The 110,948-nt window shown below is 69.6% G+C and carries 110 protein-coding genes and 1 pseudogene (1 of these 111 running past the window's edge); 57 read left to right on the top strand and 54 right to left on the bottom strand.

Features of this window, described 5'->3' with window-relative positions; genetic code table 11:
- On the bottom strand, window positions 1–557 hold the 5' portion of the coding sequence (locus FV242_RS06795; protein WP_147938397.1) for a gamma carbonic anhydrase family protein. It extends 463 nt beyond the left edge of the window; the window shows 557 of its 1,020 coding nt (coding positions 1–557); it begins with the start codon at window positions 555–557; its stop codon lies beyond the left edge, outside the window.
- A 143-nt stretch (window positions 558–700) separates the two neighbouring features.
- On the opposite strand from FV242_RS06795, the gene FV242_RS06790 reads away from it, so the two are divergent.
- Window positions 701–1,171, top strand: coding sequence for a molybdenum cofactor biosynthesis protein MoaE (locus tag FV242_RS06790; protein ID WP_147938396.1), 471 nt, complete (start codon window positions 701–703; stop codon window positions 1,169–1,171).
- A gap of 123 nt (window positions 1,172–1,294) precedes the next feature.
- Here the strand turns inward: FV242_RS06790 and FV242_RS34395 are convergent, their stop codons facing one another.
- Complete coding sequence (locus tag FV242_RS34395; RefSeq protein WP_187193590.1) at window positions 1,295–1,435, bottom strand: hypothetical protein; 141 nt, start codon at window positions 1,433–1,435, stop codon at window positions 1,295–1,297.
- 165 nt (window positions 1,436–1,600) lie between these two features.
- Here FV242_RS34395 and FV242_RS06785 point away from each other — a divergent pair, with 165 nt between their 5' ends.
- Both FV242_RS06785 and FV242_RS06780 read left to right on the top strand, forming a co-directional pair.
- Window positions 1,601–2,734: an AI-2E family transporter gene (locus FV242_RS06785; RefSeq protein WP_187193589.1), complete on the top strand. Its 1,134-nt coding sequence runs from the start codon at window positions 1,601–1,603 to the stop codon at window positions 2,732–2,734.
- A 272-nt stretch (window positions 2,735–3,006) separates the two neighbouring features.
- The gene (locus FV242_RS06780; protein ID WP_147907594.1) at window positions 3,007–3,762 is read left to right on the top strand and encodes an SDR family NAD(P)-dependent oxidoreductase; all 756 of its coding nucleotides are present in this window, start codon (window positions 3,007–3,009) and stop codon (window positions 3,760–3,762) included.
- A gap of 244 nt (window positions 3,763–4,006) precedes the next feature.
- Here the strand turns inward: FV242_RS06780 and FV242_RS06775 are convergent, their stop codons facing one another.
- Window positions 4,007–5,239, bottom strand: coding sequence for an amidase (locus tag FV242_RS06775; RefSeq protein ID WP_147938395.1), 1,233 nt, complete (start codon window positions 5,237–5,239; stop codon window positions 4,007–4,009).
- A gap of 214 nt (window positions 5,240–5,453) precedes the next feature.
- Here FV242_RS06775 and FV242_RS06770 point away from each other — a divergent pair, with 214 nt between their 5' ends.
- From FV242_RS06770 to FV242_RS06745, 6 genes are all read left to right on the top strand, one after another.
- Window positions 5,454–6,458: an extensin family protein gene (locus FV242_RS06770; RefSeq protein ID WP_147938408.1), complete on the top strand. Its 1,005-nt coding sequence runs from the start codon at window positions 5,454–5,456 to the stop codon at window positions 6,456–6,458.
- A gap of 161 nt (window positions 6,459–6,619) precedes the next feature.
- Window positions 6,620–7,081, top strand: a complete 462-nt coding sequence (locus FV242_RS06765) for a hypothetical protein (RefSeq protein WP_007562510.1) — start codon at window positions 6,620–6,622, stop codon at window positions 7,079–7,081.
- Between the two features lie 2 nt (window positions 7,082–7,083).
- A complete protein-coding gene (locus FV242_RS06760; RefSeq protein WP_147938394.1) occupies window positions 7,084–7,746 on the top strand; it encodes a ribonuclease T2 in 663 nt (220 codons plus the stop codon).
- 66 nt (window positions 7,747–7,812) lie between these two features.
- Entirely contained in the window at window positions 7,813–8,661 is an 849-nt protein-coding gene (locus tag FV242_RS06755; protein WP_147938393.1) for a 23S rRNA (adenine(2030)-N(6))-methyltransferase RlmJ, read from the top strand.
- 224 nt (window positions 8,662–8,885) lie between these two features.
- The gene (locus FV242_RS06750) at window positions 8,886–10,163 is read left to right on the top strand and encodes a porin (RefSeq protein ID WP_147907598.1); all 1,278 of its coding nucleotides are present in this window, start codon (window positions 8,886–8,888) and stop codon (window positions 10,161–10,163) included.
- 296 nt (window positions 10,164–10,459) lie between these two features.
- The gene (locus FV242_RS06745; RefSeq protein WP_147907599.1) at window positions 10,460–10,780 is read left to right on the top strand and encodes a hypothetical protein; all 321 of its coding nucleotides are present in this window, start codon (window positions 10,460–10,462) and stop codon (window positions 10,778–10,780) included.
- A 44-nt stretch (window positions 10,781–10,824) separates the two neighbouring features.
- Here the strand turns inward: FV242_RS06745 and FV242_RS06740 are convergent, their stop codons facing one another.
- Complete coding sequence (locus tag FV242_RS06740) at window positions 10,825–11,370, bottom strand: GNAT family N-acetyltransferase (protein WP_147907600.1); 546 nt, start codon at window positions 11,368–11,370, stop codon at window positions 10,825–10,827.
- Between the two features lie 190 nt (window positions 11,371–11,560).
- On the opposite strand from FV242_RS06740, the gene FV242_RS06735 reads away from it, so the two are divergent.
- Window positions 11,561–13,012 carry a peptidoglycan DD-metalloendopeptidase family protein gene (locus FV242_RS06735; protein WP_147938392.1) on the top strand — a complete coding sequence of 484 codons (1,452 nt, stop codon included), beginning with the start codon at window positions 11,561–11,563 and terminating at the stop codon, window positions 13,010–13,012.
- 92 nt (window positions 13,013–13,104) lie between these two features.
- On the opposite strand, the gene FV242_RS06730 is transcribed toward FV242_RS06735, so the two are convergent.
- Both FV242_RS06730 and FV242_RS06725 read right to left on the bottom strand, forming a co-directional pair.
- Window positions 13,105–13,446 carry a YidB family protein gene (locus tag FV242_RS06730; protein WP_147907602.1) on the bottom strand — a complete coding sequence of 114 codons (342 nt, stop codon included), beginning with the start codon at window positions 13,444–13,446 and terminating at the stop codon, window positions 13,105–13,107.
- Window positions 13,447–13,627: 181 nt separating this feature from the next.
- Entirely contained in the window at window positions 13,628–14,020 is a 393-nt protein-coding gene (locus FV242_RS06725) for a YidB family protein (RefSeq protein ID WP_147938391.1), read from the bottom strand.
- Window positions 14,021–14,156: 136 nt separating this feature from the next.
- On the opposite strand from FV242_RS06725, the gene FV242_RS06720 reads away from it, so the two are divergent.
- From FV242_RS06720 to FV242_RS06695, 6 genes are all read left to right on the top strand, one after another.
- Window positions 14,157–15,041 carry an alpha/beta fold hydrolase gene (locus tag FV242_RS06720; RefSeq protein ID WP_147938390.1) on the top strand — a complete coding sequence of 295 codons (885 nt, stop codon included), beginning with the start codon at window positions 14,157–14,159 and terminating at the stop codon, window positions 15,039–15,041.
- A gap of 120 nt (window positions 15,042–15,161) precedes the next feature.
- Complete coding sequence (gene yajC, locus FV242_RS06715; RefSeq protein WP_147907605.1) at window positions 15,162–15,497, top strand: preprotein translocase subunit YajC; 336 nt, start codon at window positions 15,162–15,164, stop codon at window positions 15,495–15,497.
- Window positions 15,498–15,554: 57 nt separating this feature from the next.
- Window positions 15,555–17,159 carry a protein translocase subunit SecD gene (secD, locus tag FV242_RS06710; RefSeq protein ID WP_147907606.1) on the top strand — a complete coding sequence of 535 codons (1,605 nt, stop codon included), beginning with the start codon at window positions 15,555–15,557 and terminating at the stop codon, window positions 17,157–17,159.
- Window positions 17,160–17,392: 233 nt separating this feature from the next.
- Window positions 17,393–18,334, top strand: a complete 942-nt coding sequence (gene secF, locus FV242_RS06705; protein WP_147938389.1) for a protein translocase subunit SecF — start codon at window positions 17,393–17,395, stop codon at window positions 18,332–18,334.
- 12 nt (window positions 18,335–18,346) lie between these two features.
- The gene (locus FV242_RS06700; RefSeq protein ID WP_147938388.1) at window positions 18,347–18,745 is read left to right on the top strand and encodes an Mth938-like domain-containing protein; all 399 of its coding nucleotides are present in this window, start codon (window positions 18,347–18,349) and stop codon (window positions 18,743–18,745) included.
- Complete coding sequence (locus FV242_RS06695; protein ID WP_147938387.1) at window positions 18,745–19,623, top strand: phytoene/squalene synthase family protein; 879 nt, start codon at window positions 18,745–18,747, stop codon at window positions 19,621–19,623. Before FV242_RS06700 ends, FV242_RS06695 begins: the two co-directional genes overlap by 1 nt.
- A gap of 298 nt (window positions 19,624–19,921) precedes the next feature.
- On the opposite strand, the pseudogene FV242_RS06690 reads toward FV242_RS06695, so the two are convergent.
- The 7 genes and pseudogenes from FV242_RS06690 to FV242_RS06660 all read right to left on the bottom strand — a co-directional run.
- A pseudogene (locus tag FV242_RS06690) lies at window positions 19,922–20,227 on the bottom strand (DUF6883 domain-containing protein); the annotation flags it as partial.
- A 41-nt stretch (window positions 20,228–20,268) separates the two neighbouring features.
- The gene (locus FV242_RS06685; protein WP_147938385.1) at window positions 20,269–20,520 is read right to left on the bottom strand and encodes a DUF4926 domain-containing protein; all 252 of its coding nucleotides are present in this window, start codon (window positions 20,518–20,520) and stop codon (window positions 20,269–20,271) included.
- Window positions 20,521–20,565: 45 nt separating this feature from the next.
- Complete coding sequence (locus FV242_RS06680; RefSeq protein ID WP_147938384.1) at window positions 20,566–21,213, bottom strand: protein-L-isoaspartate O-methyltransferase; 648 nt, start codon at window positions 21,211–21,213, stop codon at window positions 20,566–20,568.
- A complete protein-coding gene (gene surE, locus FV242_RS06675) occupies window positions 21,210–21,974 on the bottom strand; it encodes a 5'/3'-nucleotidase SurE (protein WP_147907613.1) in 765 nt (254 codons plus the stop codon). The genes FV242_RS06680 and surE overlap by 4 nt, the downstream gene beginning before the upstream one ends.
- On the bottom strand, window positions 21,974–23,332 hold the full coding sequence (gene serS, locus FV242_RS06670; RefSeq protein WP_147938383.1) for a serine--tRNA ligase: 1,359 nt from the start codon (window positions 23,330–23,332) through the stop codon (window positions 21,974–21,976). The genes surE and serS overlap by 1 nt, the downstream gene beginning before the upstream one ends.
- Window positions 23,333–23,423: 91 nt before the next feature.
- Window positions 23,424–23,789 carry a nuclear transport factor 2 family protein gene (locus tag FV242_RS06665; protein ID WP_147907615.1) on the bottom strand — a complete coding sequence of 122 codons (366 nt, stop codon included), beginning with the start codon at window positions 23,787–23,789 and terminating at the stop codon, window positions 23,424–23,426.
- A gap of 116 nt (window positions 23,790–23,905) precedes the next feature.
- Window positions 23,906–24,349: an OsmC family protein gene (locus FV242_RS06660; protein ID WP_147938382.1), complete on the bottom strand. Its 444-nt coding sequence runs from the start codon at window positions 24,347–24,349 to the stop codon at window positions 23,906–23,908.
- 151 nt (window positions 24,350–24,500) lie between these two features.
- Here FV242_RS06660 and FV242_RS06655 point away from each other — a divergent pair, with 151 nt between their 5' ends.
- Window positions 24,501–25,367, top strand: coding sequence for an ATP-binding protein (locus FV242_RS06655; RefSeq protein ID WP_147938381.1), 867 nt, complete (start codon window positions 24,501–24,503; stop codon window positions 25,365–25,367).
- A gap of 353 nt (window positions 25,368–25,720) precedes the next feature.
- Here FV242_RS06655 and dut read toward each other — a convergent pair whose 3' ends face one another.
- On the bottom strand, window positions 25,721–26,191 hold the full coding sequence (gene dut, locus FV242_RS06650) for a dUTP diphosphatase (protein WP_147938380.1): 471 nt from the start codon (window positions 26,189–26,191) through the stop codon (window positions 25,721–25,723).
- Complete coding sequence (locus tag FV242_RS06645; RefSeq protein ID WP_147938379.1) at window positions 26,188–27,069, bottom strand: CoA ester lyase; 882 nt, start codon at window positions 27,067–27,069, stop codon at window positions 26,188–26,190. Before FV242_RS06645 ends, dut begins: the two co-directional genes overlap by 4 nt.
- A 95-nt stretch (window positions 27,070–27,164) precedes the next feature.
- On the opposite strand from FV242_RS06645, the gene FV242_RS35350 reads away from it, so the two are divergent.
- The 3 genes from FV242_RS35350 (at window position 27,165) to FV242_RS06630 (ending at window position 29,219) form a co-directional block, all read left to right on the top strand.
- Window positions 27,165–27,905, top strand: coding sequence for a DUF429 domain-containing protein (locus FV242_RS35350; protein WP_147938378.1), 741 nt, complete (start codon window positions 27,165–27,167; stop codon window positions 27,903–27,905).
- 90 nt (window positions 27,906–27,995) lie between these two features.
- On the top strand, window positions 27,996–28,511 hold the full coding sequence (locus tag FV242_RS35345; protein WP_147938377.1) for an NUDIX hydrolase: 516 nt from the start codon (window positions 27,996–27,998) through the stop codon (window positions 28,509–28,511).
- 45 nt (window positions 28,512–28,556) lie between these two features.
- Window positions 28,557–29,219: a carbonic anhydrase gene (locus tag FV242_RS06630; RefSeq protein WP_147938376.1), complete on the top strand. Its 663-nt coding sequence runs from the start codon at window positions 28,557–28,559 to the stop codon at window positions 29,217–29,219.
- A gap of 446 nt (window positions 29,220–29,665) precedes the next feature.
- On the opposite strand, the gene FV242_RS06625 is transcribed toward FV242_RS06630, so the two are convergent.
- Window positions 29,666–30,370 carry a DUF4142 domain-containing protein gene (locus FV242_RS06625; RefSeq protein WP_147938375.1) on the bottom strand — a complete coding sequence of 235 codons (705 nt, stop codon included), beginning with the start codon at window positions 30,368–30,370 and terminating at the stop codon, window positions 29,666–29,668.
- Window positions 30,371–30,577: 207 nt separating this feature from the next.
- On the opposite strand from FV242_RS06625, the gene FV242_RS06620 reads away from it, so the two are divergent.
- The 5 genes from FV242_RS06620 (at window position 30,578) to nudC (ending at window position 34,692) form a co-directional block, all read left to right on the top strand.
- On the top strand, window positions 30,578–31,726 hold the full coding sequence (locus tag FV242_RS06620) for an acyltransferase (protein WP_187278350.1): 1,149 nt from the start codon (window positions 30,578–30,580) through the stop codon (window positions 31,724–31,726).
- Window positions 31,727–31,753: 27 nt separating this feature from the next.
- Window positions 31,754–32,617: a universal stress protein gene (locus FV242_RS06615; RefSeq protein WP_147909551.1), complete on the top strand. Its 864-nt coding sequence runs from the start codon at window positions 31,754–31,756 to the stop codon at window positions 32,615–32,617.
- Between the two features lie 61 nt (window positions 32,618–32,678).
- On the top strand, window positions 32,679–33,284 hold the full coding sequence (locus FV242_RS06610) for a hypothetical protein (RefSeq protein ID WP_147909552.1): 606 nt from the start codon (window positions 32,679–32,681) through the stop codon (window positions 33,282–33,284).
- A gap of 82 nt (window positions 33,285–33,366) precedes the next feature.
- Window positions 33,367–33,786: an HIT domain-containing protein gene (locus FV242_RS06605; RefSeq protein ID WP_147938374.1), complete on the top strand. Its 420-nt coding sequence runs from the start codon at window positions 33,367–33,369 to the stop codon at window positions 33,784–33,786.
- Window positions 33,787–33,792: 6 nt separating this feature from the next.
- Window positions 33,793–34,692 (top strand): NAD(+) diphosphatase, encoded by a 900-nt coding sequence (gene nudC / locus FV242_RS06600; protein ID WP_147938373.1) that lies wholly within the window; start codon window positions 33,793–33,795, stop codon window positions 34,690–34,692.
- 211 nt (window positions 34,693–34,903) lie between these two features.
- On the opposite strand, the gene FV242_RS36040 is transcribed toward nudC, so the two are convergent.
- The 9 genes from FV242_RS36040 to FV242_RS06550 form a co-directional block, all read right to left on the bottom strand.
- Complete coding sequence (locus FV242_RS36040; protein WP_281407045.1) at window positions 34,904–35,029, bottom strand: hypothetical protein; 126 nt, start codon at window positions 35,027–35,029, stop codon at window positions 34,904–34,906.
- A gap of 89 nt (window positions 35,030–35,118) precedes the next feature.
- Window positions 35,119–36,597, bottom strand: a complete 1,479-nt coding sequence (gene cysG / locus FV242_RS06585; protein WP_147938372.1) for a siroheme synthase CysG — start codon at window positions 36,595–36,597, stop codon at window positions 35,119–35,121.
- Between the two features lie 154 nt (window positions 36,598–36,751).
- Window positions 36,752–39,448 (bottom strand): nitrate reductase, encoded by a 2,697-nt coding sequence (locus FV242_RS06580; protein ID WP_147938371.1) that lies wholly within the window; start codon window positions 39,446–39,448, stop codon window positions 36,752–36,754.
- 92 nt (window positions 39,449–39,540) lie between these two features.
- Window positions 39,541–41,145 carry a sulfite reductase subunit alpha gene (locus tag FV242_RS06575; RefSeq protein ID WP_147938370.1) on the bottom strand — a complete coding sequence of 535 codons (1,605 nt, stop codon included), beginning with the start codon at window positions 41,143–41,145 and terminating at the stop codon, window positions 39,541–39,543.
- Window positions 41,142–42,953: a NirA family protein gene (locus FV242_RS06570; RefSeq protein ID WP_147938369.1), complete on the bottom strand. Its 1,812-nt coding sequence runs from the start codon at window positions 42,951–42,953 to the stop codon at window positions 41,142–41,144. Before FV242_RS06570 ends, FV242_RS06575 begins: the two co-directional genes overlap by 4 nt.
- 102 nt (window positions 42,954–43,055) lie before the next feature.
- Window positions 43,056–44,324 carry an NAD(P)/FAD-dependent oxidoreductase gene (locus FV242_RS06565; protein WP_147938368.1) on the bottom strand — a complete coding sequence of 423 codons (1,269 nt, stop codon included), beginning with the start codon at window positions 44,322–44,324 and terminating at the stop codon, window positions 43,056–43,058.
- A gap of 525 nt (window positions 44,325–44,849) precedes the next feature.
- The gene (locus tag FV242_RS06560) at window positions 44,850–45,158 is read right to left on the bottom strand and encodes a hypothetical protein (RefSeq protein WP_147938367.1); all 309 of its coding nucleotides are present in this window, start codon (window positions 45,156–45,158) and stop codon (window positions 44,850–44,852) included.
- Complete coding sequence (locus tag FV242_RS06555; protein WP_147938366.1) at window positions 45,159–46,172, bottom strand: CmpA/NrtA family ABC transporter substrate-binding protein; 1,014 nt, start codon at window positions 46,170–46,172, stop codon at window positions 45,159–45,161. It lies immediately after the preceding gene.
- Window positions 46,169–46,756 (bottom strand): ANTAR domain-containing response regulator, encoded by a 588-nt coding sequence (locus FV242_RS06550; RefSeq protein WP_147854501.1) that lies wholly within the window; start codon window positions 46,754–46,756, stop codon window positions 46,169–46,171. Before FV242_RS06550 ends, FV242_RS06555 begins: the two co-directional genes overlap by 4 nt.
- Window positions 46,757–46,937: 181 nt before the next feature.
- On the opposite strand from FV242_RS06550, the gene FV242_RS06545 reads away from it, so the two are divergent.
- The 9 genes from FV242_RS06545 to argC all read left to right on the top strand — a co-directional run bounded on the left by FV242_RS06545 (window position 46,938) and on the right by argC (window position 59,815).
- Window positions 46,938–47,525: a hypothetical protein gene (locus tag FV242_RS06545; protein WP_187193587.1), complete on the top strand. Its 588-nt coding sequence runs from the start codon at window positions 46,938–46,940 to the stop codon at window positions 47,523–47,525.
- A 139-nt stretch (window positions 47,526–47,664) separates the two neighbouring features.
- On the top strand, window positions 47,665–49,554 hold the full coding sequence (locus FV242_RS06540) for a glycoside hydrolase family 15 protein (RefSeq protein WP_147938365.1): 1,890 nt from the start codon (window positions 47,665–47,667) through the stop codon (window positions 49,552–49,554).
- The gene (tkt, locus tag FV242_RS06535) at window positions 49,551–51,626 is read left to right on the top strand and encodes a transketolase (protein WP_147938364.1); all 2,076 of its coding nucleotides are present in this window, start codon (window positions 49,551–49,553) and stop codon (window positions 51,624–51,626) included. Before FV242_RS06540 ends, tkt begins: the two co-directional genes overlap by 4 nt.
- A 151-nt stretch (window positions 51,627–51,777) precedes the next feature.
- Complete coding sequence (locus tag FV242_RS06530) at window positions 51,778–54,624, top strand: bifunctional transaldolase/phosoglucose isomerase (protein WP_147938363.1); 2,847 nt, start codon at window positions 51,778–51,780, stop codon at window positions 54,622–54,624.
- 142 nt (window positions 54,625–54,766) lie between these two features.
- On the top strand, window positions 54,767–55,747 hold the full coding sequence (gene gnd, locus FV242_RS06525) for a phosphogluconate dehydrogenase (NAD(+)-dependent, decarboxylating) (protein ID WP_147909568.1): 981 nt from the start codon (window positions 54,767–54,769) through the stop codon (window positions 55,745–55,747).
- A gap of 39 nt (window positions 55,748–55,786) precedes the next feature.
- On the top strand, window positions 55,787–56,512 hold the full coding sequence (gene pgl / locus FV242_RS06520) for a 6-phosphogluconolactonase (RefSeq protein ID WP_147938362.1): 726 nt from the start codon (window positions 55,787–55,789) through the stop codon (window positions 56,510–56,512).
- Window positions 56,513–56,623: 111 nt separating this feature from the next.
- On the top strand, window positions 56,624–57,694 hold the full coding sequence (locus FV242_RS06515) for an HD-GYP domain-containing protein (protein ID WP_147938361.1): 1,071 nt from the start codon (window positions 56,624–56,626) through the stop codon (window positions 57,692–57,694).
- Window positions 57,695–58,100: 406 nt separating this feature from the next.
- Complete coding sequence (locus FV242_RS06510) at window positions 58,101–58,622, top strand: cysteine dioxygenase family protein (protein ID WP_147908822.1); 522 nt, start codon at window positions 58,101–58,103, stop codon at window positions 58,620–58,622.
- 215 nt (window positions 58,623–58,837) lie between these two features.
- Window positions 58,838–59,815 (top strand): N-acetyl-gamma-glutamyl-phosphate reductase, encoded by a 978-nt coding sequence (gene argC, locus FV242_RS06505; protein ID WP_147938360.1) that lies wholly within the window; start codon window positions 58,838–58,840, stop codon window positions 59,813–59,815.
- A 155-nt stretch (window positions 59,816–59,970) separates the two neighbouring features.
- On the opposite strand, the gene FV242_RS06500 is transcribed toward argC, so the two are convergent.
- Together FV242_RS06500 and FV242_RS06495 are read right to left on the bottom strand one after the other, a co-directional pair.
- Window positions 59,971–60,432 (bottom strand): Lrp/AsnC family transcriptional regulator, encoded by a 462-nt coding sequence (locus FV242_RS06500; RefSeq protein WP_147908820.1) that lies wholly within the window; start codon window positions 60,430–60,432, stop codon window positions 59,971–59,973.
- Between the two features lie 38 nt (window positions 60,433–60,470).
- Complete coding sequence (locus FV242_RS06495) at window positions 60,471–61,610, bottom strand: 2'-deoxycytidine 5'-triphosphate deaminase (protein ID WP_147938359.1); 1,140 nt, start codon at window positions 61,608–61,610, stop codon at window positions 60,471–60,473.
- Window positions 61,611–61,874: 264 nt separating this feature from the next.
- Here FV242_RS06495 and apaG point away from each other — a divergent pair, with 264 nt between their 5' ends.
- Genes apaG through speG form a run of 3 tightly spaced genes read left to right on the top strand, consistent with a single transcriptional unit; the run spans window position 61,875 to window position 64,035 of the window.
- Entirely contained in the window at window positions 61,875–62,267 is a 393-nt protein-coding gene (apaG, locus tag FV242_RS06490) for a Co2+/Mg2+ efflux protein ApaG (RefSeq protein ID WP_147908818.1), read from the top strand.
- A gap of 35 nt (window positions 62,268–62,302) precedes the next feature.
- A complete protein-coding gene (argE, locus tag FV242_RS06485) occupies window positions 62,303–63,472 on the top strand; it encodes an acetylornithine deacetylase (protein ID WP_147938358.1) in 1,170 nt (389 codons plus the stop codon).
- Entirely contained in the window at window positions 63,469–64,035 is a 567-nt protein-coding gene (gene speG, locus FV242_RS06480) for a spermidine N1-acetyltransferase (protein WP_147908816.1), read from the top strand. Before argE ends, speG begins: the two co-directional genes overlap by 4 nt.
- Before the next feature lie 50 nt (window positions 64,036–64,085).
- Here the strand turns inward: speG and FV242_RS06475 are convergent, their stop codons facing one another.
- The 4 genes from FV242_RS06475 to FV242_RS06460 all read right to left on the bottom strand — a co-directional run bounded on the left by FV242_RS06475 (window position 64,086) and on the right by FV242_RS06460 (window position 69,047).
- Window positions 64,086–65,183 (bottom strand): hypothetical protein, encoded by a 1,098-nt coding sequence (locus FV242_RS06475; protein WP_147938357.1) that lies wholly within the window; start codon window positions 65,181–65,183, stop codon window positions 64,086–64,088.
- A gap of 172 nt (window positions 65,184–65,355) precedes the next feature.
- Window positions 65,356–66,381, bottom strand: coding sequence for an Hsp33 family molecular chaperone (locus FV242_RS06470; RefSeq protein WP_147938356.1), 1,026 nt, complete (start codon window positions 66,379–66,381; stop codon window positions 65,356–65,358).
- 317 nt (window positions 66,382–66,698) lie between these two features.
- Entirely contained in the window at window positions 66,699–67,679 is a 981-nt protein-coding gene (argF, locus tag FV242_RS06465; RefSeq protein ID WP_147938355.1) for an ornithine carbamoyltransferase, read from the bottom strand.
- Between the two features lie 177 nt (window positions 67,680–67,856).
- Window positions 67,857–69,047, bottom strand: coding sequence for an aspartate aminotransferase family protein (locus FV242_RS06460; protein ID WP_147938354.1), 1,191 nt, complete (start codon window positions 69,045–69,047; stop codon window positions 67,857–67,859).
- Between the two features lie 270 nt (window positions 69,048–69,317).
- Here FV242_RS06460 and FV242_RS06455 point away from each other — a divergent pair, with 270 nt between their 5' ends.
- The 4 genes from FV242_RS06455 (at window position 69,318) to FV242_RS06440 (ending at window position 73,093) form a co-directional block, all read left to right on the top strand.
- Window positions 69,318–69,791, top strand: coding sequence for a RidA family protein (locus FV242_RS06455; protein ID WP_147938353.1), 474 nt, complete (start codon window positions 69,318–69,320; stop codon window positions 69,789–69,791).
- Between the two features lie 2 nt (window positions 69,792–69,793).
- Window positions 69,794–70,543: a glycerophosphodiester phosphodiesterase family protein gene (locus FV242_RS06450; protein WP_147938352.1), complete on the top strand. Its 750-nt coding sequence runs from the start codon at window positions 69,794–69,796 to the stop codon at window positions 70,541–70,543.
- 124 nt (window positions 70,544–70,667) lie between these two features.
- The gene (locus tag FV242_RS06445; RefSeq protein WP_147938351.1) at window positions 70,668–71,936 is read left to right on the top strand and encodes a GNAT family N-acetyltransferase; all 1,269 of its coding nucleotides are present in this window, start codon (window positions 70,668–70,670) and stop codon (window positions 71,934–71,936) included.
- A complete protein-coding gene (locus tag FV242_RS06440; protein WP_147938350.1) occupies window positions 71,933–73,093 on the top strand; it encodes a M20 aminoacylase family protein in 1,161 nt (386 codons plus the stop codon). Before FV242_RS06445 ends, FV242_RS06440 begins: the two co-directional genes overlap by 4 nt.
- A gap of 9 nt (window positions 73,094–73,102) precedes the next feature.
- Here FV242_RS06440 and FV242_RS06435 read toward each other — a convergent pair whose 3' ends face one another.
- From FV242_RS06435 to FV242_RS06420, 4 genes are read right to left on the bottom strand one after another with little or no spacing between them, the layout of a single operon-like run.
- On the bottom strand, window positions 73,103–73,657 hold the full coding sequence (locus tag FV242_RS06435; protein WP_147938349.1) for a TetR/AcrR family transcriptional regulator: 555 nt from the start codon (window positions 73,655–73,657) through the stop codon (window positions 73,103–73,105).
- A gap of 5 nt (window positions 73,658–73,662) precedes the next feature.
- On the bottom strand, window positions 73,663–74,130 hold the full coding sequence (locus FV242_RS06430) for a nuclear transport factor 2 family protein (RefSeq protein WP_147938348.1): 468 nt from the start codon (window positions 74,128–74,130) through the stop codon (window positions 73,663–73,665).
- A 59-nt stretch (window positions 74,131–74,189) separates the two neighbouring features.
- Window positions 74,190–75,011 carry a helix-turn-helix domain-containing protein gene (locus FV242_RS06425; protein WP_210248924.1) on the bottom strand — a complete coding sequence of 274 codons (822 nt, stop codon included), beginning with the start codon at window positions 75,009–75,011 and terminating at the stop codon, window positions 74,190–74,192.
- 10 nt (window positions 75,012–75,021) lie between these two features.
- Window positions 75,022–75,930 carry an alpha/beta hydrolase gene (locus tag FV242_RS06420; RefSeq protein WP_147938346.1) on the bottom strand — a complete coding sequence of 303 codons (909 nt, stop codon included), beginning with the start codon at window positions 75,928–75,930 and terminating at the stop codon, window positions 75,022–75,024.
- A gap of 533 nt (window positions 75,931–76,463) precedes the next feature.
- Here FV242_RS06420 and FV242_RS06415 point away from each other — a divergent pair.
- The 4 genes from FV242_RS06415 (at window position 76,464) to FV242_RS06400 (ending at window position 81,262) form a co-directional block, all read left to right on the top strand.
- On the top strand, window positions 76,464–77,069 hold the full coding sequence (locus FV242_RS06415; RefSeq protein WP_147908803.1) for a PAS domain-containing protein: 606 nt from the start codon (window positions 76,464–76,466) through the stop codon (window positions 77,067–77,069).
- Between the two features lie 338 nt (window positions 77,070–77,407).
- Window positions 77,408–78,571 (top strand): MFS transporter, encoded by a 1,164-nt coding sequence (locus tag FV242_RS06410; protein ID WP_147938345.1) that lies wholly within the window; start codon window positions 77,408–77,410, stop codon window positions 78,569–78,571.
- Window positions 78,572–78,635: 64 nt separating this feature from the next.
- On the top strand, window positions 78,636–80,822 hold the full coding sequence (locus tag FV242_RS06405) for a primosomal protein N' (RefSeq protein ID WP_147938344.1): 2,187 nt from the start codon (window positions 78,636–78,638) through the stop codon (window positions 80,820–80,822).
- 77 nt (window positions 80,823–80,899) lie between these two features.
- Window positions 80,900–81,262, top strand: coding sequence for an STAS/SEC14 domain-containing protein (locus tag FV242_RS06400; protein ID WP_147854795.1), 363 nt, complete (start codon window positions 80,900–80,902; stop codon window positions 81,260–81,262).
- A 6-nt stretch (window positions 81,263–81,268) separates the two neighbouring features.
- Here FV242_RS06400 and FV242_RS06395 read toward each other — a convergent pair whose 3' ends face one another.
- The 6 genes from FV242_RS06395 to FV242_RS06370 form a co-directional block, all read right to left on the bottom strand.
- A complete protein-coding gene (locus FV242_RS06395) occupies window positions 81,269–81,658 on the bottom strand; it encodes a hypothetical protein (RefSeq protein WP_147938343.1) in 390 nt (129 codons plus the stop codon).
- A 597-nt stretch (window positions 81,659–82,255) separates the two neighbouring features.
- The gene (locus tag FV242_RS06390; protein WP_147854793.1) at window positions 82,256–82,462 is read right to left on the bottom strand and encodes a Trm112 family protein; all 207 of its coding nucleotides are present in this window, start codon (window positions 82,460–82,462) and stop codon (window positions 82,256–82,258) included.
- Between the two features lie 13 nt (window positions 82,463–82,475).
- The gene (locus tag FV242_RS06385) at window positions 82,476–83,141 is read right to left on the bottom strand and encodes an LON peptidase substrate-binding domain-containing protein (RefSeq protein WP_147938342.1); all 666 of its coding nucleotides are present in this window, start codon (window positions 83,139–83,141) and stop codon (window positions 82,476–82,478) included.
- 61 nt (window positions 83,142–83,202) lie between these two features.
- A complete protein-coding gene (trxA, locus tag FV242_RS06380; protein ID WP_147938341.1) occupies window positions 83,203–84,117 on the bottom strand; it encodes a thioredoxin in 915 nt (304 codons plus the stop codon).
- Between the two features lie 72 nt (window positions 84,118–84,189).
- Window positions 84,190–84,657 (bottom strand): hypothetical protein, encoded by a 468-nt coding sequence (locus tag FV242_RS06375; protein ID WP_147908797.1) that lies wholly within the window; start codon window positions 84,655–84,657, stop codon window positions 84,190–84,192.
- Between the two features lie 91 nt (window positions 84,658–84,748).
- Window positions 84,749–85,723: a glutathione S-transferase family protein gene (locus tag FV242_RS06370; protein ID WP_147938340.1), complete on the bottom strand. Its 975-nt coding sequence runs from the start codon at window positions 85,721–85,723 to the stop codon at window positions 84,749–84,751.
- A 235-nt stretch (window positions 85,724–85,958) separates the two neighbouring features.
- On the opposite strand from FV242_RS06370, the gene FV242_RS06365 reads away from it, so the two are divergent.
- Window positions 85,959–86,183: a hypothetical protein gene (locus tag FV242_RS06365; protein ID WP_147908795.1), complete on the top strand. Its 225-nt coding sequence runs from the start codon at window positions 85,959–85,961 to the stop codon at window positions 86,181–86,183.
- Here FV242_RS06365 and FV242_RS06360 read toward each other — a convergent pair.
- Window positions 86,177–87,130 (bottom strand): hypothetical protein, encoded by a 954-nt coding sequence (locus FV242_RS06360; protein ID WP_147938339.1) that lies wholly within the window; start codon window positions 87,128–87,130, stop codon window positions 86,177–86,179. The genes FV242_RS06365 and FV242_RS06360 overlap by 7 nt on opposite strands.
- 157 nt (window positions 87,131–87,287) lie before the next feature.
- Between FV242_RS06360 and FV242_RS06355 the strand changes: the two genes are divergently transcribed.
- The 4 genes from FV242_RS06355 to FV242_RS06335 all read left to right on the top strand — a co-directional run bounded on the left by FV242_RS06355 (window position 87,288) and on the right by FV242_RS06335 (window position 91,293).
- On the top strand, window positions 87,288–88,394 hold the full coding sequence (locus FV242_RS06355) for a spore photoproduct lyase family protein (RefSeq protein ID WP_147938406.1): 1,107 nt from the start codon (window positions 87,288–87,290) through the stop codon (window positions 88,392–88,394).
- Window positions 88,395–88,420: 26 nt separating this feature from the next.
- Entirely contained in the window at window positions 88,421–88,939 is a 519-nt protein-coding gene (locus FV242_RS06350) for a 2'-5' RNA ligase family protein (RefSeq protein ID WP_147938405.1), read from the top strand.
- Window positions 88,940–88,970: 31 nt separating this feature from the next.
- Window positions 88,971–89,729 (top strand): phosphatase PAP2 family protein, encoded by a 759-nt coding sequence (locus FV242_RS06345; RefSeq protein WP_147908793.1) that lies wholly within the window; start codon window positions 88,971–88,973, stop codon window positions 89,727–89,729.
- 265 nt (window positions 89,730–89,994) lie between these two features.
- The gene (locus FV242_RS06335) at window positions 89,995–91,293 is read left to right on the top strand and encodes a Gfo/Idh/MocA family protein (RefSeq protein ID WP_147938338.1); all 1,299 of its coding nucleotides are present in this window, start codon (window positions 89,995–89,997) and stop codon (window positions 91,291–91,293) included.
- A gap of 6 nt (window positions 91,294–91,299) precedes the next feature.
- Here FV242_RS06335 and flgH read toward each other — a convergent pair whose 3' ends face one another.
- Genes flgH through flgF form a run of 4 tightly spaced genes read right to left on the bottom strand, consistent with a single transcriptional unit; the run spans window position 91,300 to window position 94,810 of the window.
- Window positions 91,300–92,046, bottom strand: a complete 747-nt coding sequence (flgH, locus tag FV242_RS06330; protein ID WP_147855644.1) for a flagellar basal body L-ring protein FlgH — start codon at window positions 92,044–92,046, stop codon at window positions 91,300–91,302.
- Between the two features lie 31 nt (window positions 92,047–92,077).
- Window positions 92,078–93,229 (bottom strand): flagellar basal body P-ring formation chaperone FlgA, encoded by a 1,152-nt coding sequence (flgA, locus tag FV242_RS06325; protein ID WP_187278349.1) that lies wholly within the window; start codon window positions 93,227–93,229, stop codon window positions 92,078–92,080.
- A 34-nt stretch (window positions 93,230–93,263) separates the two neighbouring features.
- Window positions 93,264–94,055, bottom strand: coding sequence for a flagellar basal-body rod protein FlgG (gene flgG / locus FV242_RS06320; RefSeq protein WP_092038758.1), 792 nt, complete (start codon window positions 94,053–94,055; stop codon window positions 93,264–93,266).
- 14 nt (window positions 94,056–94,069) lie between these two features.
- Window positions 94,070–94,810 (bottom strand): flagellar basal-body rod protein FlgF, encoded by a 741-nt coding sequence (flgF, locus tag FV242_RS06315; RefSeq protein ID WP_147896360.1) that lies wholly within the window; start codon window positions 94,808–94,810, stop codon window positions 94,070–94,072.
- Between the two features lie 257 nt (window positions 94,811–95,067).
- Between flgF and fliL the strand changes: the two genes are divergently transcribed.
- The 5 genes from fliL (at window position 95,068) to FV242_RS06290 (ending at window position 99,421) form a co-directional block, all read left to right on the top strand.
- Entirely contained in the window at window positions 95,068–95,634 is a 567-nt protein-coding gene (fliL, locus tag FV242_RS06310; RefSeq protein ID WP_147908790.1) for a flagellar basal body-associated protein FliL, read from the top strand.
- A 52-nt stretch (window positions 95,635–95,686) separates the two neighbouring features.
- Window positions 95,687–96,904 carry a flagellar motor switch protein FliM gene (gene fliM, locus FV242_RS06305; protein ID WP_147855648.1) on the top strand — a complete coding sequence of 406 codons (1,218 nt, stop codon included), beginning with the start codon at window positions 95,687–95,689 and terminating at the stop codon, window positions 96,902–96,904.
- Window positions 96,905–96,923: 19 nt separating this feature from the next.
- Complete coding sequence (locus tag FV242_RS06300; RefSeq protein ID WP_147938337.1) at window positions 96,924–97,430, top strand: DUF6468 domain-containing protein; 507 nt, start codon at window positions 96,924–96,926, stop codon at window positions 97,428–97,430.
- The gene (locus tag FV242_RS06295; protein WP_246692624.1) at window positions 97,427–98,284 is read left to right on the top strand and encodes a MotE family protein; all 858 of its coding nucleotides are present in this window, start codon (window positions 97,427–97,429) and stop codon (window positions 98,282–98,284) included. The genes FV242_RS06300 and FV242_RS06295 overlap by 4 nt, the downstream gene beginning before the upstream one ends.
- A 345-nt stretch (window positions 98,285–98,629) precedes the next feature.
- Window positions 98,630–99,421, top strand: a complete 792-nt coding sequence (locus tag FV242_RS06290; RefSeq protein ID WP_306440290.1) for an FkbM family methyltransferase — start codon at window positions 98,630–98,632, stop codon at window positions 99,419–99,421.
- A 25-nt stretch (window positions 99,422–99,446) separates the two neighbouring features.
- On the opposite strand, the gene FV242_RS06285 is transcribed toward FV242_RS06290, so the two are convergent.
- From FV242_RS06285 to FV242_RS06270, 4 genes are read right to left on the bottom strand one after another with little or no spacing between them, the layout of a single operon-like run.
- Window positions 99,447–100,763 (bottom strand): leucine-rich repeat-containing protein kinase family protein, encoded by a 1,317-nt coding sequence (locus FV242_RS06285; RefSeq protein WP_147938336.1) that lies wholly within the window; start codon window positions 100,761–100,763, stop codon window positions 99,447–99,449.
- Window positions 100,764–100,767: 4 nt separating this feature from the next.
- Window positions 100,768–100,959 (bottom strand): DUF1192 domain-containing protein, encoded by a 192-nt coding sequence (locus FV242_RS06280; RefSeq protein ID WP_147938335.1) that lies wholly within the window; start codon window positions 100,957–100,959, stop codon window positions 100,768–100,770.
- An 11-nt stretch (window positions 100,960–100,970) separates the two neighbouring features.
- Entirely contained in the window at window positions 100,971–102,191 is a 1,221-nt protein-coding gene (locus FV242_RS06275; protein WP_147910564.1) for a phosphopentomutase, read from the bottom strand.
- A 2-nt stretch (window positions 102,192–102,193) separates the two neighbouring features.
- The gene (locus FV242_RS06270) at window positions 102,194–103,831 is read right to left on the bottom strand and encodes an ABC transporter ATP-binding protein (RefSeq protein ID WP_147910563.1); all 1,638 of its coding nucleotides are present in this window, start codon (window positions 103,829–103,831) and stop codon (window positions 102,194–102,196) included.
- 204 nt (window positions 103,832–104,035) lie between these two features.
- Between FV242_RS06270 and FV242_RS06265 the strand changes: the two genes are divergently transcribed.
- Window positions 104,036–105,304 carry a CoA transferase gene (locus tag FV242_RS06265; protein WP_246692623.1) on the top strand — a complete coding sequence of 423 codons (1,269 nt, stop codon included), beginning with the start codon at window positions 104,036–104,038 and terminating at the stop codon, window positions 105,302–105,304.
- Between the two features lie 1,108 nt (window positions 105,305–106,412).
- Window positions 106,413–107,396 (top strand): hypothetical protein, encoded by a 984-nt coding sequence (locus tag FV242_RS06260; RefSeq protein ID WP_246692622.1) that lies wholly within the window; start codon window positions 106,413–106,415, stop codon window positions 107,394–107,396.
- A gap of 587 nt (window positions 107,397–107,983) precedes the next feature.
- Here FV242_RS06260 and FV242_RS06255 read toward each other — a convergent pair.
- The 4 genes from FV242_RS06255 to FV242_RS35145 form a co-directional block, all read right to left on the bottom strand.
- Window positions 107,984–108,475, bottom strand: a complete 492-nt coding sequence (locus tag FV242_RS06255) for a RidA family protein (protein WP_147938332.1) — start codon at window positions 108,473–108,475, stop codon at window positions 107,984–107,986.
- Window positions 108,472–108,897, bottom strand: a complete 426-nt coding sequence (locus FV242_RS06250; RefSeq protein WP_147909375.1) for a cytochrome c — start codon at window positions 108,895–108,897, stop codon at window positions 108,472–108,474. The genes FV242_RS06255 and FV242_RS06250 overlap by 4 nt, the downstream gene beginning before the upstream one ends.
- Window positions 108,894–110,489 carry a flavin monoamine oxidase family protein gene (locus FV242_RS06245; RefSeq protein ID WP_147938331.1) on the bottom strand — a complete coding sequence of 532 codons (1,596 nt, stop codon included), beginning with the start codon at window positions 110,487–110,489 and terminating at the stop codon, window positions 108,894–108,896. Before FV242_RS06245 ends, FV242_RS06250 begins: the two co-directional genes overlap by 4 nt.
- Window positions 110,490–110,534: 45 nt before the next feature.
- On the bottom strand, window positions 110,535–110,948 hold a 414-nt coding region (locus FV242_RS35145; protein WP_210248923.1), incomplete at its 5' end, for a hypothetical protein.

Below are 110,948 nucleotides of genomic sequence, written 5' to 3'. Positions count from 1 at the left end.
GCCACGAACACGCTGTCCTCCACCTCCGGGGGGAGCCCAGGTTCGACGGATGCCCCGTCGCCCATCCGCTCGCGCAGGCGCTCGGCGCGCTCGGCGACCTCGTCCGGGCCGACCGGCCGGCTCGGCCGCGCCGGGCTGCCGGCATAGGCGTATCCACCCGCGAGCCTCATGCGCGGGAACACGGTTGCACCCGCCTCGATCACCGCGGTGTCGCCGATCTCGGCGCCGTCGAGGATCACGACGTCGTCCTCGATCACGACGTCGGAGCCGATCGTGCAGGCATGCACGACGCTGTTGCGCCCGACCGTGACCCGGTCGCCGACCTGCGTCGCGTGGGTGAGCGTGGCGATGTGCACCGTCGAGCGGTGGCCGAGCCAGAACCTGTCCCCGAGGGTGATGGCCTGCCCGTCGGCGCGGATCACCGCCTCGTCGCCGATCCAGGCCTGCGCGCCGATCCGGGCGGCGCCGATCACCGTGCTGCCGCGCCCGCACCAGACCGGGCGGCTCGCGAAATCCGGCAGGACGCCCGCGTAGGGCAGGATCAGGTCGGGGGTCACACGGTCATCCTTCTCCGCCGATCACGCCCGCGACCGGGGCGAATGCGACTTCACGTGCCATATAGAGGCGCGGCCGGGTGTGACAGGCGTGGGACCGGCACGCGCCGCCTGAGGATCGTCGGACGAGGATGTTGGACCGCAGCATGAGCGCCCCCGCACCGAGCGTCGCCATCCAGGCCGAACCGTTCGACACCGCCGCCGAGATCGCCCGGGTGAGCGCCGAACTCGGCGGCCGGGCCGGGGCGGTCGTCACCTTCACGGGCCTGTGCCGGGACGAGGCCGGCCGGCTCGCGGCGCTCGAACTCGAACATTATCCGGGCATGGCGGAGGCGGAGATCCTCCGGGTCGCCGAGGACGCCGTCGCCCGCTGGCCGCTTCAGGCGCTGCGGGTGATCCATCGCCACGGACGCGTGTGTCCAGGCGACGGCATCGTACTGGTGGTGACCGCCTCCAGCCACCGGGTCGCGGCTTTCGAGGCGGCGAATTTCCTGATGGACTACCTGAAGACCCGTGCGCCGTTCTGGAAGCGCGAGCACCTGGCCGACGGCACCGTCGGCGGCTGGGTCGAGGCCGCCGCCCACGACGACGCGGCGGCCGAGCGCTGGAGACAATAGACCCCGCGCCGTCCAGTCATTCCCCAACAGCCTTTCCCGGGCACATGCTGCGTCAGCGGAATGCGGCCCGTGACCCAGCGCGGGACGACTCGGAGCGCTCGCCGTTTCGCGCCAGAACACGCCCTACAGGATCGCGTTGAGCAGCACCGCCGCCAGGGCGCCCGCGACGGCGAGGCCGAGGATGACCACGCTGCTGACCTGGTCGCCCGTATCCACGGTCCGGCCGGGGCCGAGGGAATGGGTGTGGGGCTCGTTGCTGCTCACGCGGTCTCTCCTGGATGCGTCCGGCTCCCGGCGGGAGCGCTTGCGTGGGCGGACAACGCGCGAAAGGCCGTCCGGTCTCGTCCGGCCGCACACAAGCTTGGTACGGCGCCACCCTTGACCCCGGCCGGTCAGGGGCGTTCGTGAGCCCGCCACGCAGGAGCAATGATGACGGACGGTCAATCTCGGGAGTTGGACGGCCCGGTCGGGCCCTGGCGCGGAGCCTTGCCGCTGGCGGCTTCGGGAATCGCCGTCGTCTGCTTCGTCGCGGCGCTGGCGCTGGCCTGGATGTCGGTGGGCACGCTCCTGCTGATCTTCGCAGGCGTGCTGCTCGGCGTGTTCCTCGACGGCCTGACCCGGGGGCTCGGCCACGTTCTGCCCCTGCCCCGGGGCTTGCGCCTGACGATCGCCAGCCTCGCGGTCGCCGTCGGGGTGATCGGCTTCGCATCCTACGGCGGAGCCACCATCGTGCAGCAGGGCCGCGATCTCGGAACCACGATCAAGAATCAGGCCGGCACGGTGTCGAGCTGGCTGTCCGAGCGCGGTATCGACGTGCCGAGCTTGGCGCCGAAGGACGGCTCGGCCGAGCCAGGCCAGAAGGAGGGCGGCCTCGGCGGACTCGCCAACGGCCTGCTCAAGAGCAGCAGCTCGATCGTCTCCGACGCGGGCAGCGTCCTTGGGCCGGCGGCGGCCGTGATCCTCGGCTTGTTCGATGCCCTGGGCAACCTGCTGGTGATCGCGTTCCTGGGGCTCGCCTTCGCGGCCGACCCGGAGGCCTACCGGGACGGGGTGCTGCGGTTCGTGCCGCCGAAGAAGCGGCGGCGCGCCGCCAAGGTGCTGGACGGTGCGGGCGAAACCCTGCGGCACTGGCTGTTCGGCCAGCTGATCATCATGGCGGTGATCTTCGTCTGCACCTGGGCCGGGCTGGCCTTCCTGGGGATCGGCGGCGCGCTGATCCTCGGCCTCCAAGCCGGGCTGCTGGCCTTCGTGCCGACCGTGGGACCTCTGGTGGCGGGCATCGTGATCATCCTGGCGGCCCTCGCCTCGGGCCTCAAAGCGGTGATCGGCGCCGTCGGCGTCTATCTGGCGGTGCAGTGCCTGGAGAGCTACGGCCTGACGCCGTTCATCCAGAAGCGCGCTCTGGACATACCTCCGGCTACGATCTTCGCCGGCCAGCTCATCCTCGGCGTGATCTTCGGCCTCTGGGGCATCGCCCTGGCGCTGCCGCTGATGGCGGTAATCAAGGTGCTACTGGAGCAGCTCTACGTGGAGGACACGCTGCACGAGGATCCGAGCAGTTGAGGCGCATAGCCTGAGGCGCGGGGTCGCGAGCCCGAACATGCCCGGTTTGGCCGTGACCTTGTCTCGGAGGGTGGTTTGTGGACGGTCCGCTTGCGAACCGAACACTGCCATCACGCCCGCTCACGACCGAAGCAGCTGCCCCGAATGTCTGCACTTGGATGCGGCAACTTTGGTATCCGAAGCCGACGACAGCGCCGCGCCTTGGGCCATTGCGGCGATCACGCGGTCGCCACGGGCCCGAGACCGCTTGGCCGTGGGATGGAGGATAATCCTTGAGCCAGCGCCCTGAGGATGAGCCGCCCGTCGCCCTCGTGACCGGGTCCACGTCCGGCATCGGGGCGGCGATAGCGCGTCGGCTGTCCAGCGATGGCTACGCGGTCGTGTTGCACTCGCGCAAGTCTGCGGAGACGGGACACGCGCTAGCCGCCGAACTCGGGAGGGCCGCATACGTCCAGGCCGATCTGGCCGATGACGCCGACAGGGTCAAGCTGGTGCGGCAGGCCATCGCCTTCTGGGGGCGTCTCGATGTCTTGGTCAACAACGCAGGCATCAGCCGGGTCATCCCTCACGCCGATCTCAAGGCCGCCTCGCCAGCCGTCTGGCACGAGTTGCACGAGGTCAACGTAGTGGCGCCGTTTCGCCTCGTGGCAGAAGCCGAAACCGCTTTGCGGGACGCCGCGCGGCGAGGTCGTTCAGCGTGTGTTGTCAACATCAGCTCGCACGCGGGGATCAGACCCAAGGGGGCATCGATCCCCTATGCCGCATCGAAGGCGGCGTTGAATCACATGACCCGCCTGCTCGCCGTATCGTTGGCGCCGGACATTCGTGTGAATGCCGTTGCTCCCGGGTTAGTGGATACACCCCTGACAGCCGATTGGACTGCTGCCCAGGCGCTCTGGCGGGAGCGGTCGCCCATGCGCCGCGCTGCCAAGCCGGAGGATATCGCCCAGGCCGTCGCACTGCTGGCGGCCTCGGACTATCTTACCGGGGAAATCTTGCTGTCGGATGGAGGTTTGAACCTCACGTAGCGGGCGTGGAGCCAAGGTCCGCCTTCGAGGCCTGGGGTGGAGACCGCTCACCACCCTGAGCCGAAGTTGCCTGACGACCGGCGAATGTCCGCTCTTGGGAAGCGCCTATGGTCGACCATGCGGCTAGGTCGGGTCGATATCAGCCAATGCGTAGGCGAGACCGGCATCCGGACCCACGGACGAGTCCGGCCGCGTTCGCCCGTAGGTCCAAATTCCTGGCCCTTCCATCCGCGCTGCCGACGCGTCACCCACGCAGCGCGTCCTCGATCATCCGCGCCACCGCCAGGGCCCGGGCATCGTCGCCGAAGCGGCCGATCACCTGCACGCCCACCGGCAGGCGGTCGCCCGGCACCGGTACGTTCACGCAGGGCACGCCCATCAGGGTCCAGAGCTGGTTGAAGCGCGGGTCGCCCGTCGAGGCCAGGGTCGCGGGGGCCGGGCCCGGCGCCGAGAAGGTGAGGATCGCGTCGCACTCGGCGAACAGGCCCTTGAGCACCCGGCGGGCCCGGTGGCCGTGGCGGCGGGCCTCGTCGTACTCCGCGGCGCCGATCGCCGCGCCGGCGTCGAGATGCTCACGGACCCGCGGCGGCAGCGCGTCGCGCTGGCCGTCGTACTCCCAGGCCAGCGCCAGCCGGCCCTCGTAGTTCTGGATGATCCGGTGGCGCTCCCAGGCGAGCGCCAGCTCTGCCGGCAGCGTCAGGTCGGTGACCTGTGCACCGGACCGCTCGGCCGCCCGCCGGGCGCGGTCCAGCGCCGCCTCGGCGGCGGGCTCCGGCGCCTCGGCGAAATCCTGCCGCACGAGGCCGATCCGTGGCGCCGAGCCGGTCTCGGCCCGGTCGATCTCCGGTCGCCCGGTGACCAGCGCCAGCGCGTGGACGACGTCCGCGACGCCGGCTGCGAACAGCCCGACCGTATCGAGCGCCCAGGAATACGTCTTGACCCCGACCGTCGGAATCAGCCGGAACGACGGCTTCACCGCCGCGCAGCCGCAATAGCTCGCCGGCCGGATCACCGAGCCGGCCGTCTGCGTGCCGAGCGCCAAGGGCAGCATCCCGGCACCCACCGCGGCGGCCGAGCCCGCCGAGGATCCGCCCGGGGTGTGGCCGGGATCGTGCGGGTTGACGGTCGCGGTCGGGTCGCTGCTGGCGAAGGCCGTGGTGGTGGTCTTGGCGAGCGCCACGGCGCCAAGGCTCTTCAGACGCGCCACCACCGAGGCATCGCCCCGGGGCTGCCAGCCGGCGTACAGCGACGAACCCATCTGCGTCGGCAGGCCGGCGCTGTCGATGATGTCTTTCACGCCCACCGCGATGCCGGCGAGCGGTCCGGACTCCGGGATGGCCGGGTTGTCGTCCAGGGTGACCAGCGCCCGCAGCTCCGGCTCCCGCGCGGCGATGGCCGCGCGGCACAGATCGATCGCGCCCGAAGGCGTCAGGGTGCCGGCTTCGATGCGGGCGCGGAGGTCGAGGATTGAAAGCATCTTGTATTCAGTCCGCGGTCGACGGGCTCTGTCAACTCGATCCCTCACCGCCGGTGTGAATACGGGTTCGGCGCATGGGCGCCCGTCCCACCGACGATTTGGCACCGCTCCCGATCAGACGCCGACAGGGCGCAATCCGCAAAAACCACAGGCCGCGCCAATCCCGAATCGCCGTTGACGAACGCTTTACGCGACCGTGCGCATCGTCCGCGTCATGTGGCGTGGCGTATCCCTGTTCTCCGCCCTGGCGCTGTTCGGCGCGGGGCTCACCGCTTGCTCGATCAACCGGTTCGAGCGGCGCGACCCGTGGCGCGACCAGGCGGAGCAAGTCTGCCTGGCGAAGAAGTTGGTCGAGCCGACCGAGTTCATCACGCCGATCGCGGCGATGGATGGGCCCGGCCCGTGCGGCATGCAGCAGCCCTTCCGGGTGACGCGGCTCGCCGGCGGCACGGTTGTGATGAAGCAGCGTATGACGCTGGGTTGCCCGGCGCTCGCCGAGGCCGAGGCCTGGCTCGCCGACACGATCCAACCCGCCGCGAACCTGTATTTCGGCGTGCCCGTGGCCGAGATCAACGCCGGCTCGTATTCCTGCCGGGGGCGCAACAACCAGCCCGGTGCGAAGCTCTCCGAGCACGGTTTCGGCAACGCGATCGACGTGATGTCGATCAAGCTCGCCGACGGCCACGTCATCACCGTCAAGGGCGGCTGGCGCGGTACCGAGGCCGAGCAGGGCTTCCTGCGCGAGATCTTTCTGGGCGCCTGCCAGCGCTTCACCACGGTGCTGGCGCCGGGCTCGAACGTGTTCCACTACGACCACATCCACGTCGACCTCGCCCGGCACGACCCGCGCGGCCTGAAGCGGATCTGCCAGCCGTTCATTAAGTTCACGCCCCAGCTCGGGAGCGGGGCCGAGCGGCCCCTGTCGCGCCCGCTGCCGCCGCCGCGCCAGCCGGCCGCGCCGCAGGCCCCGGTGGATATCGAGGAGGACGATCCCTACGGCGTCTCGCCGATGTCGAAGGCTGCGAGTCCGACGCAGGTCGCCCGCGCCCCGGCGCGCCTGCCCGCGGCCTCGGCCTACACCTCCGCGCCGCCGGTCCGCCCCGCACCCCGGATCGCAGCTGCCCCCCGAGTCGCCGCCGCCCCGGAGGAGTCGGTGCAGGATTACGACGAGCCACTGCAGCTCGGTGCGCCGCCGCCGAGCACGGGGCCGATCTACTGAGTCGACCGGTCTCCGCCGTGCCTCGGTAGGCCCCGACCTGTAGCGGCTGCGCCGCACAGATCGGTTAAAGCGTCCCGGATCGTGCGCAAGAGCTTGACTGGCGGCGCAGCCGAGCCATCGTCTCGCGCATGCAGGACAGCACCCCCGTCGAGGCACGCGCCATGCGCCCGATCCTTCACAGCCTCGCCCTCGGGCTGGCACTCCTCTCCGTCGCGCAGCCGGCGCTGGCCCGCTCGGCCCGGGAGGATATCGAGCCCGCCGAGGAGCGGATCTTCCCGTTCGACGCACAGATTCCCGGCTGCCAGGACCCGAGCGTGCTGGAGCGGGTCTCGACCAACTTCGCCGAGAAGGAGGCGAAGTACTGGAATTCGTCGATGACGATCCGGTCGTTCGATACGATCGAGCGCACCGCCTGGCGACCCTGGGGCCTCGACACCTATCCGCGCCGGTTCTGCTCGGCCACCGTCACCACGTCGGACGGGGTGCGCCGCAAGGTCGATTATTCGGTGCGTGAGAGCCTCGGCATCATCGGGGCGACCTGGGGCGTCGAGTTCTGCGTCCACGGCCTCGACCGCGACCTCGCCTACGCTTACGCGACGGCCTGCCGGATGGCGCGGCCCTGAGGATGCGCGCTCGCGCCGCCTGCCTCGCCGGCCTGCTGATCGCCGGGCCGGCCGCCGCCCAGGATTTCGGCGGCTTCAGCCGGCGGGGCGAGCCCGGCGCGTTCGATTTCTACGTGCTGGCACTCTCCTGGTCGCCCACCCACTGCGCGGGCGTCGGCGAGCGCCGGAACGACGTGCAATGCACCCCCGGCCGGGGCCTCGGCTTCGTCGTGCACGGGCTCTGGCCGCAATACGCCCGCGGCTACCCGCAGAACTGCTCCGCGGTCGAGCGGGCGCCGACCCGGCAGGCGCTTGAGGTGGCCGGCCAGGTCTATCCGAGCGAGGGGCTCGCCCGACACGAGTGGCGAACCCACGGCACCTGCTCCGGCCTCGACCCGGCCCGCTACTTCCAGGCCGCCCGCGACGCGCGCCTCGCCGTCACGATCCCCGATGGCCTCAAGGGCGGCGGCGCCCCGCAGACCCTGGCGCCGATCGAGATCGCCCTGCAGTTCGTGACGGCCAACCGCGGCCTGCGCCCCGACATGATGGCGGTGACCTGCACGCGCGGGCAGTTGCAGGAGGTGCGGATCTGCTTCTCCAAGGACCTGCGCGGCTTCACCCCATGCCCCGAGGTCGCCCGGAGCAATTGCCGCGCGCCGGATATCACCCTCGACGCCGCCCGCTGACTTTTTTGACCGTTTTTGCGGTCCGAGGCTGGACCTGGAGCGCAGGATCCGCTTGAGGGCGATGCCATGAACTATCGGCATGCCTTCCACGCCGGCAACCATGCCGACGTGCTCAAGCACCTCGTTCTCGCGCGGGTGCTCGTCCACCTGAGCCTCAAGGACAAGCCGTTCCGGGCGCTCGATGCCTTCGCGGGCCTGGGCGTCTACGACCTGACCGCCGACGAGGCCTCCCGCACCGGCGAGTGGCGGGACGGCTGGGGCCGGATGGACACGCCCTTCGCACCCGAGGTCGAGGCGCTGCTGGCGCCCTACCGGGAGACCGTCGCGGCAGTGCAGGCCCGCTACGGCGCCATGGCCTATCCCGGCTCGCCCGCGGTGATCCGCGAAGCCCTGCGGCCCGGCGACAAGGGCGTGTTCGTGGAACTCCACCCGGAGGATGCCGCGACCCTGGGGGAGCGCTACGCCCGCGACCCGCGCACCAGGGTCCTGAGCCTCGATGGCTGGACTGCGGTCAACGCGCAGATCCCGCCGCCCGAGCGGCGGGGCCTCGTGCTCATCGACCCGCCCTACGAAGTGCCGGGCGAGATCGAGCGGCTCGGGACCCACCTCGCCCGGGCGGTCGCAAAATGGCCGACCGGCGTGTTCCTGGCCTGGTATCCGATCAAGGATGCCGCCGCGATCGACCGCATGGTGGGGGACCTCGACGCCGCCCTGCCCCGCCCGGCCCTGCGCCTCGACCTGCTGATCGACCGGCCGGACGATCCGACACGGCTGTGCGGCAGCGGGTTGATCATCGTGAATCCGCCCTGGCGCCTCGCCGAGGAGGCGCTTCTATTTTTGCCGGCGCTAGCTGAGCGGCTGGCCCGGAACGCGTTCGGCGGGTTTCGCTGCGATCGGATCGGTGCAGAGGGCTGATTCGTCACTATTGCCGAAGGATCGCGCGATCCGGGCACCGGTCTGACAAGGTCTCGCAGCAACGTGGGCTGAAAAATGTGGCGACAAAACCACAGACCTCTGCCGACCCATCCCTGGCGTCCAGGAATGACTAAAAACTAGGCAAGTGCCATTTGTTTGATTTTGTATCAGCGGCGGGTCGGTGTCAGCTTGGCCGGGAACCAATTCAAACGAGCCGCGAAACCATGCTGAAGCGATCCACCCTGGCCGGCTTGGCCACCGTGCTGCTCTCCTCGACCAGCATCCTCGCGGCCGATCTCTCGGCTCCGGCGCCGGTCCCCGTCGCGCCTCCGGCCGAGCCCTGCAAGGCCACCCTGATCGGCCCGGTTTACAGCGGTACGATCAAGGCCAACCCGAACCCGACCTGCTTCTCTGCCGGTCCGCTGGGCGACCTGTATGTCGGCGGCGCCGTCACCGGCTACGGCTACACGCAGAGTAACCCGTTCGCGTCGTTCTCGACGCCGGCCGCCCCGAATGATCGGGATCGCTCCGCGCGGTTCGACTTCTCGAACATACAGGGCATCATTCAGAAGCCCGAAGGCGCATTCCAGTTCTATATCCAGGCGGGTGGCTACTCGATCCCGCAGCTGGGCTTCCCCACCCTCGGGACGTTCACCCAGACCGACTTGCTGTTCGGCCCGGTTCCGGTCGCCTTCGGCAAGATCCAGATCAACGATGAATGGTCGGTCCAGGGCGGACGGATGTTCACCCTGATCGGCACCGAGCTGCTGTTCACCTATCAGAACCTGAACATCAACCGCGGCCTCCTGTTCGTGCAGGAGAACTTCATCAACCAAGGCGTGCAGGTCAATTACAGCAGCGGTCCGCTCTCGGTCTCGCTCGCCGGCACGGACGGCTTCTTCTCCAACGAAATTACGTGGTTCACCGGCAACGTTGCCTACAAGCTGGACGATTACAACACGATTGGCGTCAATGGCGGCTTGAATGTCGGGCGCACCAATTCGCTCGACCGCAGCCCGCGCTACCAGTTCGCTACGCCGAACGCGCAGCAGAACAGCGGCATCTTCAACATCAACTACACCTACGCGAACGGCCCGTGGATCATCTCGCCCTACTTCCAGTTCACGAATGTCGAGCGTGACCTGCGTGTCGGGATCGGCAACACCGCTTCCACCTACGGCGGTGCCCTGCTGGCGGCCTATTCCTTCACCGATAACTTCTCCCTAGCCGGCCGGGTCGAGTACACCGAGCAGACCGGTGTGCGGGGTTCGACGCAGACGAACCTGCTCGGCTTCGGTCCTGGCAGCAACGCCTTCTCAGTCACCGTCACGCCGACCTTCACGTTCGACCGTTACTTCTTCCGGGTCGAATACGCTCACGTCGAGCTCGGCGGCATCACCCGTGGGAATCTTGCAGAGGGCTCGCTGGGCACCGGCTTCGGCCGCACCGGCAACCGTACCTCGCAGGACCGTTACATGGTCGAGACCGGCATCACGTTCTGACCTGATTCTTCATGCCGGCCCCCGGGCCGGCCCTTTTGAAGACCCCCGGGCACAGGCCCGGGGGTTTTTTCATGCCTGAAGAACAATTCGAAACCGTTGTGCAAGACTACTCAAGTTTCGGTTTGATCGTTGAATTAAAATATGAAACTTCTCCAATCCGATATATTCTCGACACAGAGGTTGGTAAATCCATACAATTCGAGCGATTCCGGAATCGCAATGAACTTGCGGTGGCGCCGTAAACTCTCGTAATAAACTTCGCCTGTGATGCGTATGCGGGTTGAGGATCTTAGAACATGCCGGTGATCAAAGCTTTGTCGGATACGTTGCGGAGTGTCGCCGCGCCCGGCATGACGCCGAAGGCGTTGCGCGCCGCCGTCCGGGAGAAGCACCCCGATGCCTCCAAGAAGGATATCGTGCGGGCCGCCTTCTATGCCTTGCTCGAGGAGCCGGAGCAGGATCTGGCCTGCCTGGCCGAACTGCATGGCTTCGCCCTCGTCGAGCGCGTGTCGGAGGATGAGCGCACCATCAAGGTCGGGGGCAGCAAGAAGAAGCGCCGGGCCGCCGAGGCGGCGCAGGTTGCGACGGGTGAACTGGCCGAGGCCCTGAACACCTGACCTGACGGCGCCTGCAGTCGTCCTGCGGCGCGAAGAGGCGCGGCTCAGCCGCGCTGGAGTATGCGTCGCCCGGGACGGTGCCCTTCCTCGCCGGTGTCGCGAAAGCCGAGCTTCTGCAGGAGGCCCCAGGAGGCGACGTTGCCGGGGCGGCACTCCGCCACGATGATACGGGCCGGGAACCGCCGGCCGAGGAGTTCGAGGATCGCCGAGACCGCCTCGTAGGCCAAGCCGCGCCCCCGCGCTGCGCCACCGACCCAGTAGCCGATCTCGATCGCACCGGGGCCGCGCAGATGCGTGCCGACCACGCCGACAAGGTCGGATGCGGCCGCGTGCTGGCCCGCCTCCGCGTCGTGCATCCAGACCCCCAGGAAGCGGTCCTGGCCGCGCCCACCGCTGCGGATCAGGTCTTCGGCGTCGCGTACGGTGAAGGGAGTCGGCAGGAAATCCACCGCCGCGGTGATCGCCGGATCGTCGGTGACCCGGCGGAGATCCTGGGCATCCTGTGGCCGCAGCGCGGCGATCGACAGCCGTGGGGTCTCGATTGAAGGCAGGTCGGCGAGGCTGTCGCGGGCGGCGCGAATGGTAAACATCTTTCCGATGTGGGGTGACGGCCGGACCGGAAAAGGCACGGTCAAACCCCGGTCTTTCATCCCGCGCAGAGTGCGGCCACTACTCAGACAGAGCGACATGCGCTCACCGATAGGCCGGACGGGAACGGTTGCTTAACCTGAATCCGTCTTCATTGGGGCATCAAGTTGCGTCAGGCAAACGGGTGCGTCGATGCGGGTGCGCGGTACGGGTCGAGGGTTACGGACGCTGTCGCGCGTCGCCCTCATCGGCATCATCGGTGGCGGTGCCGCCGCCTGTTCCTCGGACGCATCGCGCCTGAGCAACCCTTTTTCAAACCCCTTCTCGTCGGAGCCTGCCGCCACCGGCAGCCTGCCGGAGGGTAGCCTGAAGCCGGCGCCGGTGATCCGCACCGGCCGGATCCAGTCCGAGGCGCTTGGCGCCCCCGGCGCTGCCTCGCGTCCGGCCGCTACGGCGATCCCGGCCCCTACCCCGGCGGCTGCGCCGGCCGCCCGGGTCGCCTCGACCGGTGCCCCCGGCTGGAGCGCCCAGGGCGGCACGCAGATCACGGTGTCGAAGAACGACAGCCTGAACCAGATGTCGACGCGCTTCGGCGTGCCCGCTTCGGCGATCCTGTCGGCGAACGGCCTGTCCAACGCCAGCCAGATCACTCCCGGCCGGCAGATCGTGATCCCGGTCTACAACGCCTCCGGGCTGAACCCGGCCGCGGCTCCGATGACCGCCCGGCCGGCTCGGGCTGCCGAGGAGAAGCGCGAGGACGCGCGGCAGGTCGAGGCCAAGGTCGCCTCGAAGCGCGAGGAGGCCAAGGAGGTCGCCAAGCGCGAGGAGGCTTCCAAACGTGAGGAGGCGTCCAAGCGCGCCGCCGCCGAGAAGGAAGCGGACCGCAAGGAGGCGCTGGCTCGGGATACGGCAGCCCGCAAGGTCGCCGAGGACAAGGCTCGCAAGGAAGCGTCTCTGAAGGACGCCGACAAGAAGCATCACGTTCGCCCCGGCCAGATCGCCAAGGCGGACGAGAAGAAGGCCGACCCGAAGGCTGAGGCGAAGGCCAAGGCCGAGGCGAAGGCCCTGGAAGCCAAGGCCGAGGCCAAGGCGGCCGCGAAGGCCGAAGCCACCCAGAAGCTCGCCGAAGCGAAGGCCGCCAAGGAGGCGGCCCAGAAGGCCGCAGCCGCCGAGAAGCCCGAGAAGGTCGCCGCCAAGGAGGCGCCGAAGCCGGTCGCCGCCGCGCCAGCCAAGCCGGAGCCCGCCGCCACCGGGTCCGTCGCGGATGCGACGGCGTCGGAGAGCTTCCGCTGGCCCGCCAAGGGCCGGGTGATCTCGGGCTATGGCACGTCGGGCAACGAAGGCATCAACATCGCGGTGCCGGAGGGCACGCCGGTCAAGGCCGCCGAGGAAGGCACCGTGGCCTATGCCGGCTCGGACGTGAAGGGCTACGGCAAGCTGGTGCTGGTGCGCCACGCCAACGGGTTCGTCTCGGCCTACGCCCATAACGGCGAGATCGACGTGAAGCCCGGCGACAAGGTCAAGCGCGGTCAGACCATCGCGAAGTCCGGCGCCTCCGGTAACGTCACCTCGCCGCAGCTGCACTTCGAGATCCGGAAGGGCGGATCGCCCGTGGATCCGATGTCCCAGCTCGCCAGCAACTGAGACGCCGCAGTCGATGCGGCGCGTGCGGCGGTCCCGAGAGGGGCCGCCGTCCTCGTTCGCGACCGCTGGCTTAAACGATCAAACTCTTGCGATCAGGCTTTGGGGACCTGCAGCGATCCGTCCGGGCTGTGGTGGTCCACCGCTTCCGGCAGGGTCTTGGCCAGGGTCGGAAACAGCTGGTCGACCGGGATGCCGAGCTTCGCGGCCATCTGGCGGACCTGCTCGTTGTCCAGGACCTTTTGCAGGTCGTCGGCGGTGATCGGCTCGTTCGGGCCGCGGCCCAGCCAGGAATTGACCTGGCTCTCGTAGCCGGAGCGGCGGAGCTGATCCAGCAGCGCGTTGAGCCCGCCCGGCAGGACCTGCTGGATGATGCCGGGGAGCGCCTTGAGCGCCATCTGCCCCAACGAACCGCCGAGACTGTCGAGCAAGCTCACGATGATCCCCCGTCGCTTTCCGTACGTATGGACCCTAGCGCATCGTTCCGCTTACCGAAACCGGCCGGACGCGCTAGCGATTTGATCCGCAACAGCTTTTTCCCGGTGGTCGATGGCCGCCCGTTGGCGTGAGGCTTGGCGGCCGCCGACCGCTTCGGCCGAAGGCGTCCGATCAAAAAAATCAGCGGATCTGCGTGCTGAAGTTCGGCTGGGGCTTCAGCCGGCCGTCTTCGCTCTGGGCCGCGACCGCCGCGGGCAGGAACTCGGCGAGCGCCGTCGGCACGCGGCCGGCCGGCAGGCTGAGATCGTAGGCCAGTCGCTCGGTGACCGCATCAGGCAGGCACCCGGCAATCGCGGAGGCCGGGACGGGATGGTTCTCTCCGGACCCGATCCACGAGTCGACGGCCTCGCCGTGGCCGGCCTCGCGCAGCCGGTCCAGGAATGCGACGAGTCCGCCCGGGTAGAATTTTGCCAGTGCCAGCGCGAGCTTGCCGCTACCGGCGCTCACGACCGCCCGGTCGGCCGCCGCGACAACGTCGCCGATCAGGGTCTTCACACCGTCGCGCAGGCTCATCGTGTCGTATCCCCGGGTTTGGTCACCACGCTCAAGGTTGGGCGGGACCGGCGGGCGGCAAGAGGCGGCCGGCAACGGTGCATGCGGCAATTGCGCGGCGATCGGCTAGAACATCCGACGCAGCGAGAGGTGATCCATGAAGCGCGTGCAGGCCGGTCTGCTCGACGTCGCCTACCTGGAGGTCGGTCCTGCGGACGGGAAGCCGGCCGTCCTGCTCCACGGCTTCCCGTACGACGTCCGTGCCTACGATGCGGCGGCGGCACGCCTGGCCTCTGCGGGCGTGCGCTGCCTGATCCCGTACCTGCGGGGCTACGGGCCGACCCGGTTCCGCGACCCGCAGACGCCGCGCTCGGGTGAGCAGGCGGCCTTGGGAGCGGATCTCCTGGCCTTCCTGGATGCGCTCGGGATTGGGCGGGCGGTGCTGGCCGGCTACGATTGGGGCGGCCGGGCGGCCTGCGTGGTGGCGGCGCTCTGGCCGGAGCGGGCGACGGGGCTCGTGAGCTGCGGCCTGGGCTACAACATCCAGAATATCCAGGCCTCGGCCCAGCCCGCATCGCCGGAGGCCGAGCACCGGTTGTGGTACCAGTACTACCTTCATGGCGCGCGCGGCCGCGCCGGCCTGGCGGCCAACCGCGCGCAATTCTGCGCCTTACTGTGGCGGCTGTGGTCGCCCACGTGGTCTTTCTCCGAAGAAACGTTCGCCCAGACCGCACGGTCCTTCGAAGAGAATTCGGATTTCGTCGACGTCGTGGTCCACTCCTATCGCCATCGCTTCGCGCTTGTACCCGGCGATCCGGCGCTGGCCGGAATCGAGGCAAGGCTGGCGGCTCAGCCGGACATCACCGTGCCGTCGGTGGTGCTGCTCGGGGCCGACGACGGGGTCGGGCCGCCTTCTCAGAAAGACACCGACGCCCGGCACTTCACCGGGCCGTACCGACGCGTCATCGTCGCGGGGGTCGGGCACAACTTTCCCCAGGAGTCACCGGAGGCCTTCGCGGAGGCGGTACTCGGCCTGCTGTGACCGTCTGAGCGCGGAGCGTTGCTTTCGGGTAGCCCCTGGCTATAGTCCGCGCGCTTTCAGACAGGTCTGCGGACGCCGCTTCCGGCGGCAGGCCTGCGTGCCAATCGCAGGAGACGCTCGTTGATCACCCCCGCCTTCGCGCAAGGGGCCGCTACGGCCGCTGGCGGAGCGGAGATCGCCTTTCAGGTGATCCCGTTCGTCCTGATCTTCGTGATCATGTATTTCCTGATCCTGCGACCGCAGCAGAAGCGGGTCAAGGACCACCAGGCGCTGATCAAGGCCGTGCGCCGGGACGACACGGTCGTCACCAATGGCGGCCTCGTCGGGCGGGTCGTGAAGGCCGTCGACGACCAGGCGGAGATCGAGGTCGAGATCGCCCCGAACGTCCGCGTGCGGGTCGTGCGGACGATGATCTCCGAGGTCCGCGCCAAGGGCGGACCGGCCAAGGCCGTCTGACACCTTCCATGAAGCGGCCGGCGTAACCCGCCGGCCTGACAGAGAAAACATCGGCCGATGCTGCGCTTCTCCCGTGCGAAGATCATCACGACCCTCGCGGCGATCCTGATCGGTCTGATGCTCGCCGTGCCGAGCTTCTTCTCGCCCGAGCAGCGCAAGGGCTTCGTGGCGAGCCTCCCGACCTGGTTCCCGACCTGGATCGTCCCGACCCGGGGCATCGTGCTCGGCCTCGACCTGCAGGGCGGCTCGCAACTGCTGCTGGAGGTGGACCAGAACGAGCTGATCGCCTCCCAGGCCAAGGCCCTGCGCGACGACGTGCGCCGCACGCTCCAGCAGGAGAACGTCCGGGCCGACGGTGGCATCGGCCTGCTCCAGCGCGGCGTCCAAGTGAAGGTCGCGGACGACGCGGCCCGGGCCAAGGTCCTGCCGAAGCTGCAGGACCTGTCGCTGCCGATCACCACGTCGATCGGCCAGACCGCCGCCCGCACCCTCGACATCACCGAGCAGCCCGGCGGCGTGATCCGCCTGGCGCTCACCGATGCCGGCATCACCGACCGGACACGCCGGGCCGTGAGCCAGGGCATCGAGGTCATCCGCCGGCGGCTCGATTCCACCGGCACCACCGAGCCGTCGATCCAGCAGCAGGGCGCCGACCGGATCCTGATCCAGGTCCCGGGCGAGCAGAACCCGGAGCGCCTGGAAAGGCTGCTCGGCTCCACCGCCAAGCTCGAGTTCCGCATGCTGGCCGACAGCCCCTCGGGCGACGTCGATATGCTGCCCTCCAAGGACGAGAAGGGCGCTAAGGTCCCGGTCGAGCGCCGGGTCATGGCGGATGGCGGCGAGCTGACCGACGCCCAGCCGGCCTTCGACCAGCAGTCGCATGAGCCGATGGTCAGCTTCAAATTCAACCTGCGCGGAGCCCAGCGCTTCGGTCAGGCGACCTCGGAGAATGTCGGCCGGCGCATGGCGATCGTGCTCGACAACGAGGTCGTGTCGGCTCCGGTGATCCGTTCTGCGATCACCGGCGGCTCGGGCCAGATCACCGGCAACTTCACGGTTCAGCAGGCCAACGACCTGTCCGTCCTGCTCCGGGCCGGCGCCCTGCCGGCAAAGTTCACCGTGGTCGAGCGCCGCGTCGTCGGCCCCGGCCTCGGCCGCGACTCGATCCAGGCCGGCAAGCTCGCGACCCTGGTGGCGGCGGGCCTCGTGGTCTGCTTCATGTTCGCCACCTACGGGACCTTCGGGTTCATCGCCAACATCGCCCTGATGGTCCATGTCGGGCTGATCCTGGGCCTGATGTCGGTGCTGGAGGCGACCATGACGCTTCCGGGCATCGCCGGCATCGTGCTCACCATCGGCACGGCGGTGGATTCCAACGTGCTGATCTACGAGCGCATGCGCGAGGAGAGCCATGCCGGCCGCTCGCTGATCTCCGCGCTCCAGGCCGGCTTTGATCGGGCCTTCGCGACGATCATCGACTCGAACTCGACCATGGCGATCGCCGCGCTGATCCTATTCTTCCTCGGCTCGGGGCCGGTGAAGGGGTTCGCCGTGGTGTTCATCCTCGGCATCCTGACCACGGTCATCACCGCGGTGACGCTGACCCGGATGATGATCGCGGTGTGGTATAAGACGTTCAGGCCGAAGGCCCTGCCGTTCTAAGGCTTCGAATCTTCCGAGGAGGTTGGCCGAGCGATCAGACACCGACCCGTCATCCCGGGGCCGCGAAGCGGAGCCGGGGATCCAGAGCCGCCGCCGGCGCCCGATCCTGTCGCCGCCGTGCGTCTGGATCCCGGGCTCGCCTACGGTGCCCTGGACTGGCGGAGCGAGCGGGATGAGCCCGCGTCGATCATCCGGAGGCCCCTCGCGCCCGATACGCGAACCGAGACGAAACCATGCGCCTGCTCCGCCTCTGGCCCGATGAATCGCATTTCGACTTCATGCGCTTCCGGCGGCTCACCTTTCCGCTCTCGGCGGTGCTGTCGCTCGTCACCGTGGTGCTGTTCCTCACCATCGGGCTGAACTTCGGCATCGACTTCAAGGGCGGCACCCTGGTCGAGCTGCAGGCCAAGTCCGGCACTGTCGACGTGGCTGCGATCCGGCACACCGCGGTGGGCTTCGGCTTCGGCGAGCCGGAGGTGCAGGAACTCGGCAACCAGGGCACCGTGCTGGTCCGCCTGCCGCTCCAGCCCGGCGAGCAGGGCCAGACCGCCGTGATGAACAAGGCGCACGCCGCCTTCGACGCCGATTACGATTTTCGCCGCACGGAGACGGTCGGCCCGCGCGTATCGGGCGAGCTGGTCCAGTCGGGGACGCTCGGCGTCGTGCTGTCGGTGGTCGCGGTGCTGCTCTACCTGTGGTTCCGATTCGAGCGCGAACTGGCGCTCGGCGCCATCGTCGGCACGCTCCACGACATCGTGCTCACGGTCGGCGTGTTCATCATCACCCGTATCGAGTTCAACATGACCTCGATCGCCGCGATCCTGACCATCGTCGGCTACTCGCTCAACGAGACCGTGGTGGTGTTCGACCGGACCCGCGAGCTGATGCGACGCTACAAGACGATCCCTACGGTCGACCTGCTCAACCTGTCGATCAACTCGACCATGTCGCGGACCGTGATGACCTCGATCTCGTCCGGCCTGTCGCTGCTCGCGCTGGTGCTGTTCGGCGGCGAGGCGATCAAGGGCTTCGCCACCGTGATGCTCTGCGGCGTCGTGATCTGCACCTACTCGGCGATCTTCGTGTCGACTCCGGTGTTGATCTATCTGGGGCTGATGCTCTCGGGCGCCCGCGCGGCGGCCGAGCGGTCCGGTGTCCCGCAACCCGCGGAGTAGTTTGTCCCCGAGATGGCCGAGCAGCCGAGTCCGAAGAGTTTCGAGTCCGGCTTCGTGCCGGGGCGCCACATCATCGACACCTACGGCAATGGCGGCTTCCGCTTCGCCGGGATGTCGCATCGCGGCTCGCTCCTGCTCCTGCCGTCGGGCGTTCGGGCGTGGGACGTGACGTCGGCGAAGGCGATCGACCGCACGGCCCTGCGCCCGGTCCAGGCCGAGGCGGCGGAGATCGAGCTGCTGCTGGTCGGCACCGGCCTCGACATCGCGGCGATCGATCCGTCCCTGCGCGGCTGGCTCAAGGATGCCGGCGTCGGGCTGGACGTGATGCAGACCGGGGCGGCGGCCCGAACTTACAACATCCTGGTGGCCGAGAACCGGAAGGTCGCGGCCGCCCTGATCGTGGTCGATTGATGCCGGAGGTCGATGACAAGCCCGCCGAGACCGGCCTGGCTTTCGCGCAGACCCATTGCGAGCAGCTGGTCCGCGACGGCGACCCCGACCGTTATTATGCGACCCTGTTCGCCCCGGCCGCCGCCCGCCCGCACCTCTTCGCCCTCTATGCCTTCAGCCTGACCGTCGCGCGGGTGCGCGAGGCGGCCTCGAACCCGATGGCCGGCGAGATCCGCCTGCAATGGTGGCGCGACGCCCTCCAGGGCGAGGCCCGGGGTGACGTGCGCGCCAACCCGGTTGCGGCGGCGCTCGAGGAGGCGATCCGGGTCAACCGCCTGCTGCGGCAGCCCTTCGTCGACCTGATCGATGCCCGGGTGTTCGACCTCTACGAGGACCCGATGCCCCGGGTGAACGACCTGGAGGGCTATTGCGGCGAGACCGCCTCGGCGCTGTTCCGGTTGGCGAGCCTTGTGATCGGCAACGGCACCGAACCGGGCGGCGCGGGGGCCGCCGGCCATGCCGGCGTCGCCTATGGCATCACCGGGTTGCTCCGCGCCCTGCCGTGGCATGCCCGCTCGGGACAGGTCTACCTGCCGGCGGACATCCTGGGCCGCTACGGAGTGACCCGCGAAGACATCACCAGCGGCCGCGGCGGCCCCGGCCTGCGCCGGGCCTGCGCCGACCTGCGCGACCTCGCCCGGACCCATCTCAAGGCTTTCGAGGCCGCTCGTCCGGCGATCGCGCCGCTCGCCGGTACGGCGTTCCTGCCGGTGGCCCTGGTCGAGCCCTACCTGGCGACGATGGAGCGGGCGAGCTACGACCCGCTCAACACCGTCACCGACCTGCCGCGCTGGCGGCGGCTGTGGCGGTTGTGGCGGGCGTCGCGGCGGATTTCTTAGGGGAGGCGACGCCCTTTTCCGGACGCCGGTGACGCAGTGGACGGCGGTCCCGAATCCGGCAGAGGAAGCGTCGCGCAGCGGCACGATCGAGAAGCAACGCAGACGCTTCGCGGCGTCATGTGCTTGGTCTAGGGTCGCATTCCGCTAACGCTGCATGCGCCCGGGAAAGGGGTGGTGCTCGGGACGGCATCGCCATTGCGAGCGCAGCGAAGCAGCCCGATGCGACAGCCCACCGGGTCGGCTTTTGAATTCAATCGGTAATGAACCGGCACGAGCTTTGGGGTGGTGCCAGACCATCTCAGGCAGGGATTTGGGTCAGAGGCACGGCGGTGACGAAGTAAGCGTTGCGCGCGGCATCGAGGCGCCACACCGTGCGCACCTGCGGATTGCGTCCATCGGGCGTGAGGAGAGGCCCCGCGAAGATCACTCTCACGTCGCCGCGCCCAGACATCGTCTCCGCCACGAAGGTGGTGTCCGCCGGGTGATCGAGGAGGGCGGCTGAGGACGTCAGGGGATCGTGCATCCCGAATCCGGAGCGCTTGAAGAAGCGTGCTTTCGGACCCCCTCCGATATGGATTTCATCCAGGATGTAGCTGCTGATCGTGCGCGGGTCGAGCGATCAGCTCAGAGGCCAGTCCGGGAGGGTCAAGCCGGCCCGCGCTTCACGAGGCGGAGGTCGCTGGCCTCGACCGTCGCGAGGGCGCCCATCGGATGCGCAAACTCGACGTCGCAGGCTTCCCCGTCCCGCCAGATTCCGACGATCGTTCCCTCGGTGCCGGGCTCCATTGTCACGCCGTCGTCAGTTATCGCATGCGCCCTCAGCGCCACCCGGTCGAGGTCCCGAAGGTCCGACTGCGGCTCCTCGCGCCTGACGCTGTAGAATGCGTCGACCGACATGTCGGCGGGATGGCGGGTCGTGCGCGACGACGCAAGGCTTCAGCCTCACAGCACCCGCGCCAAGCCCGGCACCAGCCCCGCCAAACGTATCGGTGGCCCGAGTTCCGGGTCCGCATCGGGGGTCGCCAGCGTCGCGATCCGGCACCGGCCCTCTCGGCTGAGGCCCGTCACCAGGCGCCCGCCCGGTTCGAGGGCCGCGCGCCAGTGCGCCGGGATGGCGTCGACGCTGCCATGGACCAGGATGCGGTCGAAGCCGCCGTCCGGCAGCTCCGGGGCGAGGCCGTCGGCCCGGACGACGTGCACCTCGGACTGGGCGGCGAGCCGCGCGGCGGCCTCATGGGCGAGCGTCGCGTAGCGCTCCAGGCTGAGGACGGCCCCGGCCCCGAGCCGGGCGAGCAGCGCCGTGACGTACCCTGAGCCGGTGCCGATCTCCAGGACACGGAGACCGGGTTCGATCCGCAGCAGCGCCAGCATCTGGGCCACCTGCGTGGGCGCCGTCATCGAGGCGCCGCAGGGCAGCGGCAGGGCGAGGTCGCGCCGAGCCTGGGCGCGGTGGGCCTCGGGGGCGAACGGCTCTCGCGGGACCAGCTCCATGGCCCGCAGGATCGCGGTGTCCCGCATCCCCCGGCCGCGGAGCGCCATGACGAAGGCCGCGTTGCCGGCAGCCTCCTCGAGGCTGCCCAGGTCGATCACGCCGAGAAGGCCTGCGCAAAGCGGGTGAGCGTCGGCTCGTCCGTGAGGTCCAGGCGCAGGGGCGTCACCGAGATCTTCTTCTCGGCGATCGCCTTCAGGTCCGAGCCGTGGCCCGGCTCGAACCGGGCCTTGGCGAAGGCCAGCCAGAAATACGGGTTGCCGCGCCCGTCCATCCTTGCATCGATCGACAGCAGCGCCTGGTTGCGGAAGCCCTGCGCGGCCACCGCAATGCCCTGCACGTCGGCCGGTTCGCAGTCCGGAAAATTCACGTTGATCAGGATGCCGGGCTCGATGCCGGTCTCGAGGATCTTGCGGATCACCTTCGGCCCGTGCTCGCGGGCGCAATCCCACTTGAGATTGGTCCGCCCGCCCGCGCCGTAGGCCTGGCTCAGGGCGATCGAGCGGATGCCGAGGATCGTGCCCTCCATGGCGGCCGCGATCGTGCCCGAATAGGTCACGTCCTCGGCGACGTTCTGGCCGCGGTTGACCCCCGACAGGACGAGATCCGGCCCGTGCTCGCCGAGAATGTGGCGCACGCCCAGGATCACGCAGTCGGACGGCGTGCCCTTCACGGCGAAGCGCTGCTCCGAGACCTGCCGCAGGCGCAGCGGGTCGTTCAGCGACAGCGAGTGCGAGACGCCGGATTGGTCGCTCTCGGGCGCGACCACCCAGACGTCGTCGGACAGCTCCCGGGCGATCTCCTCCAGGGTGGCGAGCCCCGGCGCGTGGATGCCGTCGTCGTTGGTGACTAGGATGCGCATCAGCGGGCCCCTTCGATCCGGTTGAGCCCGCCCATGTAGGGGTGGAGCACCGACGGGATCGTGATGCTCCCGTCCGGGTTCTGGTAGTTCTCCATCACGGCGATGAGGGCGCGGCCGACCGCCACCCCCGAGCCGTTCAGCGTGTGGACATAGGCCGGCTTGCCGTCCTTGCCCCGGTAGCGGGCGTTCATCCGGCGGGCCTGGAACGGGCCGCACACCGAGCACGACGAGATCTCGCGGTGGGTGCGCTGGCCGGGCACCCAGACCTCGATGTCGTAGGTCTTCTGGGACGCGAAGCCCATGTCGCCGGTGCAGAGCGTCATCACCCGGTAGGGCAGATCGAGTTTCTTCAGGACCGCCTCCGCGCAGGTGAGCATGCGCTCGTGCTCGTTGGCAGATTCCTCCGGCGTGGTGATCGAGACCATCTCGACCTTGTTGAACTGGTGCTGGCGCAGCATGCCGCGGGTATCCCGCCCCGCCGCACCGGCCTCGGCCCGGAAGCAGGGCGTGAGCGCGGTGAAGCGCAGGGGCAATTCCTCTTCGCGCAGGATGGATTCGCGGACGAGGTTGGTCAGCGGCACCTCCGCGGTGGGGATGAGCCAGAATTTTTCAGACGTGCTCCGGCCGGCCTCGTCCTGATCTCCCGGGGTCACGCCGATCTCCTGCGCCTTCGGGGCATCGAGACCCTTGAAAACCGAAAACTGATCATCCTCGAATTTTGGCAGCTGTGCGGTGCCGAACATCGCGGCGTCCCGCACCAGTACCGGCGGCGCCACCTCCAAGTACCCGTGCTCCTGCGTGTGCAGGTCGAGCATGAACTGGCCGAGCGCGCGTTCCAGCCGGGCGAGCTGGCCCTTCAGCACCACGAAGCGCGAGCCGGAGAGCTTGGCGGCGGATTCGAAATCCATCAGCCCGCTGGCCTCGCCGAGCTCGAAATGCTCGCGGCCTTCGGTCAGCCGCTCGCGGGTCGAGGCGTGGCTGCGGTAGACCACGTTGCTGTGCTCGTCGGCGCCGTCCGGCACGTCGGACTTGGGCTGGTTCGGGATCGCAGCGAGTTTTTCGGACAGCGCCGCGTCGGCCCGGTCCTGCGCCGCCTTCAAGTCGGCCTCGGCGCTTTTGAGCGCGGCGACCTCGGCCATCAGGTCGGCCGCGCGCGCCTCGTCCTTGGCCTTCTTGGCGCCGCCGATCTCCTTGGCGAGCGCGTTGCGCCGCTCCTGGTTGGCCTGGGCCGCCGAGACCGCGGACTTGCGGGCCTCGTCGAGGCCGATCAGCGCGGACGAGAGCGGCGCGAGGCCCCGGCGGGCGAGGTCGCGGTCGAAGGCGTCCGGGTTGTCCCGGATGGCGCGGATGTCGTGCATCGTGTTGGCTCGGATCTGCGGCGCACGAGGCTCGGCGCGCGCGGCTCACGCTTTGCCGCATCGCGTCCGGTGGGACAAGCGCAGGCCGCCCTCACGCCTTCGGGGGCGCGATCTTCAGCTGGTCGATCGCCCAGAGCCAGGTGCCGTCCGGCTGCGCGCGGGCGACCTCCACGGACAGCGCGCCGTTGGGCAGCCGGGCGAAGGTCAACGCAAGGGCGCCGTTGCGCACGGGCTCCAGCGTCTCGGGGGCCGGGAAGTCGGACTTGCGCGCCAACAGGTCCGTGTAGAAGGCCCGGATCTCGGCATGACCCGTGGCCACGACGCGGCCGGCGGCCAGCACCGCGTCAGGCTCGTAGAGCGCCACCAGGCCCTCGACATCGCCGGCATTGGCCCGCTCGTTGAAGAGCTGGGCCAGCGCCGCCGGCTCGGTGGCAGCGTGTCGGTGATCGTGGGCCACGGGCAACTCCTGTGTAGGCTATGAGTGTGTGACATCTCGGGCCGCGCGCCCGGATGTTTGAGATGTCGGCCGCGACGCTGCGGGAAGGTCCGAAACGCCACACGTCCAGCCGGCGCTCATGCGAGCCGCGCCCCGTCGGCATCCTCCACCGAGACCGCCACCGGGATCCCGGCCTTCACGCTCTCCGAGACCGTGCAGAAGCGTTCGAACTGCTCCAGCACCCGGTCGATTCGGGGCATGGCCTCGGCCGCGGCCCCCAGCCGGATGCGCACGTCGATCCCGCCGATCCGCAGGCGGCCCTCCGGGTTGCGTGCCATCCGGCAAGTCGCCTCGGCGGCGACGCCCTGCGCGTCCTGCCGGAACTTGCCGAGGGCGAAGACCAGGCTGGCGCACAGGCAGTTCGCCACGCCCGATGCCAGCAGCTGCTCGGGGATCGGACCTGTGCCGCCGCCGACCGGGGGCGCCTCGTCGGTGAGGAGGCCCGGAAGGCCCGCACCGAAATCGACGGTGAAGACGTAAGCCCCGACCTGGGTGATCCGGATCGTCGGTCCCGCATCCATCGGCGCCCTCCCGGGGCCGACCCGACCGCCCTCGCGGAATATTCAACGCCCGATCCGGCTTCGCGTTCGAGCCGCACGGGGACGGATGATTTCCGCCACCGAACGCCGTAGTACGGTTGCTTGACCGATCCGGAAGCGAACCCCCGATCCGATGACGAGCCTCGAGACCCTGATGCCGCTCCTCGAGCGGATCGCCACCGCCCTGGAGCGCGCCGCGCCGCCCGCCCAGCCGGCCTTCGACCCGAACGCCGCCGACGCTTTCCTGTGGGGACCGGAGCGGCGGCTCACCCCGGTGCCACAGGTGGCGCGGGTGGAGATCGGCCTGCTCACCGGCATCGACCGGGCGCGCGACACGCTGATCGAGAACACCGAGCGCTTCGCCCGCGGCCTGCCGGCCAACAACGCCCTGCTGTGGGGCGCCCGCGGCATGGGCAAGTCCTCGCTGGTCAAGGCGGCCCATGCCGAGATCAACGCCCGCCGTCCCGAGGGTGCGCGGCCGATGAAGCTGGTGGAGATCCACCGGGAGGATATCGAGGCCCTGCCCGACTTGATGGCCCTGCTGCGGCCCGACCCGCATCGCTGGCTGGTCTATTGCGACGACCTGTCCTTCGACGGCGACGACACCTCGTACAAGTCGCTCAAGACCGCGCTGGACGGCGGCATCGAGGGCCGGCCTGGGAACGTCCTGTTCTACGCCACCTCGAACCGCCGGCACCTGCTGGCCCGCGACATGGTCGAGAACGAGCGCTCCACGGCGATCAACCCCGGCGAGGCCGTGGAGGAGAAGGTCTCCCTCTCGGACCGGTTCGGCCTCTGGCTCGGCTTCCACAAATGCAGCCAGGACGAGTTCCTGGCGATGATCCGCGCCTATGCCGAGCGCTATGGCCTGGACCTGCCCGCGGAGCGCCTGCGCGCCGAGGCCCTGCAATGGGCCACCACCCGGGGCTCCCGCTCGGGCCGCACCGCCTTCCAGTTCATCCAGGACCTGGCCGGGCGGATGGGGAAGGTGCTGGATTGAGGCGTTTGACCGCCTAGAACATGCGCGGCATCCCGGCGGACGCAGCCTCAGACGGTCATCGGCGGCGGGATCGGTGGATGCGCCGAGATCGGTCCACGCACCGTGTCGTCCCCGTCTCCGGCGCCCCGCCGGGACGACACGGTGAATCGTTCGGCCGCCGTCGTATCTCGGGAGTCGACCTTCGACTGGTCGGCACGGCGCGATACGTCAGGGCATGTTCGGCTTGGGCCTTGCGACTCATCGGCAGCTACGTCGGGCTCGCGCGATACGAGGTGATCGCCTTCGGGAATGATCTGGCTTGAGGGGCGGGGCGCCAACCGGCGATCTCCGTCACCTGCGTATCGCCCGGGGCCCTACCGACCGCTCGACCCGAACCCCCCTGCCCCACGGCCCGAACCCGAACCGGGCTCGTCCTCCAGCACGGTGAGGACCGGCCGGGTCACGCGGGTGAAGACCAGTTGGGCGATCCGGTCGCCCGGCTCGATCCGGATCGGCCGCGCGTCGTCGCGATTCCAGGCCGAGACCATCAGGGGGCCTTCGTAATCCGCGTCGATCACTCCGGTGCCGTTGCCCAGCACCAAGCCGTCCCGGTGGCCGCGTCCGGAGCGCGGGAAGATCAGGCCGCACCAGGCGGGGTCGCGGATCAGCACGCAGAAGCCCGCCGGGATCAGGGCCGGTGCGCCCCGGGGCGGCAGCGTCAGCGGCGCGTCCAGGCAGGCGTGGAGGTCGAGCCCGGCCGCCGCCGCCGAGCCCCAGCGCGGGAAGCCCCAGCCAGGCAGCCGCGGGTCGAGGAGACGCAGGCCGACCTCGGGGAGCTCGTTCACGCGCCGAGCCGTTCGATCGCCTCGGCCAAGGCCAGGGTGCGCCGCGCGGCCTCGACATGGAGGCGCTCGACCATGCGCCCGTCCAGCGCGATGACCCCGTAGGCCTGGGTCTCCGGCGCGTCGAAGGCCGCGGCGACCCGGCGGGCCTCCGCGATCTCGGCCGCGTCGGGTCCGAACGCGGCGTTGGCCGGGCCGATCTGGCTCGGGTGGATCAGCATCTTGCCGTCGAAGCCCAGGTTGCGGCCTTCGGCGCATTCCGCTTCAAATCCCGCCGCGTCGTCGAGACCGGAAAAAACCCCGTCGATTGCCTCGATCTCGTAGGCCCGGGCGGCGGCCAGGACATTCATCAGCCAGGGCACCAGGGCGGCCCGGCCCGGGGGGCGGATCCGGGCCGCCTTCACGAGGTCGTTGGGGCCGATCACCAGGGCGGCGAGCCGTCCATCCACGTCCCGCGCGGCCCCGGCGATCTCGGCGGCGTTCACCACCGCCATCGGGGTCTCGATCATCGCCCAGATCCGCGTCGCCGCGGGCGCTCCAAGCCGGCGCAGGCGGGCGCCCACCGCGATCAGCGCGTCGGAGCTGCGCACCTTCGGCACCAGGATCGCATCCGGGCCGGCGCCGGCCAGCGCCGCGAGGTCAGCCTCGCCGTCCTCGGTCTCGGGCGGGTTGATCCGCACGACCACCTCGCGCGAGCCGAAGCCCGATCCCGAGACCGCCGCGGCCACGAGGGCGCGGGCCTCGGCCTTCTTCTCCGGCGCGACCCCATCTTCCAGGTCGATCAGGATCACGTCGGCGGGCAGCGTGCGCGCCTTGTCGAGGGCGCGGGCGTTGGAGCCGGGCATGGCCAGCACGCTGCGACGGGGACGGATCTCGCTCATCACGCTTCTCCCGGGCCGGCGGCGATGCCCTTGCGGTCGCCGATAGCTTTCCACCGCGTCCCGGGCAAGAACGGATCGCGGGATGCGGGGACGGGATGGTGCGCTGGGTCGCGGGGCTGGACGGCTGCCGAGGCGCCTGGGCGGGGGCGCTCCTCGACCTCGACGATCCCGGCCGGTACCGCTGCGCCCTGTTTCCCGACGTGGCCGCACTCCTCGACGCGCCGGAGCAGCCGCTGATCGTCGGCATCGACGTGCCGATCGGCCTGCCGGACCGGATCGTTTCCGGCGGCCGGGGTGCCGACAGGGCCGCCCGCCTCCGGCTCGGCCCGGCCCGATCGTCCGTGTTCCCGATGCCGGCCCGGGCGGCGGTCTACGCGGCGGATTACGACGCGGCTAAGGCCATCGCCCGGGCGACGAGCGACCCGCCCTTCGCGCCCTCGATCCAGGGCTACAACATCTTCCGCTCCGTCCGCGCGGTGGACACGCTGCTGCAGGCGCGGCCGGAGGCGTTGGCACGCGTCCACGAGGTTCACCCGGAGGTGGCGTTCCACGCCCTGAACGGCCTCCGGCCCCTCGGCCTGCCCAAGAAGGGCGCCCGGGCCCGCGAGGGCCTCGCCCTGCGCCGGAGCCTGCTGGAGGCGGCGGGCTTGCCGGTCGCCCTGATCGAGGTCCGCGCCAAGGGCGTGCCGGCCGACGACCACCTCGACGCCCTCGCTGCCTTGTTGGTGGCACGGGACATCCTCGAGGGCAGCGCGGTGCCGCTGCCGGACCCGCCTGAGCGGGATGGGTACGGCCTGCCGGTGGTGATCTGGGCGCCGGCCGCGCGGGTGCCGTGACCCGCCACCTCGAGGTCTTGTGATCGCTCACAACTTGGTGATCGCGGCCGAGCGGTGTCCGTCCGTGGCCTCGTGCTCTAGCTCAACCGCATGAGCGAACCGAACACACCCGCGATCCGCCATATTGCCCGGGCGATCGTCCTCGACCCGCAGGACCGGATCCTGCTGATCGCGTACGCCTCCGTCCACGCCAAGGGGCCGGACGGCGAGCCGCTGCGCTTCTGGTTCATGCCCGGTGGCGGACTGGAACCCGGCGAGGACCACGTCACCGCCTGCCGCAGGGAGCTGGGCGAGGAGATCGGCCGCGATGACGTCGCGATCGGCCCGCAGGTCGCGGCCTGCGACGGCCCGTTCCACCTGTTCCGCCAGTCGCGGGATGCCCGGGAGTGCTACTTCCTGGTCCGCCTGCCCGACGACCGGGTCGATACCAGCCAGCTCGCCGAGACCGAGGACAACCCGGTGATCGGAACCCGCTGGTGGCCGCTGGCCGAACTCAAGGCGAGCGGCGAGCGCGTCGAGCCGGCGGGGCTGGCCGATCTCGCGGCCGATCTCGCGGCCGGGACTATTCCGCCTCGGCCGCGCGTTCTGACTTGGCACGATCGCTGACCCGGATCTCGCATCTGCGAAGATCCCGAACCTCAAGGAGACGGCATGTTCCCTGAATTCCTGACCGAGGGTTACCGCGCGTTCCTGGCCGACCGGTTTCCTACCGAGCGGCGGCGCTTCGCGCAGCTCGCTCAAAGCCAGGAGCCTCAGATCCTGGTGATCAGCTGCTGCGACAGCCGGGTGGCCCCGGAGGCGATCTTCGATGCCGGCCCCGGTGAGTTGTTCGTGATCCGCAACGTGGCCAACATCGTGCCGACCTACGAGCCGGACGGAGCCTATCACGGCACCTCGGCGGCCATCGAGTTCGCGGTCCAGGCGCTCGAGGTGAAGCACATCGTCGTGCTCGGCCACGCCACCTGCGGCGGCATCAAGGCCTTCGCCAACAAGGCCGCGCCGCTCTCGAGCAGCAACTTCATCGGCAAGTGGGTCTCGCTGGTGGGCGCCGCGGAAGCGAAGGCGGGTGATTCGAGCGCGCCGGACTACCTGACCCGGATGGAGCACGCCATGGTCAGCCAGAGCATGGAGAACCTGCTGAGCTTCCCGTTCATCAAGGAGCGGGTCGAGGATGGCCGGCTCAACATCCACGGTGCGCATTTCGGCGTGGCCAACGGCGTGCTGCTGGTCCGGAATCCGGAGACCGGCGACTTCCACCCCGCGGTGGACGATACCGGCCGCAAGATTCTGCCGACCGCGGTGGCTTGCGACTGAGGAACCCGTCCGACGGCTCGACATTCCGGCTTGAGGTGCTCTGCGGGGCGTCTCAGGCCGGGGGGCTGCATACCGGATGCTGCGGTCGCCAGCTGGCAGATGCGCGTCGCCGTTCTTCGCGTATCGGTTGTCGCTTGCGAAAGCTGTAAGGCGCTTAAGCGTCTGCAGGGCTCGACGAACGCGCCTCCCCACGAGGGAGAGAGGAAGCAGGTTCCGCACCGATACTTACGGCTTGACGTCTACCATCTGCGGCTCCGCGAGCCCGCAAGGTCGAGTGGCTCGTCGCACCTTCGAACACGATGACGTCTGGCCGCAACTGCTGCCGGGGTGGCTTCGCTGCACCCGCAAGAACGGTGCAGTGCGCGGTCAGAGACAAGAAAAAGGCGGCGTGCTCGCGCACGCCGCCTCGCCCTGTCACCCGGCCGGGGCCGAGATATCCTAAACGATCACATGGCGCCCGGCAGACGCTGGGCGTGATCGAAGTGCATCTGCAAGGCCGGCAGGGCCTGCTGGGCGTAGTTGCGCAGGGCCGGGTTCGGGCCGCCCTGGGCGTAGGCCTGCGTCATGGCGATCGACATCTGGTGCGCCTGGATCTGCTGGCTGGCGTAGAGACGGTCGAAGCGTGGGCCGGCCGGGGTCGCGGACAGCTCGGCGAGCATCGCCTGCTGCTCGGGGCTCGGCGGGACGACGGTCGAGGCGCCGGTGGCCATGGCATCGCCGCGTCCGAGGCGGCTGCCCGCCGCCGCGCCGCTGGCCGCGCCGGTGCCGACGCCCTGAAGGCCGCCGACCGGGCCGCCCGCCAGGGTGCCGCCGACCACGCCGGTCGCTGCGCCGACGCCTGCGCCGACAGCGCCGCCCGCCACCGCCAGCGGTGCCGTCACGAGGCCGCCGAGCCCTTCGTCCCGGGCCGCCATGTAGTTGCTCTCGCCGCCCGACAGCGCCACGTTGGCGGCGCGATGGTCGCGGATGACTTCCTGGGCGAACGACCGGACCTTGGGATTACGCGACTTCGACAGGGCGATCTGCGAGGACTGGACCTCGAAGGCGTTCGCCTGCATCGACTGCAGGCGGAAATCGTTCGCGCCCTGTGCGAAGGCAGGGGTCGATAGCGCCAGGACGAGCGCGGACGCGGCAGCGTAGTTCTTCAGCATGGAAACCTCAAGTACGTGTGAAGACGCGAAGCGGCCCGCGAGGCCAGCAAAGATCCGGTCCTGGTCGAAGGTCCAAGATCTTGCAGCCGAAACGGTACGGCGACACGTTCGCGAATTAGTTCGACAACGGGGCTATCGACTTATGGTTCCTGCCGTTTTTTACTGAGAGCCCGGGATTAGAGGAACTCCATTTGTGTTGAAGGCTCCGTGACCCTGTTCGGAATCCAGATCCTGCGCGCCGCTGCTGCGCTCATGGTGGTCTGGCATCACGCGCGCCACGAGGCCGGGATGATGGCTGCCCGCGGCGCCGGCCCGACCCTCGATCCCGGGACGCTCCTGCCATGGTGGGGCGGGGTCGACCTGTTCTTCGTGATCTCTGGTTTCGTCATCGTCCATGCGAGCGGCCGGCTGTTCGGGGCGCCGGGCGGACGCGCCCGCTTCCTGGCGCACCGGGTCGCCCGGGTCGTCCCCCTGTACTGGCTGGTGAGCCTAATCGTCCTGGCCCTCGCCATCGCGCGCCCCGACTGGCTGGGCGAGGCCGCGGCCCTCGTCAGAGAGCCGGGCACGATCCTGGCCGGGTTCCTGTTCTGGCCGGCGGCCCGGCCGGACGGAGCCATCCAGCCCCTCTACGGCCTTGGCTGGACTCTCAATTACGAGGTGTTCTTCTACGGCCTCTTCGTCCTGGGGCTGGGCTTCGGCTGGCGCGGCGCCGTGGCCTGGCTCGCCCTTGCGCTGGTGCTGCTGGTGTCCGTGGGTGCGCTCGTGCCCGCCTTGCCGGTGCCGGTCCGGTTCTGGGCGAACCCGATCGTGCTGGAATTCCTGGTCGGGGCTGGGCTCGCCCTCGCCCATCGGGAGGGTCTTCGGCCTGGATCCGCGGTGCGCCTCGGGCTCGGGGTGATGGGTCTCCTGGGTCTCGCCCTGGCCGCCCGCCTGCTCGGCGACGACGGGTCCGCCGACGGGGTCCTCCGCCCCCTGCTCGTCGGCCTGCCATCCGCCCTCCTGGTGACCGCCGCCCTCGGGCCGGCGCGGGATGCCGCTCAGGTCGCGGCCCTGCCCGCCTTGACGCGGGGGCTCGTGATCCTCGGGAACGCCTCCTACGCGCTGTACCTCGTCCACCCCTTCGCGCTGCGCCTCGGGCGCGAGGCGCTGCTGCGGCTCGGCCTCGCCCCGGTTCTGCACCCCTGGGGCAGCGTCGTTGTGATGCTCGCCGGCAGCGTCGCGGCTGCCCTGCTGGTCCACCGGTTCGTCGAGCGGCCGCTGAGCCGCTGGGCGCGCGACCGCCTGGATCCCGGCACCGCGCAAAACCGTGTGCGCCCCGTCCCGGCCCCGGTTCCCACCGGGCCTCGGGCGGATTAGCCTCGCGCACCGGAGGAGGATGCCGCGATGAAGACTTTGCTCGTACCCGTCGCGATGCACGACGGCCTGACCTCCGTGTTCGAGACGACGCGGCTCGCGGCGTCGCGCTTCGGTAGCCTGATCGAGGGCGTATCCCTGCGCCCTGCGCTCGCCGAGTACGTCCCCGTCGACATGGTGGGCGGCATGACCTGGCTGCGCGACGAGGAGGCCGACCGCGCCGAGGCCGAGGAGGCCGGCGGCCGCTTCGTCGCCTTCATGGACGCGGCCGGGATCCCGCGGCACGCCCGCGACGGCCTGTGCATCCCCGAGAAGGTGGCGGATGCCGGGCCGCGCTACCGCTGGCGGCAGGACGTGCCCACCGGCGACGCGTTCCTCGGCCAATACGCCCGGCTGTTCTCGGCCACCGTGGTCGGACGCCCGGGGACCACCGACAACGCCCCGCGGATGACCACCTTCGAGACTGCGCTGTTCGAGGGCGGCCGGCCGATCCTGCTGGCGCCGCCGGTCGCCCCGACGTCGCTTGGAGAAGCGATCCTGATCGCCTGGAACGGCTCTACCGAGACCGCCCGGGCGGTGGCCTTCGCGATGCCGTTCCTGCGACGGGCCGAGCGGGTGCTGGTGCTCAGCGTCGAGGGCGGCATGGTCCCGGGGCCGAGCGCCCAGGACCTCGCCCAGGCGCTGGCCTGCGAGGGCGTGGCCGCCTCGCATCGCTCCCTTCCGTCCGGCCGGCGCGCGCCGGGCGAGACCTTCCTGGCCGAAGCCAAGGCGTTCGACTGCGACCTCCTGATCAAGGGCGCCTACACCCAGAGCCGCCTGCGCCAGATGATCTTCGGAGGTGTCACGAGCCACGTCCTGGCCCATGCCGACATGCCGGTGCTGATGGCGCATTGACCGCGACTGGAACCGTCGTCCGCCCCTGGCGTTCGGCCCCCGCAGCCGGACCAGGATCCCCGTGACGAAATCGCGAACCCGCTTCCTTCTCGCAGCCCTTCTGATGGCCGTGACGGCGACCGCTGTCCGGGCGCAGCCGAGCACCGTCCGGTTCCGCGGTACCATCGTGTGGGCCGAGGCCGACCGCCTGCAGATCCGCCGCGCCGGCGGCAGCACCCTGACCCTGCGGATGAACCCGCGGACCCGGGTCTTCGCGGTGACCGAGGCGGCCGTGCGCAACATCAAGCCCGAGAGCTACGTCAGCGTGCTCGCCGGCTCCGAGGCCGAGCCGCGGCGGGCGACGGCCGTGACCGTGTACTCGCCTTCCGAGCGCGGCTTCGAGGCGGGCAGCCAGACCTGGGATACCGAGCCGGGAGCGACGTTCACGGCTGGCTGGGTCTCGGACCTGCGTGGCGGACGTCCGCTCGGCCTGACCCTGGGCTTCGGCGGCGGTCAGGCCAGCTTCTCGGTTCCCGCCGGGACCCCGGTCACCGCGATGGCGCCCGGCGAGAAGGCCCTGCTGGAGCCCGGCGCGGCCACCACGATCTTCGCCCGGTCCGGGCCGGACGGCGCCCTCGATGTCGGCACGATCGCGGTGGGCCGGCAGGGCGCCGTGCCTTCGTTCTGACCGAAGCTTTGCGCCGGTTGCGTCATCACTCCGCGCATCCGAGGCGCGCGCCGGCGCGCAGGCTGCGCTACACCGTCGTGCCATGACCGAGTCCGCCTTCCTCCTCGATCCGCGCCTCTCTGCCGACACCGTCGAGGTGGGCGACCTGACCCTCTGCCGCGTCCTGCTGATGGACGATGCCCGGTTCCCCTGGCTGATCCTGGTCCCGCGCCGCCCCGACGTCTCCGAGATCACGGATTTGTCCGAGGCCGATGCCGGGGCACTGTGGCGGGAGATCCGCATCGCCACCGGGGTGATGCAGGCGCTGTCGAAGCCCGACAAGGTCAATGTCGGGGCGTTGGGCAATGTCGTGGCGCAGCTCCACGTCCACGTCATCGGCCGGTTCCGCTCCGACCCGGCCTGGCCCGGGCCGGTCTGGGGCTTCGAGACCCGGAAGCCCTACCCGTTCCATGCCCGCGCCCAGCTGATCGAGCGCGCCGGCAGCTTGTTCTCCGCGGCCTGAACCCGAATGACCGATCCCCGCGACACCCTCGGCTTCGTCCGCAACCGCCTCGACCGGCACTCGGCCGAGCAGCCCGAGGAGGCGGTGCCTCCGTTCGACGCGCCGGACGCGCGCCTCGTCCTGATCTGCGGCGACCGGATCGTGCTGCGCGGGACCACCGCGCTGATCACCCCGGCCGAAGCGCCGCACCCGTCCGGCACGCGCATCTTCCTGGGCCATCGGGACGGAAGGCCGGTCTTCGCCGCGTCGGCACCGGCCGAGGCCGCGGAGGGTTTTGCCGCTGGCGAGACCCGTACCCTAGACCTGCGCGCCATCGCGACCGAAAACGCCGTCGAGGCCGAGGAGCTGGGCCTGCTGGCGGTAGCCAAGTCGATGCTCGATTGGCACGCCCGGCACGGCTTCTGCGCCAATTGCGGCACGGCCACCGTGGCGAAGGCCGGGGGCTTCCGCCGGGAATGTCCGTCCTGCAACGCCCACCATTTCCCCCGGGTCGACCCGGTGGTGATCATGCTGGTGCGCCGGGGCGAGACCTGCCTGCTCGGGCGCGGCCCACATTTCCGCCCGCACATGTATTCCTGCCTCGCCGGCTTCCTGGAGCCCGGCGAGACCATCGAGGACGCGGTGCGCCGGGAGGTGTTCGAGGAGACGCGGATCCGGGTCGGCGCGGTCACCTACCGGACCTCGCAGCCCTGGCCGTTCCCGTCCTCGCTGATGCTGGGCTGCGCCGCCGAGGCCCTCGACGGCGACATCGTCACCGATCCGAGCGAATTGGAGGACGCCCGCTGGTTCGACCGCGCCGCGGTCGCCGCCATGCTGGCCGGCACCCATCCCGAGGGCATCCAGTCCCCGCCGCCCATGGCGATCGCCAACTACCTGATGCGGGCGTTCGTGGCCGGCGAGACCTGAGCCACTCGCCGCTTCAGCCGATCGGAAACCGCCGGCGGCATCGACGGCGCTCAACGGTTCCGAGCGGTTCGGTACGCCTCATCCCCACCGCGCTTCCTCACGGCGACCACCGTCACGGTGATCGCCGCATCGCTGACTCGGTAGACCAAGCGGTGCCCGGAGGCGCGTCGATCCGCTTCATCTTGGCTTCCCAGGCGGCCGGAGGGGCCTTTTAGGCCATGACCCGATTGGGGTTGAGGATCGCGACCCGCTCGCCCTGCGCTGCGCTCGACACACCGGCCGGACCCTCCTCCAGATCCGACACGCTCAAAGCCCGGTTCGCCAGCACGGCTCGCATCGCGATCGTCGAGAGATTTCATTCCTCGGGGCGTAACGCGATGCCAGGATCAGTACCGACTTTCGACCCAGGACCGATCCGTCTCGGCCTCAGATCGCCAAACGCTCCGGCACCGTCTCGGGGGCCACCGCCGCCCGCGTCTCCGAAAAGGCCTCGCCGACCATCAGCAGCGCGGGCCCGTCGAGGCCCGCAGCCTCGACCCGGTCGGCAAGGTCGGCGGCGGTGCCGCGCAGCGAGGCCTGGTTCGGGCGGCTGACGTTGAAGACGAGGAGCGCCGGGGTCGCGGGCGCCAGCCCCTCGTCCACGGCCCGGGCCAGCAGCGCGCGGAGCGTGCGCTTGGGCATGTAGACCACCGTGGTGACGCTCGGATCGGCGAGGGCACCCCAGTTCAGGTCGTCCGGCAGGGCGCCGCGGCGGTCGTGGCCGGTGACGAATTGCAGACGGCGGGCAGCGTCGCGGTGGGTCAGCGACAGGCCCAGCGCGGCCGCGGCCCCCTGCGCGGCCGAGATGCCCGGCACTACGGTGACGGGAATGCCCGCAGCCCGGCAGGCATCAATCTCCTCGCCGGCCCGGCCGAACACCAGCGGATCGCCGGATTTTAGCCGCACCACCTGCTTGCCGGTGCGGGCCAGCTGAACCATCAGCGCGTTGATGTCGTCCTGGCGGCAGGACGGGCCGTGACCGGTCTTGCCGACCAGCATGGTCCGCGCCTCCCGGCGGGCATAGTCCAGGATCTCGGGGGCGACGAGGTCGTCGTACAGGATCACGTCGGCGTTGCGCAGCGCCCGCAGGGCCTTGAGCGTGAGCAGCTCCGCGTCGCCCGGACCGGCGCCGACGAGGCTCACCGCGCCGCCCTTCGGCGCCGCCTCAGTCTCCCCCAGCAGCTCGGCGAGGTCCTGTTGCGTCGGAGCGCGGTCCGGCTCCGCGAAGGCGCGATCGGTGAAGCGTTCCCAAAAGCTGCGTCGCTCACTGAACCCGTGGAACCGGGCGGTGACGCCGTCCCGCCAGTCGCGGGCGGCCCCGACCCAGCGACTGAACCCGCGCGGCAGCATCGCCTCGATCCAGGCGCGCACGGTCTGGCCGAAGACCGGCGCCGCGCCCTCCGTGGAGATGCCGACGACCAGGGGCGAGCGGTTGACGATGGCGCCGAACTTGACGTCGCACAGGTGCGGCCGGTCCACCGCGTTGACGATCGCGCCGGCGCCGCGGGCCGCGACTACGAAGGCGACGCAGTCGGCCTCGTCCTCCATGGCGCCGATGCAGAAGGCGGCCCCCCAGAGGTCGTCGGGTGTCCAGGCGCGCTCGTGAAGGGCCACGCTGCCGTCGACGATCTCGTCCGGCACCGCACGGAGCTCGTCGCTGGGCTGCGGCGCGTAGACGTCGACATGGGCGCCTGCGGCGGCCAGGACCTTCACTTTCCAAGGCGCCCCGCCCGAGGATCCGGCGAGCACCACCCGCTTGCCACGCAGGGGCACGAACACCGGCAGCACCGCCAGCGGCTCCAGGCCGGCGGATTGGGTCTCGCGGGGTGCGCGGGCCGCGCGCAGGAGGCTTGGGGTGTCGGTCACGAATCTATCCTGAGCCTACATCGTGCCGGTCATCCCAACCGACAACCTCATCCTGAGGTGCCGCGTCGCCGCTGCCGCTCCGCGCCCGCATCTCAGGATGAGAGGGGCTGGCGGGACGGGCCGATCCGTTCTCGATTGGGCATATATCAAAGAATCATGCGGCGCGGGCAGTCTGGCCGGGGAGCATCTTGCGGATCTCGGGGATGCAGGAGCCGCAATTCGTGCCCGCCTTGCAGGCCGCGCCCACCGCCGCGACGGATCCGGCCCCCGCCGCGATGGTCGCGGCGATCACGTCGGCACCGACCCCATGGCAGGCGCAGACCACCGGGCCGGCCGGCGCGGTGGCGGCACGGCCCGAGAGCAGGGCACGGCGCTCGGCCGCCTCGGGGGCCTCGATGGCGAACAGGGCCTTGGCCGTTTCCCAGTCCGGGCGGGCCTCCGCGGGGGCATAGGCGAGGCACGCGACCAGCCGCGCACCGTCGTAGACGGCGCAGCGGTAGCGGTCGCGGGCATGGTCGGCGTATTCGGCGAGTTCGTAGCCGGCGAGCGCCTCGCTCTGGATCAGCCCGCGGACCATCAGCGCCACGGCGCTGGAACTGGCCGCGGTGGCGAATTGTACGCCCCATCCGCCGGTGATCGCCGCCCGCGCCCACCACCAGCCCTCCGGCAGCGCCACCTGACGGCGCGACAGCAGGAAGCCCCGAGCCCGGTAGGCGACGGGCGCGATGGCGGCAGGCGTCGCCTTCAACTCGGGCTGGCCCGAGACCGGGTCCGGCACGCCGCGGACCAGGGCCCCGACCCGGGCCTTCGACGCGTGGGCGCTGCCCCAGTGCATCGGCATGAACAGGCAGCCCGGTACCACCGTGTCCGTGACCATCACCTCCAATTCGGCTTCGCCGTGCTCGGTCCACAGGCGGGCGATGCCGCCCTCGGTGAGGCCGAGGCCGGCCGCGTCGTCCGGATGCACCTCGACGAACGGCACGGCACGGTGCGCCGAGAGGCGCTGGCTTTTCCCGGTGCGGGTCATCGTGTGCCAGTGGTCGCGCACCCGGCCGGTGTTGAGCACGAACGGGAACGCCTCCGAGATCGCTTGCGCGAGGGCCGGTGGCTGCACCGCCACGAAGCGGGCGCGCCGGTCGAAGGTGTAGAACCGCCCGTCGCCGAACAGCCGGGCCTTGCCCTGCGGCGCGCCCCGCGGGCCGGAGCGCTTCGGGATCGGCCATTGCACCGGCAAGGCGCTCTCGTAGGCGGCGTCGCCGATGTCGGTGAGCGCGCCGAGATCGAAGTCGCGGGTGCCGTTGTTCTCGTAGGCCGAGAGCCCGGCATGCTCGCGGAACACCGCCGCCGCGGAGTCGAACGCGAAGGCCCGCCCGTGGCCGAGCCGGCGGCCGATGTCGGACAGCACCGCCCAGTCGGCCCGCGCCTCGCCTGGGGGCGCCAGGAACCGGCGCTGCCGGGAGATCCGCCGTTCGGAATTGGTGACCGTGCCGTCCTTCTCGCCCCAGGCGAGCGCGGGCAGCAGCACCGTAGTCTTGCCGAGACCCCGCACCGTGTCGGAATCGGCCATCACCTCGGAGACGACGTAGAGGTCGAGCCCGTCGAGGGCGTCGCGGATCACGTCGGCCCGCGGCATCGAGACCAGCGGGTTGGTGCCCATCACCCACAGGGCCTTGATCCTGCCCCGGCAGATCGCCTCGAACAGGGCCACCGTCTTCATGCCCTCGCCGGTGACGATCCGGGGCGCACCCCAGAACCGGCGAACCCGGTCCACCTCCTCGGGGGCGAAGTGCATGTGGGCGGCCAGCATGTTGGCCAGACCCCCGACCTCGCGGCCGCCCATGGCGTTGGGCTGGCCGGTGAGCGAGAACGGCCCCATCCCGGTCTCGCCGATGCGGCCGGTGATCAGGTGGCAGTTGATGATGCTGTTGCCCTTGTCGGTCCCCTGGGCCGACTGGTTCACACCCTGCGAGAAGGCGGTGACCACCCGGCGGGTGCCCGCGAACAGGTCGTAGAAGGCGGCGATGTCGGCGAGCGGTACCCCCGTCGCGGCGGCGACCGTCGCCACGTCCGGCGCGATGAGGCGGGCGCGATCCAGGGCGGCATCGAGCCCGGCGGTGTGGGCCTCCACGAAGGCCCGGTCGCGGAAGCCGTTATCCGAAAGGTGCACGAGCAGCCCCGAGAACAGCGCCACGTCGCTGCCGGGCCGGATCCCGAGGAACAGGTCGGCCTCCTGGCCGGTCTGGGTCCGGCGCGGGTCGATCACCACGAACTTGGTGCCCCGCCGGGCCTTGGCGTCGGCCATGCGGCGGAACAGCACCGGGTGGCACCAGGCGGCGTTGGACCCGACCATGACGATCAGGTCGGCCTCGTCCAAGTCCTCGTAGCAGCCCGGTACGGTGTCCGAGCCGAAGGCGCGGCGGTGGGCCGCCACCGCGCTCGACATGCAGAGCCGCGAATTGGTGTCGACATGCGGCGTGCCGATGAAGCCCTTCGCCAGCTTGTTGGCGACGTAGTAATCCTCGATGAGGAGCTGCCCCGAGAGGTAGAACGCGATCGATTCCGGACCGTGCGCCTCGGCCACCGCGCGCAGTTTTTCCGACACGGTCGACAGCGCCGCATCCCACGAGGCCTGGACGCCATCGACCTGCGGGTGGAGCAGGCGGTTCTCCAGCGACAGGGTCTCGCCGAGCGCCGAGCCCTTCGAGCAGAGCCGGCCGAAATTGGCCGGGTGCTCGGAATCGCCCGCGATCGCCGCGCCGCCGTTCCCGTCCGGGGTCGCGAGAACGCCGCACCCGACACCGCAATAGGGGCAGGTCGTCCGTACCGCCGGGTCTGCCACGGACAGGGTCATGGCTGAATCCTCGAAACTTCTGTGTTCGACGGCGGCCGCAAGGGGCGGGCCGCCTATTCCCTCCCCCGCAGAGGGGGGAGGGTTTCACGGGCTCAGTACACGTCGGCCTGGTAGCGGCCGGCTTTCTTGAGCGCGCCGAGATACGCCACCGCGTCCTCGGGGCTCTTGCCCCCGAACTGCGCCGCCACGTCGATGATCGCCCGCTCCACGTCCTTGGCCATGCGCTTGGCATCGCCGCAAACGTAGAAATGCGCGCCGCCTTCGAGCCACTTCCACAGGTCGGCGCCGTTCTCGCGCATCCGGTCCTGGACGTAGGTCTTCTCGCTGCCGTCCCGGGACCAGGCGAGCGACAGGCGGTTGAGCACCTTGTCGTCCTTCAGCGCGTTGAGCTCGTCCTTGTAGAAGAAGTCCGTGGCTTGGCGCTGGTGGCCGTAGAACAGCCAGTTGCGGCCGGGGGCGTTCGTGGCGGCGCGCTCGCGCAGGAACGACCGGAACGGCGCGATGCCGGTGCCGGGGCCGCACATGATCACGTCCTTGGACAGGTCCGCCGGCAGGGCGAAGCCGTGGGCCTTCTGGAGGTAGATCTTCACCTTGGTCTGCTCGGGCAGGCGCTCGCCGAGATGGGTCGAGGCCACGCCGAGCCGCAGCCGGGAGCGGTGGTTGTAGCGCACCGCATCGACGGTCAGCGAGACGCGTCCGGCATCCATCTTGGGCGAGGACGAGATCGAGTAGAGCCTCGGTTGAAGCTCGTCCAAAGCTTCCAAGAAGACCTCCGCGTCGGGCCGAGCGCCGGGGAACTTGTGCAGGGCGCCGAGCACATCGAGATAGGCGGCGTCCCCGTCCGGGTCCTCGCCAGAGGCCAGCGCCTGCGCCTTCTTGCGCGCCGCTCCCGAGGTGAGCAGCGACAGCAGCTGGTAGAGGTTGTCCGGCGCGGCGCCGAGCGCGTAGTCCTTGAGCAGGTGGTCGCGCAAGGTCTGGGTCCCGATCATCCGCTCGGGCCGGGCGCCGAGTTCGGCGATCACCGCGTCCACCAGAGCCGGGGCGTTGGCCGGGAACAGGCCGAGCGAATCGCCGGCCTCGTAGGTGATCGGCGTGCCGTCCAGGCCGATCTCGATGTGCCAGGTCTCCTTCTCGCCGCCCGGCTCGTTGAGTCGGCGGCGGGACAGGAACAGCGCCTCGACCGGGTTCTCGCGGCAGAAGCCCAGGGGGCCGAGATCGGCCGTTTGCTTCGGTGTGTCGCCCTTGGCCATCGGGGTCACGGGCGCGCCGCCGGCGGTGCCGAATTCCTCGTCCAGCTTCTTGAGCATGCGCAGGGTCTCCTTGCCGCCGGGCTGGCAAAGATTCAGGCGCTCCTCGTTCTTCAGGAAGATCGCGTTGGCGTAGTCGGCGCAGTTGTAGCCGCACTGGCCGCAATCCTGCTGGGCCATGGCGGCCATGAGTTTCTGCGGCTCGGGCCGGTCCTTGGCCATCGCCATCCGGTCGCCGATCGGCACGGAGGGGTCGTGCCAGGGCGCGTCGTCGTTGTCGGCCAGCTTGGGGCCGGCGGCGGGGGCCTCGCCCGGCGCGAGGGCTGTGGCTCCCGTCACGGCGGGGCCGAGCAGGGCGGCGAAGTAGCCGGAGAGCCACGAGCGCTGGTCGGCGTCGAACGGGGCGGTCTCGGGGATCAGGACGAGGGGGGGCGAGACGTGCTGGGTCATGCGGCGGCCTTCAGGGCGGGCTGTTCCTCGGCGGCGTCCCGCAGGGCTTCGGCGCCGGTGCGGGCGGTGAAGGATTGGAAGCTCTCGTCCGGGCCCTGCCGGCGGGCCAGATAGGTGCGCAGCAGCGCCTCGACCCGGAACGGCGCGTCCTCGGCCTTCACGGCCTTCCAGATCTCGGTGCCGATCTTCGGGTTCTCGGCGAAGCCGCCGCCGACCACGATGTCGTAGCCCTCGACGGTGTCTCCCTCCTCCGAGACGACCACCTTGGCGCCGATCAGCCCGATGTCGCCGATGTAGTGCTGGGCGCAGGAATGATGGCAGCCGGTGAGGTGGACGTTCACCGGCACGTCGAGCTCCGTCACCGTGCGCTCGACGTGGTCGGCGATGATCAGCGCGTGACCCTTGGTGTCGGAGGCGGCGAACTTGCAGCCCCGGGCGCCGGTGCAGGCGACGAGACCCGAGCGGATGCCGGCCGCTTTGATGGTCAGGCCGAGTTCGAGGATACGGCTCTCGACCTCCGCCACCCGCGCGTCCGGGACCCCGGAAAAGATGAAATTCTGCCAGACGGTGAGGCGGATCTGGCCGTCGCCGCAGTCGCGGGCGATCTCGGCCAGCGCCCGGACCTCGTCGCTGGTCATCTTGCCGACCGGCAGGACCACGCCGATCCAGTTGAGGCCGGGCTGCTTCTGGGCGTGGACGCCGACATGGGCGAACCGGTCGGTGGGCCGGCGCGGCGCCACGTGGGCCGGATCGACCCGGTCGAGCTTGCGGCCGAGCTTCTCCTCGACGGCGGCGAGGTACGCGTCGAAGCCCCAGGCGTCGAGGACGTACTTCATCCGGCTCTTGTTGCGGTTGGTCCGGTCGCCGTTCTCGATGAACACCCGGATGATCGCGTCCGCGACCACATTGCAGTCTTCGGGCTTGAGCACGATGCCGGTGTCGCGGGCGAGGTCCCGGTGGCCGGAGATGCCGCCGAGCACGAGGCGCATGTAGACGCCCGCCGCCACCGCGGCCCCGTCCAGCACCTCGATCGCCTGGAAGCCGATGTCGTTGGTCTCCTCCAGGGTCGGCATGACGCCGCCGCCGTCGAAGGCGACGTTGAACTTGCGGGGCAGGCCGTAGAGCGAGCGGTCGTTGATGATCCAGTTGTTCCAGGATTTCGCCAGCGGGCGCGTATCCAGCAGCTCCTGGGTGTCGATGCCGGCGGTCGACGAGCCGGTGACGTTGCGGATGTTGTCGGCGCCCGAGCCGCGGGCGGTCAGGCCGATATCCACCAGCCCGTCGAGGAACGGCTGGGCGTGTTCGGGGCCGATCTCGCGGACCTGGAGGTTGGCCCGGGTCGTCACGTGGACGTAGCCGCCGCCGTGCCGGTCGGCGAGGTCGGCGACGCCTGCGAACTGCCAGTGGTGCAGGATGCCGTTGGGGATCCGCAGGCGCGCCATGTAGCTCACCTGGTTCGGCGCCACCCAGAACAGGCCGTGGTAGCGCCAGCGGAAATTGTCCTCGGGCTTGGGCGGCTTGCCGGCGGCGGCGTCCGCGATCAGCCGGTTATGGCCGTCGAACGGGTGCTCGGCGCGCTTCCACTTCTCTTGCTCGCAGAGCTTGCCGCCGTCCTTGACGGTCTTGTCCTGCGCCTTGAGGTGGATCGCGTCCGGCCCGATGGGCTCGGCCGGCGCCGGCGGGCCCTGCCCGATCGCGAGGCCGCCGGTGAGGCGGGCCGCGGCCACGCCGGAGGCGAACCCTTCGAGGTAGCGCTTCTGCTCGGGATTGAAGCCGTCCGGGGCGGTCTGTGGGGTGGTCTCGGCCATCTGCGCCTCCCTGGATCGCTCGCCGCCGAAGTGAACGCCGGTCCGGCGTAAGCGAGCGTGTCAAATCAAAGGCTTAGTACCCCCGGCCGATCGGCCGGGAACCTAAGCGGCGAGCGGCTCGGGCACCGGGCGCCCGAACATCAGGTCGTCGACGTTCCCGACCGGATCGCCGGAGCGGATCAGGCCCTTGCAGGCGCCCTGCTCGGCGATGTCGCCGACGAACACGGCACCGATCAGTCTGCCCTCTCGCACCAGCAGCTTGCGGTAGAGCCCGGCGCCGGGATCGGAGAGGACGATCGCCTCGGCATCTTCGGGGGTGTCCACGAGGCCGGCGGAGAAAACCGGGAGGCCCGAGACCTTGAGGCTGGTGGCAAGCGAGGTGCCGGCATAGGCGGCGCTCTCGCCGGCGAGGTGCCGGGCCAGGATGTCGGCCTGCTCGTAGGCCGGCTCGACCAGCCCGTAGATCAGGCCGCGATGCTCGGCGCATTCCCCGAGGGCGAAGATGTTGGCGTCCGATGTGGTCATCCGGTCATCGACCTTGATGCCGCGGCCGATTTCCAGCCCCGCCCCCTGGGCCAGGGCAACAGAGGGGCGCACCCCCACCGACATCACCACCATGTCGGCCGGGAGCACGGTCCCGTCGGCCAGGATCAGGCGCTCGACCCTGCCGTCGCCCTCGACCCGGGCGGTGTCGGCCTTGAGCAGCACCCGCACGCCGCGGGCCTCCATGGCCCGCTTCACCAGCCCGGCTGCGTGGTGGTCGAGCTGGCGCTCCATCAGCCGATCCATGACGTGGAGAAGGGTCGTGTCGACCCCCAGACGCGCCAAGCCGACCGCAGCTTCCAGCCCGAGCAGGCCGCCGCCGATGACGATCGCCCGGGCGTGCTGCACGGCGGCCTTGCGGATCGCCGCCACGTCAGCGAGGTCACGGAACGTGATCACCCCGGGAAGGTCCATCCCGGGCTTGGGCAGGCGGATCGGCAGCGATCCCACCGCCAGCACGAGCTTGTCGAAGGGCAGGACGTGGGTCTCTCCCACGATCGCCAGCCCGTTCTCGCGATCGATCTGGGTGACCGGGGCTCCGGTGATCAGGCGAATTCCGTGGGCCGCGTACCAGTCCAGGCCGCGGAAGTCGCAGGCCGCCTCTTCGACTTCGCCGCCCAGCAGCGAGGAGAGCAGGACCCGGTTATAGGCGGCCTTCGGCTCGGCGCCGACGCAGGTCACGTCGAACCGGCCAGGCGATCCTTCGGTCAGGCGCTCGAGGAAGCGGAGCGAGGCCATGCCGTTGCCGACGACGACGAGCCGCTCGCGTGGGAGACCGGTCTCGGCGCGAGTATCGTGTGCGCTGGTATCCATTGGGGATGTCGCCATCTCTCGATCGCGTCGGGGACCTCGATTGCAGGATCGTCGGCGGACCGCCCACGAAAAAGCCGCTGCCGGTTATCCCCCAGGGCAGGCTTGAACCCGCAGGAGAACCGGATCAGCGGCCTCGCTGACGGCGCTGCCCGTCGCCATTGACGGACGCGAGCTATCAAGCAGATCTCATGCCAATCAGGATCCGAATCGGTAAGGTGTTGTCATGACGCTTGAAATCGCGGCGGCCCATGGGGCCTAGTACGCCGGAGCGCATCGCATCGCACTGCACAAAAAGTGGGCTGGTGGTCGCTTAAACGATCAGCGCTGTGGCAGTGGAACTGGCGTCCGAGCTGCCTTCAAACACGAGCGCAGACGGCAGCAGGATCGCACTGCACGCTCATTGCGAGCACGGCGAAGCAATCGAGGAACCCTATACGCTCGTAGCGGGAGCGAACTCGGATTGCTTCCCTCTACTCGGTGAGACGGAGAAACAGGAACACGCCGATCGGATCGGATTACATGCCGTGTTCGACTCGGATCTCAGATCAGTGTCGAGAGCATCGCCAGCAGGCCCAGCGTCGGCATGGCGCCGGCCACGAGCACCCAATACCAGGACGGAACACCGCCGGGACGGCGGTTGTCGTTGCTCGCGCGCGGAGCCTTGGCGCCGCGGCGAACATAGCGTCGAAGCTCGATCCGGCTGCGCGGATGCGATGTCGACGATTCGGTATCGAGTTTACGGCATCCGGGCATGGCGTAGTCACAACGGCCGAGACCCGGCAACGTTCCGCGATCTGCCGCATCCCGGCAATGGGCGAATGACGAAATCCGCGTGATGTCTGCTGCCACTCAGAGCGCTGTCGCGGCCCGGTAGAGGTCGGGCCTGTAGATGGCCGCCGCTTCGGCATCCGGGTGTCTCCCCGGCGGTAATTGCTGCGAGGCGGCCATCTGCGTCACGAGCCACCGCGCGGCCTCGGGCCGCGGCTCCTGCACGTCGGCGCCGAGGTCGAGACGGCCCGGCATCGGCCGCGTCGCGCCGGCCGCGTCCAGGATCGCATCGCCCGTGAAGCCCCGGGCCACGAGGTCGACGTCGAGGTCGAGATAGGTCCGGTGCGCCAGGCAATGGATCAGGTCGGTGCGGTTGGCCGGGTCCGCGCACCATTGGCCGGCCCGCGCCACCGCCCGGACGAGGGGCAGTAGCGCGTCGTCGAGCCGGCCCGACACGGCCAGGACCTTCTCGGGGGCGTCCGGTGCGAGGTCGCAACCGAGCGCCGCAATCCGCCCGTGGCCGGCCGCCACCGCGACATCGTTCCAGGGCGCGCCCGCGCAGTAGCCGTCGACCAGGCCGCGGGCCAGGGCCTCGACGCTGTGCTGGGGTGGGACCACGACCGTGCGGAAGGCCGACGGGTCGAGGCCGCTGGCCTCGGCGAACAGCCGCAGCTGATAGCTGTGGCAGGAGAACGGATGCACGGTCCCGAGCGTCAGCGGCTGGCCCGCGTTCCGGCGCTCGACCGCCACCCGGGCGAAGGCCCGGGCCACATCCGTCAGGGCCTCGCTCGCCGGGCCCATCGCGGCCCAGAGCCCGCGCGACACCGTGATGGCGTTGCCGTTGGCGCTGAGCTGCAGCGGGACGACGAGGTCGGAGGGCGGTCCCGACAGGGCGAGCCGGCTCGCCAGCGCCAGCGGCGCCAGCATGTGGGCGCCGTCGAGATGGCCCAGCGCGAGGCGGTCGCGCAGGGTCGCCCAGGACGGCTCGGCCGAAAGGTCGAGTTCCAGTCCCTCGGCCCGGGCGAAGCCGAACGCGTGCGCCACGATCAGCGGCGCGGCATCGCAGAGCGGGACGTAGCCGAGCTGAAGCCTCATCCGAGCAGGTCCGCCGTGGTGACGATGGCCCGGGCGATGTCGGCGATCTTGCGCTTCTCGTTCATGGCCTTGCGTCGCAGCTGCTTGTAGGCCTCGTCCTCGGTCAGCCCCTTCAAGTTCATCAGGATGCCCTTGGCGCGCTCGATCAACTTGCGGTCGGCCAGTTCGCCGCGGGCCTCCGACAATTCGCGCTGGAGCCGCGCGAAGGCGTTGAAGCGCAGGATCGCGATATCGAGGATCGACTTGATCCGCTCCGCCCGCAGCCCGTCGACCACGTAGGCCGAGATGCCGGCGTCGACCGCCGCTTGCATCATGGTGGTGTCCGAGCGGTCGACGAACATCGCCACCGGCCGCTCGACTTGCCGAGAGACCCCGGACATCTGCTCCAGGATGTCCCGGCTGGGGCTCTCTAGGTGGATCACCACCACGTCGGGCTTGAGGGCGGTCACCCGCTCCAGAAGGTCGACGGTATCGGGAATCACCACGATTCGACCGATGCCGGCCGCGCGCAAGCCCTCCTCCAGGATCGCCGCGCGGGCGCGGCTCGGGTCGATCACGGCGACGGTGAGGTTGGATTCGGTCATCGGGGCCCGGTCGGGCGGGACTTCTCGAGAGGGCGACCCGGTTCGGGCGCTCCGGCCAAGCAAGGCATATGCCCCGCAGCTGTCGCCAGGGTTACCGCCGCGCAAAGAAACGGTCCAGCTTCCGCCGCAATGCTGGGGGCATTCTTGCGTCGTCGGAACTAGCGCGGGGGTGGTGAAACGGATGCGCAGGCCAGACCCGCTTGCCCTCACGGACGCCGCCACCGGCCGCGTGTCGATGCCGTTCCTGCCGACGTTGGTCGTTGTGGGGATCCTGGGCGTCGCGTCCCTCTACTGCCCGTCGTCGCAGCTGACGCCGCCGCCGGAGGCCCGCGCCGAGCTCGTCGCGCCCGAGGCTCCGTCGCCCACCGCGTTCGTCAAAGCCGCGCCGGTGTCCGTGCCGGTCCGCCGCCCGGCCACCGTGGCCTTCGCCGAAGTCTATCCCCTGGTCCCGACGCAGCCGGCCCGGCCGGCGTTCGCGGCCCGGGCGACGTCGCATATCGCGATCGCAGGCCGCCATGCCTGCCCCGGGCGCCGCTGCCCGGAGATGCCCCAGCGCATGACCGATCCGCTGGCCGCCGCCCGTGCGGAGACCATCGATTCGGATGAGGCCGGGCTGCTGCCCCCCGCCGCCCTGCCCTTCGCGGCCTCCGTGGTCGAACGGCTGACGCCCGCCGCCCGCGTCGTCGGCGATGCGGCCAACCTGATGCGCGACGGGGCGGCCGCCGTGCAGGGATCTGTCGCCCTGGTGGTGGCCGACTGCCTGCGCTGACGCGCTCGCAACTCCGTCCGTACGACACGGCATTCCACTCTACTCGCCGCGCCTCCGGCTCTGGACCTCGCAACCGGGCGTCCTAGGTGCGTTGCAGCGGATGGCCGGGGGATTCCGGCCACGCGGGAGCCGGGGCCGTATGGCTGCACGCATCGAGGATTATGCGCTCGTCGGGGATTGCCGCAGCGCCGCGCTGATCAGCCGGCAGGGCAGTGTCGACTGGCTGTGCTGGCCGCGCTTCGACGCCGCCGCCCTGTTCACCAGCCTGCTCGGGACCGAGGCTCACGGATTCTGGAAGATCTATCCCGAGGCCGAGCATGTCGAGACCAGCTGGGCCTACCGTCCGGGAAGCCTGGTGCTGGAGACCCGGCACACGACGCGGCAGGGCGAGGTCCTGGTCACCGATTTCATGCCGGTTGGCGACGGCGCTCACTTGGTGCGCCTAATCGAGGGGGTTCATGGGCGCGTCGCCATGCGCATGGAGATGGCGGTGCGATTCGACTACGGCTCCGCGGTGCCGTGGGTCTCGCGCTCGGAACTGGGCGACCTGCGCGCAGTGTCCGGCCCCCACAAGGTCGTGCTGCGCACCGATGTCCACTTGAAGGGCTCGGACGCGCAGACGACGCTATCCGAGTTCACCGTCCATGCCGGCGAACGCTGCCGCTTCGTCCTGAGCTACGGCGCCTCGCACGAGGACGACCCGCATCCGATCGAGCCGCTCAAGACCCTCGAAGCCACCGATCAGGTCTGGCGCGACTGGTCGAGCCGCTGCGCCGGCGGCACCGCCTGGGACCGGATGCTGCAACGCTCGCTTCTGACCCTGAAGGCGCTGATCTACGAGCCCACCGGCGGCATCGTCGCCGCGCCGACCGCGTCCCTGCCCGAGGGCCTCGGCGGCGAGCGCAACTGGGATTACCGATTCTGCTGGCTGCGCGACTCGACGCTGACGCTGATCGCGTTGATGGATGCCGGCTACATCGACGAGGCGCGCGATTGGCTCGCCTGGCTGCTGCGGGCGGTGGCCGGCAACCCGGAGCAGGCGCATATCCTGTACGGCATCGGCGGCGAGCGGCTGCTGCCGGAGATCGAGCTCGACTGGCTGCCCGGCTACGAGAACTCCAAGCCCGTGCGGATCGGCAACGCCGCGGCCTCGCAGTTCCAGATCGACGTCTACGGCGAATTGTTCGACGCGCTCTACCAGGCCCATGCCCGCGGCCTGCCGATCAGCAAGGATGGCCTCCGGGTCGGGCTGGCGATCCTGGGCCACCTCGAGAAGGCCTGGCGCTTGCCCGACGAGGGCATCTGGGAGGTGCGCGGCGGCTCGCGCCACTTCACCCACTCGAAGGTGATGGCCTGGGTCGCCTTCGACCGGGCCCTGCGCATGCACGAGATGCACGAATCCGGCGCCACCGAGGGGCAAGCCGTGCGCTGGCGCGCGCTCCGCGACGAGATCCACGCAGAGGTCTGCGCGAAGGGCTTCGACGCCGAACTCAACAGTTTCGTGCAGTCGTACGGATCGAAGGCGCTGGATGCGAGCCTGCTGCTCATCGCCCATACCGGCTTCCTGCCGCAGGACGATCCCCGGGTGGTCGGCACCGTCGCGGCGATCGGCAAGGGACTGATGCGGGACGGCTTCATCCTCCGCTACGAGACGCAGGGGCAGACCACCGACGGCCTGTCCGGCAACGAGGGGGCGTTCCTGCCCTGCACGTTCTGGTATGCCGACAACCTGATCGGCCTCGGCCGGCGGGACGAGGCGCGGGCGATCATCGAGCGCCTGATCGGGATCTGCACCGATCTCGGCCTCGTCAGCGAGGAATACGACGTGCATGCCAAGCGCCTTGTGGGTAACTTCCCCCAGGCATTCACCCATGTGGCGCTCGTCAACACGCTGCTCAGCTATACGCGCGGCGAAGGGCCGGCGGATCGGCAGGGTGGTAAGGCCAACGGAGCCCCTCCCGCCGTCCTGCGGCAGCGTGAAGCCGACAAGCGGCACGCAAGAGGCGAACTGGAAGACGCGACATCATGAGCGGCGCTGATACTCCCGCCAAGGCGGCCCTCGCTGAGATCGATACGCTCAGCATCAACACCATCCGAACGCTCGCCATCGATGCGGTGCAGAAGGCGAATTCCGGCCATGCGGGCGCGCCTATGGGCCTCGCCCCGGTCGCCTACACGCTGTGGAACCGCTACCTCCGCTACGACCCGGCCCATCCGCACTGGCCGAACCGCGACCGCTTCGTGCTGTCCTGCGGTCACGCGTCGATGCTGCTCTACGCCCTGCTGCACCTGGCCAACGTCGCGGAGAGCGACGGCGGCAACGCGGCGGCCGTGACGCTGGACGAGATCAAGAAATTCCGGCAGCTCGACAGCCGCACCCCGGGGCATCCCGAGTACCATTTCACCACCGGCGTCGAGACGACCACCGGGCCGCTGGGCCAGGGCGTGGCCAACTCGGTCGGCATGGCGATCGGCGGCCGCTTCCTCGGCCAGCACCTCAACCGGCCCAATCTGCCGCTGTTCGACTACAACGTCTACGCGATCTGCTCGGACGGCGACCTGATGGAGGGCGTCGCCTCGGAGGCCGCCTCGCTCGCCGGCCACCTGCGGCTGGCCAACCTCTGCTGGATCTACGACGACAACACCGTCACCATCGAGGGCCACACCGAACTCGCCTTCGGTGAAGAGGTCGCCACCCGGTTCCTGGCCTATGGCTGGCAGGTGCTGCGGGTCGCCGACGCCAACGACGTGCACGCGATCGCCGGCTCCGTCGAGACGTTCCTGGCCACCAACGACCGGCCGACCCTGATCGTCGTCAAGTCGGTGATCGGCTACGGCGCCCCGAAGAAGCAGGGCACGTCGAAGGCGCACTCGGACGCGCTGGGCGAGGAGGAGGTCAAGGGTGCCAAGCGGGCCTACGGCTGGCCTGAAGACGCGCAGTTCCTGGTGCCGGACGGCGTGCACGAGAACTTCCGCGACGGCATCGGCAAGCGCGGCGCCGCGCTCTACGATGCCTGGCAGGATTTGCTGTCCAAGGCCCGGGAGGCCGATGCCGACCACGCCGAGGATCTCGACGCCCTGCTGGAAGGCCGCCTGCCCGACGGCTGGGACAAGGACATCCCGGTGTTCGAGCCCGACGCGAAAGGCCTCGCCACCCGCGAATCGTCCGGCAAGGTGCTCAACGCCATCGCGCAGCACGTGCCGTTCCTGCTCGGCGGCTCGGCCGACCTGGCCCCGTCCAACAAGTCGAACCTGACTTTCGAGGGCGCCGGCTCGTTCGGGCCGTTCTCGCCCGGCGGGCGCAACCTGCATTTCGGGGTGCGCGAGCACGCCATGGGCTCGATCGTGAACGGGCTCGGGCTCTCCGGCCTGCGGGCCTATGGCGCGACCTTCCTGGTGTTTGCCGACTACATGCGGCCGCCGGTCCGGCTCGCCTCCCTGATGGAGCTGCCGATCTTCCACATTTTCACGCACGATTCGATCGGCGTGGGTGAGGATGGACCGACCCACCAGCCGGTCGAGCAGCTGCTGTCGCTGCGTTGCATCCCGGGTCTCGTCACCCTGCGCCCGGCCGACGCGAACGAGGTCGCCGAGGCCTACCGGGTCATCTTCTCGCTCAAAGACCAGCCGGCCGTGCTGGCGCTCTCGCGCCAGCCGCTGCCGACGATGGACCGGACCAAGTTCGGCGCGGCCTCCGGCACCGCCAAGGGTGCCTACGTGCTGGCCGACAGCGACGGGACGCCCGACGTGATCCTGATCGGCACCGGGTCCGAGGTGCAGCTCTGCGTCGGCGCCTACGAGACGCTGAAGGCCGAGGGCGTGAAGGCCCGGGTGGTCTCGATGCCGTCCTGGGACCTGTTCGAGCGCCAGGACCAAGCCTACCGGGATTCCGTGCTGCCCCCCGCCGTCAAGGCGCGGGTGACCGTGGAGCAGGGCAGCATCATCGGCTGGGACCGCTACGCCGGAACCGAGGGCACGGTCATCGGCATGGATACGTTCGGCGCCTCGGCCCCGATCAAGGATCTCCAGACCAAGTTCGGCTTTACCCCCGAGAAGGTGCTGGAAGCAGCTCGGGCGCAGCTCGCCAAGCACAAGCGATAACGCGTGACCCCTCCCCTCTGCGGGGAGGGATCAGGGGTGGTGGTGGTTCATACGGAACCGCCGAGCCTCATCCGGCACCACCCCCACCTCCAACGCGTCCCCACGAGGGGGAGGCGAGCAGGGCGTGAGTAGGGAAGGACGAGGAACCGACATGAACGCGCTCAAGGCCCTGCACGACGAACAGGATCAGGCGGTTTGGCTGGACTTCGTGGCCCGCGGCTTCGTCCAGAAGGGTGAGCTGAAGCGCCTCGTCGAGGAGGACGGCCTGCGCGGGGTGACGTCCAACCCGTCGATCTTCGAGAAGGCGATCGGCCACTCGGACGAGTACGATGCCAGTCTGAAGGCCGTGCAGGAGACCGGCGACAGCCGCGTCATCGACCTCTACGAGGGCCTGGCCATCGCCGACATTCAGGCTGCCGCCGACGTGCTCCGCCCGGTCTACGAGTCAAGCGACGGGGCGGACGGCTACGTCAGCCTCGAAGTCTCGCCCTACCTGGCGCTCGACACCGAGGCGACGCTGACCGAGGCGCGGCGCCTGCACAAGGCGGTCGCCCGCGACAACCTGATGGTGAAGGTGCCCGCCACCCCGGAGGGCATCCCGGCGATCCGGCAGCTCACGGCCGAGGGCATTTCGATCAACGTGACGCTCCTGTTCTCGCAGGAGGCCTACGAGGCGGTGGCCCGCGCCTTCGTCGACGGGCTCGACGCGCGGGCGAAGGCCGGCCACGACGTCTCGAAAATCGCCAGCGTGGCGAGCTTCTTCATCAGCCGGATCGACGTGCTGGTGGACAAGCTGCTCGACGAGAAGATCGCCCAGGCCAACGACCCCGACGAGAAGGCGGCACTCGGCCAGCTCAAGGGCAAGGTCGCGATCGCCAACGCCAAGCTGGCCTACCAGCGCTACCGGACGATTTTTTCCGAGGCGACCTGGACGTCGCTGTCGGAGAAGGGCGCCAAGGCGCAGCGGCTGCTTTGGGCCTCGACGGGCGTGAAGAACAAGGCCTATCCCGACGTGCTCTACGTCGAGGAGCTGATCGGGCCTAACACCGTCAACACCATGCCGCCTGCCACCATGGACGCGTTCCGCGACCACGGCACCGTGCGGGCGACGATCGAGGAGGACGTGCCGGGCGCCGAGGCGGTCATGACCCGCCTCGCCCGGGCCGGCATCGACATCGAAAAGGTCGCCGAGCAGCTGGTGAAGGAGGGCGTGCAGCTCTTCATCGACGCCGCCGACGACCTGCTCGGCGCGGTCGCCGGCAAGCGTGCGGCGCTGCTCGGCCAGCGCCTCGACGGCCAGAGCCTCGTGATGGACGACAGCCTCGCCGCAGAGGCGAAGAAGACCGTCGAATCCTGGCGGGCGAGCGGCGCCATCCGCCGGCTCTGGGCCGGGGACGCGACGGTCTGGTCCGGCCACGACGAGGCCAGCTGGCTCGGCTGGCTGCACATCGTCGAGGAGGAGCTGGCGAAGGCCGAAGACTACGCCGCCTTTTCCGACTGGGTGAAGCAGGAAGGCTTCACCGACGCCGTGGTGTTGGGGATGGGCGGCTCCAGCCTCGGCCCCGAGGTGCTGAGCCTGACCTACGGACAGCGCGAGGGCTTCCCGAAGCTCCAGGTCCTCGACTCGACCCATCCGGACCAGGTGCGCGCCCTGGAGGCGAGCATCGACCTCGGCCGGACCCTGTTCATCGTCTCGTCCAAGTCCGGCTCGACGCTGGAGCCCAACGTTTTTCGCGATTATTTCCTGGGGCGCGTGAAGGAGACTCTGGGCGACCGGGCGGGCGATCACTTCGTCGCCGTGACCGACCCGGGCTCGGACATGGAGCGCGCCGCTCAAAGAGATAAGTTCAAGAAAATCTTCTACGGCGTGAAGCAGATCGGCGGGCGCTACTCGGTGCTGTCGGCCTTCGGGCTGGTGCCGGCCGCCGCCTTGGGCCTCGACGTGAAGGCGTTCTTGGAGACGGCTCGGATCATGGTTCGCTCCTGCGGACCGGTGGTGCCGCCCGCGCAGAACCCGGGCGTGCTGCTCGGTGCCGCGATGGGCGCGGCGGGTCTCGCCGGACGCGACAAAGTCACGATCATCGCCTCGCCGGGGATCGACAGCTTCGGCGCCTGGGCCGAGCAGCTCATCGCCGAATCGACCGGCAAGCAAGGCAAGGGCCTCGTGCCGGTGGACGGCGAGCCGGCGAGCGTCCCAGCGGTCTACGGCCGCGACCGGTTCTTCATCTACCTGCGCCTCGACGGTCAGGCTCAGGAGGCACAGGACGAGGCCCTGCGCGCCCTGGAGCGCGATGGACACCCGATCGCCCGGATCACCCTCGATTCGATCGAGCAGCTACCGCAGGAATTCTACCGGTTGGAGATGGCGACCGCCGTCGCCGGCGCGGTGCTCGGCATCAACCCGTTCGACCAGCCCGATGTCGAGGCCAGCAAGATCGAGACGAAGAAGCTGTTCTCGGAAGCGGAAGCGAGCGGCGCCCTCCCCGACGAGACGCCGCTGTTCGAGGACGACGCGATCGCCCTCTACGCCGACCCGAAGAATGCTGCGGCCTTGCCGCAGGCCACCGAGGGCCTGGAGGCGGCGCTTAAGGCGCAGATCGCCCGCCTGAAGGACGGTGACTATCTCGGGCTCCTGGCCTACGTCCCGCGCAACCCGAAGGCCGCCGGCATTCTGCAGGAAGCCCGGCTCGCCGTGCGCGACGCCCGGAAGGTCGCGACCTGCCTGGAATTCGGGCCGCGGTTCCTGCACTCGACCGGGCAGGCCTACAAGGGCGGCCCGGATACCGGCGTGTTCCTGCAGATTACCTCGGCCCCCTCAGAGGACCTGCCGATTCCCGGCCGGGCGCTGGGCTTCAGCACCGTGGTGGCCGCCCAGGCGCGGGGCGACTTCGCGGTGCTGGCCGAACGCGGCCGCCGTGCCCTCCGGGTCCACATCAAGGGCGATCTCGACGCCGGGCTGAAGCGCGTGGCGGCGGCGCTCACGGCGGCAGTGGATTAGGCGCCGGTTCTCTCCTTCCCCTTGCGGGGAGGAACCGGAGGTGGAGGTGATTCCGGATGAGGCTCAGCGGTCCCGTCTGAACTGCCCCCACCCCTGACCCCTCTCCGCAAGGGGGAGGGGAAACCCCGAGGAGATGACGACAATGCAACTCGGCATGATCGGCCTCGGCCGGATGGGCGGCAACATCGTCCGGCGCCTCCTGCGCGACGGGCACACGGCCGTGGTCTTCGATCAGAACCCGGCGGCTTTGGCCGCGCTGGTCGAGGCCGGCGCGGTCGGCGCGTCGAGCCTGGAGGATCTGGTCTCCAAGCTGGAAGTGCCGCGCACCGCCTGGGTGATGCTGCCGGCCGGCGCGATCACCGAGGAGGCGGTCAAGACGCTGGGCGGCCTGATGCAGTCCGGCGACTGCATCATCGACGGTGGCAATTCCTTCTACGGCGACGACGTGCGCCGGGGGCTGGAATTGAAGGAGAAGGGCCTGCACTACGTCGATGTCGGCACATCGGGCGGCGTCTGGGGCCTGGAGCGCGGCTACTGCATGATGATCGGCGGCGATACCGAGACCGTCGACCGCCTCGACCCGATCTTCAAGACCCTGGCGCCGGGCATCGGCGACATCCCGAAGACCCCCAACCGCGACGGCCGCGACCCGCGCGCCGAGCAGGGCTACATCCATGCCGGGCCCACCGGCGCCGGCCATTTCGTCAAGATGGTCCATAACGGCATCGAGTACGGCCTGATGCAGGCCTATGCCGAGGGCTTCGACATCCTGAAACACGCCAATGCGGACGCGCTTCCGCCTGAGCGGCGCTTCGACCTGAACATGGGCGACATCGCCGAGGTCTGGCGACGCGGCAGCGTCGTCTCGTCCTGGCTGCTCGACCTGACCGCCCAGGCGCTGGCCGGCGACGAGAGCCTCCACGACTTCTCCGGCTACGTCGAGGATTCCGGCGAGGGCCGTTGGACGATCAACGCTGCCATCGAGGAGAGCGTCCCGGCAACCGTGCTGTCCGCCGCCCTGTACCGCCGCTTCCGCTCGCGCGAGCAGGAGAGCTACGCCGACAAGCTGCTCTCGGCCATGCGCAAGGGGTTCGGCGGCCACCAGGAGCCCAAGAAGTCCTGAAGCCAAGAACTCCTGATCCCAAAGAATCCCGAGGCGCCGATGAGCCTTCCCACCGGAACCCATGTCCTGCCCGATCCGCAGGCGGTCGCCCGCGAGGCGGCCGAGCGGCTGATCGTGGCCTGCGGCGAGACCGACGCCGAGCGGATCGCGCTCTGCCTGGCCGGAGGCTCGACCCCGAAGGTGCTCTACGGCCTGCTCGCCGGCCCGAACTACGCCGCCCGGGTGCCGTGGGAGAGGATCCACTGGTTCTTCGGCGACGACCGCGTGGTCCCCTGGGACGATGAGCGCAGCAATGTCCGGATGGTCCGCGAGGCGTTCGGGCACGGCTCCCGGATCCCCTCGACCCACCTGCACTTCATCCCGTCCGACGCGGGCGTGGAGGCCGGAGCCCGGGCCTACGAGCGGACCCTGCTGGACTTCTACGGGGCCGACAGCCTCGATCCCGCCCGGCCGCTGTTCGACCTGGTGCTGCTCGGCCTTGGCGAGGACGGGCACACGGCTTCCCTGTTCCCGGGCAAGCCGGCCGTCGCCGAGACCGACTGCCTGGTCGCCCCCGTGCCCGAAGCCGGGCTGGCGCCCTTCGTGCCGCGGATCAGCCTGACCCTGCCGGCCCTGGCCTCCTCACGGCACGTCCTGTTCCTGGTCACGGGCGCCGGCAAGCGCGAGGCCCTGGCTCGGATCGCCGACGGGGAGGACCTGCCGGCAGGCCGGGTCACCAGCGTGGGCGACGTGGCCTGGCTGCTCGACGCCGCGGCGGCGCCGTAGGCGGTGATCCGGCGTTACGGTCTGGCAAGGCCGATGCGCTAGGACGGCCTGCCTGCGACGCGACGCGGATCCCGCTGCCTCTCGGGTCGGGGGCATGCCACGAAGAGCCAGATGCGCGCGGGCATCGTCGTCCTTTACACCGACCAGCCCGGCCGCCGCGGCGAACTCCTGCGCGTGCTCGGAGACATTGCCCCCTGCACGGTGCTGAACGCGGCCGCGATGCCGCCCCCCGGCCCCTGCCTCGCCCTGGTGGCGGATGTCGACCTGCTGCAGCCCTCCCCGCTCATCGGCCTTCGGACCCTGATCGCCGCCGCCCCGGCCCTCCCGCGGGTGTTCCTGATGCGCAGCATGGGCGCACGCAGCCTGTCGGCGGCGCGCGGGCTCGGGGCGGGCCTCTGCCTCCCCGTGGATACGCCGGCCGAGACAGTGGCCGAGGCCCTGCTGGCGCAGCTGCCGCCCGTGCCCGGGGAGGTGCCGAAGCCGGGCGGGCGCGTCGGGACGCCCCTCGTCGTCCAGGCCGCCGACAAGGCCGGCGCCGTCATCGCCGACCTGCTCGACGCCGCGCGAGCCTCCGGATCGGTCGATGCCGCCCTGGTCGACGACGGCCTTGAGCCGATCCTCGGGGCGATCGGCCAGGGCGGCCTCAACGCCTGGCTCGACACGGTCCGCGCCTACGACGACGCGACCTATCAGCATTGCCTTCTGGTAGCCGGCCTCGCCGCGACCTTCGCGATCGACCTCGGCTTCTCCGACGCCGACCGCCATCAACTCGTGCGCGCCGCCCTCGTGCACGATGTCGGCAAGGCCAAGATTCCCCTGGAGATCCTGAATAAGGCCGGTCCCCTCGACGTGGCGGAGCGGGCCGTGATGCGCGAGCACCCGGCGTTGGGGCACCGGATACTGGTCCAGGCCGGCGGCTTCGACGACGCGGTGCTGAAGGTGGTGCGACACCACCACGAACTCCTCGACGGCTCGGGCTATCCGGACGGGCTCGTGGGTGACGCCATCGACGACATCGTCCGGCTGATCACTGTCTGCGACGTCTACGCCGCGCTGGTCGAGCGCCGCCCCTACCGGGCCCCGATGTCGGCCGCGGCGGCCATGGCGATCCTGCACGGCATGGATGGCAAGCTCGACCGGGCGCTGGTGCGCGCTTTCGAGCGCTCCGTCGCCGGGTCCTGATGGGCGCTGGCGTCCGCGAACGATCGATCTCCCTGAACGGTCCGATCGACGCGGCCTCTCGCGTCACGTCGCCCTTACGAACGCAGCGAAGCGATCCGGGGAGACGCCGATGTCCGGACAACGCGCTGCGCTGGGTCGTTTCGCTCCGCTCGCGATGACGGTCGAGCCTGCAGACGAAGTATGCGGAAACCGCCGCCCACACACCTCCTGCATTGCGTCTGAACAGCCAGACGCGTGGGACGGTCTGACGCGATTGGTCAACTAAGAAATAAAACCCTCGCAATCCGTCGCTCCGCGCAATCTCATTGCGCGAGGGAGCAGCACGAGACCGAACTTGGCAACCTGTCTCCCGCACCCTGGCGGTAGGATTCGCCGAGCCCGACGGAGGGCTTCGAAGGAGATCGCCATGACCCCGCTAAGCCATCCGGCCGACATTGAGGCGATGATGGCGGATCTGGCGCTCTCGGCCGCTCGCTCTCCTGACGCCTACCTGGCCGCGGCTCGGACGACCCTGACGCAGATCCTGGCGCGCCCGGGGGTCGTGGACCGGACGCGGCTGGCCGCACCGCCGGAGGGTCTGGGCCGCAACCTGCTGTTCGGGACGCGGGCGATCAGCGTCTGGGCCATGGTCTGGAGCCCCGGCGCCATCACGCCGGTGCACGACCACCATTGCTCCTGCTGCTTCGGCCTGCTCAGTGGCAGCCTGCGGGAGACCTGGTATCGCCCGATCAGCGACACCCACGCGGTCGCGACCCGCGATGCGGTCCGGGAGCCAGGCTACGTGGCCTGCATGATGCCCTCGGGGCCGAACCTGCACCGGATCGCCAACGACGGACCAGCGACGGCGATCTCGATCCACGTCTACGGCTACGATCACCGGGAGCGGGCCTCCTCGGTGCACCGCACCTACGAGGTCGCGGCGGGGTGACGGCGGGCGCCTACACGGTGCCCGGCTGAGGCTTTCGGATCTCGCTGATCGGCATCGCGCCGAGCAACCCGGTCAACCCGCGTCTCACGCGTGGTACCGCCTCGAGGCGGAGACTTCCGGCGCAGGGCAGACGTCCGCTACAGGAACGAAAGGCCCCCCGGCCCGAGTCGTAATTCGGCTCGACGGTTCGTTCACTCTCGCAGCAGGACGCCAACATGAGCCTTCGCGTCGGCATCGTCGGGATCAGTGGTTTTGGCGGCGGCGAGGCGTTGCGCCTGATCGCGGGCCACCCGTCCTTCGAGCTCGTCTACGCCGCGGGCGAGGGGAGCGCCGGTAGCCGTTTGGCGGATCGCTATCCCGGTGTGCCGGCTAAGCTGGCTGAGCTGGTGATCGAGAAGTGGGACCCCGGGGCCCTGCCGAAGCTCGACGTGCTGTTCGCGTCGCTACCCACGGGCGCCTCGGCCGAGGCGCTGGCGCGCGTCCCCGGGGACGTCAAGATCGTCGATATCGGTGGTGACCACCGCTACGTCGCGGGGTGGGCATACGGCCTGGCCGACATCTGGCCGGCCCGGATCGTGGATCAAGCGCGCGTCGCCAACCCCGGCTGTTTTCCGGCAGCGACGCTGACGGCGCTGGCGCCGTTGCTGGCCGATAAGCTGATCGAGCCCGGCAACATCGTGATCGACGCCAAGACCGGCATTTCCGGTGCCGGTCGGGGCGGTGCGGACAGCCGGTTCGGCTACGCCGAGAGCAACGAGAACCTGGTGCCCTATGGCCTGCTCAATCATGTCCACATGCCCGAAATCGCCGAGACGATCGAGCGGCTGAGCGGTGGCAGCGCGGCCGGGCTGGTGTTCACGCCGCACTTGGTTCCGATGACCCGCGGCGTCCTCGTGACGATCTACTGCCGTGGCCGCGCCACGACGGATCAATGCCTGGAGGCGGCGCGGCGCTTCTACGCCGGACGTGCCTTCGTCCGCGTCACCGACAAGCCGCCGCAGACCAAATGGGCGACCGGCTCGAACCTCGCGTTCGTCAGTTATGCGGCAGATCCCGAGCGCAACCTCGTGATCGCGATGGGCGTGGTCGACAATCTCGGCAAGGGGGCGGCCGGTCAGGCGGTTCAGAATGCGAACCTGATCTGCGGCCTGCCGGAAACCGCAGGGCTCGACGGCGCACCTGTCTGGCCGTGAGGCTTGCACGCGTGCGCGTCGTCGGCTTGAGGCGGTCGGCAGTGCTTCATTGCGCCGGATCCGCCGCGGTCCGGGATCGCGCATCGCCCCGGGTTGCCCCGCCGGTCCCGCGATGGCGCCGGAGGCCACGCCCTGCCTCCTGCTGAAAGACGGCCTCACGTCATGTAGATCGTCGGCACCGCGGTCGTGTACTTCATCTCCTCCATGGCGATGGAGGAGGACAGGTTCGAGAATTCGAGCTTCGCGATGAGCCGCTGGTAGACCGCGTCGTAGGTCTCGATGTCGGGCACGACGATGCGCAGCAGGTAGTCGATCTCGCCGGTCAGGCGCCAGGCCTCGACGATTTCCGGGAAGCCTGCCACCACCCGGCGGAACGCGTCGGACCAGTCTGCGGCGTGGCGCGGTGCCTTCACGGCGACGAACACCGTGGTCGGGACGTTGACCTTGCGGCGGTCCACCAGGGCGACCCGGCCCCGGATGACGCCGGAGGCCTCCAGCTTCTTGACCCGGCGCCAGCACGGCGCGGCGCTGACGCCGACTCGCTCGGCCAACTCGGCGACCGGCAGCGTCGCGTCCTGCTGCAGGACGTCCAGGATTTTTCGGTCCACTGCGTCCATACGACCATCGCTCCCGCGCGGGGTCCGGGCTGCCGGGGCTACAGGAAGAAGTGCTTCGAGAGCTTCAGCCCCTGGGCCTGGTAGTTCGATCCGGCCCCGGCGCCGTAGAGCGTGCCGGGGATGGCCAGCATCCGCTCGTAGACGAGCCGTCCGACGATCTGGCCGTCCTCCAGCAGGAACGGCACGTCTCGGGAGCGGACTTCGAGCACCGCGCGGGCACCCGCCCCGCCGGCCCCGGCATGGCCGAAGCCCGGGTCGAAGAACCCGGCGTAATGGACCCGGAACTCGCCGACCAGCGGATCGAACGGCACCATCTCGGCGGCGTGGTCGGGGGGGACCTGCACCGATTCCTTGGAGGCCAGGATGTAGAACTGGCCGGGATCGAGGATCAGGGCGCCCGAGCCGTCCGCCGGCAGCGGCTCCCAGAAATCCGCCGCCCGGTGGCGGCCCGGGGCGTCGACGTCCACCAACCCGGTATGGCGCTTGGCCCGGTAGCCGATCAGCCCATCGAACCCGGACAGGTCCACCGAGACCGCGACGCCGCCCTGGAAGGACGGGGCAGCGCAATCGACCAGCGGTGAACGCAGGTGGAGCTGGCCGAGTTCGGCCTCCGTCAGCCGCGGCGCCCCACGGCGGAAGCGGATCTGCGACAGACGCGATCCGGTGCGGACCAGCACCGGGAAGGTGCGTGGCGAGATCTCGGCATAGAGCGGCCCGGTATAGCCGGGCTCGACCTGGTCGAATGCCTCACCCCGGTCGGTGATGACCCGGGTGAACACGTCGATGCGGCCGGTTGAACTTTTTGGGTTCGCGGCCGCCGCCAGGTCGGCGGGGAGCGCCAGGCCCTCCTGCAGTTCCGCGATGTAGACGCAGCCCGTCTCCAGCACAGCGCCGGGGCGCAGGTCGATCGTGTGCAGCGACAGGCGGTCGACGCAGGCCTGGACCGTCCGGGCCGCCCCCGGCAGGAAGCTGGTGCGGACCCGGTAGGCCGTCGCACCGAGGCGCAGGTCGAGGCTCGCCGGCTGGATCTGGTCCGGCGCGAAGGCGGCGGCGGTGCGGATGCCGCCCGCCTGCGCCAGCGCCGCGATCGCCTCGGCCGGCAGGATGCCGCCACGGATCTCGACGCCCGGATCGGCGGCCTGCGAATCGGCGGCATCCTGGCCTGCGCCCGCGTTCATCGCGCCTCGACTCCTTCGCGCGCCTCCGGGTGGATCCGCGATCCCCAACGTTCTCCGCCCGGACTGGCTAATGCCGGCTTAATCCGGATGGTACGATACGCGCGGCGCGGGACTCGACCCCCCTCGGACGAGGCTGCGGCATCATCCGCGCGAGGTAGTCCGCCGCAATTGACGCCGATTTCACTGGCCACTACCACCGCCAGTGAAGCGCGTTCAATTCGTCTTCATCGAATCGCACCGTTCGAAGAAGGGCCTAATAGGGCGATGTACAAGGCCGAGACGCGGGGAATTCGTGTGACCGTTGAGCCCCGCTTCGTCGAGGAGGAATCCTCGCCGAATGAAAGTCGTTACTTCTTCGCCTATACGGTCGAGATCGTGAACACCGGCAGCGAGCAGGTGCAGCTGCGCTCCCGGCACTGGCGCATCATCGACGGGCACGGGGCCTGCCAGGAAGTGCGAGGCACGGGCGTGGTCGGCAAGCAGCCGGTGCTAGAGCCCGGCGAGTCCTTCTGCTACACGAGCGGCTGCCCGCTCAACACGCCCGATGGCCTGATGGCCGGCAGCTACACCATGGCGACGGTGGCCGGCGAGAGCTTCGAGGCCGAGATTCCCGCCTTCTCCCTCGACAGCCCGCACGTCCGCCGCAGCCTGCACTGAGGTCCCGGCTCCGGGGTCTCGCTCCGGAGGGACCTATGTCTGGGATCGGCGAGCGGCTCAGCCCGCTCGACATGCTCGCTCGCCTCGTGTCGTTCGATACCGAGAGCGACAAACCAAACCTCGCCCTGATCGATTCCGTCTGCGCCTATCTCGACGGTTGGGGTGTCCGTTATCTGCGCCTGCCGAACGCGGCCGGCGACAAGGCCGCCCTGTTCGCCACGATCGGCCCGATGGTCGACGGCGGCGTCGTGCTCTCCGGCCATACCGACGTGGTCCCGGTGGCGGGCCAGGCCTGGACCGGCGACCCGTTCACCCTGCGCGTCGCCGACGGGCGGGCCTACGGGCGTGGCGCCGTCGACATGAAGGCCTTCGACGCCCTGGCGCTGGCGCTGGTGCCCGACATGCTGGCCGCCTGCCTCACGCGGCCGATCCACATCCTGCTGTCCTACGACGAGGAGACCACCTGCCTCGGCTCGTTGGATGCGATCACGCGGTTCGGTGCCGACCTCCCGCGGCCCGGCGCCGTGATCGTCGGGGAGCCGACCGGCATGGAGGTCGCGGACGCGCACAAGAGCATCGTCACCTGCCTGACCACCGTACACGGCCACGAGGCCCATTCGGCACGGCCGGCGCTGGGGGCGAACGCGGTCGCGGCGGCTTGCGAGCTGGTCGCCGGCCTGAATCGGATCGCCGACCTGATGATCGAGCGCGGCGACGCCTCCGGGCGCTTCGATCCGGCCGCCACCACGGTCCATGTCGGGACGATCCACGGTGGCACGGCGCGCAACATCCTCGCCAAGGAGTGCCGCTTCCTCTGGGAATACCGCGGCCTGCCGGACCTCGACCCGGCCGAGGTTCCGCGCCTGTTCGGCGAGGTGGTCGAGCGGGTGACGCGCGAGCGTCTGAACCGCTACGGTGAGTACGGGCGAATCGAGACGCTCGAGGAGGTCGACATTCCTGGGCTCGCACCAGATCCAGGCTCAGAGGCCGAACGGCTGTGCCTGCGGCTCGCGGGGCGCAACCGCACCATCGCGGTGCCCTACGCCACGGAGGCCGGTCGCTTCCAGCAGGCCGGGATCGCGACCGTCGTCTGCGGCCCCGGCGACATCGCCCAGGCCCACCAACCCGACGAGTTCATCACCCTCGACGCGCTCGGCAAGGGCGAGCGGTTCCTGAGGGCCCTGATCGAGGCTTGTGCGTCATGAACGCGCTGATCGGCATCACCATCAAGCTGCGCCCGCTGGAACGCGAGGACCTGCGCTTCGTCCACCAGCTGAACAACAACGACAGCATCATGCGCTACTGGTTCGAGGAGGCCTACGAGTCCTTCGCCGAGCTGCAGCAGCTCTACGAGCGCAACATCCACAACCAGACCGAGCGCCGCTTCATCGTGGCCGATCCGAGCGGCGAACCGGCGGGGCTGATCGAGCTCGTGGAGATCAACCACCTGCACCGGCGCTGCGAGTTCCAGATCGCGATCCACCCCAGCTTCCAGGGCCGTGGCTATGCCTGGCAGGCGACCCGGATCGCCATGGATTACGCGTTCAGCGTGCTCAACATCCACAAGCTGTACCTGCACGTGGACCGGGACAATGCCCGGGCCGTGCGCATCTACGAGCGCTGCGGCTTCCATCCCGAAGGCGTACTCAAGGACGAGTTCTTCGTGAACGGACGCTATCGCGACGCCGTGCGGATGTGCCTGTTCCAGCCGGATTATCTCAAGAACCGCGGCAGCGGCGACATCGCCGAACCGGTGCTGAAAGTCTGATCCCGCGGCGGATGCGGGAGGGGCCGCGCGGACCCCTCCCGGACCTCTGCTTAGTTGCGGCCGGCGCCGGGCTCGCGGCCGACCCTTCCGGCTCCCTGCGCTGCGCCACCTTGAGCGCCACCGGCATTCATGCCGCCGCGCTCGGTGTTGCCCATCCGGCCACCGTCGTTGTTGGCCGGCCGCGCGCCACCCTGCTGGTCGCCGCGCTCGGAGGCATTGCGGATGCCGTCCTGTCGGCCGCCCCGCATGTCGCCGCTACGCGTGCCGTCGTCCCGGCCCTGGCGATTGGCCGTCCGATCCCTGTCGCCGCCGTCAGTATTGCGGGCGCCGTCGCGTTGATCGCGACGGTCCGTGCGGACGCCGGCGCGGGTCTCGGCCCTGAAGCCGGCATTGACCGTGCCGCCGCCGCTCAAGCGACGGTATTCATCGGAGCCGTAGCGCACCCTCTGGCCGCGGATCGTCACGAACCGCTCCTCGCGCACCGACACTAGGCGGCGATACTCGGGCGAGCCGTACACGACACGCTGGCCCCGGATGGTCACGAAGCGTTCCCGCGGCCGGCTCTCGCGGACGCCGACGAGGCGGCGGTACTCGGGCGAGCCATAGAGGACGCGCTGCCCGCGGATCACCACGTACCGGACCCGAGGCCCCCGATTCTCGGTGACGATCAGGCGGCGGTACTCGGGCGATCCGTAGACCACCCGGTGGCCGCCGATCACCACGAACCGGCCCTCGCGGCGGACGCCGCCTCCGACTCGATCCGACCGGACATCGGTCCGGCGCTCCGTGCGGCTCTCGCTGCGCCCACCCCGGATCTCGGCGCGCTCGCCCCGCCCACCATCCCGGCCGCCGCGCGCACCGGCTTCCGATTCGGCCCGCCCGCGATCCTGGGCTGCCCGGTCACCGGAAGCTCGGTTGCCGTTCCCACCCTGCGCGGCCCGGCCGCTCTCCGCACCGGTGCGTCCCGCTGCCGCCTGATCGGCGGCCTGTGACGCGGTCCGGTCGGACCCGGTCCGCAGGCTCGATTCCGAGCCGCCGGCTTCGGCCCGGCCGGCCATCCCGGTGCCGCGATCGGCCCCGCCCGGCTGCTGCGCATAGGCCGAGGTGCTGATCAGCAGCGCGGCCAACCCGATCGACAACGTTCGCATGGCGTCTCCTCCGATATTGAAGCAGCCACGCAACGTCGAAGGTCCGAAAACGGTTCTGTCCGGGATCCTTAAAAATTCGCGCATCGAATACTGAGGTGTCAGCGTTTCGCGCGGAGAAGCTTGACCGTTATAGGTAGCCAAGACCGGAAGATCGGTCTTGCTGGCTGGGTATCTACTGGTTCGATTGCGCGCCGATCTCGGCCTCGACCTCCTGCGGGTCGAGGTCGTAGCGGCGGGAGCAGAATTCGCAGGTGATGACGATGCGCCCGTCATCCGCGATGATGTCGCGCCGCTCCTGGGCCGAGAACGAGCGGATCATGCCCATGACGCGCTCCTGGGAGCAGCGGCAGGCCTCGTGCACCGGCTGACGGTCGAACACACGCACGCCGCGCTCGTGGAACAGCCGGTAGAGCAGGCGCTCGCTGGACACGTTCGGATCGACCAGCTCGTGGTCCTCGACCGTGCCGACGAGAGAACGCGCCTCGACCCAAGCATCGTCCTCGACAGCTTGACCGGACAGATGCGTATGCCCCTCCGGGATGTCGCCCGGCGGCAGATCGGCGAGGCGGGCGCGGTCGATCGACTGAGGCAGGAACTGCACGATCAGGCCGCCGGCCCGCCACCGGGCAGCCCCCTCCTCCACCGCCTCGGCGACCGCGAGGCGCACCTGGGTCGGGATCTGCTCGGACTGCCGGAAATACTGGTGCGCAGCCTCCTCCAGGCTCTGGCCTTCGAGGGCGACGACGCCCTGGTAGCGGCTGGACGCGGAGCCCTGGTCGATGGTCATGGCGAGGTGGCCCGCACCGATCAGGTCGGCGTCCTTCAGCGGGCGCTCGCCCAGGGCGGCGACCCGGTCGGCGTCGAACCGCGCGGTGGCGCGCAGGCGATCGGGCGCCTCGAAGTCGACGACGATCATCGCCACCGGACCGTCGGTCTTGGTCTGGAGCTGGAAGCGGCCCTCGAACTTGAGCGACGAGCCCAGCAGCACGGTCAGGGCGGCGGCCTCGCCCAGAAGCCGGGCGACGGCATCCGGGTAGCCGTGACGGCGCAGGATCGTATCCACCGAGGGGCCGAGCCGGACCAGCCGCCCGCGTACGTCGAGGGCTTCCACGGCAAAGGGCAGTTCGGCATCGTCCGCGCCGTCATGGCCGTTGCCGACCGCCTGCACCTGGGATTGCGACTCTGTTCCTGAGGTCATGCCCGCTCCGATCGATCCATTCGGCGCCCGCGACGGCCGCTCCGACAGGCCGGGGCGCGGGTCCCGCTCCCGCAGGGAGGGGAATGGCGTGAGGAAGTGGACCCGTCTGGAGCGATCTGTTCCCTCACCCCGCCCGCGCCGGCACGGGAGAAGGGGCGCATCGCGCCACATCCGTCGCCGGGATGCTGCCGTCCGGCAGCCGTGATGGGGAGGCGGGCCGCGAAAGCCGCCCGCTCACCCGTATATGGGGCGGCATTCCGACATTCGCGACCGCCCCGCCTCGAAAATCGGGACCGGTGCGGTGCGCGAGCCTGCGTTCAGGGCGTCTCCGCGCCCAGGCACCAGGCCAGGATCCCCTTCTGCGCGTGCAGGCGGTTCTCGGCCTCGTCGAACACCACGGAGCGCGGCCCATCCATGATCTCGGCCGTGACTTCCTCGCCGCGGTGGGCCGGCAGGCAGTGCATGAAGATCGCGTCCGGGTTGGCGGTCGCCATCAGCTTGGCGTTCACCTGATAGGGGTTCAGCAGGTTGTGGCGGTGGCCTTCGTCGTCGTCGCCCATCGAGACCCAGCAATCCGTCACCACGGCGTCGGCGCCGGCCACGGCCGCGAAGGCGTCGGTGCCGACATTGACCGTCGCGCCTTCGCGCTTCGCCCAGGCGATCAGGCCGGGCGGGGGGGCGAGCTCGGGCGGGCTGGCGATGTTGAGACGGAAATCGAGCCGCGCGGCCGCGTGGACCCAACTCGCCAGGACGTTGTTCGAATCACCCGACCACGCCACCGTGCGGCCCTTGATCGGCCCGCGATGCTCCTCGAAGGTCATCACGTCGGCCATGATCTGGCACGGATGCGAGACCTTGGTCAGCGCGTTGATCACCGGCACGGTCGCGTGCTCGGCCAGTTCCAGCATCTGGCCGTGGTCGAGGATGCGGATCATGATCGCGTCCACGAAGCGCGACAGGACCTGGGCGGTGTCGCCGATGGTCTCGCCCCGGCCGAGCTGCATCTCGGAGCCGGTCAGCATCAGGGTCTCACCGCCGAGTTCACGCATCGCCACGTCGAACGAGACGCGCGTCCGGGTCGAGGGCCGGTCGAACACCATCGCGAGGGTCTTGCCGACCAGGGGGCGCTCGGCGGCGCGCTCACCCTTGCGGCGGCGCGCCTTGATGGCGGCGCTCGCGTCGAGCACCCCGCGCAGCTGCGCTCCGGAGAAGTCCTTGAGGTCGAGGAAGTGGCGGGGGCCGGCACCGTTCAGGTGCGGGACTGGGGCACGCGCCCGGCCGTCAATCTGGGCTTTCATCGCGTCACGTTCGCTAGAGCCTGCTCCACGATCACCTGATCATGAACGACACTCTATCTCCTGGTGAGGGGCATTCTCGTCACGCACGGCGGGATCGACCGTGCCCGAAAATGCTTCGCACCACCCGGCACCGGAACGCGGCGCTGGGCGGTGATTCGTAGAAGCGGGATCGGCCTGCTATTCGGCCGCCCCGCGCAGAGCTGCGAAGGAGGAGGCGGCCTCGTCCAACCGCCGGACCGCCTCGTCGATCTCGCTGTCGCCGACGATCAGCGGTGGCAGCAGGCGGACGATGTTGTCGCCCGCCGGGATAACCAGAAGGTGTGCGGCCCGGGCGGCGGCGGCAAAATCCGTGTTCGGCACGCCGAGCTTGAGGCCGAGCATCAGTCCCTCGCCTCGGACCTCTTGGAATACGTGCGGGTGGCGGTCGCGCAGGGCGGCCAGCTTCTGCTTGAGCAGCAGCCCGGCATGGGCGACGCGGTCGAGGAACCCATCCGCCAGCACCACGTCGAGAACGGCGTTGCCGACCGCCATGGCGAGCGGGTTGCCGCCGAAGGTGGTGCCGTGGCTGCCGGCAGTCATGCCGCGGGCTGCCTCGCGGGTGGCGAGACAGGCGCCCATCGGGAAGCCGCCGCCGATGCCCTTGGCCACGCTCATGATGTCCGGGGTGATGCCGGACCATTCGTGCGCAAACAGCTTGCCGGTGCGCCCGACACCAGTCTGGACCTCGTCCATGATCAGCAGCAGGCCGTGCGCGTCGCAGATCTCGCGCAGGCGGCGCAGCTCCGCATGCGGGATCACCCGCACGCCGCCCTCGCCCTGGATCGGCTCGATCATCAGGGCGGCCGTCTCCTCGCCGATCACGGCCTCCAGAGCCGCGAAGTCGCCGGCCGGGACCTGATCGAAGCCTTCGACCTTGGGGCCGAACCCCTCGATGTATTTCTGCTGGCCGCCGGCCGCGAGGGTCGCCAGGGTCCGGCCGTGGAAGGCGCCCGCGAAGGTGACGATCCGGTAGCGCTCCGGATTGCCGCCGGCCGCGTGATACTTCCGGGCGATCTTGATCGCCGCCTCGTTGGCCTCCGCCCCCGAGTTGCAGAAGAACGCCACGTCCGCAAAGGTCGCGTCCACGAGGCGCCGCCCGAAGCGCTCGCCGCCCGGGATCTCGAACAGGTTCGACGTATGCCAGATCCGGCTGGCCTGCTCGGTGAGCGCGCCGACAAGGTGCGGATGGGCGTGGCCGAGGCCGTTGACCGCGATGCCGGCGCCGAAATCGAGATATCGCTCCCCGGCCTCCGTCACGAGCCAGGCGCCCTCGCCGCGCTCGAAAGCGAGCGGCGCGCGGACGTAGGTCGGCAGAAGGGCTGACGTCACGGATCCCGTCTCCGTCTCTCAAGGCACCGGAGCAAGCATTGTGCCGGCTCCAAATGAAAGTGCCGCCTCGTTATGGGCGGCACGCGCGCGATTACTATGAAACGTCCGGCTCCTGTCAACGTTGCGACGTCGGTTCAGGGTGCGCGGCAGCTCTGCGCGATGCTTGCGCGGATCGGATTTCAGCGGTGTGACACCCGGCCGATGCCCTTGCGCGGCAGGGTGCGGACATGCTCCTGCTGCCGCAGATTCGAGTTGGCGCGGAAGAATCCCATGAGCACGATCAAGGACCGTCTGGAGAACCTGGGCCTCACCTTGCCGAAGGCGGCGGCACCGGTGGCCAACTACGTGCCGTTCGTGCGCACCGGCAACCTCGTGGTCATCTCCGGCCAGGTCTGCTTCGGCGCGGACGGGACCATCGCCCCCGAGCACAAGGGCAAGGTCGGCGGCAACGTCTCGGCCGAGGCCGGCAAGGCGGCGGCTCGGCTCTGCGCCCTCAACGTCCTGGCTCAGCTCGAGGCTGCGGTGGGTGACCTCGACCGGGCCCTGGAGCAATGCGTGCGGCTGGGCGGCTTCATCAATGCGGCCCCGGGCTTCTCCGCGGTCGCCGGGGTGATGAACGGCGCCTCCGACCTGATGGTCGAGCTGCTGGGCGACAGCGGACGCCATGCCCGCTCGACGGTCGGCGTCGCCGAATTGCCCCTCGACGCCGCGGTCGAGGTCGAGGCGATCTTCGAGGTCCGCTGAGCGTGGCGGCGACCGACTGGCTCACCGCGCGGCCGATCGCCCATCGCGGGTTGCACGACCGGGCGGCGGGTCGGCCGGAGAACACCCTGGCTGCTGCCCGTGCGGCGGTGGCGGGGGGCTTTGCCATCGAATGCGACGTTCAACTGAGCGCCGATGGCGAGGCGATGGTGTTCCACGACGCGGCGCTGGGCCGGCTGACCGGGGCGAGCGAGGCGATCGGGACCAAATCGGCGGCCGAACTCGGGGCGCTCGTTGTCGGCGGGACCGCCGAGACGATCCCGACCCTGTCGGCCTTCCTGGCGGCGGTGGCTGGGGCGGTCCCGGTCGTGATCGAGGTCAAGTCCCGCTACGATGGAGACCTGCGGCTGGCGACCCGTGCGGCGGAGATCGCCGTGGCTTCGGGCGGCCCCGTGGCGATGAAGTCCTTCGACCCGCAGGTGGTGGCCGCCTTGCGGGATCTCTGCCCGCCCGCAATGCCCCGTGGGATCGTGGCCGAGACCACCCAGGACGACCCTGCCTATGCCGCCCTCCCCTGGGCGACGCGCCGGGCCCTGTCCAACCTGCTGCACTTTTCGGAGTCGCGGCCCGACTTCCTGTCCTGGCGGGTCGACGACCTCCCCTGCGCGCCGACCTACCTGTGCCGGCTCCTCAGCCGCATCCCGGTGATGGCCTGGACGGTGCGGACCGAGGACCAGCGCATCCGCGCGGGCGCGCACGCGGACCAGATGGTGTTCGAGGGTTTCGTCCCGTGATCGATGCGGGCCTTTCGGTTTTGCCGCCCGACGGTGTGACGCCGTCGTCCATCTGACAAGTCCGCCGGGCAGCCGCGCGCATCCGCCCGCTTGCCCGGCTGCCCGCCCCGGCTAGATTGGGCGAATGAAGCAAACACCCGGGCCGGCGCCGGAGACCTCCTCGCTCACCGTGCGGGCGATGACCGGCTTGAAGGAGATCGGCGCCGCGGCCTGGGATGCCTGCGCGTTCTCCTCCGAGACCTTGGCGGCGGGCGACGAGACTCACAACCCGTTCGTCTCGCACGCCTTCCTGTCGGCGCTGGAGGAATCCGGCTGCGTCGCGCGCAAGACCGGCTGGCTGCCGCTCCACGTGGCGGTGGAGCGCGAAGGTACGCTGCTCGGGGTGGCGCCTTGCTATCTGAAGTCGCACAGCCAGGGCGAGTACGTGTTCGATCACGGCTGGGCCGATGCCTACGAGCGGGTCGGCGGCGCCTATTATCCGAAGCTGCAGGTCAGCGTGCCGTTCACCCCCGTGAGCGGCCCGCGTTTCCTGATCGCCCCGGGCGCCGATCCGGACGAGGCGACCGCCGGGCTGGTCGCCGGCCTGCGGGCGCTCCGGGCCGAGACCAAGGCGTCGTCGATCCACGTCACCTTCATGCGCGAGGCCGAGTGGGAGCGGGCCGGAGCCGCTGGCTTCCTGCAGCGCACCGACCAGCAGTTCCACTGGGAGAATGCCGGCTACGCGAGCTTCGACGATTTCCTCAACGCGCTCGCATCCCGAAAACGGAAGACCATCCGCAAGGAGCGTCGCGACGCGCTAGCCCCCGGGATCACCGTCGAGCACCTGACCGGCGCCGACATCACCGAGGCCCATTGGGATGCGTTCTACGCCTTCTACATGGATACGGGCGCGCGCAAATGGGGGCGGCCCTACCTCAACCGCCGGTTCTTCTCGCTCCTGTCCGAGCGCATGGCCGACCGGGTTCTGCTGATCATGGCCCGCCGCGGTGACGCCTACATCGCCGGCGCGATCAACCTGATCGGCGACACGGCGCTGTACGGACGCAACTGGGGCTGCATCGAGGACCACCCGTTCCTGCATTTCGAGATCTGCTACTATCAGGCGATCGACTTCGCGATCCGCCGCGGGCTTAAGCGGGTCGAGGCCGGGGCGCAGGGGGAGCACAAGCTGGCCCGCGGCTACAGGCCGGTGCTGATGCACTCCGCCCACGACATCGCCGACCCGGCCTTCCGCCGGGCGGTGGCCGATTATTTGCAGCGGGAGCGCGCCCACGTCGCCGAGGCGGTCGACGTCCTCGACACGCTCACGCCGTTCCGGCGCACCGAGGCGGACGCCGTCGGCGACGCTGAGGCCCGGTCCACGCCTTCGTCCCCCGAGAGCCCGAGCACATGAGCCCGATCGACCACATCAAGACCTATGCCGACGAGCTGACGGCCCTGCGCCGCGACCTGCACGCCCACCCGGAGCTGGGCTTCGAGGAGGTACGCACGGCCGGCATCGTCGCCGATCTCCTGGAGCAGTACGGCTGCGAGGTGCATCGCGGCGTCGGCGGCACCGGCGTGGTCGGGCTCCTGAAGGGCCGCACCGATAACGGCCGCCGGATCGGCCTGCGCGCCGACATGGACGCCCTGCCGATCGAGGAGGAGACCAACCTCCCCTATCGCTCGACCTACACGGGCAAGATGCACGCCTGCGGTCATGACGGCCACACGACGATGCTGGTCGGCGCGGCGCGCTACCTCGCCGAGACCCGCGACTTCGACGGCACGGCCGTGTTCGTGTTCCAGCCCGCCGAGGAGGGCCGCGGCGGCGCCCGGGCGATGCTGAAGGACGGGCTGTTCGAGCGCTTCCCGTGCGACGAGATCTACGGCCTGCACAACCAGCCGGGCGGCGGCCACGGGCGGATCAAGCTGCGCCCCGGGCCGCTCATGGCGGCGGCCGACTTCTTCGACATCAACATCCGTGGCCGGGGGGCGCACGCCGCCCATCCGCAAGGCGGCATCGACCCGATCGTGATCGCCACGGGGCTCGCCCAGGCGCTCCAGTCGATCGTCTCGCGCAACGCCGACCCGCTGAAGTCGATCGTGCTGTCGATCACCCGGATCTCGGCCGGCTCGGCCTACAACGTCATCCCGGAGACGGCGCAGCTGGCCGGCACGATCCGCACCTTCGATCGGGAACTGCGCGCGCTCGCCGGAACTCGCATGCGCGAGCTGGCCGCGGGCTTCGCCGCCGCGTACGGCGCCGAGATCAAGGTCGATATCCACGACATGTTCTCCGTTCTGGAGAACGCACCCGAGCAGGCGGCCGCCGCGACTGCGGTGGCGACCGAACTCTTCGGACCCGACAATGTCGAGGCGGATGCGGCCCCGAAGATGGGCAGCGAGGATTTTGCCGACATGGCCCAGGCTGTGCCGGCCGCGTATGTCTGGCTCGGCTCGAACCCCGGTCCGGGCCTGCACAATGCCAGCTACAATTTCGACGACTCGGTTATCCCGATCGGCAGCGCCTTCCTGGCCCGGATGGTCGAGAGCCGCACCGCCGCCTGAGACGACGCCTCAGCCCGCTGCGGTCGCGATCCGCGACCGCAGCGCGGCCAGCGCGCGGGTGAAGACCGCCGGCTCGTCGAGCGCCCGCGCGAGCACGATCGCCCCCTGGATCTGCGCGACGACGTCCTCGGCCAGCGCCGTGCTGGCTTCCGCATCGTGCCCTGCACGCAACAATGCGTCGGCGAGGGCGGCGACCCAGCGGGCGAAGTAGCTCCGCACCGCCTCGGCGAACAGCTCACGGCCGCTGCCGAGGGCCAGGACGCCGACGAGGCAGACCCGCTGCCCCGACCGGAAATAGGTTTGGACCGACGCGAACATCTCCCAGATCGCGGTCTCGGGCCGGTCGGCCTCGCGCAGCGGCCGGTATACGTTGGCCTCGAACCACGCGTCGATCTCCGCGAGCACGCAGGCTGCCATCTCGGCCTTCCCGCCCGGGAAGAGGTGGTACAGGCTGCCTTTGCCCAGGCCGGTGGCCTTGCCGATCAGCGCGAGGCTGGCGCCCGCGTAGCCGTGCTCACGAAAGACCTCCGCGAGCGCCGGCAGAATCTCGCTGCGCACCGTCACCGTGCCTAGAGGCCCAGGTCGCTCAGGCCCGGATGATCGTCGGGGCGCCGGCCCAGCGGCCAATGGAACTTCCGGTCGGCGGCGGCGATCGCCAGATCGTTGATGCTGGCGATCCGGCGGCGCATCAGCCCGTGCGCGTCGAACTCCCAGTTCTCGTTGCCGTACGAGCGGTACCATTGCCCGCCCGCGTCGTGCCACTCGTACGCGAAGCGCACGGCGATCCGGTCGCCGCCGCAGGTCCAGAGCTCCTTGATCAGCCGGTATTCGCGTTCGTGCGCCCACTTGCGCTGGAGGAACGCCACGATCGCCGCGCGCCCCGACAGGAACTCGCTTCGGTTCCGCCACACGCTGTCCGGCGTGTAGGCGAGCGAGACCCGCTCTGGATCCCGCCCGTTCCAGGCATCCTCGGCCATGCGGGCCTTTTGGGCGGCGGTCTCCGCGGTGAAAGGTGGAAATGGCGGGCGGTCCGACATCAGCGTATCCTCACGGTTTGTACCGATTGGTACAAACGTGGACGCATCGGGAGCTCGCGTCAACCGGATCGGCTCGCCTTGCGGGTCGGTACAGCTCGTCCAAAGGCAGCGGCGGGATCCGCGCCCTGGGTCCGATAGGCGGCCGGGGCTGCACCGATGATCCGGCGGAACATGGCCGCAAAGGCGCTGGGCGTCTCGTAGCCCAGCGCGGCCGCGGTTTCGGCGACCGATCCGCCTCCAACCAGCATCGGCAACGCGGCCAGGACGCGGGCCTGCTGACGCCAGACTGAGAACGGGACCATCAGCTCTCGTTCCGCCAGCCGCGCCAGTGTTCTCGGCGAGGCCCCGGCATCCCGGGCGAAGGCCGCCATGTCCCGCCGGTCGCCGGGACGCGCCAGGATCGCGTCGCAGACACGCCGGAGCCGCGGGTCGTCCGGCATCGCCAGGCAGAACGGGCATCGCGGGAGCGCGGCGACCTCATCGAGCAGGACATCGAACAGGCGGCCTTGCCGCCCGCCCCGATCGTCCGCCCGGCCATCGCGGATCGCCCGCAGGATCAGTTCGCGCAGGAGCGGTGTCACCGCGAGACCGGTCGGCACGTTCGGCAGGTCGGCCGGCACGGCATGGTCGGCGACGTAGAAGGTCCGAAGCGAAACGGCGCCGCGGGCGCGCATGGCGTGCTCGACGCCGGCTGAGACCCACAGGGCCCGCTGCGGCGGTACGATCCAGAGACTGCCCGCCGCGCGGATTTCCATCACCCCGGCCATCGCGTAGATCAACTGCGCGCGTGCGTGACAATGCGGGCCGACGATCCCGCCATCCGGGTAGTCGCGGCCGAGGCAGATCACCTTCGAGCTTGGCTGAGAGGCGGGGCCGAACACCGGGCGATCGTCAGGCGGTCGGCCGCGCGCCGAGACGAGCGATGAAGAAGTCCCGGGCGGCGCAGCTGGTGCGATCGAAGTGCCGGACATACGGATCGAAATGACCGCCCGGCACCAATACCAGATCTTTTGGCGGCAGGGCGCGCTGATAGGCTTCAAGGCACAGGGCGGTGGCCGTGAGACCGTCGTCTTCGGCCACGATCATCAGCAGCGGTGTCGGGCTGATCCGGGTGATGTGCACGCCCGGCTCGTTCTCGCGGGACAGTTCGGCGCTGCGCAACGTCACCGCATTCCGCCAGGCCGGTGCGAAGGCTTGAGTGCCGGTGAAGAAGGCGTGGCCGTCCTGTCCCGGCATCGCACAGGGTTGGCGCGGATCGTCCGACACCGCTAGCAGCATGGCCGGCTCCTCGCCGCGGAAGCGCGCGGAGCGGTCGGCCTCGAAGCGACGGAGCTGGGCCGGCACGAGATCGGCACGGGTCCGGCGCTGTGCCGAGCTCGAGCCGCTGATCTGTGGCACCTGCGCGACGACGCATCGGACCCGGCGGTCGATCGCCGCGACCTCGATCACGTGGCCCCCGCTGAAGCTGGTGCCCCAGATCCCAATGCGGTCCGGATCGATCCAGGGAATCGTCTGTGCGAAACTGATCGCATCCCGGTAGCCGCGCTTCTGCGCCGTCGGATCGACCTCCTGCCGGGGTAGCCCGTCGCTGGCGCCGAAATGGGCGTGGTCGTAGACCAGGACGCCGAGACCGGCCGCCGCGAAAACCTCTGCGTAACGATCGAGATACTGCTCTTTCACCGCCGAGAAGCCGTGGGCCATCACCACGGCCGCAGCGGACGCGCCCTTCGGTGTGTCCGGCCGATAGAGCCAGCCCCGCAAGGTCCGGCCCTCCGAACTGAACGCAACATCGCTTCGCATCGGTCGCTCCCTCGATCGCCGAAGCATCGTGCCGGACCTTGCTTAGGTCGGCGCGGTGAACCCGGTCAAAGATGGCGCCGTTTCGGCCAGAGATCCCTGTCGCCCGATGGCGCCGTCCACCGTCGACAGCCAGGCCGATCGGTGCAACTCTGGCACGCAAAGCGCCGCGGAGCGCGGCCCGGCGGACCGGGCGATACGATCGGGGAGGCTCATGGCGTCGGACATCCAAGAATCGCGGGCTGCGCTCATTCTTCTGGCGGTTGTGGTCGGGGCGGTGCTGCTGTTCGGCGCGTTCACGCTGGTCACGCAGATCGGCTGAAGCCCGCGCATGAAGTACAACCGTCGCGCGTCCATTGACATGGCGCGAAACCGGGGACGGTTCGTCGGTCGGCGGGAATAACCTCAATCCATCAGTAGAATGACCGGGAGAGCATTGAGGTTGCGGTGTTGAGTTAACCGCCTCTTAATTCCATCATGGGTTGTATGACTGCGAAGAATGCGTGCGAGGGGCACGCCGGTTTCGGAGATCGCCCATGGTTGTCGACGCGATCAAGCGCCCGCGCGGCCTGCCGGTGGATCTGTCGGCAGCCCTCGACGCGTCCGGCGTGATCGGCGCGTGGTCGTGGTCGCCCCGGTCCGATCGCTGCACCCTCGATGCCGGCGCCGCCGACGTGCTCGCGGGCGATCCTGGCCTCGCCGGGCGGCCGATTCCGCTGGAGATCGCGAAGGCCTGCGTCCATCCCGAGGACCGGCCGGCGGTGGTGCGGCAGTTCCAGGCGGTCCGCGAGCGCGGCGGCCTGTTCGTGGCCGAGTACCGCACGCTCTCGCCGGCCGGCCAGGTCCGGTGGATCCTCGACCGCGGCCGGCTGCCGGCGGGCTCGTCGAGCCGGCGGACCGGGCACGGCATCATCATCGACGTGACCGACAGCCGGCTCGAGGATGAGCAGGCCGCCCCGTTGCCGGTCGAGCCGCTGGATGCGCTCTCGGTCGCCATCGACCGGGCCCTCGAATGCCGCGACGCGCTCGAAGGAGTCGCGGATACCGAACTGCAATTGCTGATCGATATGCTGCTGCTGCGCCTCGGGCAGAGCATCGCCAAGACCCCCGCCGCCGCGGCGGCAGGCCGGCGCGGGCATTGACCGATCGCGGGGGCGGCTCCTCGGCACCCTGGCACAGGATCGCGCGCGGAAGCGCGGAAGCGCGGACCGGATCGGCCTTCGGCGAGGATATCGGCCCCTCGGCAAACGAGAGGGCCCGCTTCGAGACGTTGTTTGCGAAGGCCGCGCGATTGCAAGGCGCGGGGGCGTAGGGGCGGCTGATTGCTGACCCGGTTGAACGGGCGATGCATCCGGAGCAGTGATTTGCTTCGGCGATCCGGATGCTGTTGTCTGGCCGTTGTCGGAGCGACCCCGGTCTCTCTTCGATCGGACCTCTATGTCGCCCTGCCCGCCGCACGCATCCTGACGAGGCTGCTCCGATGGATCCCGGCGCGCGCGACACCGCTCGGCGGGGTGGTCTGTCCCGCTTCCTCGTTTTGTACGTTGCCCTGTACGGGGCCTACGGTTTCCTCTCCCCGATCCTGCCGGGCTTTCTCGCGGCGCGTGGGCTGGAGCCGGGGCAGATCGGCACCCTCCTGGCAGCCGCCGGCGCCCTGCGGCTGGTGATCGGCCCCCTGGCCGGCGCCTTCGCGGACCGGAGCCGGGCCGGCCGTCCCGTCCTGGCGGCGAGCATCGCGCTCGCGGGTCTCGCCGTCCTGGCGCACCTGCCCGGCGTCGGGTTCTGGCAGCTCCTTGGGCCGGCCCTGCTGTACGCGGCCGGAACCGCCGCGCCTGCGCCGCTGGCCGACGCGCTGGCGCTCGCCGCCGCCCGGGGCGGGGCCGTCTTCCAGTATGGCTGGGTCCGGGCGGCCGGCTCGGCCGGCTTCATCGCCGCCACCGGCGCCGCCGGCTGGCTGATCGCCGCGTCCGGCTTGTGGGCCGCGCTGGTGGCGAGCGGGGGCCTGTTCATCGCCGCTTCGGGTGCGGCCCTGGCGCTGCCGGTCCGCGAAGGCGAGCAAAACGGCCCCATGCCGTGGCACAACTTCGCGGTTCTGCTGCGGCTGCCGCGCTTCCTGCGCGTGGTCTTCGCGGCTTCGCTGGTGGTCGGCGCCCACGCCATGCATGACGGTTTCGCCATGATCCTGTGGCGCGCTGCTGGAATTGGAGCCGGCACCGCCGGACTGCTCTGGTCTGGATCGGTGGCGGCCGAGGTGCTGGTGTTCCTGTTCGCCGGACCCTGGCTCCTGGCGCGGATCGGGCTCCCGGCCGGAATCGCGGTCGCGGCGCTGGCCGGCGCCCTGCGCTGGGCGGCGCTCGCCTCGACCACAGCGATCCCCGTCCTCGCGGGTGCGGAGGTCCTGCATGGGCTGAGCTTCGCCCTGCTGCACCTCGCCTGCCTCGGCCTGATCGAGGCCGCGACGCCCCCGGAACGTCGGGCCACCGCGCTGGCACTCTACGGGACCCTGGGCCTCGGCCTGTCCGGCGTGCTGGCGACGCTGGCCTCCGGCGCGCTCTTCGGCGCCTTCGGGGCACCGGCCTTCTGGGCGATGGCGGCCATGAGCCTCGCCGCCCTGCCGCTGGTGCCGGGTCTGCGGGACGGCTGAAGCCGCGGGTTCTTTTCCCGGCCCTGTGGTACGGACCCGGAACGGACCCGCCCGATACGCCCGCATGCCCTTTGTCGCCGAGATCCTGATCCCGCTGGCGCTCGATGCGCCTTACAGCTACGCCGTGCCCGGCGGCCTCGACCTCGCGGTCGGCGACGTGGTGCAGGTGCCGCTCGGGCCCCGCGAGATCGTGGGCGTCGTCTGGGGCTTGGCCGAGACGGCCGGCGGCTCGAACCTGCGCCCCGTGACCGGCACCCTCCCCTACGCACCGCTCTCGGAGCCGCTGCGCAGTCTGGTCGACTGGATCGCCCGGTACACCCTCGCCCCGAAGGGCTCGGCGCTCGCCATGGTGCTGCGCCTGCCCGACGAGGCCGCCGCCGCCGAGACCGCCCGGGTTGCGGTGCGCCTCACCGACAAGCCGCCCTCACGGCCGACCGCGGCGCGAGCCAAGGTCGTGGCGACGGCCGCGGACCGTGCGCTGCGCGGCAAGAGCGCGCTCGCCAAGGAAGCCGGGGTCTCGCTCTCGGTAATCGACGGCCTGATCGACGACGGCGTCCTGGAGACCATCGCGGTCGAGCCCGAGCCGGTCGCCCTGCCCCCCGAGCCGGACTTTCCGCGCACGCCGCTCTCGCCCGCCCAGGCCGAGGCGGTGACGGAACTGGTCGAGCCGTTCCCGTGGCTGCAACCCGACGCGGAGGCGGCCGACAACCGGCCGATCCTGCTCGAGGGCGTCACCGGCTCCGGCAAGACCGAGGTTTATTTCGAGGCGGTCGCGGCCTGCGTCCGGGCGGGGCGCCAAGCGCTGATCCTGATGCCCGAGATCGCCCTCACGGCGCAGTTCCTCGACCGGTTCGCCCAGCGCTTCGGGGTCCGGCCGGCGGCCTGGCATTCCGGCATCGGCGGCAAACGCCGCGAGCGACTGCGGGCCGCGGTGGCGGCCGGCGAGGCTCTGGTGGTGGTGGGCGCGCGCTCGGCGCTGTTCCTGCCGTTCGCCCGCCTCGGCCTGATCGTCGTCGATGAGGAGCACGAGGCGGCCTACAAGCAGGAGGACGGCGTCCACTACCACGCCCGCGACATGGCGGTGGTGCGCGGGCGCCTGGAGGGCTGTCCGGTGGTGCTGGCCTCGGCGACGCCGTCGATCGAGACCCGGGTGAACGCGGCGCGCGGGCGCTACCGCCACGTGCTGCTGCCGGAGCGGTTCGGCGGGCGGCGCCTGCCCGACATCGCCGCCATCGACATGCGCAAGGACCAGCCCGAGCGGGGCCGCTTCCTCAGCCCGCCGCTGGTCAACGCCGTGAAGCATACCCTGGAGCGGGGCGAGCAGGCCTTGCTGTTCCTCAACCGCCGGGGCTACGCACCGCTGACCCTGTGCCGGGCCTGCGGGCACCGCTATCAGTGCAAGAACTGCTCGACCTGGCTCGTGGAGCACCGGTTCCGGCGGGCGCTCGTCTGCCATCAGTGCGGCTACACCGAGCGGCGGCCCGACGCCTGCACCGAGTGCGGCACCTTCGACAACCTGACCGCGTGCGGCCCTGGCGTCGAGCGGATCGCCGAGGAGGCCGCCGCGCTGTTCCCGGACCGGCGCATCGTCGTGCTGTCGAGCGACTTTCCCGGTGGCGCCGACCGCCTGCGACAGGAGCTGGAGGCGGTGGCGGCCGGTGAATGCGACCTCGTCATCGGCACGCAGCTGGTGGCCAAGGGCCACAACTTCCCGAGCCTGACCCTGGTCGGCGTGCTGGACGCCGATATCGGACTGACCTCTGGCGATCCGCGGGCGGCGGAGCGCACTTTCCAGCTGCTTCAGCAGGTCACCGGCCGGGCCGGGCGCGGCGACAAGCCCGGCCGGGCGCTGGTCCAGACCTACCAGCCCGAACACCCGGTGATCGCCTCCCTGTTGTCGGGGGATGCGGAGCGCTTCTATCAGGAGGAGATCCACGCCCGCGAGGCGGCGGGGCTGCCACCGTTCGGGCGGCTCGCCGCGCTGATCGTCTCGGCCGCCGAGCGGGAGGTCGCCGAGGCGCACGGACAGGCGCTCGCCCGCGCCGCCGATCCGCCGGAGGGTGTGATGGTGCTGGGGCCCGCGGAGGCGCCGCTCGCCTTGGTCCGGGGCCGCTACCGCTTCCGGCTGCTGGTGAAGACGGAGCGCAACATCGACATGCAGGCCTATCTGCGCGCCTGGATCGCCCGCGGCCCGAAGGTGCGTGGCAACGTCCGGGTCGCGATCGATGTCGACCCGCAGAGCTTTTTGTAAGACAGTGCGGCCACGGGCAGCGGACCCGCGGCCGGAGATCGGCGGCGGGACGCGTGCGGTTCCCGGAGGAGCGATCAGTGCTGAGCTATACCAAGACGCCGGACTCGAACGTCGCCGAGATCGTGGTCGACGGCAAGATCTCCGACGAGGAGATGAACGCCGCGATGAATGCCATGAAGGCGGACCTCGACAAGGGCGGCAAGATCAAGCTGCTCGAGGATATCCGCGCCTTCGAGGGCATGGAGCCGGCCGCCTTCTTCAAGGACCCGCGCTTCGGCATCTCGATGATGAAGAGCGTCAGCCATGTCGCCCTGGTGACGGATGCGCCCTGGCTGAAGGCATTGGCCGAGACCTTCAATTTCGTCTCGCCGACCCAGATCAAGGTGTTCGAGCGCGCCCGCCTCGCCGAGGCGCGGACCTGGCTCGCCGGCGCCGCCTGACCGTCGTCAGTCGGCCTGCGCGGTGCGGTCGTTCCTGCGCCGCGCGGTCCAGTGGCCGGAGCATAGGGTGGCGACCTTCCAGGTGCCCGAGCCGGTACCGGCCTGAAGCCGCCCGGTTCCGGTCCCGCTCGCCGTCCCGGTGGTGACGGCGAGACCGACGCTGCCGTCGGCGCCGACATGGCCGCTCACCCGGGCTCCTGCCTCGCCCGAGACCAGCCGAACCTGGCCCTCGCGGATCGCCAAGGCGTAGGTGTAGCGGGCGTTGCATAGCCCGCTCTCGGTCACGAGTTCCACCGACCACGTTCCGTTGTTCGCGCCCGGTGCGGCGTGGGCCGACGGGGATATGGGGGAGAACAGGCCGGCGGCGAGAGCCGCGGCGGCGACCAGTTTGATCATGCGGGTATCTCTTTCAGCAAAGCGCGCGCCGCCCGTCATGGCGCGCTGGGTCACACTCGTCGATGGAGGATGACGCGATGCTGAATGAGGGAAGCGGCAAGAGTATGGCTGCACGGTTTTTCGGTGAGATCAGGATCTGCGCCTCGATGAGGCGGAAATAGTCACGCCGCGCTCTGCGATTGCTTGGCCGTATCATTGATTGGGGAACGTTCATCCACGCCGTCCTCGAAGGCGGCGTGTGGAACGGGTGCGCCCGGGCCCGGCGTAGCATTCTTCTCGACCCGCGCCCGGATTTTCAGATTGCGCCTTGGCACGGGGAACAGACGCGCCCGCCCATACCGTCGAGCTCGTGCATCGCAGGGCGAGGCATCGGTCCCCCGCGCCGGCGCGAGAGACGAGATGTCCATTTCGGGCTGGACAGCGCGACGGCAGGATGAAGAAAAAGTCCTCTGCCGTCAGGGAGAGGAGGTGCGGCGCACCTGGCGGAACGCGCTGCGTGACCGTCGCAGCCCGTCCCGGAGCGGCAGTACGAGGCCGGTGTTTCGTCGAGCGGCGCGGACCATGTCCGCCCGACCGCGTGTCCCGGCCCCGCGCGTCTCAATCCGTCAGTGAGCGCGCCTCTTCCGGCAGCATGATCGGGATGCCGTCGCGGATCGGGTAGGCGAGCTTCGCAGAGCGGCTGATCAGTTCCTGGCGGGCGGAATCGTATTCGAGCGTGCCCTTGGTCAGCGGACAAACCAGGATCTCAAGGAGCTTGGGGTCCACGCGGGTCGCCTCGACGGTGGTTGTGAGGTCGTTGGTCATCGGTCGTGCGAGCCTATTGCATCGTCGGCTCGGGGCCGGAGCCGCGAACCAGTTCCATCTGCGTGACCGCGATCAGGATTTCCGCCCGGGTCTTAAGGTCGGGGGCCTCCAGCATCGCCTGCTTCTCGCGAACGCCGAACGGACTCATCATGCAGAGGGCGTTGACCAGCGCCTCGTCTGGCGCCTCGTCGATCCCGTCCCAATCCACCTTCAGATCGTTCGATTCCACGAAGTCGCGCAGTGCCTTGAGGACGCCGTCGCGGTCGACCAATTCCTCGCCCGCCCGCGCCTCGAAGTCCACCGCGAAGTCCTCGTAGGAGACGTGGCAGCGGCGGTAGGTGCTGGTGGAGGCCAGCTCGCTCTCGACCCGGAACCGGCTGATGCCGGTCAGCGAGACGAGGTAACGGCCGTCGCCGGTCTCGGCGTATTGCGTGATCCGTCCCACGCAGCCGACCCGGTAGAGCTTGGGGTTCGCCGCCCCCGACCCTTCCGGATCGGGCTGGATCATCCCGATCACCCGATCCGTGCGCATCGCGTCGTCGATCATCGACAGGTAGCGTGGCTCGAAGATGTTCAGGGGCATCTGGCCGCGCGGCAGCAGCAATGCGCCGGGCAGCGGAAAGACTGGGATGACCGCGGGGCAATCCGCCGGGCCCTTGTAGCTCGCATGGGTGCTCATGGCGCCTCCCGGATGGGCCTGATGCTGGGGCGGAATATCCGCCCCAGGGCGAGCCGAAGTGTCATGAGAACAGGAGCGCCGAGAGCTTGCGTCGTCCCCGGATCGTGTCGGGATCCATCACGCCCCAGGCCTCGAAGAACTGCAGGAGCTGCTTGCGCGCCGCATCCTCGTTCCATTCCTTGTCTCGCTTGCGCAACTCGATCAGGTGATCGACCGCCTGTCCGCGCTCGTTCGCGGCGGCGAGACCCAGAGCGAGGTCGAACCGCGCCTGGTGGGCGTCCGGATTGGCGTCGACCTCACGCTGCAATCCCGTGAGGTCGCCGAGCGAGGCGGCCTGCTCGGCGAGTTCCAGGGCGGCACGGACGCCGGTGAGCGCCGGGTCGGCGGCCTTTGCGTCCGGGACCATCGCCAGCACGCGCTTGGCATTCTCGATCTCGCCGGCGTCGAGCTGCATCTTCGCCAGGCCGGCGAGCGCCGCCACGTTGTCGGGCTGCTGCTCCAGGACCGCGGCGTAGATCTCGGAGGCGCCCGCAAGGTCGCCCTCCTCGATCAGGGCGGCGGCGTCCGCGAGTGCCAGCTCGACCGGATCCTGGGCGGGGCCCGCGACACGGTCGATCAGCTCCTTGATCTGGCTTTCCGGTACCGCACCCATGAAGCCGTCGACGGGCTGGCCCTTCTGGAACACGATCACGGCCGGGATCGACTGGATCCCGAGCTGGCCCGCGATCGAGGGATGGTCGTCGATGTTCATCTTGACCAGGGCCACGGTGCCCTTGGCCGCCTTGACAACCTTCTCCAGGACCGGCGTGAGCTGCTTGCAGGGGCCGCACCACGGCGCCCAGAAATCGACCAGAACCGGCCGGTGCATCGACTCGGCGATGACATCCTGTCGGAAGCCCGCGGTCGTCGTGTCCTTGATCAGGGCATCGGTGTCGCCGGCCGGAGCGGCGCCGCCGGCAAGGGTGTCATTCAGCATTGGCCTAGCTTCGGAACTTTTTTCGTGGAGTGCCTTAGATGGGGCTTCGGACCGGGTCTGACCAGTCCAAACTCACCGGGCCGGCGCCCCGGGTGCCCCCTTCTCCGCAGCTTTGGCGGCCGTTACGAAGGTTCCGGCGAAGGCGCGGCCATCCGCCGTGCTGGCCTCGCAGGTGATCGCGGTGCGGCCGGGCTCCGGGGCCGAGAAGCGGCAGGCGCCGATCGCCAGCGTCGGCGTCCCGTCCTTGCCGACCATCACCAAGTTGATCGGCTGCAGCGGGTCGGTCTCCTCGGTCGCCTCCTGCTGTGCGCCGTTGCCGCTGAAGCTGATGGTCTGGCCATCCTTCGCGGAGAAGTCGAAGCTCGTGCGGTTGCGGTTGACGGCATTCATCAGCACGTCGCTGCAGGACGCGCTGAGATCCTGGCCGTTGACGATCAGCTTCTCGCACGACCCTTCCAGCCGGAGCGCAGCCTGCGCGTGCGCCGTGCAGGGGAGGCCGAGGAGCGCGCAAAGCAGCGCGAGGCGCAGTCGGTTCGTCATGGCAGGCCTGTCTCCTCCGTTTGCGGTCGAACTAGGCGTCCTGAACGGTCTGTCGAGGGAGGCGGGCCTGCCGGGCGGGATCGGCCTCCGCTCAACCGAACCGTAGGGCACGGTCGTTTGGGGCGGTGAGATCGAGTTCTGGACCGAGCGGTACGATCCGGGTCGGGTTGATGGTCGGATGACTCTCGTAATAGTGCCGCTTGATGTGCGTGAAATCGACTGTCGAGCCCACACCGGGAAGCGCGTAGAGGTCGCGCAGATAGTTCGACAGGTTGGGATAATCCGCGATGCGGCGCCGGTTGCACTTGAAATGCCCGACATAGACGGCATCGAACCGCACGAGCGTCGTGAACAGGCGGATATCAGCCTCGGTCAATCGGTCGCCGCAGAGATAGCGGCCCCGGTCGAGGCGCTCCTCCAGCGCGTCGAGTTCGGAAAACAGCGCCTCGAAGGCTACCGCGTAGGCGTCCTGCGCGGTGGCGAAGCCGGCCTTGTAGACGCCGTTGTTGACCCGGTCGTAAACCCGCTCGTTGATCGCGTCGATCGCAACGCGCAGATCCTCGGGGTACAGGTCCGGCCCGGTCTCCCCGAAGGCGCTGTTGAGCATCCGCAGGATCTCGGCGGATTCGTTCGACACGATGGTGCCGCGCTTGCGGTCCCACAGCACCGGCACCGTGACGCGGCCGGTATAGGATGAGTCCGCCGCCCGGTAGACCTCGTAGAGGCGGCTGGCGCGATGGATCGGGTCCGGCGTCGCCCCGGGCGTGTCTCCGAACACCCAGCCCTCGGCACCCATGTGCGGATCCACCACCGAGACCGTGATCGCCTCCTCCAGGCCCTTGAGCGCCCGCCCGATCAGGGTGCGGTGGGCCCACGGGCAGGCCAGCGAGACGTAGAGGTGATAGCGCCCCGGCTCGGCCCTGAAGCCGCCCTCCCCTGAAGGACCGGGTGCTCCGTCGGCGGTCACCCAGTTGCGGAAGGACGAGGCCTTCCGCTCGAACCGGCCTCCGGTCGAGGCGGTGTCGTACCACTGGTCGCGCCAGACGCCGTCGACGAGGAGGCCCATGGTGATATCCCGGTTCAGATGGTCGTCGAAGCGAGATGGGAGCCCGGACGGCTGCGGAAAGGGGCCGGCGGCGCCGTCCGACTCGGTTCCGGCGTGCGCCCCAGCCTCGTGCAACGCAGGCTTGCGCGAACGCTTCTATTGCAGTGCAGCATAATCGGCCATTTTCCGGCCACCCGCCCGCTTCTGCGCATCCGCAGCGCCCCCGGCTCGGCGGGAGACTGGATGGAGCTGAGAGATGTCGTTCGCGCTGGTGCCCGTCGCTGAGGCGGCACTGTTCACCCTGGGGTGTCTGTTGATCCACACCCTTAAGCGGCATGCGGACGTGGTCACGGCGACGCTCGCCTGCGTCGCCACCCTGCTCGTGCTGATGATCGGGATCGCCTGCGCCCCCGAATCCTTCGTCAAGTATCAGGGGGCCAGCATCACCGAGTTCGCCCGCCTGGACCCCGCGATCTACTGAGCCGCGGTGGCGCGCCCGGCGCCGTTCATCTGCGCCAGCCGCCCGCCGGTCCCGCGCTGGCCAGAGACCGCCACGTCGAAATCGTCCCGCGGCAGCCGCGCCAGGAATCGCTCGGCCAACTCGAACAGCAGGATGTCGGGGCGCACGCGTTCGATGTAGCCCCAGTCGAGGCTGGCCGACCAGACAAAGTGAACCTCGCGGAAGCTTTCGGCCAGCAGCCCGGTCAGCAGGAACGGGTCAAAATGCGCGCAGGAATCACCGAACAGCACGAGGCGGCGCGGGTCGGCGCCCTCCGCCTCGTTCCGGAAAACGACGTGGGCCCCGACATGGGCCTCCCGGTCGCGCCCCTGCGCCTCGTAGGCGGCGAGCAGCGGGCCGACCTCGACCCGCTTGGCGTCGCGCAGCAGCATGAACCGGTTCAGCCGCTCCAGTGGGCGCTCGCTGAGTTTCTCGCCGAGGTCCATCACGGCTTCGGTGACGAGTTGCGGCCGCGCGCCGATATCGGCCGGCGGGATCGACCCCAGCGCGCGCATGATCTCGCGATAGGCCAGGAGGCAGCCCTCGATGGTCCAATGCGTGTCGGTGCGGAGGTAGAGCGGCACCAGGCCGTCACGGCCCGCCCGGAGGGGCGACAGGAGATCGAGGTAGGCCGGATGCCGGGCCAGGCGTCGCGCCAGACGGCGTGTGGAGGCCTTGCCCGGGGCGTAACGCAGCCCGTCGGTCTTGTCGTCGTAGACCGACAGCTTCTCCGGCACGATCACGTGAAGGCAGCGGATCCCGAGACGCTCCGCGCGCCGGGCCCGGGCTTCGATCAGCCGCGTCCAGCCGCGCAGGAGCAGCCAGTGCCGCAATCCGCCCCGGTAACGGTCCAGGACGCGGTTGGTGCCGCCGATGAGGAACAGCCATCCGTCGCGGCCGACATGTACGCTCTCCCTGCCTGCAGCCATGGCGGTGCTTTAGAGCCGTTCCCGATCACCTTGCAATCGGGAACGGCGACAGGCCTTCGATGCGGCGAGCGCTTCGGCCGCACGCTGCCGGGTCGCCGAGGCCGGACCCGCCCGGGGTGGCGTGCGTTCGACAGACATGTCGTCCAGCGCTGCCCTGATGCCCGCCCCCTCGCCGGCCGAAAGCCACGGCTCGGCCCGTGCCCGTCCGGCCCGGCTCTGGCGCCCGCGCCGAGTGCTGGTAACCCCGGCCGCGCTGGATTTCGCGCATGGGCGTGCCATGGTCGCGCGGGCCGAGGCGATGGGGCTGCCCGTGGAGCGGCTCGCCGCCAACCGCCTCACCGGGCTGCGCGACGCTGATCCGCGCCGGGCCTACACCGCTGCCAAGGCGACCCTCGCCATCACGGTGGCGCCGCCGACGAAGCTGCGGTTGCAACCGATCCCGCCCTCGGCCGACTGGCGCTTCGACCTCGCGGAGGGCTGCCCGGCCCATTGCCAGTATTGCTACCTCGCCGGCTCGCTCCAGGGGCCGCCCTTGACCCGGGCCTACGCCAATCTCGACGCGATACTGGGCAACCTCGCGGGCTATGCCGGCCAGGGCGCCGTGACCTCCGCGTCCACTGAGCGCGCTCACGAGGGCACGACCTTCGAGGCGTCCTGCTACACGGATCCTCTGGGCATCGAGCATCTCACCGGCTCGCTCTCGGCGGCGATCCGGCATTTCGGCGCTTGGAACGCGCCGGTGCAGTTGCGCTTCACCACGAAGTTCGCCGCCGTCGCCCCGCTCCTCGACCTGCCGCACAACCGGCGCACGCGGATCCGCTTCTCGGTCAATGCCCGTCCCGCTTCCCGCTACGAGGGCGGCACCGACCCGCTCGACGCGCGGCTCGCCGCCATGGCCGCGATGGCGCGGGCCGGCTATCCCGTGGGCCTAACCATCGCGCCGATCATCCCGGTACCGGATTGGGAGGCGGCCTATGCCGGGCTGATCCGCGATGCCGCCGACGCGCTGGCGGGCATCCCCGATCTGGACCTGACCGCCGAACTCATCACCCACCGCTTCACGCCGGTCTCGAAGGCGGTCCTGCGCGGCTGGTACCCGGGCTCGGACCTGCCCCTCGACGAAGCCGACCGCGTGGAAAAGCGCACCAAGTTCGGCACCGTGAAGCACGTCTTCCCGAAGCCCTTGATGCAGGCGATGCGCACGCATCTGACGGATCGCCTTGCTCGCGACCTGCCGGCCGCGCGGGTGCTCTACTGGACCTGAGCGGTTTTGGCGCCATGTCGCGTCTCATGCATGACGCGGCCCCCCTGATCCTGACGCTCGCCTTCGACGAGCCGACTTTCGCGCGCTTCGACGGCGAGCGCCGGCGCAACTTCCCGGAGGCCCTGAACTTCATCCCGGCCCACGCGACGCTGTTCCACCACCTGCCGGGGGACCGGGAGCGCGGGGTGATCGAGGCGGTGACGACGCTGGCCCGGACGGTGCCGGCGCCTGGCGTCGCCGTCACGGGCCTGCGCTTCACGGGCCGCGGCGTCGCCTACGTCCTCGAATCCGAGTCGCTGTCGAACTTCCGGGCGCGGCTGGCCAAGGCCTTCGAGCCCTACTTGACGGCGCAGGACCGGCAGGGTTGGCGGCCACACGTGACGGTGCAGAACAAGGTCACCCCCGACAAGGCCCGCGCGCTCCACGCCGACCTGTCGGCCGGCTTCGCGCCGTTCCACTTCACTGCGCCCGCGACGCAACTGTGGCGCTATCTTGGCGGTCCCTGGGAGCCCGTCGCCACGCTGGCCTTCGGGGAGAATGCCTGATGGTTCTCACACCGACCGGAAGGGGAGCGCCATGAGGGCGCCGGGTGGCCTGCAGCGCAATCCCCTGACCGGGCGCGCGATGTCGGTCTGGCTGCGCCTGCGGCTGAACGAGGTCGGGCCCCTCGTGGCTCTGCTCGGGGTCAGCATCCTGGGCTACGGCTTCTTCTACCTCGCCCACGAGGTCGGCGAGGGCTCGACCGCGGCGCTGGACCGCAAGATCCTCCTGGCCCTGCGCAATCCCGCCGACCTGTCCGACCCGATCGGGCCGCCCTGGCTCGAGGAGACGATGCGCGACATCACCGGGCTCGGCAGCGTCTTCACGGTCCTGTTCCTGACCTGTGCGGTGGCGGCCTACCTGGCGGTCTCCGGACGCCGGCGGATCAGCCTGTTCGTGCTCGCCGCGGTCGGCAGCGGTGAGCTAATCTCGACGGTGCTGAAGCTGTTCTACCAGCGGCCCCGGCCGGACCTTGTCCCGCACGGCATGGAGGTCTTCACGGCGAGCTTCCCGAGCGGCCACGCCACGATGTCGGCGATCGCGTACCTGACCCTGGCGACCCTCATTGCCCGGCTCGACCGCAATCGCAGCGCGAAGGCCCTGGTTCTCGGACTGGGGGTCGGCCTGACGCTGCTGGTCGGACTCAGCCGGATCTATCTCGGCGTGCACTGGCCGAGCGACGTGCTGGCCGGGTGGTGCATTGGCGCGGCCTGGGCGTCGCTGTGCTGGTTCGTCGCCCTCCAGCTTCAGCGGCGGGGCGAAGTGGAGGCGCCCGATCCCCCGCCGCCCGCCTGACCGGACGATCAAGGTAAACCGGAGGTTGAGGGGGCCTTCGGGTACCATCCGCGAGGCGACGGAGGCGGCCTCCGAGCCGGATTCCGGCGGCCCGCCGCCTGGCCGACAGTGAGGCGGAGGTCGCGCGTCTGCGCGCCGCGCTGCTGTCCGGAAACGACCGGATGCCGGCCTGCGTTCACTGACGGGACAGCGTCGATCGCGGACGCTCGTCCCATGTCGCGGCGATTCGATGCCGTGACCCGGATCCAGCGAAACGGCGAGGCTCATGGCGGACGACACCCGGCTCTCACGACGCACCCTCCTGGCCGCGGGGGGCGCCCTGGCCGGCGCTGGCCTCGGCAGCACCGCCCAGGCGGCCCAGCCCGGCCCGGCGGTTCCGACCGATACCGGCGCAGTTCAGGGCGGCCGCGTGATGTTCCCGAACTGGCGCGGCCCGGCCGACCGGCCGCCGGTGCCGAGCCCGGCGCCGCAGCCTCCGGGCCAGCGGGTCGGCTATTGCGTCGTCGGCCTCGGGCGTTTGAGCCTCGACGAGATCCTGCCGGCCTTCGGGGCTACCAAGCGCTCGCGGTTGGCCGCGGTGATGTCGGGAACCCCCGACAAGGCCAAGCTCGTGGCGCGGCAATACGGCCTGCCCGAGGATGCCGTCTACGGCTACGACGAGTGGGATCGGCTGAAGGCCAACCCGGCAATCCAGGCGGTCTACGTCGTGACGCCCAACAGCGTGCACCGGGACAACGTCCTGGCCGCCGCGGCAGCCGGAAAGCAGGTGCTGTGCGAGAAGCCGATGGCGGTAGCCTCGCAGGAGTGCCGCGACATGATCGCGGCCTGCAACCAAGCCAACGTCAAGCTGATGATCGCCTATCGCTGCCAGTACGAGCCGCACAACCGCGCGGTGATCAAGCTCGCCCGCTCAGGCGAGTTCGGGCGTCCCCGGCTGATCCAGGCGTTCAACGGCCAGACGAGCGGGCTGCCTGAGCAGTGGCGGCTCAAGAAGGCGCTCGCGGGCGGCGGATCGCTGCCGGATATCGGGCTCTACTGCCTCAACACCACCCGGGCCGTCCTCGGCGAGGAGCCCGACCTGATCCAGGCCCAGATCCACTCTCCGCCCGACGATCCGAAGTTCCGCGAGGTCGAGGAGACGGTCACCTTCACGATGCGCTTCCCGTCCGGGGTGATCGCGCAATGCACGTCGAGCTACGGCGTGTACGAGGCCCGGAGCCTGACGCTCCACACCGGGAGCGCCTCCGTCGATCTGCAGAACGCCTTCGCGTACGAGGGCCAGCGCCTGTTCGTGTCCCACCGCGACGGCAAGAACGGAACCCGCGACGAGAAGGTTCTGAGCCCCAAGAACCAGTTCGCCCTCGAGATGGACCACTTCTCCCGGTGCATCCAGGAGAACCTGCGTCCCCGCACCCCCGGCGAAGAGGGGCTGCAGGATCAGGTGCTCATGGAGGCGATCTACGAGGCCGCGCGCACCGGTGCGCCGGTGAAGGTCGGGCCGCCCGCGGGGGCCGCCTCGGGCCTCGACGTGACCCGCGGACCGGAGCCGGAGGAGCCGAGCTGAGAGCGCTCAGAACGGCAGCAGGATATCCACGATCTGCTGGCCGTAGCGGGGCTGCTGCACGTCGGTGATCTGGCCGCGGCCGCCATACGCGATGCGGGCCTGGGCGATCTTGGTCGAGTCGATGGTGTTGTCGGACTCGATGTCCTCCGGCCGGACCACGCCGGCCACCACCATCTCGCGAACCTCGAAGTTGACGCGGATCTCCTGCTTGCCCTCGACCACCAGGTTGCCGTTGGGCAGCACCTGCGTGACCACCGCGGCGACGTTGGTGGTCACGGTCTCGGCCCGCTGGACCGAGCCGGCGCCGTCGTTGGCCGTGGCCGAGGTGGCGGCGAGCAGCGCGGTGCTGCCGACGCCGAAGGACTTGCCGACGGCATTGTTCTCCAGCCCCAGGGCGTTCGGCAGGCCGAAACTTTCGGTGTTGGCCCGGGACCGCTTGGTCTCGTTGTTGATGTTGGCCTTGTCGGTGACGTTGACCTTCACGGTCAGCAGGTCGCCGAGCCGGGCCGCCCGCTGATCCTTGAAGAACGCCCGGGAGCCGGTGCGCCAGAGCGAATTCGGCGCGTAGGAGACCGGCTGCACGTCGGGCATCGGCATCCGGACAGGCTTGTAGCCCGGCTGGGTGGTTGGATCCTCGATCGCCGACAGCGCCGGGGTGGCGCCGACCTGGGACAGCCGGTCGGCGGTGTTGCAGGCCCCGAGGCCGGCGAACAGCACGGCGACGAGCGGGGTCAGGGCGAGGCGGCTGGTCATCGGGAAACTCGTTGACGCATCGGATGGGCGATCAGCGCAGGGACGCCGTCGCCTGGACTTGCGGGGCCGCGGCGGCCTGCTGAGCCGTGGAGGCGGGGCCGACCGAGACCCGGCCGGGGCCGACCACGGTAGCCTGGAGGACCTTCTTCGAGGCCACGTTCACGACGTTGACGACCGCGCCCATCCGGCCGGCCTCGTTGGCCAGCCCGCGCATCGACAGGCTGACGCTGGCGGTCTCGTACACGATGGTCACGCTCTCGCCCCGGGCCACCAGCTCCGGCAGGGCGGTGTCGGAGACCCGCAGCACCGTGCCGGCCGGCAGCGCGTGCTGGGCGACCTCACCCAGGACCGCCGTGGCGCCGGCCTGCGCGTCGGCCGCGACCATCTCGCGGGGACGGCGCTCGACGACGAGGTCGCCGTCTCGCACCGGATCACCCCGGTTGAGCGACCGGGTGAGCACCGCCACCTCGCGCAGTTCGACCACCACGCCCGAGACCCGGAGCGATGCCTGCCGCTCGCCGAGGCTGACGAGACCCGTGACGCGGCGGGAGCGCGGATCGTAGGTCAGGTCGAGGGCCGTGGCCTGACCGGCGAGGTCAACCGGCGCCAGCAGCGTCGGGCCGTCGCCGTCGAAGCGGACGGCCACGCTGCGCGGATCGAGGCCGTAGCCCGTCTCCAGGGCGCGCTTGAGCGCGGCCTCCAGATCCGGCGGTCCCAGGCGTCGCGCGGCGCGCTGCACGGCGATCTGCATCCGGCCACCGGTCTCCAGGCCGGTCAGGCCCAGGGCTGCGGCGGCCTCGACGATGCGGCGGGTCTGGATCGTGCCGGTGGCGCCGAGCGCGGGTGAGCGGAACAGCGGCCGCGCGGCGAGCGCGTCCGGCGCGCCCTCGACGAGGTCGGACAGGGCGAGCACATCGCCGCGGGCGGTCACGTCTCCGCGCAGGCGCGGCTGCGCCTTTTGAGCCTCGTTCTGCGGGGGGGCGGTCTGGGCCATCGCCGGGATCGCAAGGGCGCCGATGGCCGCGAAGGTCAGGAAGGCGAGCGCCGCGCGCACAAGCACCGCGGCGCCGGGGGGCGCCACCCGCGGGCGGGTCCGGCGGACGATCGGGTTGAGGTCGCTCTCGTCCGTCGCCGTGCTGACGAGGGGCAGGTCGGCAAGGTCGATCTGGGAGCCGGCATACATGATCGGAGACCTGAAGTGAGGGCAGGACGCGCGGTCAGCTGCGGAACATCTGCGAGGTGGTAGAGAGCATCTGGTCGGCGGCGGTCACGACCTTCGAGTTCATCTCGTAGGCGCGCTGCGCGGCGATCAGCGACGAGATCTCGGTGACGGCGTTCACGTTCGCCTCTTCCAAATAACTCTGCTGAAGGTTTCCAAATCCTTCCGCTCCCGGCAGGCCGCTGATCGCCGGCCCCGAGGCCGCCGTCTCGATGAACAGGTTGTCGCCGATCGATTCGAGGCCGACCTTGTTGACGAATCGCGAGAGCTGGAACTGGCCGAGCGCCTGCGGCGCGGTCTGCCCGGGCAGCGTCGCCTGGACGGCGCCGGTAGCGCTGATCGTGACCGCGGTCGCCGTCTGCGGCACGGTGATCGCCGGATCGAGCAGGTAGCCGTCGCGGGTGACGAGCTGGCCGGTGGCCGAGAGGTCGAACGAACCGTCCCGGGAATAGGCGGTGCGGCCATCCGGCATCGTCACCCGGAAGAAGCCCTCGCCACGGACCGCGACGTCGTAGTCCTTCTCGGTCGAGCTCAGCGTGCCCTGCGACATGACGCGGGCGGTCGAGGTCGTCTTCACGCCCGAGCCGAGGGCGAGGCCGGCGGGAAGCTGGGTGTTCTGCTCGGAAGTCGAGGAGCCGGCTCGGCGCAGGTTTTGGTAGAGCAGATCCTGGAAATGCACCTGCTGGCGCTTGTAGCCGGTGGTGCGCAGGTTCGCGATGTTGTTCGAGATGACCTGGACGTTCAGTTCCTGGGCCGCCATGCCGGTGGCGGCTGAGTAAAGGGCGCGCATCGGTCGAGCCCCCCTTACGCGACGTCGGCGAGGCGGCGGATCGCCGTGCCCCGCAGGTCGTCGAGGCGGCTGATCATGCTCGACACCATGGCATAGGAGCGGTTCACGTCCATCAGCCGGGTCATCTCGATGACCGGACGGACGTTCGAGCGCTCCAGCGCGCCGGATTCCAGGCGGCCGTCGAGTCCGGCCGCGCGGGCCGGCTCGGGCGACGCGTAGAGGTTGCCGCCCTCGTTGGTGAGACGCTGCGGGTTTGCGAAGGTGACGAGCTTGATCTTGCCGCGGATGCCGAGGTTGGTCGACACGGTGCCGTCGAGGCCGATCGTCAGCCCGGTCTCCTGCTGGTTGATGGTGATCGGCCCGCCGTCGCCGACGACCTTGTAGCCGTCGCTGGTCACCAGCGCGCCGGTCGGGTCGATCTCGAAGGCGCCGTTCCGGGTGTAGCGCTCGCCTTGGGGCGACTGCACCGCGATGAACGCCGAGCCCTTCACCGCGACGTTGAGCGGGTTGCCGGTCTGCTCGATCGGCCCCTGCCCCAGGTCCAGCGTCGTGCCCTGGTCGATGACGTAGGAGAGGCGCCTGTCCGGGCGGGCGAACGAATCCGCGCTGGCCACCGGCATCAGGTATTCCTGGAACCGCGTGCTCCGGCCCTTGAAGCCGGTGGTCGAGACGTTCGCCATGTTGTTGGAGATGACGTCCAGCTCGCGCTGAAGCGCCACCTGGCTCGACACGCCGACGAAGAGGGCATTCTGCATCGTGGACTCTGACACTCGCGTGCCGCGGTGGCGGCAACGATCCATTCAGCATCCGCTGTGCCAACGCTCAAAAATCCAAATTTAAATGCAAATTGAATGATTTGCGCGACGCTCCGGCAACCACCCGGATGGGTCGGGCCTGCGCTACGGCAATCCTGGCCCGGCAGGATTTGCCCGCTTAACGACGCGTTAACCGTAATGCTCCGATATCCGGTCATACCCGGCACGCGGATATCCGCGAGAGAGTATTATTTCCCATGGCCAAGAAGCCCAAAAAGGCCGCCGAAGAGGGCGAAGCCGGCGCCGAGGCGGCTCCGAAGGGCAAGAAGAAGCTCATCATGATCGGGGCGGCCGTGTTGCTGGTCGTCGTCGGCGGCGGCGGTGCCTTCATGATGATGGGGTCTGGCGGTGGCGGTGAGGGCAAGGAGGCTGCCTCGGGCGGCGGACATGGTGGTGGTCACGGCGGCGGGCACGGCGACGCCGCCAAGGGCGTCGGCCCGGACGGCAAGAAGCCGATCGTGTTCGTCGAGATGCGCGAGATGCTGCTGAACCTCAGCCCCGACGCGCCACAGGAGAAGGCCAAGTACGCCAAGCTGCGGCTCGCCCTGGAACTCAAGGATGCCGGGGTCGAGGACGAGGTGAAGCCCCTGATGCCGCGCATCGAGGACACCCTGCAGGTCTACATGCGCGAGCTGCGTGCGAGTGACCTCACCGGGTCGGTCGGGCTCTACCGGCTGCGCGAGGAGTTGCTGCGGCGCGTGAACGTCGCCGTCTATCCCGCCAAGGTCGAGGCGGTGCTGTTCAAGGACGTGATCGTCCAGTGACCGACCCGTCGGCCCTGGCGGTCACCGCGAACCAGGCTTCTAGCGGACGCGTCTGATGGAACCCGAGGACGAACTTCCCGAAGACGACTGGTCGGCCGCCCTCCTGGAGCAGGGCGCCGAGGGCGGCGACACATCGCTCGCCGAGGAATGGGGCGCGGCGCTCGCCGAGCAGGGCACCACGCGCAACGCCGGAGACGTCGCCGCCGAATGGGCGACGATGATCGAGGACGGGGAGAGCGACAACCTCCCCGAGCTCGCCGGCAACGACCGGGTGCTGAACCAGGACGAGATCGACGGCGTCCTCGGCTTCTCGATGCGCGAGCTCTCGGCCTCGGGGGCCGGGGGCGTTCAGGCCATCGTCGACTCGGGCGTCGTCCAGTACGAACGCCTGCCGATGCTGGAGATCGTCTTCGACCGGATGATCCGGTTGCTGTCGACCTCCCTGCGCAACCTGTTCCAGGACAACGTCGAGGTGACGCTGGACAACATCACCTCGGTGCGCTTCGGCGACTATCTCAACGCGATCCCGCTCCCGACCCTGCTGGGCGTGTTCCGCGCCGAGCAATGGGAGAATTCCGGCCTCGTCACAGTCGATTCGAACCTCGCCTACGCGACCTTCGACCTGCTGCTCGGGGGCAAGCGCGGTGGCTCGTCGAGCCGTCTCGACGGACGGCCGTTCACGTCGATCGAGATGACGCTAGTGCGCCGCCTCGTGGAGATCGTGCTCGGCGACCTGGAGATGTCGTTCCAGCCGCTCTCGCCGGTGACCTTCGGCATCGACCGGATCGAGACCAACCCGCGCTTCGCCACCATCACCCGCCCCGGCAACGCCGCGATCCTGATCAGCCTCCGCCTCGACGTCGACGGGCGCGGCGGCATGCTGCAGATCCTGTTCCCCTACGCGACCATCGAGCCGATCCGGGAACTGCTGACCCAGAGCTTCATGGGCGAGAAGCTCGGCCGAGACCATGTCTGGGAGGGCCACCTCGCCACCGAGATCTGGCAGGCCGACGTCACCATGGAGGCGGTGCTGCACGAGATGATGCTGCCGCTCAAGCAGGTGATGCGCCTCAAGGTCGGCGACACCCTGATGTTCGACGCCAAGCCCTCCGACCTGATTGCGGTGCGCTGCGGCGACTGGGCCCTCACCCAGGGACGGATCGGCCAGGTCGACGGTAACATCGCCGTGCAGGTCACCCGGCCCCTGCGCCGCTCGCGCACGACCATCCAGGCCTACGAGGCCTCAATGAACAGCCACACAGACGTCTAGCGTGCGATAGGTCCGGATCATGAGTCTCTTCGTCACGCTCGCCGCCGACATCCTGGTCGCCGTCCTCCTGGCGGCCACGATCGTCACCTGCCTGCGCCTGTCGCGCCGGATCAGCCAACTCAAGGGTGACGAGGCGGCCTTGCGCCAGACTATCGGCGACTTAATGGTCGCCACCAGCACCGCCGAGCGCGCTATCGCGGGGCTGCGCTCGGCGATCGATGACGGCGACCGCACCCTGACCACGCGGATCGAGGCCGCCACAGCCCGCTCCGCCGAACTGGCTGCGCAGGTGGAGGCCGGGGAGACCGTCGTGATGCGCATCGGAGCGATCGTCGCGCAGATGCGCGCCGCGCCGGTCCGATCCGAGCCGCCGTCCGCCCCGCGGCCGGTCCCCGAGCCCGAGGCTCCCGCGACGCGCCGGTCCGAGCCCGCGAGCCCCAACGGCGAGCGCCTCGGCGCCGCCGCCGCCGCGGCCCTGGCCATGAGCGAGCGCGCCCTCGCCCGCGTCCGGGCGCGCGCCGCGTGACCGGCGTCCCGGCCCCGAAGATCCCACCGGCACCCAAGCCGACCCCGCAGGCGCCACGCACGGACGCCACGGCCCTGCGCCGCCCGCGGTTGAAGCCCGTGCGGCCGGTGCGGCTGCGCCTGATCGATGCCGTGGCGATCGCAGCCGGCGGCCTGCTGCTGCTCAAGCTGCTCACCCTGGGGCAGGTCGGCCTGCCGGGTGCCGGAACCCTGCCCGAATACGGCCGGGCGGTGGCCCGGGCGCGCACCGGCTACGAGCCCCCCGATCCCGGTACCACCGGCTCGGTCGGCGCCAAGGAGGAGACGGCCGCGGCACCGATCGAGAAGCCGTCGGAGATGCCCGCGCCCGAGCCGGCGAAGGCGGCATCCGGTTCCCCGACCGAACGCGCGCTCCTGGAAAAGCTCGGCGCCCGGCGCGACGCGCTGCGGCAGAAGAACGACGAGCTGGAACTGCGCGAGAAGATGCTCAACGAGGCCGAACGCAAGCTCGAGACCGGGCTGGGCGACCTCAAGCAGGCGGAGGAGAAGGTCGATTCGGCTGCCAAGGCCCGCGAGGACGCCGAGAAGCAGGGGCTCAAGAACATCGTCACGATGTACGAGACGATGAAGCCCAAGGATGCTGCCCGGGTGTTCGACCGCCTCGGCCAGGACGTGCTGGTGCCGATCGTGCTGGCCATGAACCCGCGCAAGATGGCCGAGGTGCTCTCGGCGATGCAGCCCGATACGGCCGAGCGCCTCACCGTCACCCTGGCCAACCGGGCGCGCGGGGTCGGAACTGCGCAGGCGCAGGTCGGCGCGGCCCTCCCGGCGAACGAGTTGCCGGCGATCGATCCGGGACCACCGCTGTCGCGATAGGCTCGCGAGGCCCTCCGGTCTCACGCCGATGCGGCAGCGCCTCCCGGCCTCCGCCTCGGTCGACGATGACGAATGGAGATCGCCCGGTGTCCCGGTGTCGAAGGGCGAGGCCGGGTCTTTCCTGGATGCCCGCGCGGCGACCTGGTCCCGGAGCAGGCAAGGGTTTTCGGGAAATCGTATCGTCTGCCGGCTCGGGACCGAACTGAATCGGTGCCGATCGCATGAGATGCGCTGCGCAGTGTCCTTGATATTACAGTAAAAACATTTACTGCGCTGCGCAAATTCATGTATCTGGGCCGGACGGTGATGACTTCGAGGGAATATCTCCTTTCCGGTGCATCTAGCTTGGCCGGCAAGCTGTTAGACAATGTTGCCATCCAAAAGATGTTATTCAACGCTTTGCGCCTCAACAGGAAGCAGGTACGACGGTTCGTATTGGATCGCGATGCGACGTTCCTTGCGTATTGCCTTGCGCGAAGGTCTCAATCGAAATCGCAGATTTTGCAGGATCTCTGGGTTTGCTTCGAGCTGGGCGAGAAGATCGGCGGCTACTTTGTAGAATTCGGGGCCACGAACGGCAGGAAGAACAGCAACACGTGGCGGCTCGAAAAAACACTGGGGTGGAAGGGGATTCTTGCGGAGCCGAATCCTATCTGGCACGCCGCGTTGGCGGCCGAGCGAGACGCCGCGATCGAACACAGATGCGTTTCGTCCCGGTCGCACGAGACGGTCACCTTCATCGCGACCAACGACTCGGATCCCGAATTGAGCGGCATCGCCCGTTTCGCTGAGTCCGACCATTTCGCCGAGACGCGCAGCCGCGGGCAGCGCATCGAGATTGAAACCATTTCCCTGGACGATCTGCTCGACGCCTACGCGGCGCCGCCTTGCATCGATTACCTGTCGATCGATACCGAGGGGAGCGAACTCGACATCCTTTCGGCTTACAGCTTCAGCCGAAAATTCAATGTCCTATCTGTCGAGAACAATCCGAAGAACGAGGTCGCGATCGACGCGCTTCTCGCTGCGAAGGGATATGTCCGGGTTTTTCGGCAGTTCTCCCAGTGGGATAGCTGGTACGTATCCGGGGAACTGAGGGCTGAAGGACCGGTGATCGTGGCGGCCCCGGATGCATGATCGTCATCCCGGATCGCGAATGGCTTTAGGTTAAGCACCGGTCAAAGGTTTCGCCGGTCGTGATCGCTGAGATCACTTCCGCCAGATCGGGCCGGTTCGTCGGGGTCGGTTGCAGGCAGGCCTCCACAAGCGTCTGCAGCCCGTTCAGGGCCCCGTCGCTGCGGTCCAGCAACTCGCTCAGCAGGATCCCCACCGCCCGCACCTCGATCCGCTTCAGCGCCGCACCGTCTTCGCCAGCAGGCAGCGCCGAGGCGGCGCCGAAATCGCTGAGCACGGCGGCGCCGGTTGCGGCATTCCACAGCGTGTTGTGGGCGTAGACGTCGCCGTGGAGCAGGCCACGCCCGTGCAGATGGGCCACGGCTTCGGCCACCGCGCCGGCGATGCGCAGGCCATGCCCTGTGGCAAGCGTCAGGGTGGGGTCGTAGACGTCACGGCTGCAACTCGCGAGGCTCGGCGGGCCGGCGAGCACGCGCCACTGGGCCGGCAAGAGCCGGAGCAGCAAGCCCTGCGCACCGTCGGGATGGTCGACGAGCCGGCCGAGGGCGCCTGTGAGCGCCGGATGGGTTCCGGCAGCGAGGCAGGCTTCCATCTCGCGCTCCGGCAGACCGTCGCTGGTCATCGCGCCCTTGAACAGCTTCAGCGCAACCTCCTGCGGGCCAGTAGGTCCGCGCCAGACGGCGCGGTGGACCCGGCCCGAGGCACCCTCCCCGAGCAAATCGCCGACCTCGAGCGCGGTCCACGGAACGGCCGCCGCCGGTGTGGGCTCCGTCGGCCGTTCGGCGGGATTGCCCGCGTAGGAGATCCAGGCGAGGCGCGGCAGGCGTGCCAGCCAAGGCGGCAGCGCGTCGAGACGGTTGCAGGACAGGCGGATCAGTTCGAGGTTCTGCGCCTCCGCCAAGCTCTCGGGCAGATGCGCCATGCGGTTGCCCGACAGCATCAGCTTCTGCAGCAGCGGCCGTGCCCCCAGCGTGTCCGGCAGCGTCTCGATCCGGTTGTCCGTGAGGGTGAGCCAGCGCAGGTCGCGTGGCAGCGCCTCCGCCGGCACCTCCCGGATGCCGCATCCGCGAAAGCCGAGCTGGCTCAGCGTCGGGCATTGGCCGAGGACGGACGGCAGCCGCGCGAACGGATTGCCGGAGCAGAACAGCACCCTCAGATTCTGGAGGCGGCCGAGATCGACCGGCAGATCGGCGAGGCTACCACGCCCGAGATCCAGCACTTCCAGGGTGTCTGCGAGGCCGAACACCTCCTGGGGAAATTCAGCGAGTCCGTCCGGCAACCGCAGTTCCCGGGCGCCCGCGAGATCGCCGCGCCGCAGGGCCGCGAGGGTTTCGGTCCGATCCAAGATGTCAGCCCCGCTTGAAAAAGGCGTCGGCCGCGCCTTGTGCGGCCTGCTTGGTCGCCCGGGCCGCCTCGATCCGCGCGATCTCCTCTCGCAGCAGCGCGACGCGCGCGTCGAGGTCGGAGAGCGACAGCGTGTCGAGAGATTGCCCGATCTCGTGGGCGACGGCCTTGCGCGGCCGCTCGTCGTCGTCTCGCATGTCTCGGCTCCCTACAGGAACGATTGGCCGGCGCCATCCCAGGCCAATCCGAGATGGGCCGCCAGGGTGGCGCCGATATCGGCGAAGGTGTCCCGCCGGCCGATCGATCGGGACGCGACACCGGGGCCGAAAGCCAGGACCGGCACCTGCTCCCGCGTATGGTCGGTCCCCGGCCAGGTCGGGTCGTTGCCGTGGTCGGCAGTGATCACCGCCAGGTCGCCGGGCCCGAGCGCCGCCAGGATCTCCGGGATGCGGGCGTCGAACGCCTCCAGTTCCGCGGCGTAGCCGGGCACGTCCCGGCGGTGGCCGTGCTCCGTGTCGAAATCCACCAGGTTCACGAAGATCAGCCCGCCCTCGGGCAGATCTCCCAAGGCGTCCAGGGCCGCATTGAGGCAGGCCGCGTTCGCGCCAGGCTTGATCTCGCGGCCGGTGGCGCGGTGGGCGAAGATGTCGCCGATCTTGCCGACGCTGACCACGGCCCGGCCCTCGGCTTCGGCCCGGTCGAGCAGGGTTTGCCCCGGGGGGGCGACCGCGAAATCCTTGCGGTTGCCGGTCCGGCGGAAGCCCGCCGCCACGGAGCCGATGAACGGCCGGGCGATCACGCGGCAGACCCGGTAGGGGTCGCATAGGCGGCGCGCGGTCATGCAAAGCGCGTAGAGGCGCTCCAATCCGAACGCCTCCTCGTGGGCGGCGATCTGGAAGACGCTGTCGGCCGAGGTGTAGCAGATCGGCCGACCGGTCCGGACGTGCTCGGCGCCGAGTTCGTCGATGATGGCGACGCCGGGCGCGTGTCGGTCACCCAGGATTCCGGGCAGGCCGCCTTCCGCGATCAACGCCGCCGTCAGCGCGGCCGGGAAGGCTGGTTGGCTGTTCGGGAAATGGCCCCAGGGTTCGGGCATCGGTAGCCCGGTGATCTCCCAATGGCCGGATGGGGTGTCCTTGCCGGCGGCCGTCTCTACGGCATGTCCGTAAGCGCCCTCCGGCTCACCTGCGGGGTCGAGGTTCGGAGGCATACGGCCCGAAGCTCCGGCGGCCGCCAGACCCAGCCCGAGGCCGGCGAGATGGGGCAGGCGCAGAGGGCCGGCGCGCAGGCCCGCCCGGTCGCCGCGCCCGGCCGCGCAGGCCTCGGCGATATGCCCGAGCGTGTCGGACCCAGTATCGCCGTACGCTGCGGCGTCCGGGGCGCCGCCGATGCCGACGGAATCGAGGACGATGAGGAGGGCGCGCGCCACTTTCAGGCGGGCTCCAGCTCGGCGGCGACATCGCTGTCTAGGGCGAAGGCGGCCTTGAACAGCGCCCGTGTGTAGGGTGTCTGCGGATCGGAAAAAATAGTCTCCGCCGGGCCTTCCTCGACCACCCGGCCGTTCTGCATCACCACCACGTAGTTCGCGAGCGCCCGCACCACCTTCAGGTCGTGGCTGATGAACAGGTAGGCCAACCCGCGCTCGCGCTGCAGGTCGCGCAGCAGCGTCACGATCTGCGCCTGCACCGAGCGGTCCAGCGCCGACGTCGGCTCGTCCAACACGACGAAGCGTGGGTTGAGCACCATGGCCCGGGCGATGGCGATGCGCTGGCGCTGGCCGCCGGAGAATTCGTGCGGGTAGCGGTCCATGGCGGCCGGGTCGAGGCCGACATCGGTGAGCGCCTTGGAGACCACCGCCCGCCGCTCGGCCCGGGAGCGCGCGGTGCCCTGCACGATCAGCCCCTCGGCGACGATGTCGGCCACGGACATGCGCGGCGAGAGCGAGCCGTAGGGGTCCTGGAAGACCACCTGCATGTCCTTCCGGAGTGGGCGCATCTGCGCCACGGTGAAGCCGTCGATGGCCTGGCCCAGGAACACGATTGGGCCTTCGGAGCCGGTGAGCCGCAGCAGGGCGAGGCCCAGCGTGGTCTTGCCGGACCCGGATTCGCCAACGACACCAACGGTTTCGCCCGCCCGCACCGTGAGCGAGACCCCGTCCACCGCCTTGACGTGGCCGGTGACGCGCCGGAACGCGCCCGCCTTCAGTGGGAACCAGACCTTAAGCGGGCCGGCCTCCACCAGGGGCGCCGCGTCGGCCGGGACCGGGTTGGCCCGGCCCTTCGGTTCCGAGGCGATCAGGCGGCGTGTGTAGTCGTGCTGCGGGTCGGCGAAGACCGCCTTGGTCTCGCCGGCCTCGACGATCTTGCCCTTCAGCATCACGCAAACCCGGTCGGCGATGCGCTCGACGATGCCGAGATCGTGGGTGATGAACAGGAGCGCCATGCCGAGCCGCTTCTGAAGGTCGGCGAGCAGCGCCAGGATCTGGGCCTGCACCGTCACATCGAGAGCGGTGGTCGGCTCGTCGGCGACCAGCAGGTCCGGTTCGCAGGCCAGCGCCATGGCGATCATCACCCGCTGGCGCTGGCCGCCGGAGAGTTCGTGCGGGTAGGCGCCCAGGCGGCGCGCGGCATCGCGCAGGCCAACCAGTTCCAGGAGCTCGAGAATCCGCGCCCGGGCGGGTTTGCCGGTGAGGCCGCGGTGGAGCCCCAGCACCTCGCCGATCTGCCGCTCGATCGTGTGGAGCGGGTTGAGCGAGGTCATCGGCTCCTGGAACACCATGGTGATGTCGGCGCCGCGCACATCGCGCATCTGGCGTTCCGGTAGAACCGCCAAGTCCCTGCCTTTGAACAGGATTTTTCCACTCTGCCGCGCCGCGCCGTCGAGCAGCCGCAGGATCGCCAGGGCGGTCACGGACTTGCCGGAGCCCGATTCCCCCACCAGCGCGACGGTCTCGCCCCGGTGGATCGTGAAGCCGATCGAATCGACCGCCGCCGTCTCGCCTGCGCGGGAGCGGAAGGCGACGGACAGGCCCTCGACGGACAGGAGCGGCGGGGTTTCGGCCTCGGACATGAGACCCTTATAGCGCGGCCGGCACCCTAGCCTACCCGCCCGCGGATGCGCGATCATGCGCGGTGCTCGCAGCGGGGGGGACGCGCCATGCCCGGGATCGACGAAGAATTGGCCGCCCAAGTCCGGCTTCCCTTCGCAGAGCCTTCACGGCCTGCCGCCAGACTTCGCGTTTCCGGGTCCGGCGCCCTGCCCTCCGCATTCCGGGTGACGGACCTCGCCGCGGCCTCGATTGCAGCCGCCGGCCAGGCGCTCGCGGAAGTTGCGGGCCTCGATGGGCCGGTCGCGGTGGACCGGCGGCTCGCCGCGGCCTGGTTCGCGACGTCGCTGCGGCCGGATAACTGGCGGGTGCCGGCGCCCTGGGATCCGGTGGCCGGGGATTACCGGACCCGGGACGGCTGGATCCGGCTTCACACCAACGCCCCGCATCACCGGGCGGCGGCCGAACGGGTGCTCGGCGCCCAGGCCGACCGGGCCGGCATGGCGCGGGCGGTGGCCGGCTGGGCCAAGGCGGATCTCGAGGCGGCGGTGGTGGCCGAGGGCGGCTGCGCGGCCGAGCTGCGTGGGTTGGAGGCGTGGGCGTCCCATCCCCAGGGCCGGGCGGTGGCGGCCGAGCCCCTGGTGGCGTTCGATTCGGACCCCGACCGGAGCGCGTCGCGCTGGCGGCCCCGGCCGGAGCGGCCGCTGGCGGGTTTGCGGGTGCTCGACCTGACCCGGGTGCTCGCCGGCCCGGTGGCGACCCGGTTCCTGGCCGGGTTCGGGGCGGATGTGCTGCGGATCGATGCGCCCGACTGGGACGAGCCGGCCCTCGTGCCCGAGATGACGCTGGGGAAGACCTGTTCCCGCCTCGACCTGCGCAGGGCCGCAGACCGGGCGACCTTCGAGGCGCTGCTGGCGGGGGCGGACGTGCTGGTCCACGGCTACCGCCCCGGCGCCCTCGACGGCCTCGGCTACGGCCCCGAGGCGCGGCGGGCCCTGGCCCCGGGCCTGATCGACGTGGCGCTCGACGCCTATGGCTGGACCGGCCCCTGGGCGGGGCGGCGCGGCTTCGACAGCCTCGTGCAGATGAGCTGCGGCCTCGCCGAGGCAGGGCAGGCCTGGCGGCAGGCCGAGGCGCCGGTGCCGCTCCCGGTCCAGGCGCTCGACCACGCCACCGGCTATCTCATGGCGGCGGGCGCGCTCCGCCTGCTGGCCCACCGGCTTCGAGACGGCACCGGCGGCCGCGCCCGCCTGTCGCTCGCCCGGACGGCGGCGTTCCTGATCGCGGCCGGCCCGGCCGAACCGGAGCCGGCCTTCGCCCCCGAGACCCCGGAGGATCTCGCCCCGGAGGTCGAGGCGACCTCCTGGGGGCCTGCGCATCGCCTGCGCCCACCGCTGAATGTGGCGGGTGCCGCGATGCGCTGGGACCGGGCCGCCCGCCGGCTGGGGGATGACGCGCCGGCTTGGGCCGGGGAGCCGGGGGCGGCCCTGCGGTAGGAGCCGGGTTTTGGGCCAGCCCTCTCGAGCTGTTTGGATGGGGTCTCGATCGAGACGTTCGACCAAGCGGATCGACACGTCTCAGATTGGCGCCAACGCCTCGAAAAATAGGCGTTTTCCCTCGGTTCGTGGCAACGGTCTTAAACGGATCGGAAGGGTCATCGCTTCCCAGGGCGGAAGGCTCGATCGTCGTCCGGTGAAGGCCGGACCCGTGCCGGCACGTGCCGTCATCCCGGGGCCGCGCGGCGGAGCCCGGGATCCAGATGCACCGATGCGTCAAGTTCTTGAACCCGCGGCAATTCTGGGTTCAGGGCTCGCCTGCGGCGCTCCGGAATGACGGCGCGGGTCGTTACGGATGGGGAATCAAATCCCGGGCGATGCATCTCTCAAACGTGGGTAACCGTCAGCGACGAGGGGGAGGAGAGCGTGGCGCGTCACCCCTGAAGCTGGGCGCCAAACGCCGTGAACGGGGTTGGTCCGAGGTTAATCGCGATCGAGCGGACGAGGCGGGCCGGTCTCTCGTCGGGACCTGCTTTCGCACAGGGCCGCGGTCGCGCGCGCGGTGCGGCGAAGTCCAGTTTTATGGGGCGCCACGCGTCGACGGACCGCCGCAGGCCGACCCGATCCGGTCGATCCATATCTGTCTGCCAGCCGCGTCGAAGCCAAATCGTTTTCCCGACCGTGAGCGCCGTTCCCGATCGCATTGCAAACAGGATCGCCTCCCACGACTCGATTTAGCGCGCGTGTGGATTCCGGTCCGCGCTCCACTTCGGCGGCCCGCACGCTGGACCGGCGCGTGAAGCCGGCAACGCCGTGATGTTGGCGATCTGGTCGATCGGCCCCGTGCGCGGAAGATTGACGGTGAACCAGTCCACCGGAGACATGTCGGCAAGAGCGGTAGTGGGAGTGAGAATTGGGCTTCAAGACCACCAATTTGAGCTTGACATTTAACACAAATCAAATAGAAACACTTAAAGATGGTATTGACCTATAAAAATTGAAACATTCAGAGACGTGTATACTCTGAATGCATGGGTGGAAAGCAGAAGCGGCGGACACTGAGCCATTGCGCGCCTAACTTTTCAGCAGCGGGTGCCTTATGACAGCGATGCGAAAGATCGACGTCACGATACGAAAGATCTTCCATCGCATTGCACAATGGCCGTCCAAGACAACGCATTTGGTCTATTCGCTTGGTCCTATCCAGCGCAGGTCGATCAACAACCGGGCGTCTGATATCGAAGCTCACAGGCACAATTTGCCGATATTGACGTTTCAGGAGCTGCCGCTCGCGCATGCTTTGAGTGAGCGGGGTTTCTGCAGGGCGGACGTGGATTTATTCGAATCCTTCACGGCGAACCGATTTCGTACCGCCGCCAATCGGATCTATGATGAGACAGAACGGACCTACCTCAAAACAGGCAAGACTATCGACATCATAAGGTTGCTCGACGCAAATCCCTCTTTGCTGGATCAATTCAAGGTCATTTTCTCCGCAGGACTGGATGAAAAATTTCTTAAAATCATTGAGCATTACTTGAAGCTCCCCGTCGCGTTCGGAGGAGTCGATATATTTTTCACTGTTGCCGATGGCTTAGAAAAAGGCGCCAGGACTTGGCACAAAGATAGCGAAGACACTCCGATGGTGAAAGTTGCCATCTATCTGAACGATGTCGGTGACGACGACGGACCTTTTGAAATTCTCCATTTGCAACACAAAACCTCCGATCTTGAAAAATCACGAGGCTTCAAGCAACAGAAATTGATACAGGCTCAAAACGAGAGCAAGATCGATTTCGACATCACAACCTTCACCGGCCCGGCGGGGTCCGTGATATTTTGTGATACATCGAAATACTACTACAGGGGCAAGCCTGCCACCGGCAAAAACCGCAGGGCCTTTTTCTATAACTACTACGCCAGCAGGCCGCTAACCCCGTATTTCTGCCCGAATCCGCCATTCTCCCCGGATGGCATGAGAGATCTGGTTTCAGGTCTATCGCCGACACAAAAGGCAGCGGCTTTGTGGCGCGAGAATTTAACGCGCTTCGATAAAATCGTGACCAAGCGAAAGCCGTATCTGAACTTATAACGTGGCAACTTCGGTCACCTATAGATTGACGGGCGCTTGCCGGAGAAACGACATCTCCCCGTGCCGGTCGGGGCTATGTGCCGACAATCTTGAGGGTGCGGCTGAACTGACCGCCGTTACAGGTGGATGATGGCGCCGCCGACCAAGGATGTTTAATCGCGGCCGCGTTTTATCTCTCTAATAAAAAATGGATTTAATCTAAACTTTTCAAATATTTAGCAAAAGTCGTGCATCTCTTCGTTCGCGTGCATTCAGTAAAGCAATTGCAGTCGAGAAACTCCAGTCATGCAAATCAGGTGGCGAGCGCCCGCCGACGAAGAGCATACTGGTGCGGCGGCGCGCGTTGAATTGCGGATTGAGACCCATCCGTTTCCAAGTGTTTGCTGCGGGAGGCAGACACTATCCCGCCATCCGACGCGCAAGTTGCTTGCCGACGCCGGTCCGACAGCAACCCCGGTCATCCCGGGGTGCTTCGCTGACCGCCATGACGGAGCGGGTCGCGTCAGCCAGCCGAAACCGAATTCATCCCGGATATCGCGGCCGCGGGAGGACGCGGTGGGCATCCGTGTGGCTGGAGCAATCCCTAGTCACGGCCGCACGGCGGTGACCTCGATCTCCACCAGCCAGCCCGGATTGGCGAGCGCCGCGACCTGCACGGCCGAGCGGGTCGGCAGGTTCGGCTGAGCCGCCGTCCCGAACGTCGCGCGGTAGGATTCCATCAGGCCGGCGAAATCCATTCGCCCGCCCTTGGCCGGGTCAACGACCAAGAAGACCGTCATTTTCACAACGTCGCGGAGGGAGAGGTTCCGGCGTTTCAGGGCCGCCTCGATGGCGGCTAGGGTCGAGGCGGTCTGGGCGCGGGTATCGCCGAAGGCGGCGACCGTGTTCTTCTCGGCGTTGGGATCGGTCACAGCCGGCCCGAAGCCGCTGAGATAGACGGTCGCGTGCCCGGCGGGCACCTCGACCGCTTCCGAGATCGGGAAGTCCGAGCCAGGGATCGGGTGCCGGGTGATGTCTTCGGAAAGCGCCGGCCCGGCCGACATGGCGAGGGCGAGCGGTATCAGGATCCGTCCGATCATGGCCGTGCTGCCTTCACATCCTGGGGGGCGACCGCGTCGCCGTAATGGTTGTCGAAATGGGTGCGGACGTAGTTCACCACCGCGGCCACCTGGGTGTCGCTCATCATGCGCCCGAGCGGGGGCATGCCGCGCAGGCCGTACAACAGCACCGTGACGGCGTAGCCGGCGCCGGCGAGTCTTTCGTTGTGCAGGAGCGGCGGATACGAGGCCGCGCCGACCGCGCCCTCGCCCCCCGCCTGGTGGCAGGCGGCGCAGACCTGGGCGTAGAGCGCCTCGCCTTCGGCCTGGGTGAAGCTCTTGCCTTGGCTCATCGCGGGACCGGCCGACGGCAGGGCCGCCATCGTGGCGTGCTCCTGCGCGGTGGCGGCTCCGCCCGAGGCGAGCAGCAGCGCGACGATTCGGGGGATCGAAAGGACATTCATGCCGCCAGAACCCTCTTGTGGAGCCGCGTGACCGCGTCAAGCGCCGAGAGGATCGCGCCCTCCTGCCAGGCCGGGATGTATGAGGCGTGCTCGCCGGCCAGCATGATCCGCCCGTCGATCGCGCAGAGGTTGTCGTAGTGCTGGGCCCGCGCCTCGTCGGTCCAGTCGCCGGCGCAGCCCAGGGTGAACGGCACCCGGTGCCAGGCCACCGCGATCCCGGTCTCGAACTCGGTGCGGTATTGCGGGTGGATCTGGCTGCCGTAGGCCACCGCCCGGCGCACCCGCTCGGCGGGGCTCTGGGCTGTGAATTCATAGGAGTTCGGCCCGTTCCAGGTATAGGCGCCGAGTAGAACGCCCTTGCCGCCGGCATTGTAACCGGTCGCGGGATAGGCGATCTGGCGGATCGGCAGGTCGGTGTAGGAGATGCCGCCGAAGATATGCTCGTCCTCCTCCCAGAACCGCCGCTTGAACTGAAGCCCGACCTTTACGGATGAGGCGTAGGGCACGGCGTCGATCGCCGCCTTCATGGTCGGGCCGACCTGGGTCGGGATCTGGCTCAGCACTGTCAGCGGCAGGGCGCAGACGCACCAATCCGCCTGAGCCTGCCGCATGGCGCCGCCCTGGCCGAGATCCCGGTAGGTGGCGGTGACGCCGTGGGCATCCTGCGCAATCTGCGTGACCTTGGCGCCGTACCGGATCATGTCCGGCGGCAGCGCGCGGGCGAAGGCCTCGCCGATCCGGCCCATGCCGCCGACCGGCTGGAACATCGTGGTCTGGAACTCGTAGAGCAGGAAATTCTGCAGGCCGCGCCACAGCCGCGAGGTCAGGATGTCGTGCAGCGCCATCGGCTCGCCGTCGACCGGGCGTGCCGAGAGGCCGCCGCCGGGATCGTGGGCGTAACCGCGGAATTCCGAGGACTCGGATCCGGCGCGATAGGCGAGGTTCTCGTCGAGACCGCCGAGGGAGCGCAGGGCCTCGATCAGGATCTCCTGGTCCTCCTTGGAGACCTGCGCGTCCAGCGCGCCCTTGCGGGTGGCCTTGGCCAGGAGTTCGGCGGTGGCACCGTCGAGATCGGTCTTCACCGTGCGGATCCGCTGCGGCTTGCCGCCGAATCCGGATGCGCTGTGCACGAAGGCGTTGTGGTTGAGCTGGATGAACGGCTCCAGCGCCACCCCGAGCCGGCGGCAGTAATCGAGCACGCCGTGGTGGTGGTAGGGGATCCGCCAGGGGCCGGGGTTGAGGTAGAGGCCGGCGTCGAACCCGCAGCGCTGGGTTTCGCCGCCGAGTTCCGTGTAGGTGTCGCCGCCGCGCAGCGTCCAGTTCCGGCCGCCGGCGCGGGTGTTGTATTCGAGGATCTGCACCCGGTACCCGGCCCGGTGCAGCTCCAGCGCCGCCGTCATGCCGGCGAGCCCGGCCCCGAGGACCAGCACCGAGGCGCCTTTGGGATCGCCGTCGAGCTGGATCGGCCCGCGATAGGGCGATTCCCCGGCAAACCCGAGGCTGGTCATCACCTGATAGGCCGCCGCGCTCCCGGCGGCGGCGCCGACCATGGCGATGAGCTTGCGGCGACTGAAGCCTGATGTGTCTGCCATCTCGCCTCCCGTTTCCTCATCCGGATGCGTCCAGGACGATTCAGTCTAAGCAAGCCGGAGGCCAAGCTTGGAGCCATGCAAATGAAGCGCGCCGGACGCAGCGTCCAGCCGATGGAATGCGCCCTCGGACTTGCAACTTAAGCGGATGTGAGGCGCGGATAAATCATCGTCCCCGGTGGTCTTGCTTCGGATCGCGCCGGGATCGCCTGAGATAGTCTTTCCGGTCCGGGCCCTCATCCCGAGATGCGGCGGCGTCGCCACGGCCACGAAGGAGCCCGCCGGCCGGCCGCGCGATCCCCGGAAGGCGCCCTCGCGGTTCGCCGCGCTCGCGGTGCGGGCCGGCGATGCGCAGCGCGTCATCGCTCCCCAACCGTACGGATTGATCCGCCCGTGCGCCCCGCTACAAGCGGTTGCGTGATCGTCCCCCGCCTGCGCCCCCTCGCCCTCCTCGCCCTCCTC

This window comes from Methylobacterium sp. WL64, assembly GCF_008039945.1.
Classification (GTDB): Bacteria; Pseudomonadota; Alphaproteobacteria; order Rhizobiales; family Beijerinckiaceae; genus Methylobacterium.
This window is presented reverse-complemented; position numbering and strand designations above follow the sequence as displayed.

What these genes read in the sequence shown, in the direction of transcription:
- FV242_RS06790 (WP_147938396.1), top strand. Translation starts at nt 701, where the DNA reads ATGAGCGCCCCCGCACCGAGCGTCGCCATCCAGGCCGAACCGTTCGAC.
- FV242_RS06785 (WP_187193589.1), top strand. Translation starts at nt 1,601, where the DNA reads ATGACGGACGGTCAATCTCGGGAGTTGGACGGCCCGGTCGGGCCCTGG.
- FV242_RS06775 (WP_147938395.1), bottom strand. Translation starts at nt 5,239, where the DNA reads ATGCTTTCAATCCTCGACCTCCGCGCCCGCATCGAAGCCGGCACCCTG.
- FV242_RS06770 (WP_147938408.1), top strand. Translation starts at nt 5,454, where the DNA reads ATGTGGCGTGGCGTATCCCTGTTCTCCGCCCTGGCGCTGTTCGGCGCG.
- FV242_RS06765 (WP_007562510.1), top strand. Translation starts at nt 6,620, where the DNA reads ATGCGCCCGATCCTTCACAGCCTCGCCCTCGGGCTGGCACTCCTCTCC.
- FV242_RS06760 (WP_147938394.1), top strand. Translation starts at nt 7,084, where the DNA reads ATGCGCGCTCGCGCCGCCTGCCTCGCCGGCCTGCTGATCGCCGGGCCG.
- FV242_RS06755 (WP_147938393.1), top strand. Translation starts at nt 7,813, where the DNA reads ATGAACTATCGGCATGCCTTCCACGCCGGCAACCATGCCGACGTGCTC.
- FV242_RS06750 (WP_147907598.1), top strand. Translation starts at nt 8,886, where the DNA reads ATGCTGAAGCGATCCACCCTGGCCGGCTTGGCCACCGTGCTGCTCTCC.
- FV242_RS06745 (WP_147907599.1), top strand. Translation starts at nt 10,460, where the DNA reads ATGCCGGTGATCAAAGCTTTGTCGGATACGTTGCGGAGTGTCGCCGCG.
- FV242_RS06740 (WP_147907600.1), bottom strand. Translation starts at nt 11,370, where the DNA reads ATGTTTACCATTCGCGCCGCCCGCGACAGCCTCGCCGACCTGCCTTCA.
- FV242_RS06735 (WP_147938392.1), top strand. Translation starts at nt 11,561, where the DNA reads ATGCGGGTGCGCGGTACGGGTCGAGGGTTACGGACGCTGTCGCGCGTC.
- FV242_RS06725 (WP_147938391.1), bottom strand. Translation starts at nt 14,020, where the DNA reads ATGAGCCTGCGCGACGGTGTGAAGACCCTGATCGGCGACGTTGTCGCG.
- FV242_RS06720 (WP_147938390.1), top strand. Translation starts at nt 14,157, where the DNA reads ATGAAGCGCGTGCAGGCCGGTCTGCTCGACGTCGCCTACCTGGAGGTC.
- secD (WP_147907606.1), top strand. Translation starts at nt 15,555, where the DNA reads ATGCTGCGCTTCTCCCGTGCGAAGATCATCACGACCCTCGCGGCGATC.
- secF (WP_147938389.1), top strand. Translation starts at nt 17,393, where the DNA reads ATGCGCCTGCTCCGCCTCTGGCCCGATGAATCGCATTTCGACTTCATG.
- FV242_RS06700 (WP_147938388.1), top strand. Translation starts at nt 18,347, where the DNA reads ATGGCCGAGCAGCCGAGTCCGAAGAGTTTCGAGTCCGGCTTCGTGCCG.
- FV242_RS06695 (WP_147938387.1), top strand. Translation starts at nt 18,745, where the DNA reads ATGCCGGAGGTCGATGACAAGCCCGCCGAGACCGGCCTGGCTTTCGCG.
- FV242_RS06685 (WP_147938385.1), bottom strand. Translation starts at nt 20,520, where the DNA reads ATGTCGGTCGACGCATTCTACAGCGTCAGGCGCGAGGAGCCGCAGTCG.
- surE (WP_147907613.1), bottom strand. Translation starts at nt 21,974, where the DNA reads ATGCGCATCCTAGTCACCAACGACGACGGCATCCACGCGCCGGGGCTC.
- serS (WP_147938383.1), bottom strand. Translation starts at nt 23,332, where the DNA reads ATGCACGACATCCGCGCCATCCGGGACAACCCGGACGCCTTCGACCGC.
- FV242_RS06660 (WP_147938382.1), bottom strand. Translation starts at nt 24,349, where the DNA reads ATGGATGCGGGACCGACGATCCGGATCACCCAGGTCGGGGCTTACGTC.
- FV242_RS06655 (WP_147938381.1), top strand. Translation starts at nt 24,501, where the DNA reads ATGACGAGCCTCGAGACCCTGATGCCGCTCCTCGAGCGGATCGCCACC.
- FV242_RS06645 (WP_147938379.1), bottom strand. Translation starts at nt 27,069, where the DNA reads ATGAGCGAGATCCGTCCCCGTCGCAGCGTGCTGGCCATGCCCGGCTCC.
- FV242_RS35350 (WP_147938378.1), top strand. Translation starts at nt 27,165, where the DNA reads ATGGTGCGCTGGGTCGCGGGGCTGGACGGCTGCCGAGGCGCCTGGGCG.
- FV242_RS35345 (WP_147938377.1), top strand. Translation starts at nt 27,996, where the DNA reads ATGAGCGAACCGAACACACCCGCGATCCGCCATATTGCCCGGGCGATC.
- FV242_RS06630 (WP_147938376.1), top strand. Translation starts at nt 28,557, where the DNA reads ATGTTCCCTGAATTCCTGACCGAGGGTTACCGCGCGTTCCTGGCCGAC.
- FV242_RS06625 (WP_147938375.1), bottom strand. Translation starts at nt 30,370, where the DNA reads ATGCTGAAGAACTACGCTGCCGCGTCCGCGCTCGTCCTGGCGCTATCG.
- FV242_RS06615 (WP_147909551.1), top strand. Translation starts at nt 31,754, where the DNA reads ATGAAGACTTTGCTCGTACCCGTCGCGATGCACGACGGCCTGACCTCC.
- FV242_RS06605 (WP_147938374.1), top strand. Translation starts at nt 33,367, where the DNA reads ATGACCGAGTCCGCCTTCCTCCTCGATCCGCGCCTCTCTGCCGACACC.
- nudC (WP_147938373.1), top strand. Translation starts at nt 33,793, where the DNA reads ATGACCGATCCCCGCGACACCCTCGGCTTCGTCCGCAACCGCCTCGAC.
- FV242_RS36040 (WP_281407045.1), bottom strand. Translation starts at nt 35,029, where the DNA reads ATGCGAGCCGTGCTGGCGAACCGGGCTTTGAGCGTGTCGGATCTGGAG.
- FV242_RS06580 (WP_147938371.1), bottom strand. Translation starts at nt 39,448, where the DNA reads ATGACCCTGTCCGTGGCAGACCCGGCGGTACGGACGACCTGCCCCTAT.
- FV242_RS06575 (WP_147938370.1), bottom strand. Translation starts at nt 41,145, where the DNA reads ATGACCCAGCACGTCTCGCCCCCCCTCGTCCTGATCCCCGAGACCGCC.
- FV242_RS06570 (WP_147938369.1), bottom strand. Translation starts at nt 42,953, where the DNA reads ATGGCCGAGACCACCCCACAGACCGCCCCGGACGGCTTCAATCCCGAG.
- FV242_RS06565 (WP_147938368.1), bottom strand. Translation starts at nt 44,324, where the DNA reads ATGGCGACATCCCCAATGGATACCAGCGCACACGATACTCGCGCCGAG.
- FV242_RS06555 (WP_147938366.1), bottom strand. Translation starts at nt 46,172, where the DNA reads ATGAGGCTTCAGCTCGGCTACGTCCCGCTCTGCGATGCCGCGCCGCTG.
- FV242_RS06550 (WP_147854501.1), bottom strand. Translation starts at nt 46,756, where the DNA reads ATGACCGAATCCAACCTCACCGTCGCCGTGATCGACCCGAGCCGCGCC.
- FV242_RS06545 (WP_187193587.1), top strand. Translation starts at nt 46,938, where the DNA reads ATGCGCAGGCCAGACCCGCTTGCCCTCACGGACGCCGCCACCGGCCGC.
- FV242_RS06540 (WP_147938365.1), top strand. Translation starts at nt 47,665, where the DNA reads ATGGCTGCACGCATCGAGGATTATGCGCTCGTCGGGGATTGCCGCAGC.
- tkt (WP_147938364.1), top strand. Translation starts at nt 49,551, where the DNA reads ATGAGCGGCGCTGATACTCCCGCCAAGGCGGCCCTCGCTGAGATCGAT.
- FV242_RS06530 (WP_147938363.1), top strand. Translation starts at nt 51,778, where the DNA reads ATGAACGCGCTCAAGGCCCTGCACGACGAACAGGATCAGGCGGTTTGG.
- gnd (WP_147909568.1), top strand. Translation starts at nt 54,767, where the DNA reads ATGCAACTCGGCATGATCGGCCTCGGCCGGATGGGCGGCAACATCGTC.
- pgl (WP_147938362.1), top strand. Translation starts at nt 55,787, where the DNA reads ATGAGCCTTCCCACCGGAACCCATGTCCTGCCCGATCCGCAGGCGGTC.
- FV242_RS06515 (WP_147938361.1), top strand. Translation starts at nt 56,624, where the DNA reads ATGCGCGCGGGCATCGTCGTCCTTTACACCGACCAGCCCGGCCGCCGC.
- FV242_RS06510 (WP_147908822.1), top strand. Translation starts at nt 58,101, where the DNA reads ATGACCCCGCTAAGCCATCCGGCCGACATTGAGGCGATGATGGCGGAT.
- argC (WP_147938360.1), top strand. Translation starts at nt 58,838, where the DNA reads ATGAGCCTTCGCGTCGGCATCGTCGGGATCAGTGGTTTTGGCGGCGGC.
- FV242_RS06500 (WP_147908820.1), bottom strand. Translation starts at nt 60,432, where the DNA reads ATGGACGCAGTGGACCGAAAAATCCTGGACGTCCTGCAGCAGGACGCG.
- FV242_RS06495 (WP_147938359.1), bottom strand. Translation starts at nt 61,610, where the DNA reads ATGAACGCGGGCGCAGGCCAGGATGCCGCCGATTCGCAGGCCGCCGAT.
- apaG (WP_147908818.1), top strand. Translation starts at nt 61,875, where the DNA reads ATGTACAAGGCCGAGACGCGGGGAATTCGTGTGACCGTTGAGCCCCGC.
- argE (WP_147938358.1), top strand. Translation starts at nt 62,303, where the DNA reads ATGTCTGGGATCGGCGAGCGGCTCAGCCCGCTCGACATGCTCGCTCGC.
- speG (WP_147908816.1), top strand. Translation starts at nt 63,469, where the DNA reads ATGAACGCGCTGATCGGCATCACCATCAAGCTGCGCCCGCTGGAACGC.
- FV242_RS06475 (WP_147938357.1), bottom strand. Translation starts at nt 65,183, where the DNA reads ATGCGAACGTTGTCGATCGGGTTGGCCGCGCTGCTGATCAGCACCTCG.
- FV242_RS06470 (WP_147938356.1), bottom strand. Translation starts at nt 66,381, where the DNA reads ATGACCTCAGGAACAGAGTCGCAATCCCAGGTGCAGGCGGTCGGCAAC.
- argF (WP_147938355.1), bottom strand. Translation starts at nt 67,679, where the DNA reads ATGAAAGCCCAGATTGACGGCCGGGCGCGTGCCCCAGTCCCGCACCTG.
- FV242_RS06455 (WP_147938353.1), top strand. Translation starts at nt 69,318, where the DNA reads ATGAGCACGATCAAGGACCGTCTGGAGAACCTGGGCCTCACCTTGCCG.
- FV242_RS06445 (WP_147938351.1), top strand. Translation starts at nt 70,668, where the DNA reads ATGAAGCAAACACCCGGGCCGGCGCCGGAGACCTCCTCGCTCACCGTG.
- FV242_RS06440 (WP_147938350.1), top strand. Translation starts at nt 71,933, where the DNA reads ATGAGCCCGATCGACCACATCAAGACCTATGCCGACGAGCTGACGGCC.
- FV242_RS06430 (WP_147938348.1), bottom strand. Translation starts at nt 74,130, where the DNA reads ATGTCGGACCGCCCGCCATTTCCACCTTTCACCGCGGAGACCGCCGCC.
- FV242_RS06420 (WP_147938346.1), bottom strand. Translation starts at nt 75,930, where the DNA reads ATGCGAAGCGATGTTGCGTTCAGTTCGGAGGGCCGGACCTTGCGGGGC.
- FV242_RS06415 (WP_147908803.1), top strand. Translation starts at nt 76,464, where the DNA reads ATGGTTGTCGACGCGATCAAGCGCCCGCGCGGCCTGCCGGTGGATCTG.
- FV242_RS06410 (WP_147938345.1), top strand. Translation starts at nt 77,408, where the DNA reads ATGGATCCCGGCGCGCGCGACACCGCTCGGCGGGGTGGTCTGTCCCGC.
- FV242_RS06405 (WP_147938344.1), top strand. Translation starts at nt 78,636, where the DNA reads ATGCCCTTTGTCGCCGAGATCCTGATCCCGCTGGCGCTCGATGCGCCT.
- FV242_RS06395 (WP_147938343.1), bottom strand. Translation starts at nt 81,658, where the DNA reads ATGATCAAACTGGTCGCCGCCGCGGCTCTCGCCGCCGGCCTGTTCTCC.
- FV242_RS06390 (WP_147854793.1), bottom strand. Translation starts at nt 82,462, where the DNA reads ATGACCAACGACCTCACAACCACCGTCGAGGCGACCCGCGTGGACCCC.
- FV242_RS06385 (WP_147938342.1), bottom strand. Translation starts at nt 83,141, where the DNA reads ATGAGCACCCATGCGAGCTACAAGGGCCCGGCGGATTGCCCCGCGGTC.
- trxA (WP_147938341.1), bottom strand. Translation starts at nt 84,117, where the DNA reads ATGCTGAATGACACCCTTGCCGGCGGCGCCGCTCCGGCCGGCGACACC.
- FV242_RS06375 (WP_147908797.1), bottom strand. Translation starts at nt 84,657, where the DNA reads ATGACGAACCGACTGCGCCTCGCGCTGCTTTGCGCGCTCCTCGGCCTC.
- FV242_RS06370 (WP_147938340.1), bottom strand. Translation starts at nt 85,723, where the DNA reads ATGGGCCTCCTCGTCGACGGCGTCTGGCGCGACCAGTGGTACGACACC.
- FV242_RS06365 (WP_147908795.1), top strand. Translation starts at nt 85,959, where the DNA reads ATGTCGTTCGCGCTGGTGCCCGTCGCTGAGGCGGCACTGTTCACCCTG.
- FV242_RS06360 (WP_147938339.1), bottom strand. Translation starts at nt 87,130, where the DNA reads ATGGCTGCAGGCAGGGAGAGCGTACATGTCGGCCGCGACGGATGGCTG.
- FV242_RS06355 (WP_147938406.1), top strand. Translation starts at nt 87,288, where the DNA reads ATGCCCGCCCCCTCGCCGGCCGAAAGCCACGGCTCGGCCCGTGCCCGT.
- FV242_RS06350 (WP_147938405.1), top strand. Translation starts at nt 88,421, where the DNA reads ATGCATGACGCGGCCCCCCTGATCCTGACGCTCGCCTTCGACGAGCCG.
- FV242_RS06345 (WP_147908793.1), top strand. Translation starts at nt 88,971, where the DNA reads ATGAGGGCGCCGGGTGGCCTGCAGCGCAATCCCCTGACCGGGCGCGCG.
- FV242_RS06335 (WP_147938338.1), top strand. Translation starts at nt 89,995, where the DNA reads ATGGCGGACGACACCCGGCTCTCACGACGCACCCTCCTGGCCGCGGGG.
- flgH (WP_147855644.1), bottom strand. Translation starts at nt 92,046, where the DNA reads ATGACCAGCCGCCTCGCCCTGACCCCGCTCGTCGCCGTGCTGTTCGCC.
- flgA (WP_187278349.1), bottom strand. Translation starts at nt 93,229, where the DNA reads ATGTATGCCGGCTCCCAGATCGACCTTGCCGACCTGCCCCTCGTCAGC.
- flgG (WP_092038758.1), bottom strand. Translation starts at nt 94,055, where the DNA reads ATGCGCGCCCTTTACTCAGCCGCCACCGGCATGGCGGCCCAGGAACTG.
- flgF (WP_147896360.1), bottom strand. Translation starts at nt 94,810, where the DNA reads ATGCAGAATGCCCTCTTCGTCGGCGTGTCGAGCCAGGTGGCGCTTCAG.
- fliL (WP_147908790.1), top strand. Translation starts at nt 95,068, where the DNA reads ATGGCCAAGAAGCCCAAAAAGGCCGCCGAAGAGGGCGAAGCCGGCGCC.
- FV242_RS06300 (WP_147938337.1), top strand. Translation starts at nt 96,924, where the DNA reads ATGAGTCTCTTCGTCACGCTCGCCGCCGACATCCTGGTCGCCGTCCTC.
- FV242_RS06280 (WP_147938335.1), bottom strand. Translation starts at nt 100,959, where the DNA reads ATGCGAGACGACGACGAGCGGCCGCGCAAGGCCGTCGCCCACGAGATC.
- FV242_RS06270 (WP_147910563.1), bottom strand. Translation starts at nt 103,831, where the DNA reads ATGTCCGAGGCCGAAACCCCGCCGCTCCTGTCCGTCGAGGGCCTGTCC.
- FV242_RS06260 (WP_246692622.1), top strand. Translation starts at nt 106,413, where the DNA reads ATGCGAAAGATCGACGTCACGATACGAAAGATCTTCCATCGCATTGCA.
- FV242_RS06255 (WP_147938332.1), bottom strand. Translation starts at nt 108,475, where the DNA reads ATGATCGGACGGATCCTGATACCGCTCGCCCTCGCCATGTCGGCCGGG.
- FV242_RS06250 (WP_147909375.1), bottom strand. Translation starts at nt 108,897, where the DNA reads ATGAATGTCCTTTCGATCCCCCGAATCGTCGCGCTGCTGCTCGCCTCG.
- FV242_RS06245 (WP_147938331.1), bottom strand. Translation starts at nt 110,489, where the DNA reads ATGGCAGACACATCAGGCTTCAGTCGCCGCAAGCTCATCGCCATGGTC.